This is a genomic window from Mesorhizobium sp. B2-3-2 (genome assembly GCF_006442295.1).
Classification (GTDB): domain Bacteria; phylum Pseudomonadota; class Alphaproteobacteria; order Rhizobiales; family Rhizobiaceae; genus Mesorhizobium.
The window spans coordinates 57,672-170,165 of the sequence record NZ_VFWA01000003.1 but is presented as its reverse complement, the minus strand read 5'-3'; the positions used below and the strand labels follow the sequence as shown (position 1 = coordinate 170,165).

109 protein-coding genes, 1 tRNA gene, 1 other RNA gene and 3 pseudogenes (2 of these 114 running past the window's edge) are annotated in these 112,494 nt (G+C 63.6%); 64 read left to right on the top strand and 50 right to left on the bottom strand.

Features of this window, described 5'->3' with window-relative positions; genetic code table 11:
- Positions 1-203 carry the end of an indolepyruvate ferredoxin oxidoreductase subunit alpha gene (locus FJ964_RS09535; RefSeq protein WP_140550151.1) on the top strand. The gene continues 1,951 nt to the left of window position 1, outside the view, so 203 of the gene's 2,154 nt are visible here — the last part of the coding sequence; the start codon falls outside the window, past its left edge; its stop codon occupies positions 201-203.
- On the top strand, positions 196-1,779 hold the full coding sequence (locus FJ964_RS09530; RefSeq protein ID WP_140550150.1) for an indolepyruvate oxidoreductase subunit beta family protein: 1,584 nt from the start codon (positions 196-198) through the stop codon (positions 1,777-1,779). Before FJ964_RS09535 ends, FJ964_RS09530 begins: the two co-directional genes overlap by 8 nt.
- A gap of 15 nt (positions 1,780-1,794) precedes the next feature.
- On the opposite strand, the gene FJ964_RS09525 is transcribed toward FJ964_RS09530, so the two are convergent.
- The 9 genes from FJ964_RS09525 to FJ964_RS09485 form a co-directional block, all read right to left on the bottom strand.
- Positions 1,795-3,534, bottom strand: a complete 1,740-nt coding sequence (locus tag FJ964_RS09525) for a sulfatase-like hydrolase/transferase (RefSeq protein WP_224713273.1) — start codon at positions 3,532-3,534, stop codon at positions 1,795-1,797.
- A gap of 94 nt (positions 3,535-3,628) precedes the next feature.
- Positions 3,629-4,867, bottom strand: a complete 1,239-nt coding sequence (locus FJ964_RS09520; RefSeq protein WP_140550149.1) for a DUF1501 domain-containing protein — start codon at positions 4,865-4,867, stop codon at positions 3,629-3,631.
- 28 nt (positions 4,868-4,895) lie between these two features.
- The gene (locus tag FJ964_RS09515; protein ID WP_140550148.1) at positions 4,896-6,332 is read right to left on the bottom strand and encodes a DUF1800 family protein; all 1,437 of its coding nucleotides are present in this window, start codon (positions 6,330-6,332) and stop codon (positions 4,896-4,898) included.
- A gap of 128 nt (positions 6,333-6,460) precedes the next feature.
- Entirely contained in the window at positions 6,461-6,754 is a 294-nt protein-coding gene (locus tag FJ964_RS09510) for a hypothetical protein (RefSeq protein ID WP_140550147.1), read from the bottom strand.
- Positions 6,755-6,860: 106 nt separating this feature from the next.
- Positions 6,861-7,310, bottom strand: coding sequence for a periplasmic heavy metal sensor (locus FJ964_RS09505; protein WP_140550146.1), 450 nt, complete (start codon positions 7,308-7,310; stop codon positions 6,861-6,863).
- A complete protein-coding gene (locus FJ964_RS09500) occupies positions 7,307-7,759 on the bottom strand; it encodes a hypothetical protein (RefSeq protein WP_140550145.1) in 453 nt (150 codons plus the stop codon). The genes FJ964_RS09505 and FJ964_RS09500 overlap by 4 nt, the downstream gene beginning before the upstream one ends.
- A gap of 131 nt (positions 7,760-7,890) precedes the next feature.
- Positions 7,891-8,433, bottom strand: a complete 543-nt coding sequence (locus FJ964_RS09495; protein WP_140550144.1) for an RNA polymerase sigma factor — start codon at positions 8,431-8,433, stop codon at positions 7,891-7,893.
- A gap of 44 nt (positions 8,434-8,477) precedes the next feature.
- On the bottom strand, positions 8,478-8,921 hold the full coding sequence (locus FJ964_RS09490) for an acid-shock protein (RefSeq protein WP_140550143.1): 444 nt from the start codon (positions 8,919-8,921) through the stop codon (positions 8,478-8,480).
- Positions 8,922-9,098: 177 nt separating this feature from the next.
- Positions 9,099-9,287 (bottom strand): DUF2158 domain-containing protein, encoded by a 189-nt coding sequence (locus FJ964_RS09485; protein ID WP_140550142.1) that lies wholly within the window; start codon positions 9,285-9,287, stop codon positions 9,099-9,101.
- Positions 9,288-9,820: 533 nt separating this feature from the next.
- Here FJ964_RS09485 and FJ964_RS09480 point away from each other — a divergent pair.
- The 3 genes from FJ964_RS09480 (at position 9,821) to FJ964_RS09470 (ending at position 12,325) form a co-directional block, all read left to right on the top strand.
- On the top strand, positions 9,821-10,642 hold the full coding sequence (locus FJ964_RS09480; RefSeq protein ID WP_224713274.1) for a membrane-anchored protein: 822 nt from the start codon (positions 9,821-9,823) through the stop codon (positions 10,640-10,642).
- A 241-nt stretch (positions 10,643-10,883) separates the two neighbouring features.
- Positions 10,884-11,630: a hypothetical protein gene (locus FJ964_RS09475; RefSeq protein WP_140550141.1), complete on the top strand. Its 747-nt coding sequence runs from the start codon at positions 10,884-10,886 to the stop codon at positions 11,628-11,630.
- Positions 11,627-12,325: a hypothetical protein gene (locus FJ964_RS09470; protein WP_140550140.1), complete on the top strand. Its 699-nt coding sequence runs from the start codon at positions 11,627-11,629 to the stop codon at positions 12,323-12,325. Before FJ964_RS09475 ends, FJ964_RS09470 begins: the two co-directional genes overlap by 4 nt.
- Positions 12,326-12,345: 20 nt before the next feature.
- Here FJ964_RS09470 and FJ964_RS09465 read toward each other — a convergent pair.
- Positions 12,346-12,421: transfer RNA gene (locus FJ964_RS09465), tRNA-Thr, on the bottom strand.
- Positions 12,422-12,785: 364 nt separating this feature from the next.
- Here FJ964_RS09465 and FJ964_RS09460 point away from each other — a divergent pair.
- Positions 12,786-13,937, top strand: a complete 1,152-nt coding sequence (locus FJ964_RS09460; RefSeq protein ID WP_140550139.1) for a hypothetical protein — start codon at positions 12,786-12,788, stop codon at positions 13,935-13,937.
- A 24-nt stretch (positions 13,938-13,961) separates the two neighbouring features.
- Here the strand turns inward: FJ964_RS09460 and FJ964_RS09455 are convergent, their stop codons facing one another.
- Together FJ964_RS09455 and FJ964_RS09445 are read right to left on the bottom strand one after the other, a co-directional pair.
- The gene (locus FJ964_RS09455; RefSeq protein WP_140550138.1) at positions 13,962-15,563 is read right to left on the bottom strand and encodes a cisplatin damage response ATP-dependent DNA ligase; all 1,602 of its coding nucleotides are present in this window, start codon (positions 15,561-15,563) and stop codon (positions 13,962-13,964) included.
- Positions 15,564-15,801: 238 nt separating this feature from the next.
- Positions 15,802-16,812: a ligase-associated DNA damage response exonuclease gene (locus FJ964_RS09445; RefSeq protein WP_140550137.1), complete on the bottom strand. Its 1,011-nt coding sequence runs from the start codon at positions 16,810-16,812 to the stop codon at positions 15,802-15,804.
- 106 nt (positions 16,813-16,918) lie between these two features.
- On the opposite strand from FJ964_RS09445, the gene FJ964_RS09440 reads away from it, so the two are divergent.
- Both FJ964_RS09440 and FJ964_RS09435 read left to right on the top strand, forming a co-directional pair.
- Positions 16,919-17,836 (top strand): methyltransferase domain-containing protein, encoded by a 918-nt coding sequence (locus FJ964_RS09440; RefSeq protein WP_140550136.1) that lies wholly within the window; start codon positions 16,919-16,921, stop codon positions 17,834-17,836.
- 81 nt (positions 17,837-17,917) lie between these two features.
- On the top strand, positions 17,918-18,277 hold the full coding sequence (locus FJ964_RS09435) for a hypothetical protein (protein ID WP_140550135.1): 360 nt from the start codon (positions 17,918-17,920) through the stop codon (positions 18,275-18,277).
- A 72-nt stretch (positions 18,278-18,349) separates the two neighbouring features.
- On the opposite strand, the gene FJ964_RS09430 is transcribed toward FJ964_RS09435, so the two are convergent.
- From FJ964_RS09430 to FJ964_RS09390, 9 genes are all read right to left on the bottom strand, one after another.
- Positions 18,350-19,291 (bottom strand): glyoxylate/hydroxypyruvate reductase A, encoded by a 942-nt coding sequence (locus FJ964_RS09430; protein ID WP_140550134.1) that lies wholly within the window; start codon positions 19,289-19,291, stop codon positions 18,350-18,352.
- Between the two features lie 86 nt (positions 19,292-19,377).
- Positions 19,378-21,006: an ABC transporter ATP-binding protein gene (locus FJ964_RS09425; RefSeq protein WP_140550133.1), complete on the bottom strand. Its 1,629-nt coding sequence runs from the start codon at positions 21,004-21,006 to the stop codon at positions 19,378-19,380.
- Entirely contained in the window at positions 21,003-21,503 is a 501-nt protein-coding gene (locus tag FJ964_RS09420) for a PIN domain-containing protein (RefSeq protein ID WP_140550132.1), read from the bottom strand. The genes FJ964_RS09425 and FJ964_RS09420 overlap by 4 nt, the downstream gene beginning before the upstream one ends.
- Positions 21,503-21,736, bottom strand: a complete 234-nt coding sequence (locus FJ964_RS09415) for a hypothetical protein (protein ID WP_140550131.1) — start codon at positions 21,734-21,736, stop codon at positions 21,503-21,505. The genes FJ964_RS09420 and FJ964_RS09415 overlap by 1 nt, the downstream gene beginning before the upstream one ends.
- Before the next feature lie 144 nt (positions 21,737-21,880).
- Positions 21,881-23,026 (bottom strand): ABC transporter permease, encoded by a 1,146-nt coding sequence (locus FJ964_RS09410; RefSeq protein WP_140550130.1) that lies wholly within the window; start codon positions 23,024-23,026, stop codon positions 21,881-21,883.
- Positions 23,026-24,120: a microcin C ABC transporter permease YejB gene (locus tag FJ964_RS09405; protein WP_140550129.1), complete on the bottom strand. Its 1,095-nt coding sequence runs from the start codon at positions 24,118-24,120 to the stop codon at positions 23,026-23,028. Before FJ964_RS09405 ends, FJ964_RS09410 begins: the two co-directional genes overlap by 1 nt.
- 30 nt (positions 24,121-24,150) lie before the next feature.
- Entirely contained in the window at positions 24,151-26,019 is a 1,869-nt protein-coding gene (locus FJ964_RS09400; RefSeq protein WP_140550128.1) for an extracellular solute-binding protein, read from the bottom strand.
- Positions 26,019-27,896: an extracellular solute-binding protein gene (locus FJ964_RS09395; RefSeq protein ID WP_140550127.1), complete on the bottom strand. Its 1,878-nt coding sequence runs from the start codon at positions 27,894-27,896 to the stop codon at positions 26,019-26,021. The genes FJ964_RS09400 and FJ964_RS09395 overlap by 1 nt, the downstream gene beginning before the upstream one ends.
- Before the next feature lie 164 nt (positions 27,897-28,060).
- Positions 28,061-28,744: a cytochrome c family protein gene (locus tag FJ964_RS09390; RefSeq protein ID WP_140550126.1), complete on the bottom strand. Its 684-nt coding sequence runs from the start codon at positions 28,742-28,744 to the stop codon at positions 28,061-28,063.
- Between the two features lie 191 nt (positions 28,745-28,935).
- Here FJ964_RS09390 and FJ964_RS09385 point away from each other — a divergent pair, with 191 nt between their 5' ends.
- Positions 28,936-29,664 (top strand): 3-deoxy-manno-octulosonate cytidylyltransferase, encoded by a 729-nt coding sequence (locus tag FJ964_RS09385; RefSeq protein ID WP_140550125.1) that lies wholly within the window; start codon positions 28,936-28,938, stop codon positions 29,662-29,664.
- A gap of 36 nt (positions 29,665-29,700) precedes the next feature.
- Positions 29,701-30,564, top strand: a complete 864-nt coding sequence (locus FJ964_RS09380) for a prephenate dehydratase (protein WP_140550124.1) — start codon at positions 29,701-29,703, stop codon at positions 30,562-30,564.
- 55 nt (positions 30,565-30,619) lie between these two features.
- On the opposite strand, the pseudogene FJ964_RS31310 reads toward FJ964_RS09380, so the two are convergent.
- The 5 genes and pseudogenes from FJ964_RS31310 to FJ964_RS09355 all read right to left on the bottom strand — a co-directional run.
- A pseudogene (locus tag FJ964_RS31310) lies at positions 30,620-30,742 on the bottom strand (type II toxin-antitoxin system VapC family toxin); the annotation flags it as partial.
- A gap of 37 nt (positions 30,743-30,779) precedes the next feature.
- A pseudogene (locus FJ964_RS31305) lies at positions 30,780-31,034 on the bottom strand (type II toxin-antitoxin system Phd/YefM family antitoxin).
- Positions 31,035-31,048: 14 nt separating this feature from the next.
- The gene (locus FJ964_RS09365; protein WP_140550122.1) at positions 31,049-31,354 is read right to left on the bottom strand and encodes a Dabb family protein; all 306 of its coding nucleotides are present in this window, start codon (positions 31,352-31,354) and stop codon (positions 31,049-31,051) included.
- A 19-nt stretch (positions 31,355-31,373) separates the two neighbouring features.
- Positions 31,374-32,315, bottom strand: a complete 942-nt coding sequence (gene nudC / locus FJ964_RS09360) for an NAD(+) diphosphatase (protein WP_140550121.1) — start codon at positions 32,313-32,315, stop codon at positions 31,374-31,376.
- Between the two features lie 51 nt (positions 32,316-32,366).
- Positions 32,367-32,786: an HIT family protein gene (locus FJ964_RS09355; RefSeq protein WP_140496869.1), complete on the bottom strand. Its 420-nt coding sequence runs from the start codon at positions 32,784-32,786 to the stop codon at positions 32,367-32,369.
- Positions 32,787-32,932: 146 nt separating this feature from the next.
- Between FJ964_RS09355 and ffs the strand changes: the two genes are divergently transcribed.
- The 12 genes from ffs to FJ964_RS09290 all read left to right on the top strand — a co-directional run bounded on the left by ffs (position 32,933) and on the right by FJ964_RS09290 (position 44,605).
- An RNA gene (ffs, locus tag FJ964_RS09350) (signal recognition particle sRNA small type) lies at positions 32,933-33,029 on the top strand.
- A gap of 105 nt (positions 33,030-33,134) precedes the next feature.
- Positions 33,135-34,967 (top strand): DNA polymerase III subunit gamma/tau, encoded by a 1,833-nt coding sequence (locus FJ964_RS09345; RefSeq protein WP_140550120.1) that lies wholly within the window; start codon positions 33,135-33,137, stop codon positions 34,965-34,967.
- A gap of 30 nt (positions 34,968-34,997) precedes the next feature.
- Positions 34,998-35,321, top strand: a complete 324-nt coding sequence (locus FJ964_RS09340) for a YbaB/EbfC family nucleoid-associated protein (protein ID WP_140550119.1) — start codon at positions 34,998-35,000, stop codon at positions 35,319-35,321.
- Between the two features lie 71 nt (positions 35,322-35,392).
- Entirely contained in the window at positions 35,393-35,800 is a 408-nt protein-coding gene (locus FJ964_RS09335) for a hypothetical protein (RefSeq protein WP_140496863.1), read from the top strand.
- Positions 35,801-35,996: 196 nt separating this feature from the next.
- On the top strand, positions 35,997-36,956 hold the full coding sequence (locus FJ964_RS09330) for a cell wall hydrolase (RefSeq protein ID WP_140550118.1): 960 nt from the start codon (positions 35,997-35,999) through the stop codon (positions 36,954-36,956).
- A gap of 98 nt (positions 36,957-37,054) precedes the next feature.
- Positions 37,055-37,660 (top strand): recombination mediator RecR, encoded by a 606-nt coding sequence (gene recR / locus FJ964_RS09325; RefSeq protein WP_027026645.1) that lies wholly within the window; start codon positions 37,055-37,057, stop codon positions 37,658-37,660.
- A 191-nt stretch (positions 37,661-37,851) separates the two neighbouring features.
- Positions 37,852-39,129 (top strand): lytic murein transglycosylase, encoded by a 1,278-nt coding sequence (locus FJ964_RS09315; protein WP_140550117.1) that lies wholly within the window; start codon positions 37,852-37,854, stop codon positions 39,127-39,129.
- Between the two features lie 253 nt (positions 39,130-39,382).
- Positions 39,383-41,026, top strand: a complete 1,644-nt coding sequence (locus FJ964_RS09310; RefSeq protein WP_140550116.1) for an ABC transporter substrate-binding protein — start codon at positions 39,383-39,385, stop codon at positions 41,024-41,026.
- Between the two features lie 9 nt (positions 41,027-41,035).
- A complete protein-coding gene (locus tag FJ964_RS09305; RefSeq protein ID WP_140550115.1) occupies positions 41,036-42,103 on the top strand; it encodes an ABC transporter permease in 1,068 nt (355 codons plus the stop codon).
- Positions 42,100-43,020 carry a nickel transporter permease gene (nikC, locus tag FJ964_RS09300; protein WP_140550114.1) on the top strand — a complete coding sequence of 307 codons (921 nt, stop codon included), beginning with the start codon at positions 42,100-42,102 and terminating at the stop codon, positions 43,018-43,020. The genes FJ964_RS09305 and nikC overlap by 4 nt, the downstream gene beginning before the upstream one ends.
- The gene (locus tag FJ964_RS09295) at positions 43,017-43,862 is read left to right on the top strand and encodes an ABC transporter ATP-binding protein (protein ID WP_140550113.1); all 846 of its coding nucleotides are present in this window, start codon (positions 43,017-43,019) and stop codon (positions 43,860-43,862) included. The genes nikC and FJ964_RS09295 overlap by 4 nt, the downstream gene beginning before the upstream one ends.
- The gene (locus FJ964_RS09290) at positions 43,859-44,605 is read left to right on the top strand and encodes an ABC transporter ATP-binding protein (protein ID WP_140550112.1); all 747 of its coding nucleotides are present in this window, start codon (positions 43,859-43,861) and stop codon (positions 44,603-44,605) included. The genes FJ964_RS09295 and FJ964_RS09290 overlap by 4 nt, the downstream gene beginning before the upstream one ends.
- Positions 44,606-44,821: 216 nt before the next feature.
- Here FJ964_RS09290 and FJ964_RS09280 read toward each other — a convergent pair whose 3' ends face one another.
- From FJ964_RS09280 to FJ964_RS09270, 3 genes are read right to left on the bottom strand one after another with little or no spacing between them, the layout of a single operon-like run.
- Positions 44,822-47,923: an efflux RND transporter permease subunit gene (locus FJ964_RS09280; protein WP_140550111.1), complete on the bottom strand. Its 3,102-nt coding sequence runs from the start codon at positions 47,921-47,923 to the stop codon at positions 44,822-44,824.
- Entirely contained in the window at positions 47,920-48,999 is a 1,080-nt protein-coding gene (locus tag FJ964_RS09275) for an efflux RND transporter periplasmic adaptor subunit (RefSeq protein ID WP_140550110.1), read from the bottom strand. Before FJ964_RS09275 ends, FJ964_RS09280 begins: the two co-directional genes overlap by 4 nt.
- Complete coding sequence (locus FJ964_RS09270; protein WP_140550109.1) at positions 48,996-50,135, bottom strand: efflux RND transporter periplasmic adaptor subunit; 1,140 nt, start codon at positions 50,133-50,135, stop codon at positions 48,996-48,998. Before FJ964_RS09270 ends, FJ964_RS09275 begins: the two co-directional genes overlap by 4 nt.
- Before the next feature lie 466 nt (positions 50,136-50,601).
- On the opposite strand from FJ964_RS09270, the gene FJ964_RS09265 reads away from it, so the two are divergent.
- Positions 50,602-51,879: a 4-aminobutyrate--2-oxoglutarate transaminase gene (locus FJ964_RS09265; RefSeq protein ID WP_140550108.1), complete on the top strand. Its 1,278-nt coding sequence runs from the start codon at positions 50,602-50,604 to the stop codon at positions 51,877-51,879.
- 52 nt (positions 51,880-51,931) lie between these two features.
- Here FJ964_RS09265 and FJ964_RS09260 read toward each other — a convergent pair.
- The 3 genes and pseudogenes from FJ964_RS09260 to FJ964_RS09250 all read right to left on the bottom strand — a co-directional run bounded on the left by FJ964_RS09260 (position 51,932) and on the right by FJ964_RS09250 (position 53,783).
- A pseudogene (locus FJ964_RS09260) lies at positions 51,932-52,254 on the bottom strand (type II toxin-antitoxin system RelE/ParE family toxin).
- A gap of 10 nt (positions 52,255-52,264) precedes the next feature.
- A complete protein-coding gene (locus tag FJ964_RS09255; RefSeq protein ID WP_140550107.1) occupies positions 52,265-52,492 on the bottom strand; it encodes a type II toxin-antitoxin system ParD family antitoxin in 228 nt (75 codons plus the stop codon).
- A 37-nt stretch (positions 52,493-52,529) separates the two neighbouring features.
- A complete protein-coding gene (locus tag FJ964_RS09250; protein WP_140550106.1) occupies positions 52,530-53,783 on the bottom strand; it encodes an FAD-dependent oxidoreductase in 1,254 nt (417 codons plus the stop codon).
- A 438-nt stretch (positions 53,784-54,221) separates the two neighbouring features.
- Here FJ964_RS09250 and FJ964_RS09245 point away from each other — a divergent pair, with 438 nt between their 5' ends.
- From FJ964_RS09245 to FJ964_RS09160, 18 genes are all read left to right on the top strand, one after another.
- Positions 54,222-55,511 (top strand): imelysin family protein, encoded by a 1,290-nt coding sequence (locus tag FJ964_RS09245; protein WP_140550105.1) that lies wholly within the window; start codon positions 54,222-54,224, stop codon positions 55,509-55,511.
- Positions 55,512-55,615: 104 nt separating this feature from the next.
- Positions 55,616-55,927: a (2Fe-2S)-binding protein gene (locus FJ964_RS09240; protein ID WP_140550104.1), complete on the top strand. Its 312-nt coding sequence runs from the start codon at positions 55,616-55,618 to the stop codon at positions 55,925-55,927.
- Complete coding sequence (gene bfr / locus FJ964_RS09235) at positions 55,893-56,378, top strand: bacterioferritin (protein ID WP_140550103.1); 486 nt, start codon at positions 55,893-55,895, stop codon at positions 56,376-56,378. The genes FJ964_RS09240 and bfr overlap by 35 nt, the downstream gene beginning before the upstream one ends.
- A 12-nt stretch (positions 56,379-56,390) precedes the next feature.
- Entirely contained in the window at positions 56,391-57,989 is a 1,599-nt protein-coding gene (locus tag FJ964_RS09230; protein ID WP_140550102.1) for a di-heme oxidoredictase family protein, read from the top strand.
- Positions 57,989-59,071, top strand: a complete 1,083-nt coding sequence (locus FJ964_RS09225) for an imelysin family protein (protein ID WP_140550101.1) — start codon at positions 57,989-57,991, stop codon at positions 59,069-59,071. The genes FJ964_RS09230 and FJ964_RS09225 overlap by 1 nt, the downstream gene beginning before the upstream one ends.
- Before the next feature lie 2 nt (positions 59,072-59,073).
- Complete coding sequence (locus FJ964_RS09220; RefSeq protein ID WP_140550100.1) at positions 59,074-60,180, top strand: DUF1513 domain-containing protein; 1,107 nt, start codon at positions 59,074-59,076, stop codon at positions 60,178-60,180.
- A 108-nt stretch (positions 60,181-60,288) separates the two neighbouring features.
- Positions 60,289-60,966: a tRNA (adenosine(37)-N6)-threonylcarbamoyltransferase complex dimerization subunit type 1 TsaB gene (tsaB, locus tag FJ964_RS09215; RefSeq protein WP_140550099.1), complete on the top strand. Its 678-nt coding sequence runs from the start codon at positions 60,289-60,291 to the stop codon at positions 60,964-60,966.
- Positions 60,966-61,460, top strand: coding sequence for a ribosomal protein S18-alanine N-acetyltransferase (gene rimI / locus FJ964_RS09210; RefSeq protein WP_140550098.1), 495 nt, complete (start codon positions 60,966-60,968; stop codon positions 61,458-61,460). Before tsaB ends, rimI begins: the two co-directional genes overlap by 1 nt.
- Before the next feature lie 21 nt (positions 61,461-61,481).
- On the top strand, positions 61,482-62,282 hold the full coding sequence (locus FJ964_RS09205; protein ID WP_140550097.1) for a lysophospholipid acyltransferase family protein: 801 nt from the start codon (positions 61,482-61,484) through the stop codon (positions 62,280-62,282).
- Positions 62,283-62,346: 64 nt separating this feature from the next.
- A complete protein-coding gene (gene miaB / locus FJ964_RS09200; RefSeq protein ID WP_140550096.1) occupies positions 62,347-63,756 on the top strand; it encodes a tRNA (N6-isopentenyl adenosine(37)-C2)-methylthiotransferase MiaB in 1,410 nt (469 codons plus the stop codon).
- Positions 63,757-63,839: 83 nt separating this feature from the next.
- Positions 63,840-64,832: a PhoH family protein gene (locus FJ964_RS09195; protein WP_224518987.1), complete on the top strand. Its 993-nt coding sequence runs from the start codon at positions 63,840-63,842 to the stop codon at positions 64,830-64,832.
- A gap of 17 nt (positions 64,833-64,849) precedes the next feature.
- A complete protein-coding gene (gene ybeY / locus FJ964_RS09190; RefSeq protein ID WP_140550095.1) occupies positions 64,850-65,356 on the top strand; it encodes an rRNA maturation RNase YbeY in 507 nt (168 codons plus the stop codon).
- Positions 65,357-65,384: 28 nt separating this feature from the next.
- Positions 65,385-66,479 carry a hemolysin family protein gene (locus FJ964_RS09185; RefSeq protein ID WP_140550094.1) on the top strand — a complete coding sequence of 365 codons (1,095 nt, stop codon included), beginning with the start codon at positions 65,385-65,387 and terminating at the stop codon, positions 66,477-66,479.
- A gap of 10 nt (positions 66,480-66,489) precedes the next feature.
- Positions 66,490-66,957, top strand: a complete 468-nt coding sequence (locus tag FJ964_RS09180) for a VOC family protein (protein WP_140550093.1) — start codon at positions 66,490-66,492, stop codon at positions 66,955-66,957.
- A 155-nt stretch (positions 66,958-67,112) separates the two neighbouring features.
- Complete coding sequence (lnt, locus tag FJ964_RS09175) at positions 67,113-68,705, top strand: apolipoprotein N-acyltransferase (protein WP_140550092.1); 1,593 nt, start codon at positions 67,113-67,115, stop codon at positions 68,703-68,705.
- A 139-nt stretch (positions 68,706-68,844) separates the two neighbouring features.
- Positions 68,845-69,264, top strand: a complete 420-nt coding sequence (locus FJ964_RS09170; protein ID WP_140496800.1) for a helix-turn-helix transcriptional regulator — start codon at positions 68,845-68,847, stop codon at positions 69,262-69,264.
- Between the two features lie 170 nt (positions 69,265-69,434).
- A complete protein-coding gene (gene metK, locus FJ964_RS09165; protein ID WP_140550091.1) occupies positions 69,435-70,700 on the top strand; it encodes a methionine adenosyltransferase in 1,266 nt (421 codons plus the stop codon).
- A gap of 27 nt (positions 70,701-70,727) precedes the next feature.
- Entirely contained in the window at positions 70,728-71,429 is a 702-nt protein-coding gene (locus tag FJ964_RS09160) for a tRNA (guanosine(46)-N(7))-methyltransferase TrmB (protein ID WP_140550090.1), read from the top strand.
- Between the two features lie 97 nt (positions 71,430-71,526).
- On the opposite strand, the gene FJ964_RS09155 is transcribed toward FJ964_RS09160, so the two are convergent.
- On the bottom strand, positions 71,527-71,691 hold the full coding sequence (locus FJ964_RS09155) for a hypothetical protein (RefSeq protein WP_140550089.1): 165 nt from the start codon (positions 71,689-71,691) through the stop codon (positions 71,527-71,529).
- A gap of 293 nt (positions 71,692-71,984) precedes the next feature.
- Here FJ964_RS09155 and rimP point away from each other — a divergent pair, with 293 nt between their 5' ends.
- The 10 genes from rimP (at position 71,985) to FJ964_RS09105 (ending at position 84,272) form a co-directional block, all read left to right on the top strand.
- Positions 71,985-72,632, top strand: coding sequence for a ribosome maturation factor RimP (gene rimP, locus FJ964_RS09150; RefSeq protein ID WP_140550088.1), 648 nt, complete (start codon positions 71,985-71,987; stop codon positions 72,630-72,632).
- Between the two features lie 49 nt (positions 72,633-72,681).
- On the top strand, positions 72,682-74,277 hold the full coding sequence (gene nusA / locus FJ964_RS09145) for a transcription termination factor NusA (RefSeq protein ID WP_140496790.1): 1,596 nt from the start codon (positions 72,682-72,684) through the stop codon (positions 74,275-74,277).
- A 38-nt stretch (positions 74,278-74,315) separates the two neighbouring features.
- Positions 74,316-74,966 carry an RNA-binding protein gene (locus tag FJ964_RS09140; protein WP_140550484.1) on the top strand — a complete coding sequence of 217 codons (651 nt, stop codon included), beginning with the start codon at positions 74,316-74,318 and terminating at the stop codon, positions 74,964-74,966.
- Positions 74,963-77,536 (top strand): translation initiation factor IF-2, encoded by a 2,574-nt coding sequence (gene infB, locus FJ964_RS09135; RefSeq protein WP_140513170.1) that lies wholly within the window; start codon positions 74,963-74,965, stop codon positions 77,534-77,536. Before FJ964_RS09140 ends, infB begins: the two co-directional genes overlap by 4 nt.
- Before the next feature lie 113 nt (positions 77,537-77,649).
- On the top strand, positions 77,650-78,063 hold the full coding sequence (rbfA, locus tag FJ964_RS09130; protein ID WP_140550087.1) for a 30S ribosome-binding factor RbfA: 414 nt from the start codon (positions 77,650-77,652) through the stop codon (positions 78,061-78,063).
- Positions 78,063-79,034: a tRNA pseudouridine(55) synthase TruB gene (gene truB / locus FJ964_RS09125; protein ID WP_140550086.1), complete on the top strand. Its 972-nt coding sequence runs from the start codon at positions 78,063-78,065 to the stop codon at positions 79,032-79,034. Before rbfA ends, truB begins: the two co-directional genes overlap by 1 nt.
- Before the next feature lie 44 nt (positions 79,035-79,078).
- The gene (gene corA, locus FJ964_RS09120; RefSeq protein ID WP_140550085.1) at positions 79,079-80,173 is read left to right on the top strand and encodes a magnesium/cobalt transporter CorA; all 1,095 of its coding nucleotides are present in this window, start codon (positions 79,079-79,081) and stop codon (positions 80,171-80,173) included.
- A 139-nt stretch (positions 80,174-80,312) separates the two neighbouring features.
- On the top strand, positions 80,313-80,624 hold the full coding sequence (rpsO, locus tag FJ964_RS09115; RefSeq protein WP_281405124.1) for a 30S ribosomal protein S15: 312 nt from the start codon (positions 80,313-80,315) through the stop codon (positions 80,622-80,624).
- A gap of 411 nt (positions 80,625-81,035) precedes the next feature.
- Positions 81,036-83,183: a polyribonucleotide nucleotidyltransferase gene (gene pnp, locus FJ964_RS09110; protein WP_140550084.1), complete on the top strand. Its 2,148-nt coding sequence runs from the start codon at positions 81,036-81,038 to the stop codon at positions 83,181-83,183.
- A 69-nt stretch (positions 83,184-83,252) separates the two neighbouring features.
- Positions 83,253-84,272, top strand: coding sequence for a class I SAM-dependent methyltransferase (locus tag FJ964_RS09105; protein ID WP_140550083.1), 1,020 nt, complete (start codon positions 83,253-83,255; stop codon positions 84,270-84,272).
- Between the two features lie 18 nt (positions 84,273-84,290).
- On the opposite strand, the gene FJ964_RS09100 is transcribed toward FJ964_RS09105, so the two are convergent.
- From FJ964_RS09100 to fabA, 4 genes are all read right to left on the bottom strand, one after another.
- On the bottom strand, positions 84,291-85,835 hold the full coding sequence (locus FJ964_RS09100) for a bifunctional diguanylate cyclase/phosphodiesterase (protein ID WP_140550082.1): 1,545 nt from the start codon (positions 85,833-85,835) through the stop codon (positions 84,291-84,293).
- A 126-nt stretch (positions 85,836-85,961) separates the two neighbouring features.
- Positions 85,962-86,774, bottom strand: a complete 813-nt coding sequence (gene fabI, locus FJ964_RS09095) for an enoyl-ACP reductase FabI (RefSeq protein ID WP_140550081.1) — start codon at positions 86,772-86,774, stop codon at positions 85,962-85,964.
- A 31-nt stretch (positions 86,775-86,805) separates the two neighbouring features.
- Positions 86,806-88,026: a beta-ketoacyl-ACP synthase I gene (fabB, locus tag FJ964_RS09090; RefSeq protein WP_140496770.1), complete on the bottom strand. Its 1,221-nt coding sequence runs from the start codon at positions 88,024-88,026 to the stop codon at positions 86,806-86,808.
- A gap of 49 nt (positions 88,027-88,075) precedes the next feature.
- Positions 88,076-88,594 carry a 3-hydroxyacyl-[acyl-carrier-protein] dehydratase FabA gene (gene fabA / locus FJ964_RS09085; RefSeq protein WP_140496768.1) on the bottom strand — a complete coding sequence of 173 codons (519 nt, stop codon included), beginning with the start codon at positions 88,592-88,594 and terminating at the stop codon, positions 88,076-88,078.
- Positions 88,595-88,836: 242 nt separating this feature from the next.
- Here fabA and irrA point away from each other — a divergent pair, with 242 nt between their 5' ends.
- Both irrA and FJ964_RS09075 read left to right on the top strand, forming a co-directional pair.
- Positions 88,837-89,268, top strand: a complete 432-nt coding sequence (gene irrA / locus FJ964_RS09080; protein WP_181165297.1) for an iron response transcriptional regulator IrrA — start codon at positions 88,837-88,839, stop codon at positions 89,266-89,268.
- Between the two features lie 48 nt (positions 89,269-89,316).
- Positions 89,317-89,676 carry a DUF4260 domain-containing protein gene (locus FJ964_RS09075; RefSeq protein WP_140550080.1) on the top strand — a complete coding sequence of 120 codons (360 nt, stop codon included), beginning with the start codon at positions 89,317-89,319 and terminating at the stop codon, positions 89,674-89,676.
- 44 nt (positions 89,677-89,720) lie between these two features.
- Here the strand turns inward: FJ964_RS09075 and FJ964_RS09070 are convergent, their stop codons facing one another.
- The gene (locus tag FJ964_RS09070; RefSeq protein ID WP_140496762.1) at positions 89,721-90,281 is read right to left on the bottom strand and encodes an SH3 domain-containing protein; all 561 of its coding nucleotides are present in this window, start codon (positions 90,279-90,281) and stop codon (positions 89,721-89,723) included.
- Positions 90,282-90,429: 148 nt separating this feature from the next.
- Here FJ964_RS09070 and FJ964_RS09065 point away from each other — a divergent pair, with 148 nt between their 5' ends.
- A complete protein-coding gene (locus FJ964_RS09065; protein ID WP_140496760.1) occupies positions 90,430-91,431 on the top strand; it encodes a D-glycerate dehydrogenase in 1,002 nt (333 codons plus the stop codon).
- A 29-nt stretch (positions 91,432-91,460) separates the two neighbouring features.
- On the opposite strand, the gene FJ964_RS09060 is transcribed toward FJ964_RS09065, so the two are convergent.
- From FJ964_RS09060 to FJ964_RS09020, 9 genes are all read right to left on the bottom strand, one after another.
- Positions 91,461-91,949, bottom strand: coding sequence for a GNAT family N-acetyltransferase (locus tag FJ964_RS09060; RefSeq protein WP_140550079.1), 489 nt, complete (start codon positions 91,947-91,949; stop codon positions 91,461-91,463).
- A gap of 2 nt (positions 91,950-91,951) precedes the next feature.
- Positions 91,952-92,710, bottom strand: coding sequence for a molybdopterin-synthase adenylyltransferase MoeB (locus FJ964_RS09055; RefSeq protein ID WP_140550078.1), 759 nt, complete (start codon positions 92,708-92,710; stop codon positions 91,952-91,954).
- A gap of 39 nt (positions 92,711-92,749) precedes the next feature.
- Positions 92,750-93,892, bottom strand: coding sequence for a DNA replication/repair protein RecF (recF, locus tag FJ964_RS09050; RefSeq protein WP_140550077.1), 1,143 nt, complete (start codon positions 93,890-93,892; stop codon positions 92,750-92,752).
- Between the two features lie 11 nt (positions 93,893-93,903).
- Positions 93,904-95,022 (bottom strand): DNA polymerase III subunit beta, encoded by a 1,119-nt coding sequence (gene dnaN, locus FJ964_RS09045; RefSeq protein ID WP_140550076.1) that lies wholly within the window; start codon positions 95,020-95,022, stop codon positions 93,904-93,906.
- A 200-nt stretch (positions 95,023-95,222) separates the two neighbouring features.
- The gene (gene dnaA / locus FJ964_RS09040; protein ID WP_140550075.1) at positions 95,223-96,767 is read right to left on the bottom strand and encodes a chromosomal replication initiator protein DnaA; all 1,545 of its coding nucleotides are present in this window, start codon (positions 96,765-96,767) and stop codon (positions 95,223-95,225) included.
- 848 nt (positions 96,768-97,615) lie between these two features.
- Positions 97,616-97,882 (bottom strand): 30S ribosomal protein S20, encoded by a 267-nt coding sequence (gene rpsT, locus FJ964_RS09035; RefSeq protein ID WP_140496747.1) that lies wholly within the window; start codon positions 97,880-97,882, stop codon positions 97,616-97,618.
- 206 nt (positions 97,883-98,088) lie between these two features.
- On the bottom strand, positions 98,089-98,862 hold the full coding sequence (locus FJ964_RS09030) for an enoyl-CoA hydratase (protein WP_140550074.1): 774 nt from the start codon (positions 98,860-98,862) through the stop codon (positions 98,089-98,091).
- Between the two features lie 41 nt (positions 98,863-98,903).
- A complete protein-coding gene (gene mutM, locus FJ964_RS09025; protein ID WP_140550073.1) occupies positions 98,904-99,794 on the bottom strand; it encodes a bifunctional DNA-formamidopyrimidine glycosylase/DNA-(apurinic or apyrimidinic site) lyase in 891 nt (296 codons plus the stop codon).
- Complete coding sequence (locus FJ964_RS09020) at positions 99,787-101,028, bottom strand: phosphopentomutase (RefSeq protein ID WP_140550072.1); 1,242 nt, start codon at positions 101,026-101,028, stop codon at positions 99,787-99,789. The genes mutM and FJ964_RS09020 overlap by 8 nt, the downstream gene beginning before the upstream one ends.
- 135 nt (positions 101,029-101,163) lie before the next feature.
- On the opposite strand from FJ964_RS09020, the gene FJ964_RS09015 reads away from it, so the two are divergent.
- Positions 101,164-102,081 (top strand): PhnD/SsuA/transferrin family substrate-binding protein, encoded by a 918-nt coding sequence (locus FJ964_RS09015; protein ID WP_140550071.1) that lies wholly within the window; start codon positions 101,164-101,166, stop codon positions 102,079-102,081.
- Between the two features lie 6 nt (positions 102,082-102,087).
- On the opposite strand, the gene FJ964_RS09010 is transcribed toward FJ964_RS09015, so the two are convergent.
- The 3 genes from FJ964_RS09010 to FJ964_RS09000 form a co-directional block, all read right to left on the bottom strand.
- Positions 102,088-102,708, bottom strand: coding sequence for a TadE/TadG family type IV pilus assembly protein (locus FJ964_RS09010; protein ID WP_140550070.1), 621 nt, complete (start codon positions 102,706-102,708; stop codon positions 102,088-102,090).
- Between the two features lie 41 nt (positions 102,709-102,749).
- Positions 102,750-103,331: a TadE/TadG family type IV pilus assembly protein gene (locus FJ964_RS09005; RefSeq protein WP_140550069.1), complete on the bottom strand. Its 582-nt coding sequence runs from the start codon at positions 103,329-103,331 to the stop codon at positions 102,750-102,752.
- Between the two features lie 128 nt (positions 103,332-103,459).
- On the bottom strand, positions 103,460-103,882 hold the full coding sequence (locus FJ964_RS09000) for a pilus assembly protein N-terminal domain-containing protein (RefSeq protein ID WP_140550068.1): 423 nt from the start codon (positions 103,880-103,882) through the stop codon (positions 103,460-103,462).
- Between the two features lie 357 nt (positions 103,883-104,239).
- On the opposite strand from FJ964_RS09000, the gene FJ964_RS08995 reads away from it, so the two are divergent.
- The 9 genes from FJ964_RS08995 to FJ964_RS08955 all read left to right on the top strand — a co-directional run.
- Positions 104,240-104,416, top strand: a complete 177-nt coding sequence (locus FJ964_RS08995; protein ID WP_140550067.1) for a Flp family type IVb pilin — start codon at positions 104,240-104,242, stop codon at positions 104,414-104,416.
- Between the two features lie 171 nt (positions 104,417-104,587).
- A complete protein-coding gene (locus tag FJ964_RS08990; RefSeq protein WP_140550066.1) occupies positions 104,588-105,106 on the top strand; it encodes a prepilin peptidase in 519 nt (172 codons plus the stop codon).
- Positions 105,107-105,307: 201 nt separating this feature from the next.
- Positions 105,308-106,120: a Flp pilus assembly protein CpaB gene (gene cpaB, locus FJ964_RS08985; RefSeq protein WP_140550065.1), complete on the top strand. Its 813-nt coding sequence runs from the start codon at positions 105,308-105,310 to the stop codon at positions 106,118-106,120.
- A complete protein-coding gene (locus tag FJ964_RS08980; protein ID WP_140550064.1) occupies positions 106,117-107,637 on the top strand; it encodes a type II and III secretion system protein family protein in 1,521 nt (506 codons plus the stop codon). Before cpaB ends, FJ964_RS08980 begins: the two co-directional genes overlap by 4 nt.
- Positions 107,638-107,651: 14 nt before the next feature.
- Positions 107,652-108,389, top strand: a complete 738-nt coding sequence (locus FJ964_RS08975; RefSeq protein WP_140550063.1) for a CpaD family pilus assembly protein — start codon at positions 107,652-107,654, stop codon at positions 108,387-108,389.
- Positions 108,390-108,423: 34 nt separating this feature from the next.
- Positions 108,424-109,713 carry a CpaE family protein gene (locus tag FJ964_RS08970; protein ID WP_140550062.1) on the top strand — a complete coding sequence of 430 codons (1,290 nt, stop codon included), beginning with the start codon at positions 108,424-108,426 and terminating at the stop codon, positions 109,711-109,713.
- Between the two features lie 29 nt (positions 109,714-109,742).
- Positions 109,743-111,251: a CpaF family protein gene (locus FJ964_RS08965; protein ID WP_140550061.1), complete on the top strand. Its 1,509-nt coding sequence runs from the start codon at positions 109,743-109,745 to the stop codon at positions 111,249-111,251.
- 29 nt (positions 111,252-111,280) lie between these two features.
- Positions 111,281-112,294 carry a type II secretion system F family protein gene (locus FJ964_RS08960; RefSeq protein WP_140550060.1) on the top strand — a complete coding sequence of 338 codons (1,014 nt, stop codon included), beginning with the start codon at positions 111,281-111,283 and terminating at the stop codon, positions 112,292-112,294.
- A gap of 9 nt (positions 112,295-112,303) precedes the next feature.
- Positions 112,304-112,494, top strand: partial view of a type II secretion system F family protein gene (locus FJ964_RS08955; RefSeq protein WP_140550059.1) — the beginning only. The gene runs 826 nt beyond the window's last position; 191 of the gene's 1,017 nt are visible here — the first part of the coding sequence; it begins with the start codon at positions 112,304-112,306; its stop codon lies off the right edge, out of view.

Genomic DNA, 112,494 nt, shown 5'->3' with positions numbered 1-112,494 from the left:
CGAGCATCGACCAGAACTGCGTCGGCTGCGGCAATTGCGGCGAGGTCGCCGATGCGGCCGTGCTGTGCCCGTCCTTCTATCGCGCCGATGTCGTGCACAATCCGAGCCGCTGGGACCGCTTCCTCGAGAGCGCCCGGCGCGCTGTCATCGGCCTTTTGCAGCGTCGCCGCGAAGGCCGCCGCCTGGTGTTCGCCGATGCTTGATCACAACGCCTCACTGCGCCCGAAGACAGGCGCCGCCGACGATGAACGCGTTATCAAGCTTGCGGTGCTCGCCGTCGGCGGCCAGGGCGGCGGCGTGCTTGCCGACTGGATCACCGATGTCGCCGAGCGCAACGGTTACGTCGCGCAATCGACCTCGGTGGCCGGCGTCGCCCAGCGCACCGGCGCCACGATTTATTACGTCGAGATGGCCCGTGACACCGGCCGCCTGCCGGTCTTCGCGCTGTCGCCCTCGCAAGGCGACGTCGACATATTGATCGCCGCCGAACTGATGGAAGCCGGCCGCGCCATTATCCGCGGCTTCGTCACCCCCGAGCGCACGACGCTGATCACCTCTTCGCACCGCATCGCCGCCGTGTCGGAAAAGATCGAGCCCGGCGACGGCAGGGCGTCATCGTCGAAGGTGCACGCGACGGCGCAAGCCGCATCGAAGCGCTTCATCGCCTTCGACATGGAAAAGATCGCCGCCGACAACGGGTCGATGATCTCGGCCAGCCTGCTTGGCGCGCTGGCGGGCTCTGACGCCCTGCCGTTCACGCGCGAAAGCTACCAGGAGGCGATCGGCGCCGGCGGCCGCGGCGTCAAGGCCAGCCTCGCCGCCTTCGATGCCGCCTATGATCGCGCGCGCGGCACGGCGTCATCCGCTGCACCAAGACCGGTGAAAGCAGCTGTCGTCGGCTCCGCCCTTGCTGCCGGACAGGTGCGTGGCCCGCAAAACCTCCTGCAAGGCTGGCAGGCTCTGGCCGCCCGCATCGACGTGATGCCCGTGGCGGTGCGCGACATGGCGTTGCGCGGTCTGCGAAAGGTCGTGGATTATCAGGATATTGCCTATGGACGCGAATATCTCGACCGCCTGGACAAAGCCGTCGTGCTGGACGGGCCTGATCGGGCCTATGCCCTCTCGATCGCCGCCGCCAAGCATCTGGCGAATGCCCTATGCTACGACGACATGATCCGCGTCGCCGATCTCAAAACGCGCTCGACCCGCGACAAACGCGTGCGCAAGGAGGTCGGCGTCAAGGATGGCTCGGTCCTGCAGGTGACCGAGTATTTCCATCCGCGCATCGAGGAGTTCTGCGGCACGCTGCCGGCGGCGCTGGGCAGCTACATCGAGAACCGGCCGAAGCTCGCCGCCTTCCTTGACCGTCGCATCAATCGCGGCCGGCGCATCCGTACCGACAGTTTTGCCGGCTTCACCGCTCTGTGGTTCATCGGCGGCCTGCGCCGCTGGCGCCGCCGGCTGCTGCGACACAAGGTGGAAGCCGCGCATCTGGAGCGCTGGTACGCGCTGGCGCTGGGCCATGCGCGTGAGGACTATGCATTGGCCGTCGAGATCCTCAACTGCCGCCGGCTGATCAAGGGCTACAGCGACACCCATGTCCGTGCCCAGTCGAAATTCGACCGCGTCCTGTCGGCGCTCGACCTGCTCAAGGGGCGCGAAGATGCCGCCGACTGGATCCGCCGGCTGCGCGAGGCGGCGCTGAAGGACGACAAGGGCGACATGCTCGATGGCGCCCTCAAGACGGTGGCGACGTTGGGGGCCGGGCCGACACGCTGAGGCCGCGTCGCGACGTCACTGTGTTTCGACTTGTGAATGAAGCGGCGCAGCTTGCGGGAAAAGATGCAGCAGTCCTGAATCGGCGCGGCGGCGCAGATGTGCATCCACCTCGGCCCGGTCAGCACAGCCATGGAACCTGCCGCCGCAATGGTCACGCAACCGCACCAGATCAGACATGACGGGTGACATCGGCAGGCCGGCGGCATCGAGCAGGCTTGCGCTGAGAAAGGCAATATCGAGCGACGCCATATCAGGCATCGGGTAGCGCAGTGGATGATGGAAGGTCGTGAGGGTGTAGAAGGTGCGATAGGCGAGCGAGTCAAGCTTGGCCAGCGCGTCACTGCCTGCGGTCGCATCGACAAATGGCTTTGTCGCCGAGGACTGGTGGTCGCCAAATTCGAGCACCACGGCGCCGCGCGTGCCGGCCTCCGCTTCCCGCTGCTTGAGAAAATCCTGAAAGTCGCCGCGCGCGATCGCCATGCGGCGCAGATATTCGCCGGCCTGGAAATCGTCCGAGAAGGGCTCGCCTTCCATCTTCAATTCCGGCTCCATCCGCCCCTCATAGGGCGAGTGCGGAAACATGGTCTGGATTTCGAGGAACAGTGGCCGGCCGTCTTCTTGGCGGTGCCTGCCGATGAATGCCTCCGCCGCCTGATAATAGAAACTGTCGCGCAGATGGTAGAAGGGCGCGGCGATATCCCTGATGTCGAGGACGTTCTCGAACCCGATCGACTTCAAAAAAGGCCCCTCGTTGACGAAGGTAAAGTCCATCGGCGTCATGACGGCCGTTCGATAGCCGCAGCGCGCCAGCAACTCCGGCAATGCTCCGGCGACCTTATCCTGTAGCGTGATCGTCAGATAGGGACTTCGCCAGCCGAAGTCGGTGGCCGAAACCCCGGTCATCAACGACAAATTGCTGATCCAGGTGCCGCCGCCGAACGTCTCGACCTGCATCGGGTGAGGCTCGCCGGCGGCAGGTGCAAATCGCTGCAGGAATCCCGCGCCACTGGCGATCTGCGGAAAATAGCTTGGATCGGACTGGCTTTCGCTCAACACGAAGAAAATATCGGGAAGCGCTGTCCGGTCGCCGCAGTCGACCGTGTCGGCGAAGGGTGGCTGTGGCGCGACGGCCTGCAGCCGCTTCTCGAACGCCGGCTCGACGACCAGGTTGCGCAGATCCATCAGTGAGATGAAGAAGGCCGACATGTGCCGGCCCTGCATATAGTAGAAGTACCGGTCCTTCGAAGCCTCGGCTGGAAAGGTCAGCGGCACCAGTGTGACGAGGACGGCCAGAAGCAGGGCGCGCGCCGATGCGGGCCAGCCAAGCTTCCGGTCGGCGCGAAAGATCAGGATCGCTGCGGCGATGCCAAGCACCAACGCCGCGGCGACAGGCAGGATGAGGTGGAGATAGGAGCCGAGCAGGAAGCGATACACTCCCGGATCCGTGGACACGAAGATCGTGTCGTAGAAGTGCAGCGAGAACCCCTTCATCCGGAATTTCACCGCCGAGATCAGCGTCACCAGGGCAACGGCCATCCAGGCAAGATAGACGGAAAAGGCGAGGCGCCCCGATGTCAGGAACAAGGCTCCCGCGAGCGCCGCCACCAATGTCAGCGAGAACGGCACCGACAGCCATTCATGCTCGGCCCGGCCGGCACCAAAAACGCCCGCAAGGCTGATCAGCATCAACGCCAGCGGATGGCAGAAGGCCCGCAAAGGCCCTTGAAGTCGAGATATTGCTTTCCCCACGAACATGTCTGTGCGTTCCTTTGGGGGAGCTTTGTGTCATTTGCCGCTTTCGAACAATTCCATAGTAAATTTAACCTTAATCGCCGTATGCAACGGGAATTCAGACGACCAGATCGCGCATCGGCTTCACCGCCGCGGACCCCGGGAACACCTTGTCGCCGAGCACCGCCGCCGAAAGCCCGAATTGGTCGGCGAGCAGGCCTTTCAGCACCGCCCTGACATCGCTGGTCGGCGCCAGATCGCGCTGTTCGTAGAGCTGGGCGGGCTTCAGGCCCGGCCAGTCGGCTATGACGCGGCCGCCCTTGATCGCGCCGCCGGCGAGCAGCACCACCGTGCCGGTGCCGTGATCGGTGCCGATGGTGCCGTTGATGCGGGCGGTGCGGCCGAACTCGGTGACCGCGACGATCGCCGTGTCCTTCCAGCGCTCGCCGAGGCCTGTCTCGAATTCCTCGAAGGCGCCGTCGAGGCCGCGGAGCAGGGAGGCGAGCCGGCCCGTCGCGCCGCCTTCGTTGACATGCGTGTCCCAGCCGTCGAAGGCAAGTGCTGCGACGCGAGGCCCGTCGTCGGCGTTCATCAGCCTGGCCGCGCCCTTTGCCGCCTGCCGCATGCCGGCCGCGCTGCCGAAGCCGGCATGTGGCTTCATCGCCTTGGCGCCCATCTGTCCCTCGAGCGCCATGCGCTCGGCATCGAGCCCCTTTTGCAGAGCCACCGCCAGGACCGGGTCGCGATGCCGATAGAGATCGAGCACCCGTGCGGCGAGGCCGTCGCCGGGCGGAGGCAGGGATTGCGGCGCCCAGCCGAGCACGGGCGCCGCCCCGCGCATCACAAGCGGCGTCAACGGCCCGACGGCAAGCCCGCCGAGCGTTGCCACGCGCTCGCCCGGCGGCAGGCTCGCCAGCGCCCGGTTGAGCCAGCCGGTGGCGACATGGCCGGGGCCGGCATAGCCGCTTTCCAGCACATCCTGACCGTCGAAATGCGAACGGTCGCGATAGCCGGTCGCGGCCGCGTGCACGACCGCCGCCTGCTTGTTCCCGAACAGCCGCGCGAACACCGGCATGGCCGGGTTGAGCGCGAAGAAGCCGTCGAGCGGCAGCGCCGCGTGCGGACCGGCGAGCGACAGCGCGATGTCGCCGTGCAGCCCGGCATAATCGGGATCACCGACCGGCCCGACCGTCGAAAGCCCGTCCAGCGCGCCGCGCAGGACGATGACGATGAGGCGCGGGTCGCGATTGCCGGCGGCACGGGCAAAGCGGGGCAGATAGGCCCAGGCAAACAGGGCGCCGCCTGCCTTCAGCATGGCGCGACGGGAAGGGTGAGGCACTTCGCACAGCAGGGTCATGGCATTGTCTCCGCCGGGATCATTTTCCCTATCTTCGCTGAAATTCGGGCGCCATCAGCAGCAGCGCCAGCCCTTGCTGCTTGGACTCGGCGTGGGCGACCGCGTGCCGCGTATCCGGCGAGGCGGAGGGGCCGATGATCGCGTCGACCATGTCGTTGGGGTTGCCGATCTCCTTGATCTGGCGGGCCGCCTGCCAGGCGATGTCGAGCCGGGTCTTCATGCCCGCTGCCGATGCCCAACTGTCCGCCCGGTCGGGAAAGCCGTTCGGCCCCGGCGGCTGCCACAGCGGCTCGCCCAGCGCGGCGAGCCAGCCAAGCGATTGGCCGGGATCGCTCGCCGGGCCTGGGCCGGCCGCCCTTCTGACGGCGACGACGTAATCGAACGGCGAGCGCATCTTGGCCAGTGGCGTCGACCAGGCCTCCGGCATGTCGATGAGGGCCGAGGCCAGCGCCCGCAGATCGCCGTCGCGCTTGGCGAAGACCGTGGCGAGGCGGGCGACCGCAGCCTGCGGGGGATCGTCCGATATGAAATGGCGGGCGAGCTTGGCTGCGATATGCTGCGCCGTCGCCGGATGCCGGGCGATATCGTTGAGCGCGGCCTCGGCCTGGCCCATGCCGCCGGCCGGATAGGTCTTGCCGAGCAGCATCGCATCGCCGGGCTCATGCGCATTGGCGTTGAAGACGAAATTGCCGGGTTCGCCCAGCCGTCCTTCCCGCCCGGCCATGGTCCAGCCGGTAAGGATGCGCGCGAAGCTGGTGACGTCCGCCTGGGTGTAGCCGCCGCCGACGCCGAGCGTGTGCAGTTCGAGGATTTCGCGAGCGAGGTTCTCGTTGAGGCCACGCTTGCGGTTCCTGCCGGCACGCGAATCCGGGCCGACCGATTGCTGGTTGTCGAGATAGAACAGCATCGCCGGGTGACGCTCCACCGCCAGAAGCATGTCGGCGAAGCGGCCAAGCACGAAAGGGCGGATGGCTTCGCGCTCGAATGCGCCGGCGCTGGCCCGCACGATGGCGCCCTTCGCCGCCGAGACGCAGAAATGGTTCGACCAGAAATAGACCAGGCGTTCGATGAAACCGGCCTCGGCCCGCAAGGCCTTGTCGAAGCGTGCCTGCGCTTCGGCCCGGAACAGCGTGCCCTCGCTGCGCGGCATGGCGGATTTGGCCGGAACCGCGGGCGGTGCTGCCGAGGCGCCATCCACCGCCGCCATCCGCTCCCGGTCCAGCTTGCGCTGGAGATTTTCCGCCATGCTCGCCTGGATGGCGAACGTGCTGCCCTTGAGATCCGCATAGACCGGATCGTCGAGCGAAATCAGGGCGATGTCGTGCCGTCTGAGTTCCACCTTGAGATAGCCGCGCGGATCGCCGAGCAGCCTGTCTCGATCGCCCGGCCGCGCCCCAAGCCCGAAGCGGTTGAACGCGACCAGGGCGGCATCTGGCGGGATGGAGGCTTTGGCCGGGATAGCCACGTCAGCTCTCCTTCTTCAGGCCCAGCGCGGCGCATGAACCCCGCTTTCGGCGCGATGCGCTCAGGTCGGATCGGCTGCTGCGGTTGAGCGGGCCGGTCGGTGAAGCGCGTCCGGCCCGCCTACACTTATCAGTGGTGCCAGCGGTGCCAGACCCGATGTGGGTGCCAGACACGATGGGGATGCCAGACGTGGAATACCGGGCCGGGCCGGTAATAACGCGGATACACCACCACCCGATTGGGCACGCAGCGCCCCCAGCGATTGGGATGCCAGCCGGGCCCGCAACCCCACGCCACATGCTCGATCAGCGCCGGGGCGCTTGGCTGGGCCATCATTGGCATGGCGGATGCCGCCGCAACGGTCGCGGCCGTTCCGGTCAAGGCAAGCGCGGCGGCGGTCGCGTATTGTGTCAGACGGTTCATGACGATACTCCAATGGTCTCGAAGCTGAAAACCTGTTCGTACCATGCGGTCCGGCAGGTGTGCCCTTCTTGCCTTAAACGGCGGCTTCGGCGCATTCCGTCGGTGCTTATGGCGATTTTTTTGCCGCCGGCGGCGGCCCCGCGCGTCTTGTCAGCCCCTCCGCCAGCACGCCGCGATCCTCGGCGGAACCCGCCGCGGCGAACTCGACGATGCGCTGTTCCAGCCGCGCGCGCATGGTGACATCGGCGTTGCGGGCCCGCTCGAGCGCGGCTGTCAGGGCTGCGGTGTCGAGGGCGGGCTGACGCAGCAGGTCGGCAGCCTCGCGCCTGGCCTGCTGGCCGTCGAGAATGACCTGGCGGGATTCGCGCCGGACCTCACGCAGCGCCTTGCGGAATATCCTGCGTTCCTGGTCCGGAAGCCGGCCTCCAGCCGCTTCCAGCGAATAGCCCTGGCCCGCCTTGCCGCTTCTCAGCCAGACGGCCCCGCCGGCAAGGGCGCCGGCGAGGAAGACGTTGAGCGCCACGGACGCGATGAGGAGCTTGCGGCCCGTGCTCATAGGTTTTCCTCGATCGTGTCGCCGTCGGGACCGGCATCGCCGAACGCCGTCGCATTGGCGTCCAGCACATACTGATCGGGCTGAACCTGGGGAGTGGCGACGATCACCAAAGCCGATCCGGCAACCGCGCCGGCCAGGCCGATGCCGGCAAGTCCGAGCCCCTGCCACCACAGACGCTGGCGCCAGCGTTGGGCAAGATGACCGTCGGCAGCCCTCAGCATGCCGCCGTGCAGCGCCTTGCCGGGCGCTTCGACGCGATAGCTGTCGAGCAGGGCGTCGAGCTTGCCGGCGTCCCTCAGAATGGCCGCGCCCGTGACGCTTGCGGCAAGGGTGCTGCCCGCCGCGCGTTCGGCCTGTGGCCATCGCCGCAAATCGCCGCCATAGGCTGCCGCCAGCGCGGCAAAGCGTTCGGCATCCATCGTCGGTGCGTCCCTGGATCGGTCAGACATCGGTCTTTCCCTTGCCTGTTGGCCCCTTGCCTGCTGGCATCGTGTGCCCGCACGGCGGGGCGATTATCGGAGCCGGCCGCCAGGCGGTGTCGGCAAGGCGCGAACGCTGCGCCTTCATGCCGGCGCGGTTCTCATTCATGGACACCGTCCCTGGCCAGGATCGCCTGCAGCGCCCTGCGGCCGCGCGAAAGCAGGCTCTCCAGGGCATCGACGCTGATCTCCAGGGTCGTGGCCGCCTCGATGTTCGACATGCCCTGATAGTAGACCAGGATGATGGCTTCGCGCTGGCGCGGCGCGATGGCTTGCAAGGCCAGTTCGACGCGCTGCGTGTCTTCCCGCGGCTGGGCATCCGGAAGCGGCGCCGGGTCTGTCACCTCCGGCAAATCGTCTGTCACCCATTCGCGGCGGCGGCGCAGCCGGTCGTAGCAAAGGTTCAGCGTCACCCGGTGGATCCAGCTGTCGAAGCGGGCATTGCCGCGCCGCCAGCTCGAGGCATGGCGCCAGATTCGGACGAAAGTCTCCTGCGCGACATCTTCGGCCTCCGTCGCGTCGCCCAGCATGCGCACGGCAAGCGCCAGGATACGCGGCAGTTTGCGCGCGACGAGCGTTTGCACGGCCGCCGGATCGCCGGCGCCGACACGGCGAACCAGCTCCTCGTCCGGATCCGCGCTCATCGGCTGGCGCACTCCTGATGGTCATCGCGTGCCATTACCCCCGTTCATTGCTCCGCCTTGGGAGCGGTTTTGTGGCCTGGCATTTCGTCGACGCTCAGAACGCCGTCGCCGTTCTTGTCCAGCCTGGCAAAGCGCTTGGCGAAGAGGGCATCGAGTTCGGCGCGGTCGATGAAGCCGTCATGGTTCGAGTCCGCGCCCGCGAAGGACTGTGTCGGGTCGCCCTTGGTGCCGCGCTTTGCCTGGAAGGCCTCCCATTCCTGCAGGCTGATCTTGCCGTCGCCATCCGTGTCGGCGGCCATGATCGCCTTCTCGCGCCGCTTCTGGAACTTGGCCAGCGTGATGTCGGGCCTGGTCTTTGACGTGGCTGGCGCGGCAGCGGGGGGCGGTGCAGAAGGTGGCGTCGCGGCCGGAGGCTGTGTCGCCGTCTGGGCGAACGCCGTGGCGGTCAGCAGGCTCAAGGCAGCGGCAAGGATCGAACGGCGTATCATGCTGGCGTCTCCGGTTGGCGCGCTGCCACGTTGTGCCGTGGCGACGCTTCTCCCGTTAAACGCAGCGGCGGGAAAAATCCGTCGGTGACTTTTGTGCCGGCGGGCGAATGCCGCAACAATGCGCCCGATCGGGCGCTGCTTGCGCCATATTCGAACCCTTCAGCCGAAGGGCAGGAATTATGTCGATTGGTCCGCCATCACCAACTGGTCCGGCTTGAAGCCGGCATGCTGCGGGGTCCACACATCGCCCTCGCGATTGAACCAATGGCACATATATGTGCCGGAGGCGGCACCGTCGCTTATCGTCATCTTCGGGCCTCCGGACTTCAGCTTGACGACGTCTCCGGTCTTGAAACTGTTGGGCATTTTAGCCTCCCATGCTGACGCCGGGAGTTTCACATCAAACCTCGGTCTCGACAATGGCGGATGCGTTCGGCCAGCATCGCGATCCACAGTACCAGGCGGCGTTTTGGGGCCCGGTCGGGTTGTAGACCCGGCGGCATATGCAGCAATGTGTCTTGCCGTTGGTTGTCGAAATTGGATGTTGAAATTTCCGTTCGGCTGGCCGAGATTGGCATCTGCCGAGTATTGAGCGCGGCAATCGCTTCTGCGATGCTGCGGATCCGGCACTGTGAGTTTCGAACGGGATCTTATTGCGCCGTGATCAGAAGCAACAAACAAAAGCAACCCGTATGCATCCTGATTCCGAATACAGTAGAGTTGCGACATTGACTGAAAGAGACTTGAAGCGCTTGGGGAAAAGCGAGGGGTTCCCATCAGAACGCCGGAGCAAATGATTCGTCGCGTCATGGTTGCTGCATGTCCCAACGATCAGGCCGCCGATAAACGAGGGCTGGCAGGCGAGTACATGCCCGGGAAGCATTAAGAGGAGGACAGTTTTGGCGAAGGCCAAGGGGATCGCTCTGGAGATTGCAGAGCATAGCGCAGCGAATCCCGATGCACAGAAGCCGCTGCGCAAGCGCTTGTTCGATCACCCGCTTCTCGTGGTTAAGCGGAAACTGTTATATCGCCTGCTGCACCCCCAGGCGCCACGGCACCCTGTGCCGCTTACAAAGCCGGTCCTCGTCGTAGGTTCCGCGCCGGTCTCAAACCCGCCGGTGGGTTTTCAGCGCGATGCTTTCACACTCTTTACCGTGAATGGCTCGCAGACCGTCACGGCCCGCTGGGGGATGGGGACCCCTGACGCAACATTTCTTTACGTCAACCAGCTTGACGCGACCAAGCCCAACGCTTTGGCCGTGCGCGCCGTCTTGACCGGCCAGGAAACCGATCTGCTCTGGATTGTGCGCGCACACCGCACGATGGAGGAATTGCGCTGCAACATCGCGGCCTTCAACTACCGCTGCCGCGACCTGCGTACGATGACCCGTCACCAGCGCATGGCGCTCTACGAAGCAGTGATGGGTGTGCCCAATTTCGAGATGCATCTGGAGGAGAAGTTCTCGACCGGGATCACAGCGGTCCTTTACGCCTTGCATAACGGCGCGCCGGCCGTGATCATCACGGGTATTGACCCGGGTTCGCACGGCCATGTGTACAACAAACTGAACATCGACCGGATGCACGTCGGTTCCGACCGTGCCACCCTGCTGGCGCTGTTGGCGCTCGGTTTCCCCCTTTATACGAGCGATCCGCATGTGGCGGACTCACTCGGTCTGCCACTCTGGACGGGCCAGGCCAAGAGATGTGAGGTCCAATGACAACGGTCGATGTGGCTTGCTGGTGGGTTGTCTCAAATGTGAGTGCGACGATCTGATGGACAGCTCCGTCGTGAAGAGGCGCGATGCCGATTGCTTGGCTCTTGTCGCGCAAAACACCATCGACACCTCCGAGATGAAACGCTGCAGACGCACGGCATTGGCGAATGTGCTTCTGGTCTTCCGCGTGCAGTGCTGCCATGCTAGATTCGTGTAAATTCACATCAGATTGTAGAACTGCCACATGATACCAATCTACATTGGCTATGATCCGCGCGAATCCCGAGTTCTAGACGTGGCGCGATGGAGCGCCTACCGGCGGACAAGCACCCCGTTGCAGATACAGCCGCTCGTGCTCAAGGACCTTGTAGCCCAAGGAATCATGACGCGACCGATGGAAGTACGTGACGGTAAGCTCTGGTGCCCGATTTCCGAGGCACCGATGGCGACCGAGTTCGCCATATCGCGCTTTGCCGTTCCGTTCATGAGGCAGAGCGGCTGGGCCATGTTCTGCGATTGCGACGTCCTGTTCCTGAAAGATCCGGTCAAGCTGCTCGATCTACTCGATCCTTCCTATGCGATCATGGCGGTCAAGCACCAGCAACGCGAATCCGAAGCGGTCAAGATGGACGGACAAACGCAGACGTTCTATCGCCGCAAAAACTGGTCGTCTGTCGTTTTATGGAATCTGGATCATCCCGCCAACAAGCGGTTGACCAAGGAGATGCTTAATACGTGGCCCGGACGTGACCTCCACGCCTTCAAATGGCTTGAGGACCACGAGATCGGCGAGTTGCCCCTGGCATGGAACTACCTCGTCGGGGCTTCGGCTTCCGAACTCGATCCCGCCGATGTCTCGCTGGCGCACTACACGCTCGGCGGCCCTTGGTTCGCGGGCTGGTCCGGGACCACGCAATGGGACGAATTGTGGAGCCGGGAAGAGAGCATCCTGCGCGCGTTTGAGGAACAGGCGGTTCAGATTCCCGGATGAAAACTCCGCTTTCGGATCGCCTGCCAGCCTTCTCAAAGCCAATTCTTCGCCTGCCCAGGGCCACGGGGCCCGCTTTGGTGATGGGGTCGGCGCCGAATTTTCGCCTCCCGCAGGGATATGATGCCGATTGGGCACTTGTGACCGTCAATGCTTCCCAGCTTTTGGCGGAAACCGTCGGCCTCCCCGTTCCCGATATCGCCGTGATCCGCCGCGGCATTTTCGTCGATGCCAGCGAGCAGGATTTCTACAAGCGTGATTTGTTAAACGGACGGCAGGCAAAGCACCTGATCATCCCGGTTTGGCCTGATGTCGAGGACAAGCTGAAAGCCGGTTGTCGCACCTTCAACTATCGTTATGAAACCTTGCAGGCGCTTACCAAATGGCAGCTTGCCAACGTCGTCTGGCAGCTTAGCGGCAAGTATCATATGTTCCGCGGCTGGCACCGGAAAATCTCCACCGGAGCCTTCGCGATCATACTGGCGCGTTTCGCCGGTTTCGCCCCTGTGGTGGTCAGCGGGTTTTCCCTGTCCCAGGCCGGGCATGGATACGACACCCGAAATGCCTTTCGATATCACGCCAACGAAGATGCGGATCTGCTTCGACGGGTGGTGAGAAGAGGCGAACCGATCTACGCGGAGGACAAAGACTTCGCTGCGGAAAGTGGATTGCCCTTGTGGCAGGGACATATGCCGTGACAACGGCAGCGGACGGGAAGTGGTGCCGCTTGCGTGACTCGAACACGCGACCCCATCATTACGAATGATGTGCTCTACCAACTGAGCTAAAGCGGCCCGGGAAGCGTTAGGCCTCCAAGATGGGCTGGGTGATAGACTCAACCGACGGCGAATTCAAGATGGGCGATCGCGAATTCAGGATGCGGCCCGGCAATTCGTGTTGCGCGTCGTTCCGCCCCGACACATCGCCGACAAAGCCGGCTGCCACGCCCTTTACCCATCGGCCGGGACATGGCGCCTGGCCCCGTGCCTCCGTGCCGGCAAAGATCAATGAAGCATGTTGATTTCGTTGCCGGAATACCGCCAAGATGGACTTTGGACACTCCAACGAGGCAGAATGCGGACGCTCGCCCGTTGATTGATTGGTCGGCTGCGGCTAACGATCATGGCGAGGTTTGGGCAACGCACAGAGGGATCTCGCTTGGACGCAATCGAAAAAGCGATCCGGAATGCCCTCGAACGAGGCAATGCCGAGGACCGCGCGTACCGCGAGAAGGTCTATCGCTCGGCTTTCGCCGCGCTCGACCGTGCGCTCCAGGCCAATCCCGGCGTGACGGTGGAACTCGCCATCAAGCGCCGTAAGGCGATACAGGCCAAGATCACCGAAATCGAATCCGAATTCCTGCCGGCGGTGCCGGATGCCGCTCCCCAGGCTGAGTCGGACGCACCGGCGGTCGAGCTTCCGGCGAGCCCGGTCGCACCCGCCGTAACCGGCGAGGGCGCGGCACCGCCCGCAGTTTCCCTCGACGAGCCTGCACAGCCGGCCGCCGATGCGCCGCGCTCGCGCGTCTTGCCGGTCGTTCCAGACATCATGCCCGATGCGACCCTTCCCGGCGTGCCGTCCATCGATATGTCGGCTCCTGCTTCGTCCGAAGCCACGGCTGAAGTGGCGCCCGATCGCGACGAGAGGCGCATCAGGGGCCGGCGCCTGCCACTGACCGCCATCTTCCTCACCGTGACGCTGCTCGCCGCGGTCGGTATCGGCCTGTTTTTCGCCATGCAGACCGGCGTGTTCAAGACCCAGGCCCAGCTCGACACCGCGCCGCCCGAAGCGCCACCGACCGTCGAGGACGACGATTTCACGCCGGCGGATGGCGAGACCGGGCCGGAAAAGCCTGGCGCTGCCGATCAGGCGCGCAACTGGATCAACGTGTTTTCGCCCACCGACCCGGCGCATGTCAGCGCCCCGTCGGATGCCAAGGCGGAAGCGATGAAGGACGATTCAGGGCCATTCCTGCGCATCCAGTCCGGCGCTTCCGGTTCGGCGATCAGCTTCGATGTGGGGCAAGGCGTGCTGGAGAAGCTCGCCGGCAAGCATGCCGTGTTCGATATCGTCGCCCGCGCCGAGGATGGCAAGGACACACAGATCTCCATCGACTGCAATTTCGGCGAGCTCGGTGATTGCGGCCGCAAACGCTATGCGGTCGGCCAGCAGCGCAACGAATATCTGTTCGACGTGAAATTCCCCGACAAGCGGCCCGGCTCGGCCGGAACGATCGCCATCAACTCCGATTTCGACAAGCAGGGCAAGGCGGTGAACATCTACGAGATCCGCGTCTCCATCGAGCCTTGAGCGCCGGCACCGGAGAGGGCGCGATCAACGATCGAGCAGCGCCTGCAGCGTCTCGATGCGGTCGGCCTCGTTGGCGGGCTTGTCCCAGCGCAGCCGCGAGATGCGGGGGAAACGCATGGCGACGCCGGATTTGTGGCGCGTCGAACGGTTGAGCCCTTCGAAGGCGACTTCCAGCACCAGCCCGTTGTCGCGGTCGGCGCGCACCGAGCGCACAGGCCCGAAACGCTCGATCGTGTTGTCGCGGACATATTTGTCGATCTGCCTCAGTTCCTCGTCGGTGAAGCCGAAATAGGCCTTGCCGACCGGCACCAGTTCCTCCTCGCCTTCCGCCCCGGACCAGACGCCGAACGTATAGTCGGAGTAGAAGCTCGAGCGCTTGCCGTGGCCGCGCTGGGCGTACATGAGCACGGCGTCCACCGTGTGCGGGTCGCGTTTCCATTTGAACCACGGGCCCTTCGGCCGGCCGGCGACATAGGGCGAATCCCAGCGCTTCAGCATCACGCCTTCGATGATCGGGTGCGGCGGCGCCCGGCGCAGGTCCTCCAGCGCCTGCCAGTCCGAGAACGCGACGAATGGCGAAAGATCGAAGCGGCTCGGATCGAGCGTTTTCACGAAGCTTTCGAGGCGGCCGCGCCGCTCCCGGAAGGGCAACCCCCGCAAATCCTCCGCGCCGACCTGCAAAAGGTCGTAGCAACGCATGAAAGCCGGGTATTGCTGCTGCATCTTCAGTGACACCGTCTTGCGGTTCAACCGCTGCTGGAGATCCGAGAACGTCCCTGTCGCTTCCCGGGGATCGCCGACCAGCAATTCCCCGTCGAGCGTGGCCGAGAAAACCATCGCCTCGGCGAGGTCGGGAAAGGCGCCGGAGACGTCGTCGCCGGTGCGCGAATAGAGCCGGCGGATGCCGCCTTCCGACACCGCCTGGACGCGGATGCCGTCCCATTTCCACTCGGCCGCATAGTCGGCGGGGTCGAGCCTGTCGAGATCGCCGTCACCGACCGGATTGGACAGCATCACCGGCCGGAACAGTGCCCGCGCCGCCCTCTCGGGCTTTGCGGCCCTGCCTTCCAGCCACGCGAACAAGGCTGTGTACGGCGGTGACAGCCCGTGCCAGAGTTCCTCGATCTCGGCGACGTCGACCTTGCCGAAATCCGCCAGTGCCTGCTTGGCCAGCCGCGCCGACACGCCGATGCGTAACCCGCCGGTGACCAGCTTGATGATGGCGAAGCGGGCCGAGATGCCGGCACTGTCGAGCAGGTTTGACAGCACTTTCGGGCCGTCGGAGCGGCTCGCCGCCTGCAGCTTCGCGACCACCTGGCCGAGCGTCGGCTCACGGTTCGGTATGGCTCCGGGCATCTGCGGCCAGACCAGCGACACCGTCTCGGCGAGATCGCCGACATAGTCGTAGGAATAGCCGAACAGCACCGGGTCCATGCGTTCGGTCACCAGGGTGCGCAGCATCGCCGGCTTGATCGCGGCGATGTTGAGATCGCCGGTGATGGCAGCCAGCGCCAGCCCGCGATCAGGATCCTCGACGCTGCGGAAATAATCGATCAGCAGCGTCAGCTTGCCGTTGCGCGACGGCGTCAGCACAAGGCGGTCGAGCAGTTCGGCGAAGCGATTCATGGCGAGGTGCAACTCGCCAGTAGCGAAACCCGGCGCGAGGCGCCCCCCTCTGGCCTGCCCGCCATCTCCCCCTCAAGGGGGGAGATCGGATATCGTATCTGCTTTCGCCAATCGCTGATGCTGCACAAAGAGCGGAGCCAATGAAGCTGCCAATCTCCCCCCTTGAGGGGGGGGTGTCCGGCAGGCCAGAGGGGGGCGCCGTAGAGCTCGGCTGTGACGGTTGGCGAGCACTCCATCATCAATCACCCTCGTCCTCATACCCCACCAGATGCAGTGGCCGCGCCGCGATGCCTTCAAGTTCGCACCAGCGCACCAGCGCCTCCTCGCGGCCGTGTGTCACCCAGATTTCCTCTGCCCCGGTTTCCCTGATCGTGGCGGTCAGTTCGTCCCAGTCGGCATGATCCGAAATGATCAGCGGCAGCTCGACGCCACCCTGCTTGGCGCGCTGGCGGATGCGCATCCAGCCCGAGGCGAAGCAGGAGATCGGATCGGGAAAGCGCCGCGCCCAGCGATCGGCGAAGGCGGCCGGCGGGCCGACGACGATGGCGCCGGTGAAATCATCCTTGCTGGCGCTCTCCACCGTCGCCGGCTCCAGCATGCCGAGATCGATGCCCTGGCTCTGGTAATAGTCGCTGAGCTTGGCCAGCGCGCCGTGGATATATATCGGCCTGTCGTAGCCGGCGTCGCGCAACAGCCGCATCACCCGTTGCGCCTTGCCCAGCGCGTAGGCGCCGATGAGATGCGAGCGTTCGGGGAACTGCGCCGCCGATTTCAGGAGCCGGGCGATCTCCTCCCCGTCTGGCGGGTGGCGAAACACCGGCAGGCCGAAGGTCGCTTCGGTGATGAACACGTCGCATGCGATCGGTTCGAACGGCAGGCATGTTGCGTCCTGCTGCCGCTTGTAGTCGCCGGAGGCGACGATGCGTATACCCTGATGCTCGACCGCGATCTGCGCCGAGCCCAGCACATGGCCGGCCGGATGAAAACTGATGTCGACGCCGTTGAAGGCAATTCGCTCGCCCAGCCCTGCCGCCTGTGTCGTGCCTGCGAAGCCCTCGCCATAGCGAAGCCCCATAATGTCCAGCGTCTGCTGCGTCGCCAGCACCGAGCCGTGGCCGGAGCGGGCGTGGTCGGAATGGCCGTGCGTGATCAGCGCCCGGTTGACCGGCCGCACCGGGTCGATGAAGAAGTCGCCCGGCGGGCAGTAAAGGCCCTCGGGCCGGGGGTGGAGCAGGTCGCTGGCGCGCATTGTTCCAAGATAGTGGCTAATTCGGGCGCGGGAAGCCTGTTGCAAGAGACTGCTGACTCGTCCTACAGCCAGCCGCCGGGCAGCAGTCGCCGGCGGGACGGCCATCATGAAACCGCTTCAGATCTCGTCGGGCGACCTCAATGTCGACCGCCGTGCCGACTATGCCGAAATGCTGCACGCCTCCGGCGATCACGCCGCCGCGGCCGAACTGCTGCTCGGCGCGCTGGAATTGGTCCCGCAATGGGCAATGGGCTGGTTTCGCCTGGGCGAGATGGAGGAGACCGCCGGCAGGGCGGATCTTGCGGCGCAGGCCTGGGCGATGGCGCTCAGGCTCGATCCGGAAGATCGTCAGGGCGCGACGCTCCGGTTGCAACTGATCGGCAAGGCCCCGATCGCCACGGCGCCGCCCAGTGCCTTCGTCGAGGCGTTGTTCGATCACTATGCCCAGACCTTCGACCAGGCGCTGGTCGATAGGCTCGGCTACCGGCTGCCCGAGTTCCTCGATGCGGCCATCCGCAGGGCAAGGCCCGGCCGGTTCCGCCTGGCGCTCGATCTTGGTTGCGGCACCGGACTGCTGGGGCAACGGCTGCGGCCGATTGTCGACCGGCTCGAAGGGTTCGACATTTCCGCCAACATGCTGAGCAAGGCGCGGGCAAAAGGCATCTACGACGCCTTGGCCAAGGCCGATCTGCAGCGCCTTTCCTATCAAGGCGACAAAGCCGATCTGGTGGCCGCCGCTGACGTCTTCATCTATGTTGGCGCGCTCGACGGCTTGGTGGAGACGGTCGCCGGCATGCTTGCCGACGACGGCCTGTTTGCGTTCTCTGTGGAAATGCTGGCTGACCACGACGGCTTCGCGCTGCTGCCGTCACGGCGCTACGCCCATTCGCAAGACTATGTGCGGCGGGTGCTGGCCGCCAACGGGTTTTCGATCCTGTCGCTGGAAAGCACGACCATCCGGCTCGATCGCAGCCAGCCGGTCGAAGGTCTGGCCGTGGTGGCCGGGAAAGGCCACGCGGTCTGAGGCTTCCGGGTGCCTCTGCTGCGAAAAAGCCCCAATCGCGTGTCGGATTATGCCGGGGCGGTGCCGTACGGAGGGATTTCCATGCGCTGGAACATGATGGCCTTGGCATCTTGCCTCGTTATGGCCGGCTGTGTCGGCAACTCCATGTCCGAGCGCCAGGACGAAAACGTCCAGTCCTCATTGCAGTATGACAGCGTGCCTTGCGGGCAGTTGCTGGCGCAACGCAACGCCCTGGCGCAGCAACACAACCTTTCACAGCAGGCCAAGCCGACCTTCTCCAATCCGGCGATGGGTTTTGGCCCGTTCATCCCGGACATGCGCTCCAAGGCCAAGCGCGATGCCGACAAGGCAAGCGGCGAGATCGACGCCATGAACCGGTCGATCGAGCGCCGCGATTGCGGTAAGCCGGACAAGCAGAAGAAGCTCGCTCTGCCCGGCTAAGCTGGCCTCTGCGAGACGCTCACCTCCACGTCCCCGCCGGACGGGAGGAAGCGTGAGCCGAGTCGAGGTTCCTTAATATCCCGCTTTGCGGTCCACCAGGTTCTCCAGCTTTTCGCCCCGCTCGAAGGCGTCCATCTGGCGCAGCATGATCGGCGCCAGGTGGACGGGATCGGACGTGGCCGCGGCATGCGGCGTCACGAATACTTTCGGATGGGCCCAGAGCGGGCTGGTCTTCGGCAGCGGTTCGACCTCGAACACGTCGAGGCTCGCTTCCTTCAGCGTGCCGTCGTCGAGCGCGCGCAGGATGTCGGCGTCCTTCTGCAGGCGGCCGCGACCGGCATTGATCAGCACCGAGCCGCCAAGACCGTTGCGCTTGCGCAATTCCTTCAGCACGCCGTAATTGACGATACCCTTGGTATCCGCCGTCAGCGGCAGCAGCACGACCAGTATGTCTGTGGCATTGAGGAACGGGATCAGCCCGGCCTCGCCCCAATAGGTCGCGACACCTTCCATCGGCCGGTCGGTGCGCGACCAGCCATTGACTGCGAAGCCGAGCGACAATAGCGCCGACGCCGCCGCGCGGCCGAGACTGCCGAGCCCCATGATGCCGACAGAGATGTCTTCAGCGGTGCGCTGCGCCGGCTCGCGCCATATCTTCTTCGGCTGCTGCGACCGGTAGAGCAGGCCCTGGCGGTGATGATCGAGCACCCGCCAGACGACATATTCGGTCATGTGCTGGGCCAAATTGCCGGCGACGACCTTGACGATCGGCACGTCCGGCAGGCTGGGATCGGAGAAGATGTGGTCGACGCCGGCGCCGATCGAGAAGATGGCGCGCAGATTGGGCAGCGACCCCAACAGGTTCGGCCGCTGCTTCCACACCACCGCATAGGTGATGGAAGGATCGCTGGCGCCGTCCGGCTCGAGCACCACCTCGCGCTCTGCGGACAGCAGTTCACGCCAGCGCTGCGGGTGAAAGCCGGTGACGGCAAGCAGGATTTTGCCTTTTTCCATTTATGGATTTTGTCCTGTTGTTCGGTTTGGAGCAATTGCGGGAAAGGCGCGCGGCGGCCTTCCGTCCGGAATTGCGAAGGGAGAAGTCACTCGCTGACGACCCCCGTCGGGGCGGTTTCTATCTTGAAGGCGGCCGAAATCAGCGCCCGAGTATAGTCGGTTTGCGGCTTTTCAAAAATCTGTTCGGAAGGACCGGCTTCGACGATCTGGCCATTGCGCATGACGATGACATCGTTGGCCAGGGCCCGGATGACCTTGAGGTCGTGGCTGATGAAGAGATAGGCCAGGTCATGCTTGGCCTGCAGGCTGCGCAGGAGGTCGACCACCTGCGCCTGCACGCTCATGTCGAGCGCCGAGGTCGGCTCGTCCAGCATGACGAAACGCGGGTTGAGCACCATGGCGCGTGCAATGGCGACGCGCTGGCGCTGGCCGCCGGAGAATTCGTGCGGATAGCGGTTGCGCGTGGCCGGATCGAGCCCGACTTCCTTCAGCACGTCGACCACCTTGTCGTCGCGCTCGTCGAGCGACAGCTTCGGCTCGTGGATCTTCAAGCCTTCTTCGATGATCTCGGCGATGGACATGCGGGGGCTCAGCGAGCCGAAAGGATCCTGGAAGACTATCTGCAATTCGCGCCTGAGCGGGCGCATGGCGTTGAACGAGAGCTGGTTGATGTCGCGCCCGTTGAACTGGATGGTTCCGCTTGACGAGATCATCCGCGCCAGCGCCAGGCCGAGCGTGGTCTTGCCCGACCCGGACTCTCCAACCACGCCCAGCGTCTGGCCGGCCCGCACGGTGACATCGATGCCGTCGACCGCCTTCACATGGTCGACGGTGCGCCGGAAGAACCCCTGCTTGATCGGAAACCAGACTTTGATGTCCTTGCCGGTCATCACGGGTGCCGCGGCGCTGTTGGCTGCGGGTGGCTTGCCCTTGGGCTCGGCCGCCAGGAGATGGCGCGTATAGGCGTGCTGCGGATTGGCGAAGATGTCCTTGGTAGGCCCCATCTCGACGATCTTGCCCTTGGTCATCACGCACACCCGGTCGGCGATCTTGCGCACGATGCCGAGATCATGGGTGATGAACAGCATCGACATGCCCTTGCGGCTTTTCAAGCCGGCCAGCAGCTCGAGGATCTGCGCCTGCACGGTGACATCGAGCGCCGTCGTCGGCTCGTCGGCGATCAGGAGTTCCGGCTCGTTGGCCAGCGCCATGGCGATCATGACGCGCTGGCGCTGGCCGCCGGAGAGCTGGTGCGGATAGGCGTCGAGCCGCTTCTGCGGCTCGCGAATGCCGACCTCGTTGAGCAGTGCCAGCGTGCGCGCCTTGGCCGCGCGGTCCGCCATGCCCTGATGCAGTTTCAGGATCTCGACGATCTGCTGCTCGATCGTGTGCAGCGGATTCAGCGAGGTCATCGGCTCCTGGAAGATCATGGTGATCTTGTTGCCGCGCACCTGCCGCAATTGCTTCTCGTTCATGGCGAGCAGGTCGGCGCCCTGGAACAGGATTCTGCCCGAGGGGTGGCTGGCGCTGGGATAGGGCAAGAGCTTCAGCACCGACAGCGCCGAGACCGATTTGCCGGAGCCGGATTCGCCGACCAGCGCCACCGTCTCGCCCTTGGCGATGTCGAAGGAGATGTGATCGACGGCCAGCGACTGCTGTCCACCTTGCGCAAAAGCGACGCTGAGGTCGCCAACGGAGAGCAAAGAAGCAGTCATGTGTCAATTTCCGCTATGACTTTATCAAGGGCAGAAATCTCCGGTCGTATGACCGAAATTTGCGCTGTCAGTTGCGGAGGGACAAGCCGACTTGGCGTGACAGAATAGGAATCCTTCAGCCTGACGTCGGCAGTCAGAAATTGTGTGCATCCGAAATGCATCGCCGTCGAAAGGTGAATAGCATCCGGTAGCCTGAGAGAAATGAATTGCGAGCGAAGCTGTGCCGCGTGCCAGAGAACCTCGCGAGTTACCGTTCCAACAGAGACAAACGTATTACCAATCGAGATATTGTCATAGAGCTCAACAAGCGGCTCATTGTTCTTTTTCAGAGGGTCAACCATCAACTCTGCCAGCACGAGTTCGCTTGTCGCGAGGAAAGGCTGCTTTCTGCCCTCGTTCAGTGAAATGAGCTGAAGCAGTTTTTTTGCCAGAGCATCGTTGTTTTCGAAAGCGTAGATGAAAATGTTCGTATCGACATAAAGCCGGAAGGCGGCCATCAATCCTCCCACTCATCGCGGAGGGCACGAACACGCGCAACAGCCTCTTCGAGACTTGTTCCCGACGCGTTGGCCTGCGCATTCCGCATAAGTTCAAGCAATTGTTTGTGGCCGAGAGGCCGCTTGGCTTCCTCTTCTACCGTCACCTTGACCGAGGCACTCAAAGCTATGCCCTCTCGCAGTTCATCCGGGAGTTTGGATGCGGGGTAATGCTCAAGGATGACCTTATTCACGATTCTGTCCTTCCGTGGGGCACGATGAGGAACTGCCGTGACTGACCGCGGCCATCAGTCGTTTCGACAATTGATGCGCACGCTCATTTGGCTCAAGCTGCCACACTGGGAATATATCATGCTGAATGCCGGTCCGCATCGTTGTCATCGGAACGTCTTGCGCGGATCGAAGGCGTCGCGTGTCGCCTCGCCGACGAAGACCAGCAGCGACAGCATCAGCGAGATGACGACGAAACCGGAGATGCCGAGCCACGGCGCGTTGAGATTGCGCTGCGCCTGCTTGAGCAATTCGCCAAGCGAGGCCGAGCCCGGCGGCAGGCCGAAACCCAGATAGTCGAGCGAGGTCAGCGTCGAGATCGAGCCTGAGAGCAGGAACGGCAGAAAGGTCAGTGTCGCCACCATGGCATTGGGCAACAGGTGCCGGAACATGATGGTGCGGTTGCGCACGCCGAGCGCGCGCGCCGCGTTGACGTACTCGAAATTGCGCGCGCGCAGGAATTCGGCCCGCACCACGCCGACCAGCGCCACCCAGGAGAACAGCAGCATCAGCCCGAGCAGGATGAAGAAGCCCGGCGGCAGTATGGCGGCGACGATGAGCAGGAGATAGAGCACGGGAATAGCCGACCAGATCTCGATGAAGCGCTGGAACAGCAGGTCCGTCCAGCCGCCGAAATAGCCCTGCAGGGCTCCAGCCGCGACGCCGATCAAAGCCGAGCCGGCGGTCAGGATCAGTCCGAACAGCACCGAGATGCGGAAGCCGTAGATGACCCGCGCCAGCACGTCGCGCGCCTGGTCGTCGGTGCCCAGCCAGTTCCAGTTACCGACGCTGCAGGCCGGATCGGCAGCCCCTTGCGGGTACTGGTTGCAACGCGTGTTGGCGTCATACTGCCAGGACGGCTTGGCCGGGGCTGCTTCGGGAATGGCATTGTTGACGGTCTGGTAGGAATAGCGGATCGGCGGCCAGATCATCCATCCATTGGCGTTGATCTCGTCCTGGATGACCGGGTCGCGATAGTCGGTGACGGCATAGAAGCCGCCGAACTTCTCTTCGGGATAGGCGACCAGCACCGGAAACAGGATCTCGCCCTTGTAGGAGGCGATGATCGGCTTGTCATTGGCGATGAATTCGGCGAACAGCGACAGCACGAACAGGACAAGGAAGATCCACAGCGACCAGTAGCCGCGCCGGTTGGCCTTGAAGTTCTCCAGGCGGCGCTTGTTGAGTGGCGACAGAAACGGCCGCGGCATCCGCTCCGGCACGACCCCGGCGGTAACGCTTGCCTCCGACATCAAACGTCTCTCCGCTCGAAATCGATGCGCGGATCGACCCAGGTGTAGATGAGGTCCGACAGCAATCCGACGAACAGGCCGAGAAGCGAGAAGATGTAGAGGTTGGCGAACACCACGGGATAGTCGCGTTCGACCACCGACCGGAAGCCGAGCAGACCGAGCCCATCGAGCGAGAAGATGTTTTCGATCAGCAGCGAACCGGTGAAGAAGGCCGAGATGAAGGCGCCGGGAAAACCGGCGATGACGATCAGCATGGCGTTGCGGAAGACATGGCCATAGAGCACCTGTCGTTCCGAGAGGCCTTTGGCGCGGGCGGTCACCACATATTGCTTGCGGATTTCCTCCAGGAAGGAATTCTTGGTCAGCAGCGTCGTCGTGGCGAAGGCCGACAGCACCAGCGCCGTCAGCGGCAAGGTCATGTGCCAGAGATAGTCCGCGATCTTGGCCGGCCACGACAACTGGTCCCAATTGTCCGAGACGATGCCGCGCAGCGGGAACCAGTCCCAGAACGAGCCGCCGGCAAACAGCACCATCAGCATGATGCCGAACAGGAAGCCCGGAATGGCATAGCCGACGATGACGACGCCGCTGGTCCAGATATCGAAGGGGGAACCGTCCTTCACCGCCTTGCGGATGCCGAGCGGGATCGAGATCAGGTAGGACAGAAGCGTGATCCACAGCCCGATCGAGATCGACACCGGCATCTTTTCCAGGATCAGATTGAGCACCGAGATGTCGCGGAAATAGCTGTCGCCGAAATCGAACCTGATATAATTCCACAGCATCAGGCCGAAGCGCTCCAGCGGCGGCTTGTCGAAGCCGAACTGCTTCTCCAGCTTCTTGATGAATTCCGGATCGAGCCCCTGTGCGCCGCGATATTTTGAGCCGACGTCGCCGGCCGCATCGAAATTGCCGCCGCCCGCATCGCCGCCGCCACCGCCCAGACGGTCGCTGCCGCCCTGGTTCGTCAGCTTGGCGATCACCTGCTCGACCGGGCCGCCGGGCGCAAACTGGATGACGGCGAACGAGATCGCCATGATGCCGAACAGGGTCGGGATCATCAAAAGGATGCGGCGCAGGATGTAGGCGCCCATCAGGCTTCCTGCCCTCTGCGGAGCGATATCTCAGCCTTTGCCAATTCTTGCCGCCTTGCCCTTATCAAACCACCACAGCGTCTCGACCGGAAAGCCGAAATCGGGCTTTTGCTCGACGAAGCCGAACATGTCCCAATAGGCGACGCGGTGATTCGCCAGATAGTATGTTGGAATCCAGTCCAGCCGCGCGCGCAAGACCCGGTCGAGGGCTCTGAGCGCGGTGACGAGTTCTGTCCGGCTTCGCGCCTTGCCGGCTGCCACGATCAAAGCGTCTATGGCCTTGCTTTCCGTCCCGGGGTAGTTGCGCTGCCCTGGGATTTTCGCCATTCGAGAATCATAGAGCATCTCCAGGCTGTCGTCAGTCGGCGTCGCCCCGATCGACCAATGCAGCAGGGTAAGATCAAAGTCGAAATCGTTCTGCCGCTGTTCATATTGCGCCGAATCGACCTGTCGGATCGAAGCGTCGATCCCGATCGCCTTCATATTCTCCGACCATGGGGTAAAGATGCGGACGATGCCATCCTCTTGCGCCAGCATCTCCACCCGCAGTCGCTCGCCCTTGTCGTTGACGACGAAATTGCCCGCTCGCTTCCAGCCGGCTTCGGCAAGCAGCCTCGAAGCCTCGCCCAGCAGCTTGCGGTCATGGCCCGAACCGTCGGACGCACGCTGCATCACCGGCTCGCCAAACGCCTCCGGCGGCAACTCGGCTCGAAACGGCTCCAGCAGGGCCAGTTCCGCGGGCGAAGGCAGGCCTTCGGCCTTGTACTGTGACCGTTCGAAGTTCGATTGGGAGCGCTCATAGGAGCCGTAGAACAGGGCTCGCTTCATCCATTCGAAATCGAAGCATCTGGCGATCGCCCGTCGCACCCGCTCGTCGCGGAATTGCGCACGACGCTGGTTCAGCGCGACGGCCTGCATGTCCGGCGACTTCTCGCCGGGAAACTCCCGCTTGACGACCTTGCCGTCCTTGAGCGCGGGAAAATCGTAACCGGTCGCCCAGACACGTGCGGTAAATTCCTCACGAAAATGCGTGTCGCCCTTCTTGAAGGCTTCGAACGCCGCCTGCCGGTCGAGATAGAAGTCGATGCGGATACGGTCGAAATTGTACTGGCCGCGGTTTACCGGGAGGTCGCGGCCCCAATAGTCGGCCACGCGCTCATATTCGACTGTCTGTCCCGCGGCCACTCGCCCGATTTTGTACGGTCCCGAGCCGAGCGGCGGCGTCATCGTCGAGGCATTGAAATCATTGACCGCATAAAAGGCCTTGGACACGATCGGCATTGCCACGATCCTGAGGATGTTTTGCGCGGACTGTCCGCCGTTGAAGGTAAGATTGAGGGTGAGCGGATCCTCGGCGACCGCGTCGGTCATATACCGCAACGCCTGGGAAAGGTTCGGATGCCCTTGCTCTTTGTAAAGTTTCAACGCGAAGACGACGTCCTCGGCGGTCAGCGGCGAGCCGTCGTGGAAACGCGCTTGCGGTCGAAGCGCGAAGCGGAAGCCGTTGCGGTCCTGCGACAAGGTGACGGACTCTGCAAGCAGGCCGTAGACCGCATCCGGCTCATCGAGCGCGCTTGCCATCAGTGAATCGAAACAGAGTTCGGTGCGCGGCGGCGCATCTCCTTTCAACACCAGGGAATTCAATGTGTTGAAGGTCAGGAAGCTCTGGTTGAACGTGGCGTTCGGCGGCGCGAAATTCATCTGGCCGCCCTTGGGGGCGTCCGGATTGACGTAGTCGAAATGTGCGAAATCCGGTTTGTATTTGAGGTCGCCGAAGGCGGACAGGCCGTGCAGTTTTGTGCCGGTCGCAATGTCGGCAAAGGCTTTTGCGGGCAACAGGGCGGTGGCTGCGGCGGCACCGCCCAGGGCCAGGAAATCGCGACGCGGCAGCAGCGCCATCAATTGTTGCCCTTGTACTTGGCCGCCAGCGCCTTTTCCTTCTCCGGATCGATCCACCAGGAATTCTGGTCGGCGCCAATATAGCTCGGCTGTTTGGCGGGAATGCCGAATTTGTTCCAGTAAGCCAGCCAGACCACGGCGCGATAGTACTGCGGCACGACGTAGTAATTCCACAGCAGCACGCGGTCGAGTGCATGGGTGGCGGCAACCAGATCCTCGCGGTCGGTGGCGAAGATGATGCGGTCGACCAGGGCATCGACGACCGGGTTCTTGATGCCGGAGTAGTTGCGCGACCCCGGACGGTCGGCGGCCTTGGAACTCCAGAAGTCGCGCTGCTCATTCCCCGGCGATTCCGACTGGCCGAGTTGCCCGATAATGACATCGTAGTCGAAATTGTTGACCCGGTTGACATATTGGGTCTGGTCGATGATGCGCAACGTGGCGTCGACGCCGATCTTGCGCAGATTGGCGATATAGGGGCTGGAGATGACCTGGTCGGTGTCGTTCCAGCCGAGAATCTCGAACTTGAACGGCTCGCCGCTCTTGGCATTGACCATCTTGCCGCCCTTGATCACCCATCCCGCCTTGGCGAACAGATCAACGGCTTGCTTCAGGTATTTCCGCTCGGCCTGCGGCGAATCGTAGACCGGCAGCTTGAATTCCTGTGTGAACAGTTCGGGCGGCAGCTTGTCGCGATACTGTTCCAGGATTTCCAGTTCCTTGCCTTGCGGCAAGCCGCTGGAGGCCAGTTCAGTTCCCTGGAAATAGCTGCTGGTGCGGGTGTTGAAGCCGTAGAACAGCGTGCGGTTCATCGTCTCGAAGTCGAAAGGATAGGTCAGCGCGGCCCGCACCAGGCGGTCCTGGAACAGCGGGCGCCTCTGGTTGAGCATGAAAGCCTGCATCGGCTCTGGCGAGGTGGTCTTGAATTCCTGCTTGATGACATCGCCGGCCTTGACCGCCGGGAAATCATAGAATGTCTTCCAGCGCTTCGAACTGTTTTCCGGTTTGATGTCGTCAAGTCCGCCCTTGGTGAAGGCCTGCCAGGCGGCGTTGTCATCAAGGATGTAGGTGAAACGCTGCCTGTCGAAATTCTCGCGGCCGATCTTCACCGGCAGCTTGGCGCCCCAATAGTCCGGCACGCGCTGCCAGACGATTTCCGAGCCCGGCTTGAAGCTGGCGATCTTGTAGGCGGCGGAGCCGAGCGGCGGCTCCAGCGTCGGCCTGGTGACGTCGCGCTTCTTGCCGTTGGCATCGGTGCCTTCCCACCAGTGTTTCGGCAGCACGGCGAGATCACCCAGGATTTTAGGCAGCTCGCGATTGCCCTTCTGGCTGAAATGAAACTCGACTTCACGGTCCGAGACGGCCACGGCATCCGTGACGTTCTCGAAATAGCGGCTGTACATCGGGCTGTTCGCCTTCAGCACCTGGAATGACCAGATCACGTCGTCGACGGTGATCGGCTGGCCGTCATGCCATTTCGCGCGCGGATCGAGCCGATAGGTCGCCGAGGAAAAGTCGGCCGGGTATTTGTAGGCGTCGGCGATCAGCGGATGGCTGACACTTCCCTCGTCGGTCGCCTGCTCCATCAGCGTGTCGTAGAGCAGGCCACCGCCGAAGCCGACCAGGCCGGCGGCCGGCGAACCCTGCACGATATAGGGATTGAAGCTGTCGAACGTGCCCAGCACCACCGAATTCAGCGTGCCGCCTTTGGGCGCGTTGGGGTTCACGTAGTCGTAGTGCTGGAAATTGTCGCCGTATTTGGATTGGCCGATCAGCGATGATGTGGTGCGCCATTCATCGGCCAGGGCCGCCTGCAACCCCGCGGCCAGCAGGGCGGCCGCCAGCAACGATTTGAGAAGCACTCGGCCAAGCGTCATCCACTGTCCTCTTCGCAATGCGTGCCATCATCCAGAAAGGCAATCTAGATGATTTGCCGCGCGTGAAAACCGCCATGCGCGGCTTTGTCGCCGCATATACGGTTTCCTAACGAAAAAGCCGGGCTGAACCCGGCTTTTTCAAGGTCGTCGAGACGATATCCGGATTATTGAGCAGGCGCCGGTGCGGGAGCGGCCGGAGCAGGTGCCGCCGGCTTGGCGGGAGCTGCGCCTTCGGCCGGCTTGGCCGGTGCGGTCCCTTCGGCGGGCTTGGCGGGGGCGGATGCATCGGCGGCCGCGCCCGGCGCGGGCAGCGGCTTGGGATTGTCCGACAGCGTGCGCAGATAGGCGATGACGTTGGCGCGGTCTTCTTCCTTCGGCAGGCCGGCAAAGCCCATCGCCGTGCCTTTCACGAATTTTTTCGGCGAGGTGATGAAGTGGTTGATGTTGTCGTAGGTCCACTTCTCGGTGCCGCCCTTGGAAAACTCCTTCATGCCGGCCGAATAGGCGAAGCCCTCATGCGCGGCGACCGGGCGATCGATGAGATCCCACAAATCCGGGCCGACCTTGTTCGGGCCGCCCTTCTCGCCGGAGTGGCAGGCCTGGCATTTCTTGAAGATGGCAGCGCCCTGTTCGGCACTTGCGTTGGCCAGAAGATCCGCGATCGGCTTTTCGGCTGCTGCCGGAGCGGCGGGGCCGCCCTCGGCGGGCTCGGCGGCCTCGATAGCGAAGCCGGGCTTTTCCGGAGCGGGCGAGGCAAACAGCGCGTCCGACACGATGCCGACCGAGAACACCACGAAAACGGTTCCGAGCAATCCGGCGAGCAGCTTGTTGACTTCGTTGGAATCCATACGCCCCTTGCTCCCTTTTCCGGCGGACCGAACCGTCCACTCCGTCCGTCGGTATCGAGACCTGCCCTCCAGAGCCGGTCAAATCGCGCGGAAACTAGGTCTTTTGCTCCGGCGTTGCAACACCTATAAGGGCGCTTCCAGTGAGACCTTTTGCCACTTTCCCCTCCTCGTTTCGAACGCCCGTCAAACCGATGTCCACCTTGATCCTGATCCCCGCCCGCATGGCCTCGACCCGGCTCCCGGGCAAGCCGCTGGCCGACATTGCCGGCGCCCCGATGATCGTCCATGTCGCGCGCCGCGCCGCCGAGGCCGGGCTTGGCCGTGTCGTGGTGGCGACCGACACGCAAGGCGTGGCGGAAGCCGTGCGCGCACACGGTTTCGAGGCGGTGATGACGCGATCGGACCACGAATCGGGTTCGGACCGGATATTCGAGGCCCTGACGGTGCTGGATCCGGCAAACGAGGTCGAAACCATCGTCAATGTGCAGGGAGACCTGCCGACCATCGATCCCGCGATCATCGTGGCCTCGCTCAGGCCGTTCGAGGACAAGGCGGTGGACATTGCAACGCTCGGAGTCGAGATCGAGCGCGACGAGGAAAAGACCAATCCCAACGTGGTCAAGATCGTCGGTTCGCCATTGTCGGCCACCAGGCTGAGGGCGCTTTATTTCACCCGGGCCACCGCGCCCTGGGGCGAGGGCGCGCTCTATCATCACATCGGCCTCTATGCCTATCGCCGCTCGGCGCTCGAGCGCTTCGTGGCGCTCAAGCCGTCGCCGCTGGAACGCCGCGAGCGGCTGGAGCAGCTGCGGGCGCTGGAGGCCGGCATGCGCATCGACGCCGAGATCGTGCGTTCGCTGCCGCTCGGCGTCGACACGCCGCAAGACCTGGAAAGGGCCAGGACGATCCTTTCAAACTGAGCGCCGAACCGGCACTCCCTCAATCGAGAATTGGCCATGCCTGAAAAGACCAACAGAATATCCTTCCAGGGCGAGCCCGGCGCCAATTCCGACACCGCCTGCCGCAACGTCTATCCCTCGATGCAGCCGCTCCCGTGCCCGACCTTCGAGGACGCGTTCAACGCGGTCGAGACCGGCAAGGCCGATCTCGCCATGATCCCGATCGAGAACACCATCGCCGGGCGCGTCGCCGATATCCATCACCTGCTGCCGGAATCGAGGATGCACATCGTCGGTGAGTATTTCCTGCCGATCCATTTCCAGCTGATGGTGCTGCCCGGCGTCAAACGCGACGAGATCAAGACTGTGCACACCCACATCCATGCGCTTGGCCAATGCCGCAAATATATCCGCAAGAATGGATGGAAAGGGATAGTCGCGGGCGACACGGCGGGTGCCGCCAAGATGGTCTCCGAGGTCAAGGATCGCACCATGGCGGCGCTGTCGCCAGCGCTGGCCGCGACGCTCTACGGGCTCGACATCATCGAGGAGAATGTCGAGGACACAGACAGCAACGTCACCCGCTTCGTCGTCCTGAGCAAGAGCAAGCAATGGGCCGAACGCCCGGCGCCTGACGTCAAGATGATGACGACGTTCATCTTCCGCGTCCGCAACGTGCCGGCCGCGCTCTACAAGGCTATGGGCGGTTTCGCCACCAACGGCATCAACATGACCAAGCTCGAGAGCTACCAGCTCGGCGCCTTCACGGCGACACTGTTCTACGCCGACATCGAGGGCCACCCCGACGATCCGCTGGTCAAGCTGGCGCTGGACGAGCTTCGCTTCTTCTCGCGCGAGGTGCGCATCCTCGGCGTCTATCCGGCAAGTGAGTCACGCGAGCAGTGGAAGGTGGCGGATTAGTGCATGTCCCCCAAACTGCGCAGCGGTTTTGGGACAACGACATGCATGAAAGTACCTAGTTCGGGAAGTCCCACGGGTTTACGAGTGCCACTCCGGTTCCCTCGAAATCCCCGATGTTGCGCGTCACCAGCGTCATACGCCGGGTGAAGGCCGTGGCTGCGATGTAGGCGTTATTGACCGCAGATCGGACACGACATTGGTATCGAACAACAGCCTCAGGACAAGTCTATTGGCTCGGCATGTTCCGTGCGGGACGGGAGCGGCAAATCAAGCTCTCCAGCTTCCGGCGCAGCCAGCATGTCACCGAGTGACCGCGGTTTGCCGGTGAGCCTTTTTTACTCATCGAACGATAACAGGACATGCACCGGCCGGCCCCTGTCGGTGATGATCACCGGTCCTTCCTTGGCAGCGCGTTTTGCACGGCCAAGGTCCTGATTGAGTTCGCGACTCGAAAGCGTGGTGATCATCATATTAGCCTACGCTTCTAAATCACTGCGCCAAGCGGCACGTAATCGATCTCCATGAAGGTTTCTACCTCCGGCACCCAGCGGTCGCGCACGAAGGCGACATGGTCGGGATGGTCGTTGTACCTGGTATAGGCGGCCTGGTCGGCGAATTCCATGGAGAAGCCGAACTGGTAGTCGTTCTTGGGGCTGACCTGACGCAGCTGTTCGAAATGGGTGACGCCCCTGATTGCCGAGAGGATTCTCTTGGCGTCGACCAGGAACCTTTTTTCCTCCAGCGAGTGCGGCGGATGCTTCAGCGTGAACACGACGGTATGGCGGATCATTTCCCTCTCCTGATTTCCATTATTCGCTGTCGACCCAGGCGCGGATCAGGTGGTGCGCGATGGCGCCCTTCGGCGGCGTGATCAGATCGCCCGGATGCTCCCTGGCCAGCATCAGGCGCACCTCGTCGCGCAAGAACCAGCGGCAGTCCTCCAGCTCGTTGAGGTCGGCCTGGATGTCCTCGTTGAGCGGCTCGCCGAAGCAGCCGATCATCAGCGAATAGGGGAATGGCCAAGGCTGGCTGGCGTGGTAGACGACGCGGCCGAGCCGGATGCCCGCCTCCTCCAGCGTCTCGCGGCGCACCGCCGCCTCGATCGTCTCGCCCGGCTCGATGAAGCCGGCAAGGGCGGAGTACATGCCCGGCGCGAAATGCCGGCCGCGCCCAAGCAGGCATTTCTCGCGCGTCGCCGTCAGCATGATCGCCACCGGATCGGTGCGCGGAAAATGCTCGGTGCCGCAATTCGGGCAATGGCGCTTGTAGCCGCCGGCCCGCATTTGTGACTCGGTCCCGCATTTGCTGCAGAAACGATGGCTGGCGTGCCAGGCGAGCAGCGCGGCGCCCTGCGCCATCGCCCCGGCGGCCGCTTCGTCGATCAGGCCTTGCATGTAGACCGAGCGGTAGTCGATGGCCTTGACCGTTTCCGGAAGCTGTTCCGGCTCAAGGCCGGCGGTCACCGCCAGCACCGGGCCCTGATCGGAGAATCCGAGCAGCACGCCGCTGCCGGGCAGGGTCTGGAAGGGCAGGCTTTCGGCGACGCCGAACCAGGGGTCGAAGCTGCCGTCACGAACCTTCAGGTAGAGCCGGCCGCCCTGCATCAAAAGCAGCCTGGTTCCAGGATCGGCGAGCGCTTTGTCGACCGAATCGTCGGCGCGGTTCTCGGATTGTCGGTCGATACTGTTGCCGGCGAAGCCGACGAATTGGCTCGGCTCGCGCAAGGGCGCGTCAAACAGGCTAAAGCTCATGCGGACTCTGGGCGTTCGGGATGGACACGTTCGGGATGGGCACGGGAAGGCTTATAGCGCCGCCCTTATCGTTTCGGCAAACCGGCGCAGTTCGGAGCGCTGATAGGGCTCGCGCAGGCCGTGCCCCCACACCGGGCCTGGCCAGCCGGGATCGCCTTCCGAACGGGCGATGACATGGATGTGCAACTGGCGCACGATGTTGCCGAGCGCGCCGGTGTTGATCTTGGTGCAGCCGGTCACCTTCTTCAGCGCCTGCGCCACCATATTGGTCTCGAAGGTCAGCATTGTCTGGTCTAGCGGCGTCATGTCGTGGATTTCCTCGACGCCCGGCCGCTGCGGCACCAGAAGCAGCCATGGCCAGCGGCGGTCGTTCATCACGCGCAATTCACACAGCCCAAGCCACATCAACTGCTCGCTGTCCGCCTCCAGCCGGGCATCCAGCGTGAATCCGGCCTTCAGGCCCGGCAACATCGGCGTTTCCCTTGCTTTCGGTGTTTTCCTCAGAGTTCATGAACGCTAGAGCGGCTGCATCGAGGCTGCAAGCGAATCTCGCGGCTGGTGCAGCCGATTTGCCTGCGCTCTTGCATTTCGTCGCGCAATTGCCGATATGGACGGCGGGAGGTTGGTGGTGGACGATCCACTCGCCAACCGGGTCAGGTCCGGAAGGAAGCAGCCCTAACGAGCCCGGAACGGGTCATTGTTCCAGCCTCCCACCTCATCGGCCCTTCTCGCGACGTTGACGACGCATTGCAGCGCGGGCGAAACTATGCGCAGGAATCGGTCGCCTTTTGGCGCGGCCATTTGGAGTTTTGCGGGCGAATGAGCGAAGCCGGAAATTCGGGACCAAAAAGCCTGGAGATAGGCAAGGCCGGCGCCTATCGCGTGCTGGCGCGCAAGTACCGTCCGGCGAATTTCTCCGAGCTGGTCGGCCAGGAGCCGATGGTGCGCACGCTCACCAACGCTTTCGCCACCGGCCGCATCGCCCAGGCCTGGATGTTGACCGGCGTGCGTGGCGTCGGCAAGACCACGACCGCGCGCATTCTCGCGCGGGCCCTGAACTATAAAACGGCAACAGTCGACCAGCCGTCGGTCGATCTTTCCGTCCTCGGCGAGCATTGCCAGGCGATCATGGAAGGCCGCCATGTCGACGTCATCGAGATGGATGCCGCCTCGCACACCGGTATCGACGACATCAGGGACATCATCGAACGGGTGCGCTACGCGCCGGTCTCGGCCCGCTACAAGGTCTACATCATCGACGAAGTGCACATGCTGTCGACGCAGGCCTTCAACGGCCTGTTGAAGACTCTTGAAGAGCCGCCGCCGCACGTCAAGTTCATCTTCGCCACCACCGAAATCCGCAAGGTGCCGATCACCGTGCTGTCGCGCTGCCAACGCTTTGACCTGAGGCGCATCGATGCGGCTGTCGTGAAGGCTGATCTCGCCCGGATAGCGGGCCTGGAGGGCATCGAGGCGGACGACGACGCGCTGGCAATGATCGCGCGTGCCGCCGAAGGGTCGATGCGCGATGCTCAATCGATTTTCGACCAGGCCATCGCGCATGGCGGCGGTGCGGTCAGCGCCGAAGCCGTGCGGGCGATGCTGGGCCTTGCCGATCGCGCCCGCGTCGTCGATTTGTTCGAACATGTCATGAAGGGCGATGTGGCGGCGGCACTGGCTGAATTGCGCGCGCAATACGACACCGGCGCCGATCCGGCCGCCGTGCTGACCGATCTTGCCGAATTCAACCATCTCGTCACCCGGCTGCGCTTCGTGCCGACCGCGGCCGACGACGCGGCGCTGTCGCAGGACGAGCGCGAGCGCGGCGCCGATTTCGCTCGGACGCTCTCGATCAAGGTGCTGTCGCGGACGTGGCAGATGCTGCTCAAGGGCATCCCGGAGGTGCAGTCCTCGAACCGGCCGGTAAGTGCGGCCGAGATGGTGCTGATCCGGCTGGCGCACGCGGCCGACCTGCCGACGCTGGACGAGGCATTGAGGTCGCTGGAGAACGGCCTGCCGGCGCCGGGCGCCGCGCCGCGTTCGAACGGCGCGCCGGCGAGCCCCGGTAATGGCGGCGCTCCTGGTGGCAACGGCGCCAGCGCAGTGGCGCAGGCGCGCATGCCCGGCGGGTCGGGCGGCGCGCAGACCATGCGGCTGGTGGAGGCCGCGCCCGCTCCGGCCGCCTTCGTTTCGCCTGTGCAGCCGGCGCCGGAGGCGCAGCCAATACCGCTGAAATCGCTGGCCGATATTGTCGCCCTTGCCGACGCGCAGCGCGACATCGCCTTCAAGGTGCTGGTCAAGCGCTGCATCCGCCTCGTGCGCATCGAGCCCGGCCGCATCGACGTCAGCCTGACCGACGATGCGCCCAAAATGCTGCTCAACGATTTGACGACCAAGCTGCGCGCCTGGACCGGTCGCAACTGGCTGGTGTCGCTGTCGAAGGAAGAGGGCGGCCAGACGCTGGCCGAAATGGAATCGACCAGGCGCGAGAACGCTTTGCTCGATGCCAAGAGCGATCCGACGGTCGCCGCCATCCTGGCGCGTTTTCCCGGCGCCAGGATCATCGACGTGCGCATTCCCGACGCGCCGGAAGCCGATGCGGTCGAAGCCGAAGTGCCGGTCGAGCCGCCGGCGGACGACGACGAACCCTGACGAAACCACGACTCTGCAAAGGATCGGACCATGAAAGATCTTCTCGGCCTGATGGGCAAGGCGAAGGAAATGCAGGCCAAGTTCCAGGCCATGCAGGACGAGATCGCCACAGTCGAAGCCGTCGGCCAGGCCGGCGGCGGCTTGGTCATCGTGACGTTGACCGGCAAGTTCGAGATGAAGTCGCTGAAGATCGACCCCTCTCTGTTCAAGGAGGATGAGGTCGAGATCCTCGAAGACCTGCTTCTGGCCGCCCACAATGACGCCAAGTCCAAGGTCGAGCAGATCATGCAGGAAAAGACCAAGGCGCTGACCGCCGGCCTGCCGATTCCGCCGGGAATGAAACTGCCCTTCTAAATGCATGTCGCCCAAGAGTGTGCGAGGGTTTTGGGGATAACGACATGCATAAAGCCAAAGACTAGTTGGCCATGGCCGAAGAGCCGTCCGAAAGGCTGATCGAGCAGCGTATCCGCAACAGGATCTACGAGATCCTGGAAATCCTGGCCGATTCTGATGCCGGCGTCGATCTCGTCGGCATCAAGGGCTATTTCAACCTGTTCGAGGATTTCGTGCATCGCCCCTCGATCGAAGCGGGCACCTCGGCGCTCTCGAAGGAAGAACGCGCCATCGTGCTGGAGATCGCGGATTTCCTGGAGGCTGCCGGGGAGGCCAACCCCGATTTCACCAGGTCCGAGTTCATCGACAGCGACTGGCCGGGAAAGATCGCGCCGGTCGCCCGGAATGCGCGAGCATTGTTCCTGAAGCGCGGGCTGTTCTCGGAGAAATTCGAAGAAATTGAGCCAGGACGGCCGGCTGCGATTTCAGCCGGGCGATAATGCATGTCGCCCAAAAGCGGTCTCGGCATGGACAAGGGCGTGCATAAAACAAAGGCTTGAGGTCCGGATCTTGCCACGTAACTGTGCCAGTTTGGCAACAGCATCTCACCAATAACGTTTTAGCCATCATTTTGCCTGAAAGTGTCTCATTCTTGCCGCAGCCTGGGGGCGGGCATCGAAGTGAGAGGGTTACCTGTTGATTTCCACGCGATGGAAGACGCCGCTATTGCTCGGCGTCGTCACGTCTCCCCTGTTCCTGGCCGCTTGCAGCCAGACCGCGTCACACGGCATGTCCAGCCTGACCGACGCCATCACGCCGAGTTTCCTGAGCTCCCGCGGCTACCACACGCCGAAGGACAGGGAATGCCTGGAAAGGGCGATGTTCTTCGAATCCAACCGCTCGAGCCGCGATGGCATGATCGCCGTCGGCACTGTCGTGATGAACCGGCTGCGCTCCGGCAAGCATGGCGACACCATCTGCGCGGTGGTGGGCGAGCGCGGCCAGTTCGCGCCCGGCGTCATGACCAGGCCGATGAATTCGCGTGCTATGCCCGATGTCGAGGAAGCCGCCGAGGCCGTGCTCAAGGGCGAGCGCAAGGCCAAGCTCAAGAACACGATGTATTTCCACACCGCGGGCCTGCGCTTCCCCTACAAGAACATGCATTACACCATGGTCGCCGGCGGCAATGCGTTCTACGAGAAGCGCGGCCGCAACTGGCAGCCGCTGCCGGACGAGCCGACGGTCGCGGTCGCTTCGGCGGAAACGCCGGCAGCCTTGCCCGGAGTAGCCGCGACTCGCGTCGCTTCCGCCGAACCGGCGGCCAAGACATCCGATCGCGCCGCTGCGGCCTACGTGACTGCCGGGGCGGAGCCGGTGCGCTCCGGCAAGCCGGCCCAGCAGACCTACGTGACGGCATCGGCTGCGCCGGCCGCAAAGTCCGCGCGCGTCCAGGAGAAGCCGACGGTGGTGGCGATGCAGGAGCCGATGGAGGAACCGGATGCCGCTCGCTTTGGCGGGACCTTGAACACGAGGGTCATTTCCTCGGTGCAGGGTGCGCCGCAGGAAGCGGCGATGGGGTTCCAGTCGACGCCTGAGAATACCGACGCCATCGCCGCGATGATCGTCAGCCAGAACCGGCCGCTCGAAACCAACTAAGGCGGGCCGCAGCTGACGGGCCGCAGGTGCTGGTTGGAGATGCTGTCCGGACGCAAAACCGCTTCGCACTTTTCGTGGAATTGCTCTAGATCAGGGCAATGTCCAAGCGAATCGCGGGTCCCGAGATCGAACGCCTGATCCAGCTCCTGGCCAAAGTGCCGGGGCTTGGTCCCCGCTCGGCCAGGCGCGCCGCGCTGCATCTGATCAAGAAGAAGGAACAGCTGCTGTCGCCGCTCGCCGCCGCCATGGGCGAGGCGGCCGACAAGGTGCGCATCTGCTCGACCTGCGGCAATGTCGACACGTCGGACCCCTGCATGATCTGCACCGATCCGCGCCGTGACGCCGCCACCCTCATCGTCGTCGAGGATGTCTCGGATCTCTGGGCGCTGGAGCGGGCGGCGGCGATGAATGTGCGCTACCACGTGCTGGGTGGTACGCTGTCGCCGCTCGACGGTATCGGCCCCGATCAGCTCAACATCCGCTCATTGGTCGACCGCGTCGCCGGCGGCGAGGTCAAGGAGATCATCCTGGCCGTCAATGCCACGGTGGAGGGCCAGACCACAGCCCATTACCTGACCGATCAACTGTCCGGTTTCGAGGTGAAGATAACGCGGCTGGCGCATGGCGTGCCGGTCGGTGGCGAACTCGACTACCTTGACGAAGGCACGCTGGCGGCAGCGCTGCGCTCCAGGACGGCGTTTTGACAGGGCTGGCGGGGAGGATGCGCGCCATGATTGTCACGCATCTTTTGAAGCTGGTGGGGCACGCCCCCCTCTGTCCTGCCGGACATCTCCCCCTCAAGGGGGGAGATCGACTGTTGTCTCTGCTTTCGCCAACCGCCACCGCTCAAAAAACGCCAAGCGCGAAACTGCCAATCTCCCCCCTTGAGGGGGAGATGTCCGGCAGGACAGAGGGGGGCAACACAGAACGCGGACTTCGCCAGCTCTGTCTTGCGTGCTTCCTGGCTGCTCTCGCCTTCCATGTCTTCGCCACACCCGCCTCGGCCGCCCCCATCGACGACCAGTTCCGCTCCTGGCTGCAGAACGACCTCTGGTCCGACGCCAAGGCCAAAGGCATCTCTCAAAAAACCTTCGCCGCCGCCTTCGACGGGGTCAAACCCAATCTCAAGCTGCCCGATCTTGTCATGCCCGGCGAGAAGCCGAAGACCCCGCAGAAGCAGCATCAGGCCGAGTTCGGCTCGCCCGGCGCCTATTTCGCCGAGAAGACCATCCGCGCCATCACATCGGGCGGGCGGACGCGCGAGGCGGCCAACGCCAGGACGCTCGCCGCGATCGAGAAGCGCTATGGCGTGCCGGGCGAGGTCCTTTTGGCGATCTGGGGCCGCGAAACCGGGTTTGGCGCGGCGAAGATGCCTTACGACGCCTTCGAGGTGCTGGGTACCAAGGCGTTCATGTCGACGAGGAAGGACTTCTTCCGCACCGAACTGCTGGCGGCGCTCGAGATCGTCCAGCGCGGATTGGCCCCGGTGAATGCGATGAAATCGTCCTGGGCCGGCGCGCTCGGCCAACCGCAATTCATGCCGACATCGTTCCTCAAGCATGCCGTCGATTTCGATGGCGACGGGCGTGTCGACATCTGGCGCTCGACGCCTGACGTGCTCGCCTCGATCGCCAACTACCTCGTCCATTATGGCTGGGTGAGGGGGCGTGGCTGGGGCTTCGAGGTGACCGTGCCCGAGAGCGTCTCCTGTTCGCTCGAGGGCCCCGACCAGGGCAAGACAATCTCGCAATGGGCCGCAATGGGCATCAGGCGTGTCGGCGGCAAGGCATTCCCGGCGAGCGAACTGAAGGCCGAGGGCTTCCTGCTGATGCCGGCCGGCCGCAGCGGCCCGGCCTTCATCGCCACGCCCAATTTCTACGTGCTGAAGCAATACAACACCAGCGACCTCTATGCGCTGTTCATCGGCCATGGCGCCGACCGCATCGCCCATGGCGATGCCAATTTCTCCGGCAGCTGGGGTGCGGTCGGCGACCTCCACCGCTCCGACATCGCCGCCCTGCAGCGGGCGCTGGAGGCCAAGGGCTACGATGTCGGCAGCGCCGACGGACTGCCCGGCTTCAAGACCCGCCGCTCGATCGGCGCCTGGCAGGAAAAGAACGGCAAGCCCGCCACCTGCTTCCCCGATGCCGGGTTGGTTGCCGCGCTGAAGTAACTCCCAAGTCATGGTTTTTTCTCGATTGCCGGCCTCTGTTGGCCTTCGCCTGCTCCGGCTCGCCCGCCTGCCACTATGATCCAGTGAGCCGACGCATAAATGCTCGTTGCCGGCCGCGAGGCCGCCGGATATGCTGTTGACCAACTGGACAAAAACCACGACGGTAAGTGGTCAAAGGGGGCCCTTGTCGGCCTGGAAAAACACCGCAACCCTGAGCCGGGAACTCAGGTCAACAAAACAGGGAACAATCACCATGATGATGGAAAAGCTTGCTCTACGATCCCGCATTCTGCTTGCGGGTGCCGCAATGTCGGCGCTGCTTCTGGCGGGAGCGCCGGCTGGCGCGGTCACGCCCGCCGACACGCTGGTCGAAGGCTTCGCCATCGACGACATCATCTCCATGGATCCGGGCGAGGCGTTCGAGCTGTCGACCGCCGAGGTCACCGGCAACACCTATGACCTGCTGGTCCGGCTCGACCTCAGCGACACCTCCAAGGTCAAGGGCGATCTCGCCGAAAGCTGGACCGTCTCCGACGATGGCCTGACCTATACGTTCAAGCTCAAGCCCGGCCTGAAATTCGCCTCGGGCAACCCGATCACCGCGGCCGACGTCGCCTATTCGTTCGAACGCGCCGTCAAGCTGGACAAGAGCCCGGCCTTCATCATCGGCCAGTTCGGCATCAGCGGCGACAATGTGACCGAAAAGGCCAAGGCGGTCGACGACAGCACCTTCCAGTTCACCGTCGACAAGGCCTATGCGCCGAGCTTCGTCTTGAACTGCCTGTCGGCCACCGTCGCCTCGGTCGTCGACGCCAAGCTGGTCAAGGAACATGTCGCGGCGGTCACGCCGAGCGCCGACTACAAATGGGACAATGATTTCGGCAATGCCTGGCTGAAGACCGGCTATGCCGGCTCGGGCGTCTACAAGCTGCGTGAGTGGCGCGCCAACGAGGCCGTCGTGCTCGAACGCAACGACAATTACTACGGCGAAAAGGCCAAGCTTGCCCGCGTCATCTACCGCAACATGAAGGAAAGCTCGGCACAGCGCCTGGCGCTCGAGGCAGGCGACATCGACGTCGCCCGCAATCTCGAGCCGAACGACCTCGACGCCATTGCCAAGAACGCCGACCTCACCACCACCAGCGCGCCCAAGGGCACCGTCTACTATATCAGCCTCAACCAGAAAAACCCGAAGCTCGCCAAGCCCGAAGTCCGCCAGGCTTTCAAATATCTGGTCGACTATGACGCGCTGAGCTCGACCATCCTCAAGGGCATTGGCGAAATCCACCAGACTTTCCTGCCCAAGGGCGTGCTCGGCGAACTGGACAAGAACCCGTTCAAGCTCGACGTCGCCAAGGCCAAGGAACTGCTGGCCAAGGCGGGCCTGCCCGACGGCTTCAGCGTGACCATGGATGTGCGCACCGGCCAGCCGACGACCGGCATGGCGGAATCGATCCAGCAGACGCTCGGCCAGGCCGGCATCAAGCTGGAGATCATTCCCGGCGACGGCAAGCAGACGCTGACCAAGTATCGCGCCCGCAACCACGACATCTATATCGGTCAGTGGGGCCAGGACTATTTCGATCCGAACTCCAATGCCCAGACCTTTGCCTCGAACCCGGACAATTCGGATGAGGGCAAGTCCAAGACGCTGGCCTGGCGCAACGCCTGGGACATTCCGGACCTGACCAAGCAAACCGAAGCGGCTTTGCTGGAGAAGGATTCGGGCAAGCGCGCCGACATGTACAAGGATCTGCAGCAGAAGATCCTCGACACCAGTCCCTTCGTCATCATCCACCAGCAGCTGGAAGTCGCCGGGTTGCGCAAGAACCTCAAGGGCTTCGCGCTCGGCCCGAGCTTCGACACCAATTTCGTCGGGCCGGTTTCCAAGGAATAGCGCCGGCGGATGAGCGTAGCTGAAAATCAGGCGGCGGCAGGGCGCGGCAGCGCCCGTGCCGTCGCCATTTTCTCATCGATCGGCCGCTTCCTGGTGATCGCGATCACGACCTATCTCGGTCTGCTCGCGGTGACCTTTTTCATCGGCCGCGTCATTCCCATCGACCCGGTATTGGCCGTGCTCGGCGACCGGGCGCCGGCCAATGTCGTGGAACGCACGCGCCGCGAGATGGGTCTCGACCTGCCGCTGGTCGAGCAGTTCTACATTTATGTCAAAAATGCCCTCAATGGTGATTTCGGCACCTCGGTGCTGACCACCAATCCGGTCATGACCGACATCCGCCGCGCCCTTCCGGCAACGACGGAACTGGCGACGTTGGGCACGCTGATCGGCGCATTGTTCGGCGTGCCGCTGGGTGTGCTGGCTGCCGTCAGGCGCGGCAGCATCATCGACCAGGTCGTGCGCGTCATCGGCCTGATCGGCTATTCCGTGCCGATCTTCTGGCTTGGCCTGCTCGGGCTCGTCCTGTTCTACGCCAAGCTGCAATGGGTGGCTTTCCCGGCGCGGCTCGACGTCGTCTACGAATACACCTTCACGCCGATCACTGGTTTCTACCTTCTCGACTCGGCGATGCAGGGGCAGTGGGACGTCTTCTGGGATGCCTTCCGCCACATCATCCTGCCGGCCTCGTTGCTCGGCTATTTCTCGCTTGCCTATATCAGCCGAATGACGCGCTCCTTCATGCTCAACGAACTTACCCAGGAATACATCGTCGCCGCGCGCGCCAAGGGCCTGTCGGAAACCCGCATCATCTGGGCTCATGCATTGCGCAATGCCGCCGTGCCGATGGTGACCGTGATCGCGCTCTCCTATGCCGGGCTGCTGGAAGGCTCGGTGTTGACCGAGACGGTCTTCTCCTGGCCTGGCATCGGCCTCTACATCACCAATTCGCTGCAGAATGCCGACATGAACGCTGTGCTCGGCGGCACCATCGTCATCGGCTCGGTGTTCATAGCCATCAATCTCCTCTCCGACCTGCTTTACCGCGTGCTCGACCCGAGGACGAAATCCGCATGAGCGCCGAGGCGATCCAGAGCCGCCGCGACTGGCTGCTCAGCGAGCGGCCGGCCTCGCGCATGCAGGCAAGGCTCGGCCGCGCCTATGTCGCGTGGCGGCGTTTCTCCGCCAACCGGCTGGCCTTTCTCGGCCTGCTCATCATCATCGCGCTGCTGGTCATTGCCGCCCTTGCCGGGGTGCTGGCGCCTTATTCGCCGACCTTCGGCGATCTGAAGAACGCGCGCCTGCTGGCGCCAAGCGCTGAGCACTGGTTCGGCACCGACGATCTCGGCCGCGATATACTCTCGCGCATCCTCTACGGTTCGCGCTGGACGCTCTATGTCGTCATCCTGGTCGCCATCATCGCCGCCCCCATTGGCCTCGTGGTCGGCACGGTCGCCGGCTATGCCGGCGGCTGGACCGATGCCATACTGATGCGCATCACCGACATCTTCCTCGCTTTTCCCAAGCTGATCCTGGCGCTGGCGTTCGTCGCGGCCCTCGGCCCAGGCATCGAGAACGCGGTGCTCGCCATCGCCATCACCTCCTGGCCGCCCTATGCCCGCATCGCGCGTGCCGAAACGCTGACCGTGCGCAATTCCGATTACATCAAGGCGGTGGAACTGATGGGCGCCTCTCCCTTCCGCATCGTTCTGCGCCACATCATGCCGCTCTGCATCTCCTCGCTGATCATCCGCGTGACGCTCGACATGGCCGGCATCATCCTCACCGCCGCCGGCCTCGGCTTCCTCGGGCTCGGCGCGCAGCCGCCGCTGCCCGAATGGGGCACGATGATCGCTTCGGGCCGCCGTTTCGTGCTCGACCAATGGTGGGTGGCCGGCGCGCCGGGCTTCGCCATCCTCATCGTCAGCCTCGGCTTCAACCTGCTTGGCGACGGCCTGCGCGACGCGCTCGACCCGCGGAGCGGTGACCAGTGAACGCTAATAGCAAGACGCTGCTCGAAGTCGAGGATCTGCGCGTCACCTTCCCGACGCGCACCGGGCTGATCGAGGCAGTGCGCGGCATCTCTTTCTCGCTCGGCCGCGAGCGGCTCGGCATTGTCGGCGAGAGCGGCTCGGGCAAGTCGCAGACCGGCCGCGCCATCATGGGGCTGACGCCGCCACAGGCGCGGATATCAGCCAAAAAATTGGCCTTCGACGGCATCGACCTGCTCGGCGTCTCGGCGCGCGAGCGCCGCGCGCTGCGGGGCAATCGCATCGCCATGATCCTGCAGGATCCGAAATATTCGCTCGACCCGGTGATGAGCATCGGCCGCCAGATCGTCGAGACGCTGCGCACGCATGAGAAGGTCTCCAAGGCCGAGGCGCGGGAGAGGGCGCTGGCCATGCTGGAGGCGGTGCAGATCCGCGACCCCGGGCGTGTCTTCGACCTGCATCCGCACGAGGTCTCCGGCGGCATGGGCCAGCGCGCCATGATCGCCATGATGCTGATCGCCGGGCCGGAAATGATGATCGCCGACGAGCCGACCTCGGCGCTCGACGTCACCGTGCAACTCGACGTGCTCGGCATTCTCGACCGGCTGGTAGCCGAGCGCGGCATGGGGCTGATCTTCATTTCCCACGATCTGCGCCTGGTCTCGTCCTTCTGCGACCGCGTCATCGTCATGTATGCCGGCAAGGTGGTGGAGCAGCTCAAGGCCTCCGAACTCGGCCGCGCCCAGCATCCCTACACGCGCGGCCTGCTCAACTGCATGCCCAAGATCGGCGCCGATCGTCACCCGCTGCCGGTGCTCGACCGCAAGCCGGAGTGGGCGGCATGACGTCAGCAATCGCCGTCGACGGGCTGGAGGTCGTCTTCGACCGCTTTCGCGCGCTGAAGGGCGTCAGCCTGGACGTGCAGCCGGGCGAATCCTTCGGCCTTGTCGGCGAATCCGGTTCCGGCAAATCGACGCTGCTCAGGGCGATCGCCGGCCTTGCGCCGGTCGCTTCGGGCAGCATCACGGTCAATGGCAAGAAGCTCGGCGCGCGTCGCGACAAGGCCTTTTACCGCGAAGTGCAGATGGTCTTCCAGGATCCGTACGGTTCGCTGCACCCGCGCCAGACCATCGACCGCCTGCTGCAGGAGCCGCTCGCCATCCATGGCTTTGGCGACGGCGAAAAGCGCATCCAGCGGGCGCTGGACGAGGTCGGCCTCGGCAACGGCTTCCGCTTCCGCTACTCGCATCAATTGTCCGGCGGCCAGCGCCAGCGCGTGGCGATCGCGCGCGCGCTCATCCTCGAACCTTCGGTCCTGCTGCTCGACGAGCCGACTTCGGCGCTCGATGCCTCCGTGCAGGCCGAGGTGCTCAACCTGCTTGAGGAGGTCCGCCGGCGGCGCAAGCTGACCTTCCTGATGGTCAGTCACGACCTCGCCATCATCACCCATATGTGCGAGCGGCTGATGGTGATGCAGGGCGGCGAGGCAGTGGAGAATCTGGCGGCTGGCGATCTTGTAGAACGGCGTGTGACAAAGGATTATACGCGCAATCTGCTGAGGGCATCCGAGGGGTTTGTGAGAGTGTAGCGGAACTTTCAAACGTCGCGTCCCGTGCGCCCCCCTCTGGCCTGCCGGCCATCTCCCCCACAAGGGGGGAGATCGGCAGTCATTGCGGCTTTCGCCAATCACCACCGTGGCATGATTGAGCGTGGCGCCGAAGCCGCCAATCTCCCCCCTTGAGGGGGAGATGGCCGGCAGGCCAGAGGGGGGTGCACGGAACGCGACGCTGATCGCAACTTGTCTTCAGGGCCTGCCGCTTTCCGGGATGGCATCATCGGCCGGCGCAGTGCTTTCCTGCCCTCGCTTCGGCTCCTTGATCCGGAACCACGTCACATAAAGCGCCGGCAGGAACAGCAGCGTGATCGCAGTACCCGCGATGATGCCACCCATCATCGCGTAGGCCATCGGTCCCCAGAACACTTCGCGCGCGATCGGGATCAGCGCCAGGCTGGCGGCGGCGGCCGTCAGCGCAATCGGCCGCATGCGGTGTTCCGTCGCTTCGATGACGGCGGCCCAGCGGTCCTTGCCCTCTGCGACAAGGTCCTCGATCTGCACGATCAGGATGACCGAGTTGCGGATCAGGATGCCGATCAGCGCCAGGACGCCGAGAATGGCGACGAAGCCGAGCGGTGCCCCGCTGGGCACCAGGGCCGCCACCACGCCGATCAGCCCGAGCGGCGCCACCGCAACGACCAGGAACAGGCGCTGGAAGCTCTGCAGCTGCACCATCAGGATGGTTGCCATCACAAACAGCATCAGCGGCACGACGGCCGCGATCGGCCCCTGGCTCTTGGCGCTTTCCTCAACGGAGCCGGCGGTCTCGATCGAATAGCCCGGCGGCAGCTTGGCGATGAAGGCATCGACCGAAGGCTTCAATTCGCTGACCACCGTTGCCGGCAGAACGTCGCCGACCAGGCCGGCCCGCACCGTGATGGTCGGGATGCGGTCGCGTCGCCACACCGTCGGCTGTTCGAGCTCGTAGCGGAAGTTGGCCACCGCCGCGAGCGGGATGGCCTCGCCGGTGCTGGTCGGCAGTTGCATGTTCCGCAACGTCTCGATCGAACCGCGTTCGGCCTCGCGCGAGCGCGCCACCACGTTGATCAGGTAGGTGGCGTCGCGCACTTGCGTGATGGTGGCGCCGCCGACGGTGCTGTTGAGCGCGCTGGCGATGTCGGAGGAGGTGATGCCGAGCTGCCGCGCCTTGTCCTGCAGCACGTCGACCCTGAGCACGCGCTGCGGCTCGTTCCAGTCGAAGGTCGGCGCGGCGAGTTTGGGATTGGCGGAAATCACGCCGGCGAATTGCTGCGCCAGCGAGCGCACGGTCTGGATGTCGGACCCGCCGACGCGGTACTGCACAGGGCGGCCGACAGGCGGTCCGAGTTCGAGCAGCTTCACGAAGGCGTCGGTACCGACGAATTCCTCGCGCAGCAGCTTTTCCAGCGCCGGCTTCACCCGGTTGCGCGCCTCGATGCTCTTGGTGACGATGACCGTCTGGCCGAAATAGGGATTGGCCGGTTGCACGTCATAGGCGAGCACGAACCGCACCGCGCCCTGGCCGATATAGGACGAGAAATGGTCGATGTCGGGATTGCCGACCAGCGCCCGCTGCTCGAACCGCTCCATCTGCTCGCGCGTGTCGGCGATCGAGGAATTCTGCGGCAGGTTCCAGTCGACGATCAGCTCCGGCCGGTCCGAAGGCGGGAAGAATTGCTGCTGCACCAGGCCGAAGCCGGCGATCGAGGCGGCAAACAACAGCACCGTGGCGATGATGGTCAGCCAGTGATGGCGCACCGAGCCGACGAGGACACGCCGGAACAGCGAGGTGAAACGGCCCGGCTGGTCGTGGTGCTTCGTCTTCATCGTCGCCGGCAGGATGGTGACGCCGAGCAGCGGCGCGAACAGCACCGCCACGATCCACGACACCAGCAGCGACACGGCGATGACCACGAACAGGGTGAAGGTGTATTCGCCTGCGGCGCTGTTGTTGAGCCCGATCGGGATGAAGCCGGCAACCGTCACCAGCGTGCCGGTCAGCATCGGGAATGCGGTCGATGTGTAGACATAGGTCGCCGCCTTGCGCAGACTGTCGCCGACCTCCAGCCGCGCCACCATCATCTCGACCGCGATCATGGCGTCGTCGACCAGAAGCCCGAGCGCGATGATCAGCGCTCCGAGCGAGATGCGCTGCAACGAAATGCCGAGATAGGCCATGACCGTGAAGGTGATGGCCAGCACCAGCGGGATCGACAGCGCGACGACGAAGCCGGCGCGCATGCCGAGACTGATGAAGGACACGGCCAGCACGATGGCCACCGCCTCGAACAAGGCACGCGTGAAGCCCGAGACCGCCTCCTCGACGATGACCGGCTGGTCGGCGACCAGATGCACGCCGACGCCTACCGGCAGGTCGGCCAGCACCTTGTTCATCGCCTCATGCAGCGCCTCGCCGAATTTGAGCAGGTTGGCGTTGGGCTTCATGCCGATGGCGAGCCCGATCGCGTCCTGGCCGTTGAAGCGGAACAGTGCCGTTGGCGGATCGACATAGCCGCGCGTGATCGTCGCCACGTCGCTCAGCCGGAAGAAGCGGTCGTTGACGCGAAGGTTGATGGCGCGCAGGCTGTCTTCGGAGGTGAACTGGCCGCCGACGCGCACGCTGATGCGTTCCGGGCCGGACTGGATGACGCCGGACGGGGTGATCGCGTTCTGCGCCTGCAGGCTGGCCACGATCGCCTGCTGGTTGAGGCCGAGCGCCGCGATCTGCCGGGTCGAGAATTCAAGGTAGATCGCCTCGTCCTGGGCACCGACCAGATCCACCTTGCCGGCATTCGGCACGGTCAGGATTCTTGTCCTGACATCCTCGACATAGTCGCGAAGCTGGCGCGGCGTCAGCCCGTCCGAGGTGAAGGCGTAGATGTTGCCGTAGACGTCGCCGAAGCGGTCGTTGAAGAACGGTCCCTGGACGCCTTGCGGGAACTGCGCCTTGATATCGTTGACCATGTTGCGCACCTGAATCCAGTTCGGCACGACATCGCGCGCCTTGGTGGTGTCCTTCAGGTTGACGAAGATGACGGTCTGGCCGGCTGTGGTGATGGATTTCGTGTAGTCCAGGCTGTCGAGTTCCTCGAGCTTCTTCTCGATGCGGTCGGTCACCTGCTGCACCGTCTCCTTGACCGAAGCGCCGGGCCAATTGGCCTGGATGATCATGGTCTTGATGGTGAAGGCGGGGTCTTCCTCACGGCCGAGGTTGAGATAGGAGAAGATGCCGGCCGCAACGAAGACCAGCATGAAATACCAGACCATCGAGCGGTGGTTGAGCGCCCAGTCGGAGAGGTTGAAGCCCTTCACGAGGCGCCTCCCGCGGGCAGTTTGACCTTCTGGCCTTCGGTCAGGCTGTGGACGCCGGCGGTGACGACGCGCATTCCCGCTTCCAGTCCCTGAGCCACCGTGAAGGTTCCGCCGTTTCTGGAGGCAACCTTGATCTCGCGCGTGCTCACGCTCGACGTCTGCGCATCGACGATCCACACCCTGTCGGAGCCGTTCCTCTGGAGCAGCGCCGAGAGCGGCAGTTCGATCGTCGGCTCCACCGTGGTCATGCGCGTTGCCGTCACGGTCGAGCCGAGCCGGAAGGCCTGCGGCGGATCCGTGAGCGTCAGCCGCACGCGTCGCGTGCGCGTCGAACCCTCGGCCTGCGGCGCGATCTCGCGCAGCTTGGCCTCGGTCCGGATCGTCGGCAACGATTGCAGGATGACCTGGAACGGCGTGCCGGCCGTGAGATCGCCGGTCAACTGGTCTGGAATATCGACCACCGCTTCGCGCGGGTCCGAGCGCGCCACGGTGACGACCGTCTGGCCGGGGGAGACCGTCTGGCCGACCTCGGCGCCGACAGCGGTGACGACGCCGTCGAAATCGGAGAACAGCCTGGCATAGCCGAGCTGCTCCTGCGATTTGGCCAGCGAGGCCTTGGCCCGCTCGACACTGGCCTCGGCCGCCTTCCTCGCCTGCTGCGCGGCATCGAAGACGGCTTGTGTGGTGTTGGCGGTGGCAAGCAATTGGCGCTGGCGCTCCTCGCTGGCGGCGGCGTTGGCAAACTGTGCCTCGGCATTGGAGAGCTCGGCCTTGGCCGCCTGGACGGACAGCTCCAAGGCGGTCGGATCCAGTGCCGCGATCGTCGTGCCCTTGCTGACGATGTCGCCGACATTGACGTCGCGGGACACGACCCGGCCGAGCAGGCGAAAGGCGAGATCGGCGCTGACCTGCGGCTCGACCGATCCGGCGAAGCCGAAGACCTGCGTCGTGCGCGGCTCGACCACCACCGACAGCACCGGCCGGATGATCTCCGGCGGCTTCTCCTCCGATTTCGAGCAGGCGGCGAGCGCGCCAAGCGCGATCACGCCAAGCAGGAGGCGCGGCAGCCGGCTCATTGGCCCGCTCCCGATATCTCGATTGCCTGGCCCGCACTGAGCAGCTGTCCGCCCGCGGTGACGACGCTTTGGCCCTCCTCCAGTCCCCTGGCGATGACGACGGTGCCGGAATTGAAAGCCAGCACCTCGACCGGCGCCATCGTCACCGTCCCGGTCGAGGGATCGACGATCCAGACCGCCGGCTTGCCGGCGCTGGACATTAGTGCCTGCCAGGGCAGCAGGATCGCCTTCGCCGGTTTTGCGCTGACCGAGCCGATAACGGCGGCGCCCAGCGGCATGCCGGCGGGCGTATCGGCAATGCCGACCTTGACCCGGATCGAGCCCGACGCCGGATCGACCGCCGGCGAGATTTCGCGCACCTTGCCCGTTGCCCTGATCTGCGGATCGGACAGGAGCGTGATCGTCACCGCCGGCGACGTCGGCGTCCTGGCGACCAGCGTCTCCTGGACGTTGAACACCGCGTCTCGGTCGCCGTCCTCGGCGACGGTGAAGACGGTCTGCGCAGCCTGCACCACCTGGCCGGTTTCGACCTGGCGGGCGGTAATGACGCCCGCGGCGCTTGCCTTGAGTTCGGTGAAGGACAGGTTCTGCTTGGCATTGGCGAACGCGCTCTGCGCTGCGTCGAGGCTGCCTTGCGCCACCTTCAATGCCTGGTCGGCGGCGTCATAGTCGCGCCTGGTGGTGTAACCCTGAGCAAGCAGCGTCTTTTGCCGCCCGAAGGCGGCGGCGGACTGGGTCAACTGCGCTTGCGCCGCGTCGAGATCGGCCTGCGCCGAGCGCAGATCGGATTCCTGTTCCTGCGGGTCGATGCGGGCAAGCACCGCGCCTTTGTCGACATGCTGGCCGACATCGGCAAGCCGTTCGGCGACGCGGCCGCCGACCCGGAACGACAAATTGTTCAGCGTGCGCGCCGCGATCACCCCAGTCAGCGAGGTTCTCGGCGCATAGTCGGCCATCGCCACGGTCTCGGTGCGCACCATGATCGGCAGTTTTTTCTCGGCCGCTTCCTGTTTTTGACAGCCGGCCAAAAGCAGGGCGGCGATGCAAGTGAAAAGCGCCGCGCCGATGGGAAAGGTCAAAAAATTGGAAGGTTTGGCCGATGGCGGCGAGACGGACGATGTCGCGTTCCTGCTCATGGGCTCCCTCGGCCGCGGGCAGCTCGCCGATCGCGATGCCTCGCGGATCCCGGCACGATAGTCGATCTCCCGAAAAAGAAAACCGGTCTCGCACACGGATCAGGGCTCCGAATTTCGGACCGACAAAGGCCTGACGACGGCCAATCCCGCTGTGCCGGTTTCTGATAATAGGAATTTTTTCTTGACTGGGTGAAGGCAACTATGGTAGATATTGGGTTATGGTGCTTAGTTGCGCCAAGGGACCCGCCGCACAGGCGGGTTTTTCCGTTCAATGCTCCTCTATAGCGCGCCGCGAAGGCTCCGAACCCGTTACGCGGTCCGTTGCCCTGGTACAGGTATCGCCGGCTGGTCAGGCGCGATACCTCAGGCCCAATCGCCTGCCGGCGGTGCCGACTTGAGGAAATCATGAAATAAGCCCAGAAGACATCTGATCAAGCAGAACGGGCGCCGGCCCATGAGGGACATCATGAAGAACTCAGCCATTTCCGAACGCAAGAGCCAGTCGATCTCGCGCGGCGTAGGCATGACCACCCAGATCTATGCCGACCGGGCCGAGAACTCGGAGATCTGGGATGTCGAGGGCCGCCGCTATATCGATTTCTCCTCCGGCATCGCCGTCGTCAACACCGGCCACCGCCACCCCAAGGTCATCGAGGCGGTCAAGGCGCAGCTCGACCGCTTCACCCACACCTGCCACCAGGTGGTGCCCTATGAGAGCTATGTAAGGCTGGCCGAACGGCTGAACGGCCTTCTTCCGGGCAAGTTCGAGAAGAAGACGATCTTCGTCACCACCGGCGCGGAGGCGGTCGAGAACGTCATCAAGATCGCCCGCAATGCCACCGGCCGCCAGGCCGTCATCGCCTTTGCCGGCGGCTTCCATGGCCGCACCTTCATGGGCATGGCGCTGACCGGCAAGGTCGTGCCCTACAAGGTCGGCTTCGGCGCCATGCCGGCCGACGTCTTCCACGCGCCGTTCCCGGTGCCGCTGCACGGCGTGTCGGTGGCCGATTCGCTTGCCGCGCTCGATCGACTGTTCAAGGCCGACGTCGATCCGGCCAGGGTCGCGGCCATCATCGTCGAGCCGGTGCAGGGCGAGGGCGGTTTCTATGAAGCGCCGCGCGATTTCATGACCGCGCTGCGCAAGATCTGCGATCAGCACGGCATCCTGCTCGTTGCCGACGAGGTGCAGACCGGCTTCGCGCGCACCGGCAAGATGTTCGCTATGGAGCATCATGAGGTGACTGCCGACATCACCACCATGGCCAAGGGCCTGGCCGGCGGCTTTCCGCTGGCGGCGGTCACCGGCCGCGCCGAGATCATGGATGCGCCTGGCCCCGGCGGGCTGGGCGGAACCTATGGCGGCAGCCCGATCGGCGTTGCCGCCGCGCACGCGGTGCTTGACGTGATCGAGGAAGAGAAATTGTGCGACCGCGCCAATTCGCTCGGCGCCAGGCTGAAGCAGCGTCTGGGCTCGATCCGCGACGACGTCCCGGAAATCGTCGACATCCGTGGCCCCGGTTTCATGAATGCGGTCGAGTTCAACGACGTCAGGAAGGGCTTGCCATCGGCGGAGATGGCCAATGCTGTCAGGCTGAAGGCGCTCGACAAGGGGCTGATCCTGCTCACCTGCGGCGTCCACGGCAACGTCATCCGCTTCCTGGCGCCGCTCACCATTCAGGACGGCATCATGAACGAGGCGCTCGACATTCTGGAAAGCTCGATCCGCGAAGTCCGCGCCGCCTGAAAAGGCGGCGCCAGTTTCCTGACGGCCCATGCCGAAGCGGGTGGACGCGCGGTCAGGAGCTCGGATTTTGAAGCCAGGCTGGAATGTCCCGCTTGGCATACAGCACTCGCCACACATCGACAGTGTCGGGCTGCTCAACATAGAAAATCAGATATGGATAGCGCTTAAGCTTCACACACGGCGCAGACCGGGCAGTCCAAGTTCGTAGGCATACCTGAGAGAGCCGGATGCTGGATGGTTCGCTATCAATTTATAGGCGTTTTGAAGCTCCTCGACGTAGCCCAATGCCACATGCGAACCAACTTCGCTCACATAGTAGTCGATAGCGTCCTCGATATCCCGCAGAGCTAGTTTTCGAGGAACAACTGTCTTTATAGCGACCTATTTACTGACCCTGCGCCCGCTTCCGCAGCGCGGCAAAATAGCTGTCGTCAACGGGAACACCCGGCTCGGATGCGCCTTCAAGGAGCAGGCCGCGCAGGCGTTGGCGGTCCTGATCGTGGCGGATCAATTCACGCACATACTCGCTGCTTGTGCCATAGCCGCGATCCGTTACTTGCTGATCGACGAAATGCTTCAAGCTGTCTGGCAGCGAGATATTCATGGTGCTCATTCAGGCATTCTATGGGGAATGGCAAAAATTGGCAATCCTATGCACTGGCCCTGGTTGGCTCCATGTTCTGAAACGCGGCCAGCGCCGCCTTCAGTCCGTCGGGTCCCGCCGCAACCATCTGAGGCGTCGGCGAGAAGCCGGCGCCGAGCATCTTGCGGCCGAGCATATGATCGCCGGGGCGGTTGACGGATTCGATGCCGAGCAACCTGTCTGCGGCATAGTGGTAGATCGAGAACTTGTTGTCGGCGAGATCGCCCAGCACGACATGGCTGTCGCCGCCGGATGTCAGGCCGACCATCTGCAGCTTCATGTCGCCGATGTCGGACCAGAACCAGGGCACGGCCGAATAGGCGTCGGCGTGGCCAGTGATGGTGCGCGCGGCAAGCCGCGCCTGGTCGGTGGCGTTCTGTACCGATTCCAGCCGCACGTCGCCGCCGGTGAACCAATGCCGATAGGAGGCGGCGTCGCCGATGGCGAGGATTTCCGGCACCGAGCTGCGCATCTGGTGGTCGACGCGAATGCCGTTGGCGATGGTGAGGCCGGCTTCCCCGGCCAGTTCGACATTGGGCACGGCGCCGATGCCGACGACGACCATGCGCGCCGGCAGCCTTTCGCCTGACGAGGTGATCGCGGCAGTGATATGGCCGTTTTCGCCTTCGAGCCTTGCGATCGTGGTGCCGGTGAGAATGTGCACGCCGATAGCCTCCAGCCGTTGGCGGACATGGCTCGCCACGACCGGCGCCACGGCGCGGCCAAGCAGCCGGTCGACCGCTTCCACGACCGTGACGGTGCGGCCGGCCGCCCGCAGCGTCGCCGCAATCTCCAGCCCGATGAAGCCGCCGCCGAGGATGACGACGTCTTCACTCCGTGCGCTCAAGTCCCGGATCAGGCGGGCGTCCTCCAGCGAGCGCAACGACACCACGCCGGACAGATCCGCGCCCGGCAGCGGCAGGAGGCGCGGGCGCGAGCCGGTGGCGAGGATCAGATGATCGAAGGCAAATTCGCCGCCGCCTGATATTTCCAAACGGCGGCTGCCGGCATCGATGCGGTCGATCCGAACGCCCGGCCGGTAGTCGACGGCGTTGCCGGTGTAAAATGCCTCGCCACGCAAGGGTTGCGGCTTGGCCTCGGCATCCTTGATGAAGGTCTTCGACAGCGGCGGCTTGTGATAGGGCAGTTCGTTCTCGTCGCCGACGAGGACCACCGGCCCCTCATAACCCTCCTCGCGCAGGCTTGCCGCCGCCTGCACGCCCGCATGTCCCGCACCGACAATGACCACGCCGTTCTTCATCGCATTCCGATCCCAAGCTTGATTTTAGGGTGTCTCGCCACGTGGCAATTGTCTGGCGCCGCCGCAAGGAGGCATTTGCGGGTCGCACCCGGAACGGCGGCTGTCAATCGGACAGTTCGGTGACGAACTCGGTACACGGTGCAGGCGGCTAAAGTTGACTATCGCAGTTTAGAATAATTCTAAACTGTTGTTTCGATTGAGTTTTCCTGTCGATTTTCGTTGACTTCCATCGGTCCTGAAGCTTTATGGAGCCTCGCGCATCGGCGCATCCCTTTGATGTCTGGGCCTTGAACCCTTTCGATTGGAGGCATTTTGGTGTCTTTCTTCTTCGACCCGCGCGACAGCGCGGCATACCCCGCGAATGACGGCCTGCACATGGCCTGGCGCCGGTTGTCGCGCGCGCCGTTCACAAGATTCCCGAAAAACTGGAGAGCGATAATGACGGCACGACATGGCAGCAGGCTTGCGGCGATCGGTGCCACGGCCCTGCTGACGGCGGCGGTGTTCGTGCTGCCGGCCAAGGCCGAGAACGATCCCAAGGCGGTCATCAAGACCTATGCCGACATCGCGCTTGCCAAATACGAGGATTCGCTGACCACCGCGCAGGCGCTCGACAAGGCGGTCGACACCTTGTTGGCCAAGCCTTCGGCCGAGACGCTCAATGCCGCCCGCGAGGCCTGGAAGGCATCGCGCGTTCCTTACCAGCAGACCGAGGTCTACCGCTTCGGCAACAAGATTGTCGACGACTGGGAAGGCAAGGTGAATTCCTGGCCGCTGGACGAAGGCCTGATCGATTATGTCGCCAAGAGCTACGGCACCGAATCCGACGCGAATTCGCTCTATACGGCCAATGTGATCGCCAACAAGGAGATCGAGATCAACGGCAAGAAGGTCGACGCCTCGAAGCTTTCGCCGGAATTCCTCGCCGGCACGCTGCAGGAGGCGGGCGGCGTGGAGGCCAATGTCGCCACCGGCTACCATGCCATCGAGTTCCTGCTCTGGGGCCAGGACCTGCACGGCACCGGACCGGGCGCCGGCGAGCGCCCCTACACCGATTATGATCTCAAGAACTGCACCGGCGGCAATTGCGACCGCCGCGCGGAATATCTGAAGTCCGCAAGCACCCTTTTGGTGTCCGACCTCCAGGAGATGGTCGGCGACTGGAAGGAAGGCGGCGCTGCGCGCAAGAACCTGGTCGACGGCGAGCCGAACGCCGCCATTTCGGCCATCTTCACCGGTATGGGCTCGCTCTCCTACGGAGAACTCGCCGGCGAGCGCATGAAGCTCGGCCTGCTGCTGCACGATCCGGAAGAGGAGCATGACTGCTTCTCCGACAACACCTACAATTCCCATCTCTATGACGCCGTCGGCATCCGCGCCGCCTATCACGCCAGCTACACCAGGCTGGACGGCACCGTCGTTTCAGGGCCGTCGGTGGCGGACATGGTCAAGGCGGCCGATCCGGCCATCGACAAGGAACTGTCTGACAAGCTCGATGTCACCGTCGCCAAGATGGAGGCGATCAAGGCCCGCGCCGAAGGCGGCGAGGCTTACGATCAGCAGATCGCCGAAGGCAACACCGAGGGCAACGCCACGGTGCAGGCGGCAATCGACGCACTGATCGACCAGACCAAATCGGTCGAACGCGCCGTCGGCGCGCTGAAGCTCAACGCCATCGCCTTTGAGGGTTCAGACAGCCTCGACGCGCCGGACAAGGTGTTCCAGTAAGCGTCGAAGCTGGAAGCCCGGGCCGGGGTCACACGGCTTCGCCCGGGGAAGATAGAGCCAAGCCACACGGCGCGGGAGGCGCCGTCAGCCATCCGAGCAAGTTTATGCTGATCTGCCATTGCAACATCATCACCGAGAAGGAGATTGAGCAGACGATCGTCGGGCTGCTGGACCAGGATCCCTGGCAACTCATCGTGCCGGCAAAAGTCTATCACGCCATGCACAAGCGCGGTCGCTGTTGCGGCTGCTTCCCAAATGTGGTCGAAACGATCATTCGGGTCACCGAGAAATACCACGCCCGCTCGGAGGCGAGCGGCGTTGACATCGTTTCACATCTGGATCGCGTCAGAGGCCTGCGCGTCCAATACGGGAGCAGAACCCATGAAAGGCGAACCACAGATCATCGAGCGGCTTAACGAGGCTCTGTTCCTGGAGCTTGGTGCCGTCAATCAGTATTGGGTGCATTTCCGTCTGCTGGAGGATTGGGGATACGCCAAGCTCGCCAAGAAGGAACGCGCCGAATCGATCGAGGAGATGCACCATGCCGACAAGCTCGTGGCCCGTATCATCTTCCTGGAAGGCCATCCCAATCTGCAGTCCGTGGCGCCGCTGCGCATCGGACAGAACGTGAAGGAAGTGCTCGAATCCGACCTTGCCGGCGAGTATGACGCTCGCACCGCCTACAAGCGCTCGCGTGAGATCTGCAACGAAGCCGGTGACTATGTCAGCATGAAGCTGTTCGAGGAGCTCTTGGCCGACGAGGAGGGGCACATCGACTTCCTCGAGACGCAGCTCGATCTGCTTGCCTCGATCGGCGAGGAAAAATACGGCCAGCTCAATGCCGCATCGGCGGACGAGGCGGAGTAAGGGCATGCGGGAATGCGGCGCACCCTAGCATTGCTGCGCCGCTGGCGGCGGGCCAAAGGCCTGTCGTCAAACAGAAAACCGGGAAGCGTCGTGCTTTCCGGTTCTGCCGCCATCATTCTTTTGGCCTTCGCCACGGGCGGGTCCGGCTCGCAGCCGCCCGCCAATTTCGCCGCCACGCGCACCGACCTCAGCCCGAAGGATCAGGCGCGCGTCACCGCCGTTACCAGGCCGACCAAGGACTTCTCGAAACCCGAGCAGTTCGAATTGATGCAAGGCGGCGCCGGCACATCCAAGAAGGACGTCAACCGCGATTCCTTCTCGCAATCGTCGGCCAACATCACCTTCGAGGAAGAAGGCACCTTCAAGCTGGGCAACGCCCTGTTCCGCAAGAACTGGGTGTCGTCGCCGTCCTCGACGCAGGCCTCCGACGGGCTTGGACCGCTGTTCAACGAACGCGCCTGCCAGAACTGTCATCTGAAGGACGGCCGCGGCCGCCCGCCGCAGGGCGCGGCTGGCACCACGTCGATGTTCCTGCGGCTGGCGCGCGAGGCGAGCAGCGAGGAGGAGAAGGCTGGGCTTGCCGACCACAGACTGCTCAACATCCCCGATCCGGTCTACGGTTCGCAGCTGCAGGACCTTGCCGTCCCCGGCCTGCGCGGCGAGGGCCGGATGCGTGTCGATTACAGCGAGGAAAAGGTCGGGCTCGGCGACGGCACCGTGGTTTCGCTGCGCAAACCCGCTTACGCGGTCGATGATCTGGCCTACGGCCCGCTCGATCCGCGCACCACGCTTTCGCCGCGCCTGACGCCGCCGATGATCGGGCTCGGCCTCATCGAGCAGATCGCGCCTGCTGATATACTCGCCCATGCCGATCCGAACGACCGGGACGGCGACGGCATTTCCGGCAGGCCGAACATCGTGCGCGACGGCATGAGCGGCGAACTCACTCTTGGCCGTTTCGGCTGGAAGGCGCAGACCGCGTCGATACGCCAGCAGGCCGCGGATGCCTTTGCCGGCGACATCGGCATCTCGACGCCGGAGGAGCCGAAACACTGGGGCGACTGCACCGCCGCCGAGAAGGATTGCCTTGCCATGCCGGACGGCGTGCAGGAGCGGCTCGGCCCGGCCGAGGCGCCGGCGCCGGTCATGGATCTCGTCACCTTCTATTCGCAGAACCTGGCCGTGCCGGCACGCCGCGACCTCGGCGCCCCTGATGTGCTCGCCGGCAAGAAGTTGTTCTACGAGATCGGCTGCGTTTCATGCCACGCGCCGAAATTCGTCACCCGCCGCGACGCGCCCAACAAGGCGCAGGCCTTCCAGCTTGTCTGGCCCTACTCCGACTTCCTGTTGCACGACATGGGTCCCGGCCTTGCCGACGGCCAGGCGGTGGGCGAGGCGACGGGCAACGAATGGCGCACGCCGCCGCTATGGGGCATAGGCCTCACCGAAACGGTCAACGGCAACAATTTTTATCTGCACGATGGCCGCGCCCGCAGCCTGGTCGAGGCGATTCTTTGGCATGGCGGCGAGGGCCAGAAGTCGCGCGACCGCTTCGCCGCCGCCGATGCGGCCGACCGCGATGCCTTGGTCAAATTCCTGGAGTCCCTGTGATGTTGAAGCGTTCCGCGCTGGTAATCCTTCTTCCTCTGGCCCTGCTGGGCGCCACCCCGGCATGGGCGGCGGCGGTGAAGGCCACTGACGTCATCCAGCGGGCAATCGACGGCTTTGTCCGCCCGGCCTATGCCAGTCTGCACGATCGCGCGGCGGGCTTGAACAAGGCGATGCACGCGCTTTGCGAAAAACCATCAAAGGGCGATCTCGATGCGGCACGCGCCGAATTCTCGCGCACGGTGGATGCCTGGTCGTCGGCCGAGATCATCGGGTTCGGCCCGATCAAGGAAAACAACCGGCTGGAGCGAATGCTGTTTTGGCCGGATCGCAAAAGCATTGGCCTGAAACAGGTGCAGGCCGCGTTGGCCGCCCAAGACCCGAGCGCCACCGATCCGGCACAGCTTTCCGGCAAGAGCGTCGCCATGCAGGGGCTCGGCGCCTTGGAGTTCGTGCTCTACGGTGACGGCGCCGATGCGCTTGCCGGCAAGGACGATCCCTATCGCTGCGCCTATGGCGCCGCGGTTGCCGGCAACATCGAAACCATGGCCGGCGATGTCGCCGACGCCTGGAACAAGCCGGACGGCTTTGCGGCGCTCTGGGCCAATCCGGGGCCGCAGAATCCGCTCTATCGCGACGGCACGGAAGCGGTGACGGAACTGGTCGGCATCTTCATCAACGAGCTGGAAATGGTTCGCGACGTGCGCCTGAAAGGCTTCCTGGGCGGCAAGCCGGGGGCGGACAAGCCGAAACAGGCGATCTACTGGCGTTCGCAAAACACCACCAATTCGCTCGCTGGAAACCTTGCCGGCATCGACGGGCTGTTCGAGGCCTCGAAGCTCGGCGATGCGCTGCCGGCCGATGCGCGCTGGATGGCGGAATCGATCCATATCCAGCTTGTCAACGGCGTCGCTACCGCGAAGTCGGTCCAGGGGCCGATCGATCTGGCGCTCGCCGACCCGGCGCTGCGCGAAAAGCTCGAGCATTTCGCGCTGATCACCTCCAGCCTGTCGACCCTGTTCGGCACTAGGCTGACCGCCGAATTCGGCCTGACCGCCGGGTTTTCCTCGCTGGATGGGGACTGAGCGTGAAAACCTCCCTCATCGACCGTCGCGATTTCCTGAGAGCCGCGGGAGCAGGCTTCGTGGCGGCGATGGCGCCGCCGGCTTGGGCAAACACGCTTGCCGCCGATGCCGTCTTCGCCACGGCCTTCGTCAAGCGCGACGGCAGCTATGGCGCCGCAATCCTGTCCGAGGCCGGCAAGCTCCTGCACGCGATCGACTTGCCCGACCGCGGCCACGACGTCACCTTCGATCCCATATCGAAGCGCTCGGTGGTCTTCGCCCGCCAGCCCGGCACCTTTGCGGTGGTCTTCGATCACGCCGGGCGCGATGAACCGCTCACCATCGCCAGCATCACCGGCCGACATTTCTTCGGCCATGGCGTATTCTCCCCGGACGGCGCCTTGCTTTATGCCACCGAGAACGATTTCGACAACGCGGCCGGCGTCGTCGGCGTCTACGACGCGCGGGCGAAATTCAAGCGCCTTGGTGAATTCCCGACCTATGGCATGGGACCCCACGAGCTTCTGCTCCTGGGCGACGGCAGGACGATCGCCGTTGCCAATGGCGGCATCGAGACCCATCCCGATTATGGCCGCGCCGAACTCAACATCGCCACCATGAGGCCATCCTATGTGCTCATCGACCGTGTCACCGGCGATCTGGTCGAGAAGCACGAATTGCCGGCGGCGCTGCACCAGCTGTCGATCCGCCACATGGACACCGACCAGACCGGCACCGTCTGGTTCGGCTGCCAGTACAGGGGACCCGGTACCGACCGTCCGCTGCTGGTCGGCCGCGCGGCGCGTGGCAAGGATTTGCAGCTCCTCGACATGCCGCGGGATGTCCTGTCCGGCTTCCGCAACTATATCGGTTCCGTCGCCGCCAATCCGGCTGCGGGCACCGTCGCCGTCTCTTCGCCGGAAGGCAATTCGCTTGTGGTGATCGAGGCGGCGAGCGGCAAGGTGGTCGCGACCAGTGCGTTGGCCGAGGTCTGCGGCGTCGCGCCCGACGGGACGGGTTTCATGGCCACCACGGGAGCCGGCGAAATCGTCGAGGGCAATGGCGCGACACGGTCCGAACCGGACTATGTCTGGGACAACCATATGTTGCGCATAGAGCCGGCCGCATAGACATCATCCCGCTGCGTCGGAGCGAAGCCGCTTAACAAATTATGCGCTATCCCCTTGCGGTGGCGCGCTGTGGCAGGCACAGGGAATTGTTTTCGAACCGGTCGTTTCATGAAAGTGCTCGCCATCGATTGTGCCGCCAACCTCTGCGCCGCCTGCGTCTATGACGCCGGCGCGGGGCAGGAGCTCGGCCGCGCGGTGCTCGATCTCGGCAAGGGCCATGCCGAGCATCTGATGGCGGTCATCGCCGGGGCGCTGAAGGCCGGCGCAACCGCCTATGCGGGCCTTGGCGCCATCGCCGTCTCCGTCGGCCCCGGTTCCTTCACCGGCCTGCGTGTCGGGGTTTCCACGGCGCGTGGCCTGGCGCTGGCGCTCAAGGTGCCTGCAATCGGCGTGACGACGCTCGAGGCGCTGGCGGCCGAGGCGGCAGGGGCATTTCCCGGCCGCGCCGTGCTGGCCGCGCTCGATGCCGGCCGCGAGGAGATCCATGCCGCTCTCTATGATGAAATGTCGGTTTTGACTTACGGTCCGGCCGTGGTCACGCTGGCGGATGCCGTGGCCATGGCGAGCGAGCGGTCTTCGGTGCTCGCCGGAACCGCCGCGACGCGGATCGCGGCCTCCGCCGGACGCGCCTTCGACATCGGACCCGAGACGGCGACCGCGGACATTCTCACCTATGCCCGCCTGGCGGCCGCCAAGGGCGAGGGCGAGAGGCCGAAACCTCTTTATCTGCGCGGCGCCGACGCCAAGCCGCAGGCCGGGTTCATACTTTCCAGGCAAGGGAAATAATGCGCATACCTTTTCTCCAGCCGCGCCGCCGCGATTACGCGCTCGAACCGCTCAGGACCACCGACAGTCCGGCGGTCTCGCTGCTGCACCGCGAGGACTTCGTCCGCCCCTGGACCGATGGCGAGTTCGCGGCCTTGCTCGAACAGGACACCGTGTTCGGCTATGCCGCGCGCGAAACCGGGCACGGCGCCAAGCCACCGGTCGGCTTCGTGCTGGCCCGGCTGGCGGCCGGCGAGGGCGAGATCCTGACCGTCGCGGTGGCGCGGTCGCATCGCCGCCAGGGGCTAGGCTGGCAGCTGATGGACGCGGTGCTGCGCGAACTGCACGCGCAGCGCGCCGAAGCGCTCTTTCTCGAGGTCGACGAGACCAATGTTGCCGCGATCGCCCTCTACAGGCGTCTCGGGTTCCGCGAGGTCGGCAAGCGCCCCAACTATTACAGGTCGCCCGAGCATGGCCCGACCGGCGCGCTTGTCATGCGCCGCGATCTTCGCTAGCCAGGGTTTCGGGGTGGAGCGATGATCGGAAAAATCAGGGTTTTCCTGGCGATAGGGCTGGTCGTCGCCGGGTCGCTGATCCTGGTGCCTTTGCAGGTCCTGTCGATGAAGACCGGCTGGTGGCCGGAAACCTTCATCCTCAAGATCTGGCACAGGCTGATCGTCAGGGCGCTCGGCATGCGCATCCATGTCAACGGCGCGATGTCCGACCGGCGGCCCTTGCTGATCGCCTCAAATCACATCTCCTGGACCGACATCATGGTGCTGGGCTCTTTTGCCGATGTGAAGTTCATCGCCAGGGCCGACATGGAAGGCTGGCCGCTGATCGGTATGCTGTCGAAGCTCCAGCGCACCGTCTTCATCGAGCGTGAGCGCAAGCGCTCGTCCGGCGACCAGGCGAGCGAGATCGCCAACCGCATGGCCAAGGGCGATGCCATGGTGCTGTTTGCCGAGGGCTCGACCGGCGACGGCAACATCGTCCTGCCGTTCAAGAGCACGCTGTTCGGCGCCGCCTCGATGGCGATTTCGGAGGGCGCGGCGGAGCAGGTCTTCATCCAGCCGGTAGCGATCGCCTATACCCGGCTGCATGGCGTGCCGCTCGGCCGCCGGCACCGGCCGATCGCGGCGTGGATCGGCGACGAGGATCTGATGCCGCACCTCAAGGTGCTGATGGCGGAAGGCGCGCTCGATGTCGAGGTGCATTTCGGCGAACCGATTGCCTTCGCCAAGGGGTCGAACCGGAAGGAAACGGCGAAGCTGATGGAAAGCCGCGTGCGCGAAATGATGCAGGCGGCACTGGCCGCGCCGCGCCCGAGCCGCTGAATCCCGAAGGCCCCCAGGCAGAATCGTCTGTTTTTTGTCACGGAAAGGCGTTAGAAGCCGCCGCATGGACTTGAACACGGTTGAAAGCGACGACATCGGCACTGCGGCTGGACAGCAGCCAGTGATCTCCGCGGCAGCGAAAAAGGTCTTCGTCAAGACTTATGGCTGCCAGATGAACGTCTATGATTCGCAGCGCATGACCGATGCGCTGGCCGCCGACGGCTACACGGCGACGCAGACCATCGGCGAAGCCGATCTGGTGCTGCTAAACACCTGTCATATCAGGGAAAAAGCGGCTGAAAAGGTCTATTCCGAGCTCGGTCGCATTCGCGAAATGAAGGCCGAACGCGCCGCCGCCGGCCGCGAATTGCTGATCGGTGTCGCCGGTTGCGTGGCGCAGGCCGAAGGCGCCGAGATCATCCGCCGCTCGCCCGCCGTCGACCTGGTCATCGGCCCGCAGACCTATCACCGGCTGCCGGACGTGCTGGCCAGGGTGCGCGGCGGCGAGAAGATCGTCGAGACCGACTACGCCATCGAGGACAAGTTCGAGCACTTGCCGCAGCCGAAGCGCGCCGAGGTGATCAAGCGCGGCGTCACCGCCTTCCTCACCGTCCAGGAAGGCTGCGACAAGTTCTGCACCTTCTGCGTCGTGCCCTACACAAGGGGGTCCGAAGTGTCGCGGCCGGTGGCACAGATCGTCGCCGAAGCCGAGCGCCTGGCCGAGGCCGGAGTGCGCGAGGTGACGCTGCTTGGCCAGAACGTCAATGCCTGGCACGGACAAGGCGAGAACGGCGAGGAATGGGGCCTTGGCCGCCTTCTGTTCAGGCTGGCCGAAATCCCCGGGCTGGCGCGCCTGCGCTACACCACGAGCCATCCACGCGACATGGATGACGAACTGATAGCGGCCCATCGCGACCTGCCGGAACTGATGCCGTATCTGCATCTGCCGGTGCAATCAGGGTCCGACCGCATCCTGAAGGCGATGAACCGCAGGCATACGGCGGATGATTATCTGGCGCTGCTCGACCGCATCCGCGCCGCGCGCCCCGATATCGCGCTGTCGGGCGATTTCATCGTCGGCTTCCCCGGCGAGACGCAAGCCGATTTCGAGGCGACGATGGAACTGGTACGCCAGGTGAACTACGCCTCGGCCTTCTCGTTCAAATATTCGCCGCGCCCCGGCACGCCGGGCGCCGAGATGGCCGGCCATGTGCCGGAAGCGGTCAAGGACGAGCGTTTGCAGCGGCTCCAGGCGCTGCTTTTGAAGCAGCAGCAGGATTTCGGCTTGAGTCTCGTCGGCCGCACCATAGATACGTTGATTGAGAAGCCCGGTCGCCAGGCCGGCCAGAAGGTCGGCCGCTCACCTTGGCTTCAGCCCGTTATTGTTGATGAAAAGGCCGGCGAAATCGGTGACATTATCCAGGTGCGAATCACGAAGACGGGCTACAATAGCCTGTTCGCCGAATTGGTCTGATGACCTCGGCAGATGAGGAGAGACGGTTGAGCGCAGCGGAGCTGAAGAACCTGCCCCCGGTACCGGCATCTGGGGCTTCTGACATGGCGCACATCGTACTGACTTTCGACAACAACAAGCTTGCCAGCGCCCTTTACGGCCAGTTCGACGAGAACCTCGCCCGGCTCGAGCAGAAACTGGGCGTCGACATCCGCTCGCGCGGCAACCAGCTGACCATCAAGGGGTCGGCTTCCGCCGCCGAGCAGGCCCGCCGCGCGCTCGACAACCTCTACGGCATCCTCCAGAAGGGGGTGGATATCGGCCAGTCCGATGTCGACGGCGCCGTGCGCATGGCGGTCGCCGCCGATGACCAGCTCACGCTGCCAACGCTGGAGCGCAAGGGCAAGGTCTCGGCCGCCCAGATATCGACGCGCAAGAAGACGATCTACGCCCGCTCGCTCACGCAGGACGCCTATATGCGGGCGCTGGAGCGGTCGGAACTGGTGTTCGGTATCGGCCCGGCCGGCACCGGCAAGACCTATCTGGCGGTGGCGCATGCGGCGATGCTGCTCGAACGCGGCATGGTCGAGCGCATCGTGCTGTCGCGGCCTGCCGTCGAGGCCGGCGAGCGGCTGGGTTTTCTGCCCGGCGACATGAAGGAGAAGGTCGATCCCTATCTGCGGCCGCTCTACGACGCGCTCTACGACATGATGCCGGCCGACAAGGTCGAACGCGCCATCGCCGCCGAGGTGATCGAGATCGCACCGCTCGCCTTCATGCGCGGCCGCACGCTGGCGCATGCCGCCGTCATCCTCGACGAGGCGCAGAACACCACGCCGATGCAGATGAAGATGTTCCTGACCCGTCTGGGCGAAAATTCGCGCATGATCGTCACCGGCGACCCGACGCAGATCGACCTGCCGCAGAACACCAAGTCCGGCCTTGTCGAGGCGCTCCGGATCCTCGACGGGGTGACCGGCATGGTGACGGTCCGCTTCAATGAAGGCGACGTCGTCAGGCATCCGCTGGTCGCCGAGATCGTCAAGGCCTACGACCGTGACGGCAAGCTCGCCCGCGGACTGGGGACCGAAGGCTGATTTGATCGAGCGACCTCATGGTTGAGCTCGAAACGCCGAACGGGCCGGCTCCGCCGCTGCCCGTCGACATCGATCTGACGATCGAGGCGGGGCATTGGCCGGACGAAGCCGAGCTTGTCCGGCTGGTCGGCGCCGCCGCTGCCGCGGCATTCGCCGAGACGGGTGCGGCTGGCCATTCCGAACTCAGCGTCGTTTTTTCCGACGATGCCCACATCCGGGCGCTCAACGCCGGCTGGCGCGGCAAGGACAAGCCCACCAACGTCTTGTCTTTTCCGGCTTTTCCTTTCCCCAAGGGCGGTCGGCTGCCGCCGATGCTCGGCGATATCGTGTTGGCCGCGGAGACGGTGGCGCGCGAGGCGGCACTGGAAGACAAGCCGCTGGAGAACCATATTTCCCATCTCGTCATCCACGGCCTGCTGCATCTCATGGGCCATGATCACGAGACGGACGCGGAGGCCGAGGAGATGGAGGCGATCGAGCGCGCCGCGCTCGCCAGACTTGCCATTCCCGATCCCTATGCGTAACTACTTCTAACCAATTGACCGGACGAAGATGAACGACAAACCAGAGACTGCCGCCCGCGCCGACGCCGGCAGTGCGACCAAGGCTTCCGATACGTCGGAAGAGGGATCAAGTCCGAGTACCGTTACCCCTGGTGTTGCCAACACCGGCAGCGCCGCGAGTGAGCCGTCGCCTGCCGGGCCTTCCCTGTTCAACCGCGTTCTGGGCCTGTTCAGGCAACGCAACGGAACCAGCCTGCGCGAGGAGATCGCCGGCGCGCTCGCCGAGACGACGAGCGATGTCGAATCCTTCTCGCCGGGCGAACGCGCCATGCTCAACAACATCCTGCGGCTGCGCGAGGTGCGCGTCGAGGACGTCATGGTGCCGCGCGCCGACATCGAGGCGGTCGAGATCGCGACCACGCTTGGCGATCTGCTTGGCGTGTTCGAGCAGTCCGGCCATTCCCGCATGCCGGTCTATGCCGAGACGCTCGATGACCCGCGCGGCATGGTCCATATCCGCGACGTGCTGGCCCATATCACCAAGATTGCGCGCGTCAGGAAGGGCCGGGCGAGCAGGAAGACACCCGCGGCCATGGTTCTCGACCTCACCCAGGTCGATCTCTCGCGCACCATAGGCGAACTGAACCTGATCCGGCCGGTGCTGTTCGTGCCCCCGTCCATGCTAGCCTCCGATCTGATGGGCCGCATGCAGACGACCCGCACGCAGATGGCGCTGGTCATCGACGAGTATGGCGGCACCGACGGGCTTGTCTCGCTCGAGGACATCGTCGAGATGGTGGTCGGCGACATCGAGGACGAGCATGACGACGACGAGCCGCTGATCACCCAGACCGGTGAAGGCGTGTTCATCGTCGACGGCAAGGCCGAGATCGACGAGGTTGCCAAGATGATCGGCGGGGATTTCGCCGCCGGCGAACATGGCGAGTATGTCGACACCATCGGCGGCATGATCTTCAACACGCTTGGCCGGGTGCCGGCGCGCGGCGAGGTGGTGCAGGCCATCCCTGGCTTCGAGTTCCATGTGCTCGACGCCGATCCGCGCCGCGTCAAGCGCGTGCGCATCGTGCAGAACCAGAAGGGCGAACGCCGCCGCCGCGCCGCGGCGCGCACCGAGCAGGCTTAAGCGCCCGCGGATGACCGAAGACCCCTTCAAGCATGCCGCGTTGGGATCCGGCGTGTTCTACAGGGATCCGCGGGCCGCGCTGGATTGGCTGGAAGCAGCTTTCGGCTTCGAACGCAGCATGGTGGTCAGCGATGCCGACGGCAAGCTCGTCCATTCCGAGATGCGGTTCGGCAACTGTTATATCATCGTTGATTCCGAATGGAGCGACTACGTCGCCAGCCCGGCCTCGGTCTCGGGCAAGAACACGCAGTCGGTCTATGTCAGGCTGAAAGACGGCATTGATGCACATTGCGAGCAGGCGCGGACGGCGGGTGCCGGAATAATCCAGGAGCCGGCGGACCAGTTCTACGGCGAGCGCCAGTATCGGGCGCGCGATCCCGAGGGCCATGTCTGGACCTTCACGCAGACCATCCGCTCGGTTCCGCTGGAAGAGGCCGAACGGCTCGGCGACGTGCGCATAGAAGGGTGGCACCGCTAAAGCAATTCCAGAAACGTGTGTACGGTTTTGCGTCCGGAATTGCGTGATGGCTCCAGCAGCGGTGAGTGGGTTTCACGGCAGGCCACCCGAAGTTTGGAGCGCGGGCCGCGGCCTGATAAATCTGCTGCCGTGATTCGCACGACTCGGAACCATGCATGAACCGCCTGGCCGGCCGGATAATTCTGTTTTGGGGTTGGCGGCGTGCGCTCGTGGCGTTCCTCGCGGGCGCCCTGGCGGTGCTCGGCCAGGCGCCGTATGATTTCTTTGCCGCTTGTTTCATTTCGTTTCCGCTGCTGGTCTGGCTGCTCGACGGGGCGACCGGTGAGGCCTCGGGCAGCCTTTTTGCGCGGCTGCGGCCGGCCTTTGCCGTCGGCTGGTGGTTCGGCTTCGGCTATTTCCTCGCCGGTCTGTGGTGGATCGGCTCGGCCCTGCTGGTAGAGGCCGACAGTTTCGCCTGGGCGCTGCCCTTCGCGGTGGTCGGCATCCCCTTTGCATTGGCCTTCTTCTACGGCTTTGCGGCCATGGTCGCCCGGCTCCTGTGGAGCAACGACATCGGCCGCATCGCGGCTCTGGCCGCCGCCTTCGGCTTGGCCGAATGGCTGCGCGGCTTCCTGTTCACCGGCTTTCCCTGGAATGCGATCGGCTACGCGGCGATGCCGGTGCCCCTGCTGATGCAGAGCGTCTCGGTCACCGGCATGGTCGGCATGAACGTGCTCGCCGTGTTCGTCTTCTCGCTGCCGGCGCTGCTGGCGGCGCGCACCCATCTTCGTCTTGGCGTCGCGCTGTTTGTCGTGCTCGTCGCCGCTCATGCCGGCTTCGGCTATCTCAGGCTCAACGCTCCGGCCGCGCCTGCGGCCCGCACGATCGATGTGCGCATCGTCCAGCCCGCCGTCGACCTTTCGGAAAAGTGGGACGCCTCGGTACGCGACCGCATCTTCGCCACCTTGATAGGCCTGTCGGCCAAGGCGCCGGACCCCGGCCATGAAAAGCCGAAACTGATCCTGTGGCCCGAAACCTCGGTCCCGTTCCTCCTCACCGAGCGGCCGGACGCGTTGACCGCACTGGGCGACATGCTGGACGCCGGCCAGATGCTGATCGCCGGCGTCGTGCGCGAGGAAGGCGGCCCGGCGGCCGGTGCCGGCAGCCGCTACTACAACTCCGTGGTGGCGATCAACGACAAGGGCGAAATCGCTGACGCCGTCGACAAGGTCCATCTGGTGCCGTTCGGCGAATACCTGCCTTTCGCCGACCTGCTCGACCGTTTCGGCATCGAACAACTGGTCGCTGGCCCGGTGACCTTCACGGCAGGCAATGAGCGTCATGCGATCACGCTGCCGGACGGCGTCCGCGCCCTGCCCTTCATCTGTTACGAGGTGATCTTTCCTGAACTGGTGGCGGTTGACGCAACGTCAGCGCAGCTTATTGTCAACGTTACCAACGATGCGTGGTTCGGCGATACGCCGGGTCCCTATCAGCATTTCCGGCAGGCTCAGATTCGCGCGGTGGAGAACGGGTTGCCCTTGTTGCGTGCGGCCAATAACGGCATCTCGGCGGTTGTCGACCCACGCGGGCGCATCGTCGATGCGTTGGCGATCGACGCGCGCGGGGCCATCGATGTCCGTGTGCCAATCTCGCGGCAGGCGGTCGTGTCCGCCGGCCAGCTGCGCATTAACGGAATGCTGATCATGTTGCTGTTTGCCCTAACTGCCGTCCTGTTCAATGTAAGGCAAAGGCTACGGGTGAATTGACAGTCGACACATTAGAAACTCATACTGTAACGCCTGAAAATTTCTCGAAGTCGGTGGATCGTTCTGTTGGGGCAGTCGCCTCCGGCTTTGTTTGGGTAGGAAAAAAATCACAAAGCCGAAAAAATTCGGCGAGGAAAAAATGACAGAAGATAACAAGAAGAAACCGAATCCGATCGACATCCATGTTGGAAGTCGCATCCGGCTTCGCCGCAATATGTTGGGAATGAGCCAGGAAAAACTAGGCGAGAACCTCGGCATCACATTTCAGCAGATACAGAAATATGAAAAGGGCACCAACCGTGTCGGCGCAAGCCGCCTGCAGGCGATAGCATCCATACTCGGCGTGCCTGTCGCCTTCTTTTTCGAGGATGCGCCGGGCCAGGAGAGCCCGGCCGGCCGCGGATTCGCGGAGGATGCCTCGATGGCTTTCGCCGTGGAATTCTGCGGCAGCCCGGAGGGCCTTCAGCTCAACCGGGCCTTCGTCAAGATCGCCGACGTCAAGGTGCGTCGCAGGATCATAGACCTGGTGAAGTCGCTGGCGTCCGAAGATTCCGACTGACCCGCAACAGGACTCGAACCGGCGGCATTCCGGCCGCTGGTGGTACAAAATATCGACATCGACATTCATGCCAGAAGGGCGGCACCGCTTGACGAGCGGCGCTTCGCCCCGCTAACACGTGGCGCGCCAAATCGGCAGCCTGCCGATCGTTTTTTCAAGAGGGGACACCCGTGACGCGGCAGAACTACTTCTTTACCTCGGAATCCGTTGCCGAGGGCCATCCCGACAAAGTCTGTGACCGGATCTCCGACGAGATCGTCGACCTGGTCTACCGTGAGGCCAAGAAGACGGGCATGGACCCGTGGAAAGTCCGCGTCGCCTGCGAGACGCTGGCGACCACCAACCGCGTCGTCATCGCCGGCGAGGTGCGCGTCCCCGAGACGCTGCTGAAGAAGGACAAGGAAGGCAACATCCTCAGGGATGCCGCCGGCCATCCGGTCGTCAACCCGGCGAAGTTCAAGTCGGTCGCCCGCAAGGCGATCCGCGAGATCGGCTATGAGCAGGCCGGCTTCCACTGGAAGAAGGCCAAGATCGACGTTCTGTTGCATGGCCAGTCGCCCGACATCGGCCAAGGCGTCGACAATGCCTCCGACCGCCAGGGCGAGGAGGGTGCCGGCGACCAGGGCATCATGTTTGGCTATGCCTGCCGCGAGACGCCGGACCTGATGCCGGCGCCGATCTACTACAGCCACAAGATCCTCGAACTTCTGGCCGCCGCCCGCCACCAGAACAACGGCGATGCCGGCAAGCTCGGGCCGGACGCCAAGAGCCAGGTCACCGTCCGCTATATCGACGGCAAGGCCGCCGAGGCGACGCAGATCGTGCTGTCGACCCAGCACCTCGATGCGAGCTGGGATTCCAAGAAGGTGCGCAAGGTCGTCGAGCCCTATATCCGCGAGGCACTGGGTGACCTCAAGATCGCCGACGATTGCATGTGGTACATCAATCCGACCGGCAAGTTCGTCATCGGCGGGCCTGATGGCGACGCCGGGCTGACCGGCCGCAAGATCATCGTCGACACCTATGGCGGCGCCGCGCCCCATGGCGGCGGCGCCTTCTCGGGCAAGGACACCACCAAGGTCGACCGTTCGGCCGCTTATGCGGCGCGCTACCTGGCCAAGAACGTTGTGGCGGCGAAACTTGCAGACCGCTGCACCATCCAGCTTTCCTACGCCATCGGCGTTGCCCAGCCCTTGTCGGTCTATGTCGACCTGCACGGCACCGGCAAGGTCGACGAGGCAAGGCTCGAGGAGGCGCTGCGCAGCGTGATGGACCTGTCGCCGTCCGGCATCCGCCGCCACCTCGACCTCAACAAGCCGATCTACGCCAAGACCTCGTCCTACGGTCATTTCGGCCGCAAGGCCGGCCGCGATGGATCTTTTTCCTGGGAAAAGACCGATCTCGCCAAGGCGCTCAAGGATGCCGTCGCTGCCTGAGGGCGGCGACGGGGCCTTGATCAGCCGATGAACTCCGGAGACAGGCCAAGCCGCGCGACAGAAGCCTTCTTCGGCCGTCGGCGCGGCAAGCCGGTTCGCCCGCAGCAGGCGGCGGCGCTGCAAAGCGGCCTCGACACCTATCGGCTCGATCTGACGACCGAGGCGCCGTCGGATTTGCGGGCTCTGTTCGAAGCCGATGTTTCCGCCGTTCGCCTCGAAATCGGCTTTGGCGGCGGCGAGCATCTCCTGCATCGCGCGACCGAAGCGCCGATGACCGGCTTTATCGGCGTCGAGCCCTTCGTCAACGGCATGGCCAAGATGATGATGGCGGTGCGGGAAAAGCCGCTGGCCAACCTCAGGGTCTATGACGACGACGCCACCGGACTGCTCGACTGGCTGCCGCAGGCCTCGCTCGATGGCATCGACCTGCTCTATCCCGATCCGTGGCCGAAGAAGAAGCACTGGAAGCGCCGTTTCGTCAGTCCGGTCAATCTCGAGCGTTTCGCACGCGTTGTGAAGCGTGGCGGCGAATTCCGTTTCGCTTCCGACATCGACACCTATGTGAACTGGACCCTGCTGCATTGCCGCGCGCATGGCGGTTTCGCCTGGCAGGCTTCAGAGGCCGCCGACTGGCATCGCCCCTACGATGGCTGGCCGGGCACCCGCTATGAGGCGAAGGCCATCCGCGAGGGCAGGCGGCCGGCCTATCTTACCTTCATCAGGACTTAGGCATCAGGACCTGGGCTCAGAACTTGGACCCCTCGTGAGGGCGCGATCTTCAACTGTTGCGGGGCACAGAAATCGAATGTCGCCCGCTGGCCGGAGTTCAGAAACGGCCGATCTTGTCGAAAGCCGTCGGATCCATGCCGAGCCTACGCAGATCGTGGACGCGCGGCTTGCGGCCCGCTTCCACAGCCCGCGACGCGGCTACGGCGCTGCCGAATGTGGTGAAGAGATCGCCTATGGCGGAAAAAACCTTGCGGCTGTTCATTGTCATGTCCTTTTGCGTGCAGTAACGCGCTATCGCTATCGTTTTGTGCAATGCAACATAGATAGGAGCGCGGCTTGAGGACCAACAAGGGCCGTTGCCGCATGGATGGCATGCACCTGGCGCAAGCCCAATGCACCGGACATGCGCGCAGTTGGGACGGCGGGCTTGAAACACGGGGGCGGATCGTTTATATCAGCCTCAAATTCTTGGTCGGTATGACGAAGAGTGGGTCCACCCGGTCCCGCTCTTTTTTATTACCTGCCGACGGCTAGAGAATGATCGACAGGAATCGAATGACGTCAACGGCAAGCGAGAGCGACGATCGCATCATCCGCGAAAGCGGCATCGATGCGCGCATCGCGCTGATCGTCCAGCCGGTGCTGCGCGGCATCGGCTTTCGCCTTGTACGCGTGCATCTGTCCGGCCAGAACGGGCTGACGCTGCAGATCATGGCTGAGCGCGAGGACGGCACCATGACCGTCGAGGATTGCGAAGAGGTGAGCCGTGCGGTGTCGCCGGCGCTCGACGTCGACGATCCCATCGAGAAGGCGTATCATCTCGAAGTCTCATCGCCCGGCATCGACCGGCCGCTGGTGCGCAAATCGGATTTCGTGACCTGGACCGGTCATCTGGTGAAGATGGAAACATCGGTCGTTGTCGCGGATCGCAAGCGCTTCAAGGGCAAGATCGCCGAAGCCGGTGAGAACGATGTGCTGATCGAGCGCGACAAGGCGGCCTACGGTGAGGAGCCGACAGTGCGCGTGCCCTATGACGCCATTGCCGAAGCCCGGCTGATCCTGACCGACGACCTCATCCGTGATGCGTTGTCGAAGGACAACAGGGCGCGCAAGGAAGCCAGGAAACGCCGCGGCGAACCGGACGACGACGTACCGGAGGGTACGGATTCGGGCGCTACGGAAGAACACGAACAGGAAAGTTGATTGAGCTGCCAGGCCCCAAGGCCCGGCAAACAGGCTCGGGAGAAAAAACATGGTTGTAAGCGCCAACAGACTTGAACTGCTGCAGATTGCCGACGCGGTCGCGCGTGAAAAGTCGATCGACAAGTCGATCGTCATCGCCGCCATGGCCGATGCGATCCAGAAGGCGGCACGCTCGCGTTATGGCCAGGAGACCAACATCCGCGCCGACATCAACCCCAACACCGGTGAGATGAAGCTCCAGCGACTGATGGAAGTGGTCGAGAAGGTCGACGACTACGCCACGCAGATCGCCATTTCCTCGGCGCGGGAGCGCAATCCTGACGCCCAACTCGGCGACTTCATCGCCGAACAGCTGCCGCCGATGGATTTCGGCCGCATCGCCGCCCAGTCGGCCAAGCAGGTCATCGTGCAGAAGGTGCGCGAGGCCGAGCGCGACCGCCAGTATGATGAATACAAGGACCGTATCGGCGAGATCGTCAACGGAACCGTCAAGCGCGTCGAATACGGCAATGTCATCGTGGATCTCGGCCGTGGCGAAGCGATCATCCGCCGCGACGAGCTGATCCCGCGCGAAAACTACAAATATGGCGATCGCGTCCGCGCCTATGTCTACGACGTGCGCCGTGAGCAGCGCGGCCCGCAGATCTTCCTGTCGCGCACCCATCCGCAGTTCATGGCCAAGCTCTTCACCATGGAAGTGCCGGAGATCTATGACGGCATCATCGAGATCAAGTCGGTCGCCCGCGATCCCGGTTCGCGCGCCAAGATCGCCGTCATCTCGCGCGACAGCTCGATCGATCCGGTCGGCGCCTGCGTCGGCATGCGCGGCAGCCGCGTCCAGGCGGTCGTCGCCGAATTGCAGGGCGAGAAGATCGACATCATTCCGTGGTCGCCCTCGGCCGCATCCTTCATCGTCAACGCGCTGCAGCCGGCGGAAGTCGCCAAGGTTGTGCTCGACGAGGACGCCGAGCGCATCGAAGTGGTGGTGCCGGACGACCAGCTCTCGCTGGCCATCGGCCGCCGCGGCCAGAATGTGCGCCTTGCTTCGCAGCTCACCGGCTGGGATATCGACATCCTGACCGAGGCCGAGGAATCCGAGCGCCGCCAGAAGGAATTCGTCGAGCGTTCGGCGCTGTTCATGGAAGCTCTCGACGTCGATGAGATGGTCGGCCAGGTGCTTGCCTCCGAAGGCTTCACCAGCGTCGAGGAAGTCGCCTATGTCGATGCCGGCGAAATCGCCTCGATCGACGGCTTCGATGAGGATACCGCCTCGGAGATTCAGACCCGGGCCCGCGAATATCTGGAGAAGATCGAAGCCGAGCACGACGAAAAGCGCAAGGCGCTGGGCGTCAAGGACGAGCTGCGCGAAATCCCGGGCATCACCACCGCCATGATGGTGACGCTTGGCGAGGACGGCGTGAAGACGATCGAGGATTTCGCCGGCTATGCCGCCGACGACCTCACCGGCTGGAAGGAACGCAAGGACGGCGAGACCAAGGTGTATCCGGGCGTGCTGGCCGATCATGGCGTTTCGCGCGCCGATGCCGAGCAGATGGTGCTCGCGGCCCGTCTCAAGGCCGGCTGGATTTCCGAAGACGAGCTTGCAGCCGAAGAAGCGCCGGCTGACGAAGCCGTTGGTGCGTGAGGTGAAACCGCATCGCACAGAAACCGCCCTTGGACGAGATGAACGATCGCACCTGCATCGTCACCCGCAAGCAGGCCGAACCGGATGAACTGATCCGGTTCGTCGTCGGCCCGGATTCGGCCGTCGTTCCGGATCTCAAGAGAAATCTGCCCGGCCGTGGTTGCTGGGTGAGCGCCGACCGCCTACATATCGACAAGGCGGCGGCGAAGAACCTCTTCGGCCGCGCCTTCAAGGCACAGGTGATCGTACCGCCCGATCTCGGCGGCATGGTCGATGGGCTGCTTTCCAGATCCGCCCTTGGCATGCTGGGTCTCGCTCGCAAGGCAGGGGCGATCGCGCTGGGCGCCACCAAGGTGGAGAGCGCGGTGCGCGGTGGATTGGCGCTTTTCGTGCTCCACGCGACCGAAGCTTCAGACGATGGTGTGCGCAAGATCAGCCAGGCGCGGCGGGCGACCGTCCATATTGGCGGCCCCTCCATCCTTGCCTACAAACTTTTCTCCGAGGCCGAGTTGAGCTTGGCATTGGGGGGTACAAATGTGATACATGCTGCCGTCCTCGCGGGAGACGCGGGTAAGGCGGTCCAGAAGCGCATGGTTGCGCTCGACCGATATCGGGGCGGTACCCCGGACGATCTGGCAATGCTTGCGGCCGTTGCTGACGAAGATGAGGCCGCAGAGGATATGGAATGAGCGATACGAAATCGGGCGACGACAAGACGTTGAGTGTTACGCCGAAGAAGACCTTGACGCTGAAGCGCCCCGGCATGGAACAGGGCACCGTGCGCCAGAACTTCTCGCACGGCCGCACCAAGTCGGTCGTGGTCGAGACCAAGAAGCGCAAATTCTCGCTGCCCGGCGACAAGCCGGAGCCGGCGGTGGCGGCGCCCGTGTTCACCCCGAAGCCGGCGGTCGCGGCGGCTCCCGTCGTGCAGGAGGCACCCAAGGCACCGCCTCCACCTCCGCCGGCACCGGTCGAGCGTAGCGGCATGGTGTTGAACGAGCTGTCGCGTAGCGAAATGGAAGCGCGCCGCAGGGCGCTCGAAGGCTCCAAGGCCCGTGAGGTCGAGGACCGCCAGCGCGCCGTCGAGGAAGCCAAGCGCCGCGCCGAGGATGAGGAGCGCCGCAAGCGCGAGCGCGAGGAATCCGCACGCCGCCAGGCCGAGGAAGAAGCGCGGTTGCAGGCCGAGGCCGAATCCCGCCGCCGCGCCGAGGAAGAGGCGCGTCGCCGCGCGCCGCAGGCTGCCGAACTGGCGACCGCCGACGAGGAAGAAGAGGTCAAGCCGAAGCGGACTGGCGCCGGTGCGCCGGTGCGCCGTCTGGTGACGCCCGAAGTGGCGCGTCCGGCCAAGCCGACCAAGGGCGAGGAAGACCGCCGTCGCGGCAAGCTGACTTTGAACTCCGCGCTTTCCGACGAGGATGCGCGGGCCCGTTCGCTGTCGTCGATGCGCCGCCGCCAGGAAAAGTTCAAGCGCGCGATGCACAATGAGCCGCGCGAGAAGGTTATGCGCGAAGTGATCCTGCCCGAAACCATCACCATCCAGGAACTGGCGCAGCGCATGTCCGAGCGCGCCGTCGATGTGGTCAAGTTCTTCATGAAGCAGGGCCAGATCCTGAAGCCGGGCGACGTCATCGACGCCGACACGGCGGAACTGGTCGCCACTGAATTCGGCCACACGGTCCGCCGCGTCGCCGAGTCCGACATCGAGGAAGGCCTGTTCAACATCGCCGACCGTCCGGAAGACCTGGTGTCGCGTCCGCCTGTCGTGACCATCATGGGCCATGTCGACCACGGCAAGACCTCGCTGCTCGACGCGATCCGCAACGCCAATGTCGTCTCCGGCGAGGCCGGCGGCATCACCCAGCATATCGGCGCCTATCAGGTCGAGAAGAACGGCCAGAAGATCACCTTCATCGACACGCCCGGCCACGCCGCCTTCACGGCCATGCGCGCCCGCGGCGCCCAGGCCACCGACATTGCCATCCTGGTGGTGGCGGCCGATGACAGCGTGATGCCGCAGACGATCGAGTCGATCAGTCATGCCAAGGCGGCCGGCGTTCCGATCATCGTGGCGATCAACAAAATCGACAAGCATGACGCCGATCCGCAGAAAGTGCGCTCCGAGCTGTTGCGCCACGAGGTGTTCGTGGAATCGATGGGCGGCGAGGTGTTGGACGTCGAAGTGTCGGCGACCAAGGGCACCAATCTCGACAAGCTGCTCGAAGCGATCCTGCTGCAGGCCGAAATCCTCGACCTCAAGGCCAATCCGGACCGCACCGCCGAGGGCGTCGTCATCGAGGCGCAGCTCGACAAGGGCCGTGGCCCCGTCGCCACCGTGCTGGTGCAGACCGGCACGCTGATGCCGGGCGACATCCTTGTCGCCGGCAATGAATGGGGCCGTGTGCGCGCGCTGGTCGACGATCGTGGCGAACACGTCAAGGAAGCGCCGCCGGCGATGCCGGTCGAGGTGCTCGGCCTCCAGGGCACGCCGCAGGCCGGCGACCGCTTCGCGGTGGTCAACAACGAGGCCCGCGCCCGCGAGATCACCGAATATCGCCAGCGTCTGGCCCGCGAGAAGGCGGTTGCCCGCCATGCCGGCCAGCGCGGTTCGCTCGAACAGATGATGTCGCAGCTGCAGACGAGCGGACTGAAGGAGTTCCCGCTGGTCATCAAGGGCGACGTGCAGGGTTCGATCGAGGCGATCAACGCAGCGCTCGACAAGCTCGGCACCGACGAGGTGCGTGCGCGCATCGTCCATGCCGGCGCCGGCGCCATCACCGAAAGCGACGTGTCGCTGGCGGAGACGTCGGGTGCGGCGATCATCGGCTTCAACGTCCGCGCCAATGTGCAGGCACGCGCCGCCGCCGCGGCCGCGGGCATCGAGATCCGCTACTACTCGATCATCTACAACCTCGTTGATGACGTGAAGGCGGCTCTGTCGGGTATGCTCTCGCCGGAGCGTCGCGAGACCTTCATCGGCAATGCGCAGATCCTCGAGATCTTCGACATCACCAAGGTCGGCAAGATCGCCGGCTGCCGTGTCACCGAAGGCAAGGTGGAGCGTGGCGCGGGCGTGCGCCTGATCCGCGACAACGTCGTCATCCACGAAGGCACGCTGAAGACGCTGAAGCGCTTCAAGGACGAGGTTTCGGAAGTCCCGGGCGGCCAGGAATGCGGCATGGCCTTCCAGAACTACGAGGACATGCGCGTCGGCGACATCATCGAGTGCTTCCGCGTCGAGATGGTAACCCGCACGCTCTGAGTTCGTGCGACATCCGTCATGCCAGGCGGTGGCCGAGAGGCTGCCGCCTGGCTAACATTTGAGACATGAGGCACGGTCCTATCCCGCGCCCCACGCTTTCAGGATCGAGAAAAATGCCCCGTTCGACCACATCAGGCCCATCCCAGCGCATGCTGCGCGTCGGCGAGCAGGTGCGCCATGCGCTGTCCGAAACCTTGCAGCGCGGCGAGATCATCGATCCGCTGGTCGAGAATGCCGTGGTTTCGGTCTCGGAAGTGCGTATGTCGCCCGACCTCAAGATCGCAACCGCCTTCATCTCGCCGCTCGGCGCCACGGACGCCGGCGCGGTGGTCGAGGCGCTCAACAAGCATGCCAAGTTCATCCGCGGCCGTGTCTCCGGCGCGCTGCGGCAGATGAAGTACATGCCCGAGTTTCGCTTCCGGCTCGACACCTCCTTCGATAATTTCGCCAGGATCAACGATCTCCTGAAGTCGCCGGAAGTATCGCGCGATCTGGATGCGAACGACGACGATAAGGACAGCGAATAATGGCGCGCCGCGGCAAGAAGAAGGGCCGGCCGGTCTCGGGCTGGGTGGTGCTGGACAAGCCGGTCGGCATGGGCTCGACCGAGGCCGTCTCCAAGATCAAGTGGCTGTTCCAGGCGGAGAAGGCCGGCCACGCCGGCACACTCGATCCGCTCGCTTCCGGCATGCTGCCGATCGCGCTCGGTGAAGCCACCAAGACCGTGCCCTACGTTCAGGACGGCGCCAAGATCTACCGCTTCACCGTCGCCTGGGGGCAGGAGCGCTCGACCGACGACCTCGAAGGTCCGGTGACGAGGGACTCCGATCGGCGTCCCGCGGAGGCCGAAGTGCAGGCGCTGCTGTCGAAATACACCGGCGTCATCATGCAGATGCCGCCGCAATTCTCGGCCATCAAGATCGCGGGCGAACGCGCCTATGATCTCGCCCGCGACGGCGAGACGGTCGATATTCCCGCGCGCGAGATCGAAATCGGCCGCCTCGACATCGTCGAGCACGGGGCCGATCATACGGTTTTCGAGGTCGAATGCGGCAAGGGCACCTATGTGCGCTCGCTGGCCCGCGATATGGGCCGCGATCTCGGCTGCTTCGGCCATATTTCTGAACTGCGCCGGATCGAGGTCGAGCCGTTCACTGCCGAGGATTTCGTCACCGTCGCCGAACTGGAGGCGGCGCGCTTCGGCGAGCAGGATCATGGCACGCAGGAACCGTCCCCCGATACGATAGAAGCGCCGATCGATTTTGGCGCGATCGATGCGCTGCTTGTCGACACCTCGGCAGCACTCGACTGCCTGCCGCAGATCGCCATCAGCGACGATGCGGCGACGAAGATCCGCCTCGGCAATCCCGTCATCATCCGCGGCCGCGACGCGCCGGTGGAGGCCGAAGAAGCCTGCGCGACCGCGCGCGGCAAGCTGGTGGCCATCGGCGCCGTCGAGCAGGGCATGTTCAAGCCCAAACGGGTTTTTGCCGGGTGAGAACCCTCATCTGATCTCTATGCGACATCTATCCGAGGGACCGCATGGCAAAGGTTGAGGCGATCAAGACACGGGCGCCGCTCAGGATCAGGCGGCCGCCGGTAGGCGCATCTCCCGGCACGCTGATCGCCGATCCCGCGGCGCGACGGTCGGAACTGCGGCTCACCCTGATCTCGCCGCAAAAATCCAAAACGATCGACAATGCCAGCATCGACGACGTCAATGCCAATTGCGAAAAGTGGCCGGTCATCTGGCTGGACTGCACCGGCCTCGCCAATATCGAGCTGATCGAGGAGATCGGCCGCATCTTCAGCCTGCATCCGCTGGCGCTGGAGGACGTCGTCAACACAGGCCAGCGGCCGAAGGTGGATTTCTTCGAAGATCACGCTTTCGTGGTCATGCGGGTGATCGACGACGTCGCCTCGCACCGCTACGAGCAGATCGCCGTCTTCCTTGGCAAGAACTTCGTCGTCACCTTCCAGGAGCGTGAAGGCGATCCGTTCGATCCGGTGCGCAAGCGCATCGAAAGCTCGGCGCCGAACCGGCTGCGCGCCCGTGGCGCCGACTATCTCGCCTATGCGCTGATCGACGCCATCGTCGACAGCTACTTTCCGCCGATCGAGGCGGCCGGCGAACTCGTCGACAGCATCGAGGACCAGATGCTGCACGCGCCGCACAAGCATCAGATGCAGCAGCTTCATGGATTGCGGCACGACGCCAATGTGTTGAAGGGGGTTCTGTGGCCGATGCGCGACGCGCTGGCGACGCTGATCCGCAACGACGTGTCCTATGTGAAAGCCGAAACCAAGGTCTTCCTGAACGATACGCTTGACCACGCGCTGCGGCTGATCGAGTTGGTCGAGAACCAGCGCGACATGCTGACCGGCCTCATCGAGATGCATCTGTCGCTGAGCCAGGCACGCACCAACGAGGTCATCTCCTATCTGACGATCGTGTCGGTGATCTTCATGCCGCTCACGTTTCTGGTCGGCGTCTGGGGCATGAATTTCGATCCGGAGACGTCGCCCTGGAACATGCCGGAGCTGAAGGCCTATTACGGCTATCCCTTGGCTCTGCTGTTCATGGCCGTGGTGGCGGTTGGGCTGATTGCGTTCTTCAAATGGAAGAAATGGCTTTGACAGGGATAACTTGCCGTTTTGGCGTGAAAAGCCGGCTTCGTGAATTGGGCTGGTGTTTTCTTGGGAATTGCACTATATGCGCCGCAGCTTAGCGCTATGACGCTCTGCTTGCACCGGCCCCTGCTGGACGACATCCCGGCTGAGGGCGACCCGTTTCCTCGAACAGATAAGGAAAAACACGATGTCGATCACTGCCGAGCGCAAACAGGAATTGATGACTGAATTCGCAACCGCCAAGGGCGACACCGGGTCTCCGGAAGTTCAGGTGGCCATCCTTTCCGAGCGCATCAAGAACCTGACTGACCATTTCAAGGACCACAAGAAGGATAACCATTCCCGCCGTGGTCTGCTCGCTCTCGTCTCCCAGCGCCGGAGCCTGCTTGATTATCTCAAGCGCAAGGACGACACGCGCTACCAGACGCTGATCGAGAAGCTCGGCCTGCGCCGTTGACGAATTGACCGGCGGGCCCTCACAAGGGCCCGCCGGTCGCGCATTTGAGCACCGGACCAATCCGATCTCGAATGCAGGACTGGAGCGCCGCGCACCCATTCGGATGCCGGACGGACGCTCCAACAAGTTGAGTTTGCGCGTGACGCATTCCGCAAGCCGCTGCTTGTGGGGTCATGCGCAGGGCCAGTCGGATCGATTGGCCAAATCCGGCTTCGAGCGTGCAGAGGGCCCCCTCGAAGCCACCCCATGGACGGTCATGGGGCAGGATTGCAGGACGCTCGTGCGGCCATCCGGCCGACATGGATCGAGCTTCCCGTTGTCTTGCCCGTGGCTGCCCGAGAAAGGAAGCCAGGGGAAGGGCACCCGCGCACGCTGAAACGGCGCGGCCCTTCCTCATATGAAGGACAAGACATGTTCAATCACCACAAAGTGGAAATCGAATGGGGCGGTCGCCCGCTCATCCTCGAAACCGGCAAGATCGCGCGCCAGGCCGACGGCGCCGTGCTCGCCACCTACGGCGAGACTAAGGTTCTCGCCACGGTCGTTTCGATGAAGGAGCCCAAGCCGGGCCTCGACTTCTTTCCGCTGACCGTCAATTACCAGGAAAAGACCTACGCCGCCGGCAAGATCCCGGGCGGCTATTTCAAGCGTGAAGGTCGTCCGAGCGAAAAGGAAACGCTGGTTTCGCGCCTCATCGACCGCCCGATCCGCCCACTCTTTGCCGACGGCTACAAGAACGACACGCAGATCGTCGTCACCGTCGTCCAGCATGATCTCGAGAACGATCCGGACATCCTGTCGATCGTCGCCACCTCGGCGGCCCTGACCCTGTCTGGTGTGCCCTTCATGGGCCCGATCGGCGGCGCCCGCGTCGGCTACATCAACGGCGAATACGTGCTCAACCCGCATGTCGACGAGATGCAGGAATCCAAGCTCGACCTCGTTGTCGCCGGCACCGCCGACGCCGTGCTGATGGTCGAGTCAGAAGCCAAGGAACTCGGCGAAGACCTGATGCTCGGCGCGGTCATGTTCGGCCATCGCGGTTTCCAGCCGGTGATCGACGCGATTATCAAGCTGGCCGAGGTCGCCGCCAAGGACCCGCGCGACTTCACCGCGCCGGACTATTCCGCTCTCGAAGCCGAGATGCTGAAGATCGTCGGCGACGAGCTTCGCGACGCGTACAAGATCACCGACAAGCAAAAGCGCTATGCCGCCGTGGACGCCGTCAAGGCCAAGGTCAAGGCGGCCTTCGCTCCGGCCGAAGGCGAAGAGCCGAAATATTCCTCCGAGCAGATCGGCAGCGTATTCAAGGAGCTCCAGGCCAAGGTCGTGCGCTGGAACATTCTCGACACCGGTTCGCGCATCGACGGCCGTGACCTGAAGACCGTGCGCAAGATCGTGTCCGAGGTCGGCGTCCTGCCGCGCACCCATGGTTCGGCGCTGTTCACCCGAGGCGAGACCCAGGCGCTGGTCGTCGCCACGCTGGGCACCGGCGAGGACGAGCAGTATGTCGATTCGCTGACCGGCATGTACAAGGAGAAGTTCCTCCTCCACTACAACTTCCCTCCCTATTCCGTCGGTGAGACCGGCCGCATGGGCTCGCCCGGCCGCCGCGAGATCGGCCACGGCAAGCTCGCCTGGCGCGCCATCCGCCCGATGCTGCCGACATCAGACCAGTTCCCCTACACGCTGCGCGTCGTCTCGGAGATCACCGAGTCCAACGGCTCGTCGTCGATGGCAACCGTCTGCGGCACCTCGTTGGCGCTGATGGACGCCGGCGTGCCGCTGGCAAAGCCCGTCGCCGGTATCGCCATGGGTCTGATCAAGGAAGGTGAGCGCTTCGCCGTGCTCTCCGACATCCTGGGCGACGAGGATCACCTCGGCGACATGGATTTCAAGGTCGCCGGCACCACCAACGGCATCACCTCCTTGCAGATGGACATCAAGATCGAAGGCATCACCGAGGAGATCATGAAGATCGCTCTCGACCAGGCCAAGGACGGTCGCCAGCATATTCTCGGCGAAATGGGCCACGCGCTGTCCGGCGCGCGCGCCGAGCTCGGCGAGTTCGCGCCGCGCATCGAGGTCATGCACATCCCGACCGACAAGATCCGCGACGTGATCGGTTCCGGCGGCAAGGTCATCCGCGAGATCGTCGAGAAGACCGGCGCCAAGATCAACATCGAGGATGACGGCACGGTGAAGATCGCTTCGGCGAACGCCAAGGAGATCGAGGCGGCGAAGAAGTGGATCCATACCATCGTCGCCGAGCCGGAAGTCGGCGAAATCTACGAAGGCACGGTCGTCAAGACAGCCGACTTCGGCGCCTTCGTCAACTTCTTCGGCCCGCGTGACGGCCTCGTCCACATCTCGCAGCTTGCCAACGACCGGGTCGCCAAGACTTCGGACGTCGTCAAGGAAGGCGACAAGGTGTGGGTCAAGCTGATGGGCTTCGACGAGCGCGGCAAGGTCCGCCTGTCGATGAAAGTCGTCGACCAGGCCACCGGCAAGGAAATCGTTCGCGACAAGAAGGCCGAGAGCGAAGAAAACGCCGCCTGAACGGGCTGACGGAAAAATCGAAGCGGGCGCGGCTCATGTCGCGCCCGCTTTCGTTTATGGAGCAAAGGCATGTCCGCTGAAGCGCTGAAGACGCTGTTCCATCCATTCGAGGCCGAGGCGGTCGCCTTGCCGCGAAAGGGCGAGCGCGTGCTTTTTCTCGGGGCCGAATCCGGCTTGCGGACACCGCAGGACTTCGACGCCGAGCTGCACGTGGTGCAAGGCTTCCGGCCGCACTTTCGCGCGCTGCAAGCCGCAGGCTTCACTGTCACCGCGCAAACGCAAGGCGATGGCTTTGAGGCCGCGCTGGTGCTTGCGGGCCGCCATCGCGGCCAGAACGAGCTGCGCATCGCGGAAGCGCTGGAGCGTGTCGCCGAGGGCGGATTGATCGTCATTGCCGGCGGCAAGGATGACGGCATCGCCAGCCTGCGCAAGCGCATCGACGAGCTTGTGCCGCTCGAAGGCCATCTGCCCAAATATCACGGCATCGCCTTCTGGCTTCGCCGTCCGGCCGGGGCGACGGCAGCAGCCGCGCTGCGTGCCGCCAATCCCGCCGGGCTGGTCGACGGCCGCTTCAGCACGGCGCCCGGCATGTTTTCCTTTGATCGTGTCGATGCCGGTTCGAAGTTGCTGGCGGACCATCTTCCAGCCGACCTGCGCGGCCATGTCGCCGATTTCTGCGCCGGCTGGGGCTATCTGGCGGCGGAGATGGAAGCGCGTTCGCCCGGCATCTCGGCACTTGATCTCTATGAGGCGGATTTCGCGTCTCTCGAAGCCGCCAAAGCCAATCTTGCAATGGCCGGCCAGTCGGTTGCGAAAGGTTTCTTCTGGACGGACCTGCAGGGCGAGCCGGTCGAGCGTCGCTACGACGCGGTCGTCATGAACCCGCCCTTTCATCGCAGCCGGGCGGCTGAACCGGAGATCGGCGCCGGCCTGATCCGGGCAGCGGCAAAGGCGCTGAAGCCGGGAGCACGGCTGTACATGGTGGCGAACCGCCAGCTACCCTACGAGCCCGTGCTGGCCGCTGCCTTCTCCAGCCATGCCGAGCTCGCCCGTGACGGCATGTTCAAGGTTCTTTCCGCGCGTCGCTGACACGCAACGGCGTGGCACTCAGTGCAGATTGGCGACGCGCCTCGAATCCTCGACGACATGTTCCGCGCCGGCCATGACCGCAAGCGGCGCCGGACGGCCGAACAGATAGCCTTGCACCACCTCGCAACCGGCAGCCCTGAGCAGGGTCGCCTGGTCCTCTGTCTCGACACCCTCGGCAATGATACTGACGCCGAGTGCTCGCGAGAGGCCGACAATGGTCGATACGACGGCGCCGGAGCTCGAATCCGTATCGATGCGGCTGACGAAGGAGCGGTCGATCTTCAGCTTGCCGAAGGAGAAATCGATCAGGTAGCTGAGATTGGAATAGCCGGTGCCGAAATCGTCAACGGCAACCGAGATGCCCATATCGGCAAGCTCTTTCAGGATGGCGGCGGCGCGGTCGCGATCCTGCATCATGGCCGTCTCGGTGACTTCCAGCTCCAGCCGCGACGGCTTGATGCCGGTGGTCCGCATCGTGTCGCGCACGAGGCCGATGAAGTCCTTGGTCATGAACTGGACCGGCGAGATGTTGACGGCGACGAAGCAGTCGTCGGGCAAATGGCGGGCGTCGCTGCATGCCTTGCGCAGAACCCATTCGCCGATCGGATTGATCATGCCGGTTTCCTCGGCGATCTGGATGAACTCCAGAGGCGGGATCATGCCGCGTTCTGGATGGTTCCAGCGGATCAGCGCTTCATAGCCGACGATGCGGCCGCTCGGCAGGTCCAACTGGGGCTGATAGTGAAGGTCGAAATCACCGCGCTCGAATGCGATGTGCAGCTCGGATTCGACCCATTGGCGATGATCGGCGACCCGGCCCATCTCGGTATCGAAGACCGACCAGTTGCCGACTCCCCTGGCGCGCGCATTTTGCAGCGCCAGGTTGGAGCGGCGCAGGATGAGGACTGGGTCGACGCCGTCCTTGGGCATCGCCACGATGCCCACCGACAGGCTCACCGATTGCTGGTGGCTGCTGAGCTCATAGGGCTCCATCATCTCGTCGATGAGCCTCTCCACCATAGCTTCCATCGTGCCCTGGATCTGATGATCAGGAAGCAGCACCGCGAACTCGCCGGCGCCGATGCGTCCGATCAGCACGCGCTCGGGCACGCAGGCCTGCAGCCGCTTGGTGAAGGCCCGGATCAGTTCGTCGCCCTGGCTGTAGCCGATCGCGTCGTTGATCTGCTTGAACCGGTCGATGTCGATGTCGATGAGGAACATCGGGGCCCCGGTGCGGCTCGTCGCGCAGGCTGCCTCGGCGATCTTGCCGACCATTGCCGGACGCGCCAGCAATCCGGTCAGCTTGTCGAACTGGGTTTCGTTGAAGACGAAATCAGCCGATTCATCGACGCCGGCGAAGAAAGACATCGCGGCTCCCGCCGCCGCCAGCGCGCAAAGGGCAGCCATGATCGCCACCATCACGTCCGCCGGCATGCCGGCAAAGCCGTCGCCAAGCGCGTGCTTCAGGCCCCAGATGCCGAGGATGAAACTGCCAATGCCCGAACTGGCTATGGTGATCAGCCGGAACACCGGTGTGCGGTTCGGGTTGCTGACGGCAGGCATTGAAAGTCCCCAAATTGCGGGACTTTGTAGCGGATAGGCCCTTAAAATGAGTTTCCGCGAATGCATCCAATTTTATTGGAAGGGAATTATTTCTTCACAGGAGAAAAGACTGTTTCGCGAAATGGCCTATTCGCTCGCGCGATCCGTCTGCTTCAGCTCATCGAGCGTCGGCATGGAAACGATATGATAGCCTGAATCGACATAGTGGATTTCGCCGGTGACGCCGGAAGCGAGGTCGGACAGGAGATAGAGTGCCGAGCCGCCGACCTCGTCGATGGTTACGGTGCGGCGCAGCGGAGAATTGCGCTGCTGGTAAGAGAACATGTGGCGCGCATCGGAAATACCGGCGCCGGCAAGCGTTCGCACCGGTCCCGCCGATATGCCGTTCACCCTGATGCCGCGCGGGCCGTAATCGTTGGCGAGATAGCGCACGCTGGCTTCGAGGCCGGCCTTGGCGACGCCCATGACGTTATAGTTCGGCATGACGCGCACCGAACCGGCATAGGTCAGGGTGATCATCGATCCGCCATCCTGCATCAGGGCCGCGGCGTGGCGCGCGACCTCGGTGAAGGAGTAGCAGGAGATGACCATGGTGCGGACGAAATTGTCCCGGCTGGTGTCGGCGTAGAGGCCCTTGAGCTCATTCTTGTCTGAAAAGCCGATGGCATGGACCACGAAGTCGAGCCCGCCCCAGGCCTTGCCCAAGGTCTCGAAGGTGGCGCGGACCGAGGCGCTGTCCTCGACGTCGCAGGGAACCACCAGCGCCGCGCCGAGCCTGTCGGCGAGCGGCTTGACCCGGCGGCCGAAGGCGTCACCCTGGTAGGTGAAGGCAAGTTCGGCCCCATGTTCGGACAGTTTCCGGGCTATGCCCCAGGCGATCGAATGATCGTTGGCGACGCCCATGACAAGCCCGCGCTTGCCCTTCATCAATCCGTCCATGATCGCCAATCCTCGTGGAAAAAACGTGGCCTTATGCGGAATAGCGCTGGAAAACCAGCGTTGCGTTGGTGCCACCAAAGCCGAAGGAATTGGACAAAACGGTGTCGATCCTGGCGTTGTCGATGCGCTTTCGCACCACCGGCATGCCCTCGAATTCGGGGTCGAGAGTCTCGATATGGGCGCTTTCGCCGATGAAGCCGCCTTGCATCATCAGGATCGAATAGATGGATTCCTGGACGCCGGCCGCGCCCAGCGAATGGCCCGTCAGCGATTTGGTCGAGGTGATGAAGGGCATCTTCTCGCCGAACACCTCGCGGATCGCGCCCATTTCGCGGGAATCCCCCACCGGCGTCGAGGTGCCGTGGGTGTTGATGTAGTCGACCGGGGTGGTGACGGTCGCCAGCGCCTGCCGCATGCAGCGGACGGCGCCTTCGCCAGAGGGCGCAACCATGTCGAAGCCGTCCGAGGTGGCGCCGTAGCCGACGATCTCTGCATAGATCTTGGCGCCACGCGCCTTGGCATGCTCCAGTTCCTCGAGCACCAGCACGCCGGCGCCGCCGGCGATGACGAAGCCGTCGCGATCGACGTCATACGCGCGGGAAGCGGCCGATGCCCTGTCATTGTACTTCGACGACATGGCGCCCATGGCGTCGAACAGGTCCGACATCGTCCAGTCGAGATCTTCGTGGCCGCCGGCGAACACCATGTCCTGCTTGCCCCACTGGATCAGTTCGTAGCCATTGCCGATGCAATGGGCCGAGGTCGAGCAGGCAGACGAGATCGAATAGTTGACGCCGTGGATCTTGAACCAGGTGGCCAGCGTCGCCGACGCGGTCGACGACATCGCCTTCGGCACGGCGAACGGGCCGATGCGCTTGGGGCTGCCGTTCTTGAGCGTGGTTTCGGCCGCCTCGACGATGGTGCGGGTGGAAGGCCCACCCGAGCCCATGACGATGCCGGTGCGCTCATTGGTGATGTCGCTCTCGCCAAGCCCGGCATCGGCGATCGCCTGGTCCATGGCGACATGGTTCCAGGCCGCTCCCTGGCTCAGGAAGCGCATTGCGCGGCGATCGATCATGGCGCTGGGATCGAGCGTCGGCGCGCCCCAGACCTGGCAGCGGAAGCCGTGCTCGGCGAAGGAGTCGGAGAAGCTGATGCCGGATTTGGCGTCATGCAGCGAGGCTTGCACCTCGTTGGCATTGTTGCCGATCGACGACACGATGCCGAGGCCTGTGACTACGACACGTCTCATTCGCAACTCCTTCCAGGAATGCTGGCCACGAAGTCGGCCAGGGCGACGGTCAAGCGACCGCCGACTGCTTGGACAGACCGACTTTCAGGTCCGTTGCCGCGTATATGGGTTCGCCGTCCGCCTTTAGCCAACCATCGGCGATGCCCAGCACCAGCCGGCCACGCATCACACGTTTGAATTCCACGCCATACTCGACCTTTTTAACCGAGGGCGTGACCATTCCCTTGAACTTGACCTCGCCGGTCGACAGCGCCATGCCTTTGCCGGGTTCGCCCAGCCAGCCGAGATAGAAACCCGTCAGCTGCCACAGGGCATCGAGGCCCAGGCATCCAGGCATGATGGGATTGCCGATGAAATGGCAGGCAAAGAACCACAGGTCTGGCTTGATGTCGAATTCGGCACGGATGAAGCCCTTGTCGAAAGCCCCGCCTGTTTCGCTGATCTCGGTGATGCGGTCGAACATCAGCATCGGCGGGTAGGGCAACTGGGCATTGCCCGGTCCGAACAGCTCGCCGCGGGCGCAGGCCAGCAATTCTTCGTAGTCGTAGCTGGATTTCGAACCCGCCATCAATCTCGTTCCCATATGTCCCGGGCGCTGGCGCACCCTTGTCGTTGGTGTCCTAACACAATCTGTTTCAGGCCGGAAACCGGCGTTTGCGCTTAACCCGCCAGTCTTGCCGGGTCAATGCGCGCTATTGATCGCATTCGGACGACAGAATATATGTCGGAAGGGGTCCGGTTTCGGCAGACATCCATTTTTTTGCCATTCTGGACGTGTCTTGAGGCGGAACTGTGAGCTTGGACGACCAGATGGACCGGGGCTGCCGGAAGGAAAATGTCGCTGTGGACAAGCGGGTTCGTGAAGCCGGCCTGAGGCCGACACGGCAGCGCATTGCGCTTGCCGACCTGCTTTTCGCCAAGGGCGACCGCCATCTGTCGGCCGAGGAACTGCACGAGGAGGCCGTCGCCGCCGGCGTGCCGGTGTCGTTGGCCACCGTCTACAACGCCCTTCACCAGTTCACCCAGGCGGGACTGCTGCGCATTCTCGCTGTCGAGGGCGCCAAAACCTATTTCGACACCAACACCTCCGATCATCACCATTTCTATATCGAAGGCGAAAACCGGATTTTCGACATCGCCAATGGTCCGGTCACCGTCACCAACCTCCCGGAACCACCCGAGGGGATGGAGATCGCCAATGTCGACATCGTGGTGAGGCTGCGCCCCAAACGCGCCGAGTGATCGGGGCCAGGCACGTATGAACGGCCAGGCACGTATGGACGGCCAGGAATGAAACCCCTCGATCTGGCTATCCGGCTGGAATGGGCCGCTGTCGCGGTGTCCGCTATCGTCTTTTATGCACTCGCCGGTGCGTCCTGGTGGTTGTTTGCCTTGTTGATCCTGGTGCCTGATCTGTCCATGTTCGGCTATCTCGCCGGGCCGCGCGTCGGCGCCGCCTGCTACAATGCCTTCCACGTTTTGGTCCCACCGGTGCTTTTGGTGCTTGCCGGCAGCCTGTTTGGCAATGCAGCCGCTATAGCGGTTGCATTGATCTGGATCGCCCACATCGCTATCGATCGCGCGCTGGGCTACGGCTTGAAGCTGTCGAGCAGCTTTCAGGATACCCATCTCGGTCGCATCGGCCGCTAAACGGTCCGGCCTGCGGTTCAAACGAATCGGCGCAAGGCCAACGATCAGTCCTTGACCCGTTCGCCGGGATAGGCGCCCCAGACGACGGATTGGGCGAGCCAGCCGGTATGGCCATCGAGCGTCATTTCGCACCATTGGCCGTCGCAGGATTTGATCGTGCCCATGACGCCCGGCTCGACGATAGCCACCACGCTGGCGTCCTTTTCGGGGCTCCTGAGGAGATTGATCTGCGCGCCCTTGCCGCGCTGCCACGGCGCCACGATCGCCGTGCGCCGGCCCGAAAGCAGCGACTGGTTGATCCAACCTTCCGAACCGTCGGCGTCGCGCACGCGGCGCCATGTGTCGAATTCCTGGATGATCTCCATCGGCAGGCCTGCCTTCAGATACATCCAGTCGACCGAGTAGTTGGCGCCCGGCCCGACACGCGAATTGACGCGGCCGGATTTCAGGCTGACGAATCGTGGCAGCGGCAGGCCGCTCGGCCCGAGCGTGACGACGCTCTGGGCGGGAGCCGCTGCACCTTGCGCGCACAGTTGGGGTGAATAGAGCAGAGCGCCGAGAAATGCTGCGCTGAGGGTCAGGCGAAGCGACGCGAAACCAGACACTTTCGTTCCTTTCGGCGCTGGCCTGCCGGCCCCGGCGCCCCTTTTTCTTTGTCTTCGGCGGCACCGCTTGGTACATGGGTAAATCGGCTACCGCGACCGGCTTCCAGTTTCGCCGGTCTTGGTTAAAGAGGTCTCAACGAGGGAAACAATGGCAGGCAAAAAGAAGCCTCTCGTGGTCATCACGCGAAAACTGCCCGACCCTGTCGAGACCCGCATGCGCGAGCTGTTCGACGCAAGGCTGAATGTCGAGGACAGGCCGATGACGCAGCCGGAACTGGTCGCGGCGGTCAAGGAGGCGGACGTGCTGGTGCCGACGGTGACCGACCGCATCGACGCGGCATTGATCGCCCAGGCCGGCGAAAACCTCAAGCTGATCGCCAATTTCGGCAATGGCGTCGACAAGATCGACGTGGCGGCCGCGGCCAAGAAAGGCATCACCGTCACCAACACGCCCAACGTGCTGACCGAGGATACGGCCGACATGACGATGGCGCTGATGCTGGCGGTGCCGCGCCGGCTGGCGGAGGGCGCCAATGTACTCACCGGCGACAAGAAATGGGCCGGCTGGTCGCCGACATGGATGCTTGGCCGGCGCATCTGGGGCAAACGGCTCGGCATTGTCGGCATGGGGCGTATCGGCACCGCCGTTGCCAGGCGTGCCAAGGCCTTCGGCCTCTCCATCCACTATCACAACCGCCATCGCGTTTTGCAGGCGGTCGAGGACGGGCTGGAGGCGACCTATTGGGAAAGCCTCGATCAGATGCTGGCCCGCATGGACATCATCTCGGTCAACTGCCCCTCGACGCCGGCGACGTTCCATCTGCTTTCGGCGCGGCGGCTGGCGCTGCTTCAGCCCACCGCCTATATCGTCAACACCGCGCGCGGCGACATCATCGACGAGGAGGCGCTGGTCAAGCTGATCCAGGATGGCAGGATCGCAGGCGCCGGCCTCGACGTCTACGAGCACGAGCCCGCATTGAACGGAAAACTGCTCAAGCTCGCGACCAAGGGCAAGGTCGTGCTTTTGCCGCATATGGGATCGGCGACACTCGAGGGCCGCATCGACATGGGCGAGAAGGTGATCATCAACATCCGCGCCTTCGTCGACGGCCACCGCCCGCCGGATCGCGTGCTGCCGCTCAGGACTTGAGCGGCTTCGCATATAATGTAAGTGAAAACTTACAAAACAGTCTTGCGCATGGTGACCGAAGTCGGTCGCGCATAACCTTCATGCGCCGTTCTCACGGTCTCGCGAAAACCGAGCCGGGCAAAGGCTGCCTGGTTCCCAGCCAGCTCGATTCGCGTCTGCAGCTCGATTGCGGCTTTGCCGCGGCTGCGGGCAAAATCCTGGACGGCTTGCATCAACAACCTGCCGATGCCCTGGCCCTGACAGTCCGGCGTGACGGCGAGCTTGCCGACATAGAGGTGGTCGGTTCGTTCCAGGGCGAAGATGCAGCCGACGATCCTGTTGCCGCTGAGCGCCAGCAGGCCGGTCTCGCGGCGGGCTTTGTCGCGCAAGGTTTCCCCAGTGAGCAGGTGCGCCGAGGACGGCGGGTCGATGATGCCGTCCATGAAGGCGAAAGCGCGCAGGATCAGGGCGAGCACTTCGTCCCAGCGGTCGAAATCGGCCGGAATCCGGGTGATGATGATATCGGCAGTGCGCTTCAACGTCAGTTTCGTCTCTTGTAGCGGATGGTCTCGAAACGCGCGGCCAGCGCGTCATAGAGCAGCAGCCGCCCGATCAGCGGCTCGCCGATGCCGGTGATCAGCTTGATGGCTTCCATCGCCTGCAACGTGCCGATCACGCCGGTCAGCACGCCAAGCACCCCGGCCTCGGCGCAGGACGGCACCAGACCCGGCGGTGGTGCCTCCGGGAAGAGGTCGCGATAGCCGGGGTTGTACGTGCCGTCCCTATCGGTTTGGAATGGCATCAGCACGGTCACGGAACCATCGAAACGGCCCACGGCGGCGTGCACCAGCGGCTTTCCCTCCGCCGCACAGGCATCGGCCACGACATAGCGCGTCTCGAAATTGTCGGATCCATCGACGACCACGTCGTAACGGGCGACGAGGGCTTGGGCATTGTCCGCGGCCAGGCGCAATGTGTGGATTTCGACAGCGGTGTTGGGATTGATGCGGGCGATTGCCGCCTTGGCGCTGTGGGTTTTCAGCATGCCGACAGTGTCGGTGCCGTGAATCACCTGTCGCTGCAGGTTGGAGAGCGAAACCGTGTCGTCGTCGATCACGCCGAGCGTTCCGACGCCGGCTGCGGCAAGATATTCAAGCACCGGTGCGCCCAATCCGCCGGCGCCGATGACCAGCACCCGCGCTCGCTTCAGGCGCTGCTGGCCGGCGCCGCCAATTTCGGGCAGCACGATGTGGCGGGCGTAGCGTTCGAGTTCTTCGTCGGTGAGGGCGGCGGCGGTCATGGCGCGACCATATAGCGAGAGAATAACCTTGTCAGGTGTTCACACAGCGGTCGGCGCGACCGTGCCGTGATCGACGGTCAGGAACTGAGCCCGGCCGGCCAGGCTGGAAAACAGCGCCGCATCGGTTCCCGTCATGAAAGTCTGGCAGTTCAGCTCCTCCAGGATCGAGAACAGCGCCGCACGCCGACCGCTATCGAGATGTGCCGCGATCTCGTCGAGCAGCAGGATTGGCGTCAAGCCGGACATCTCGCCGGTCAACCTGGCATGCGACAGGATGATGCCGACAAGCAAGGCTTTCTGTTCGCCGGTCGAACACAGCTCTGCCGGCATCGCCTTGGGCCGGTGCCGGACCACGAGGTCGGAGCGGTGCGGGCCCTCGAGCGTGCGCCCGGCGGCACGGTCGCGGTCGCGGCCCCCGGCGAGCGTGCGGCGGAACCGCTCCTCGACGTCGACGGCCGGCGTGGTGGCGATCTCGGCCTCCAGATCGCCCGAAAGGCCGATATCGGCCTGCGGAAACGGGCCGCTGTCGGGCAGCCGGTCGATCATGGCGGCGAGCAGGCGCACCATTTCGGCGCGCGCCGCGGCGATCGCCACGCCTGTCTCGGCCATCTGCGTCTCGATCGCCTCGAACCAGCTCAAATCCCGCGAACCTTCCGTCAGCAACCGGTTGCGGCCGCGCATCGCCTTTTCATAGTCGAGGGCGCGCTGTCCGTGGCCGGGATCGATCGCCAGCACCAGCCGGTCGAGGAAGCGCCGGCGGTCCGCGGCCGGTCCGGTGAACAGGGTATCCATTGCCGGAGTCAGCCACACGACGCGCAGCCATTCCAGCATATCCTCGGCCGATCGCGCCGTGGCGCCGTTGATGCGCACCCGCCTGCCGCCCTCGCCAAGACTGTCGCCACCCGAAATGCCCGTCCCTATCTCGACTTGGCCGTCAGGTCCGTCGAGCCGTGCGTGCAGCGCAAAGCCTCCGTCGCCGCCCTCGCGCGCGACGTCCGCGTAAGGCGCGCGGCGCAGGCCGCGGCCCGGCGTCAACAGGGAAATCGCTTCCAGCAGATTGGTTTTTCCGGCGCCATTGTCGCCGGAAAACACCACCGCGCCCGGCTCAAGCTCGAGCGACAGCGCCGCATAGTTGCGGAAGTTTGTAAGTGTAAGCTTACTTATATGGGTTTGTGCCGGCAACCGCTGCTGCTCTACACCCGCATCGGCATCAGCACATAAAGCGCGGTTTCATCGGCCATGTCGTGGATCAGCGTCGGCGAACCGGCGTCGGCCAACATGAATCGGGCCTCTGAACCGGTCAATTGAGCGGCGACGTCGAGCAGGTACTTGGCGTTGAAGCCGATCTCGATCGGGTCGGCTGAATAGTCGGCGGCCAGCTCCTCGGTGGCGCTGCCCGAATCCGGATTGTTGACGGCAAGCGTCACCTGGCCCTCACTGATCGAAAGCTTCACCGCGCGGCCGCGTTCGGAGGAGATGGTCGAGACGCGGTCGACGGCGGCCGCGAAGCTCTGGCGGTCGATGATCAGCTTCTTGTCGTTGCCGGTGGGAATGACCCGCTGATAATCGGGGAAGGTGCCGTCGATCAGCTTGGAAGTCAGGATGACGCTGCCGATGGTGAAGCGGATCTTGGTGTCCGACAGTTCGGTGGTGACCGCCACGTCGGGATCATCGACCAGCTTCTGCAATTCGCTTACGGTCTTGCGCGGGATGATGATGCCCGGCATGCCTTCGGAACCCGCCGGCGCGTCGATCTCGGCGCGTGCCAGGCGATGGCCGTCGGTCGCCACCGAGCGCAGCTTCAGCTTGCCGCCGACCTCATGTGTGTGAAGATAGATGCCGTTGAGATAATAGCGCGTTTCCTCCGTGGAGATGGCGAACTGGGTCTTCTCGATCAACCCCTTGAGCGCGAGCGAGTCGAGCCGGAAGATATGCGAGAAGGATCCGGCCGAAAGCTCGGGGAAGTCCGATTGCGGCAGGCATTGCAGGCGGAAGCTCGAGCGGCCGGAGGTCACCGTCATGGCGTTGCCGTCCTCGTCCGTCTTCAGCATCACCTCGGCACCGTCGGAAAGCTTGCGCACGATATCGTAGAGCAGATGCGCCGGAACCGTTGTCGCGCCACCCCGCTCGACCTTGGCGGGCGTCGCTTCCGTCACTTCCAGGTCGAGGTCGGTGGCCTTCATTTCCAGGCTGGCGCCTTCGGCGCTGAGCAGCACGTTGGACAGGATCGGTATGGTGTTGCGCCGTTCGACCACGCGGTGGACGTGATTGAGCGACTTCAGGAGATTTGACCGTTCCAGGATAACACGCATGACGAACCAGGCTCGCTTGAATGAATGAGCGGGTCTCCGGCTGGCGGCGTCCCGCGAAAGGTCTGAACAGGCTTCAGAATCTGCGTAAACTGACAGGAAAAAACCAGCAAACGCAAGCCCGCGCGACCGGTTCGGGCCGGCTACGCGGGCTTTCTGGGGATAAAGGCGGCGAAGCACGCCGCCAAGCGTTTTCGAACGGCTCAGGCCTGGTCGTTGATCAACCGTCTCAACAGTTCCAGTTCCTGCGCCAGCGTGTTGTCGCCGCCGGAAAGATCCTCGATCTTGCGCACTGCGTGCAGCACCGTTGTGTGATCGCGGCCGCCGAAGCGCCGCCCGATCTCGGGCAGCGAGCGCGGTGTCATCACCTTGGACAGATACATGGCGACCTGCCTCGGCTTGACGATGGTGCGCGTGCGCCTGTTGGACAGCAACTCGGTCTTCGACACATTGTAGTGCCGCGCGACGATGCGCTGAATATCCTCGATACGGACCCGCTTCGGCTCGCCGGTTCGATAAATATGGCCGAGGATCTCGTCGATGCGATCGATGGTGATCTGCGGCTCGAAAGACTGGCGGAACAGGAGTTGATTGAAGGCGCCTTCCAGTTCGCGGCCGCTGCCGGTCACCGTGCGGGCGACGTGATTAAGGATCTCGTCTGAGATGTCGAGGGAGGCGTCATCGTGCCTGGCGGTGGCGAGGCGCAGCTTGAGCATGCCCAGGCGCATGGCGAAATCGGGGGCCGACATTTCGAGCGCGACGCCGCCATTGAGGCGCGAGCGGACCCGCGGTTCGAGTGATTCCAGCTCCGACGGGGGCCGGTCCGCAGCGACGACGACCTGCTTGGCGCTGTCGAGCAGCATGTTGATCAGGTGGCAGAATTCGTGCTGGATCGACTTGCCCTGCAGGAATTGCATATCGTCGATGATGAGCAGATCGATGTCGCGCAGTTGTTCCTTGAGCGTCAAGGCATTGTTGTCGCGGATCGCGGTGGCGAAGCGCCACATGAAATACTCCGCCGTCAGGTAGACGACGCGCGATTTCGGGTTCTGCTTCAGCGATTCCGCGGCGATGGCCTGCAACAAATGGGTCTTGCCGAGGCCGACCGTCGCATGAAGGAAGAGCGGGTTGAAGCGCACCGCGCTCGACTGCGATTCCGCCACGGCCTTGGCCGCAGCGAAGGCCACCCGGTTCGAGGGCCCTTCGATGAAGGAGGCGAACGTGTAGCGCGGATCAAGCGGCGATCCCAGCACATTGTGGCGGAACTCGCTCTCGGTTGGCCCGCCCGGGCGGGGCGCCGGAGCCCGCTCCAGCCTGCCGGGGCTTACGGTGCCGGCGGCCAGAGCCGTCTGCGTCTGGCGCGTCATCTTGCGTGCGGGCGCCAATTCCGGTTCGGCATGGCTGCGCCCCTGACGGGTGGCCGTGCGCACGATGATCTCGATCTTGAGGATCTCGGGATCCTCGTGCTTCCAAAGTTCGCAGATAAGGTCGAGATAATGGCCGTTGATCCACGAGCGCAGGAACGCTGTGGGCACCGAAATGCGAACTATGCCCTTTGAAGCCTCTGCGACCTTCATGCGCCCGAACCAGCTCGAATAGACCTCGGTACCCAAGCGCGCCTTCAACTGGGCCTTGACCCGGTCGAACTTCTGTTCCGCGTCGCTGGAAGCCGCCATCTCGTCAGCTCCGATCAGATTTCCTGAAAATGGGATTTCATTCATAAGCTCCCTTTCGACGCCGCTCTGCATGATCGAATTCCTTGTCTCTGTACCTGTTTTTCCGCCGGGGATGCGCCTCCTGCATCCGTGTTCCAGCGACTGCGCTTTGCTACGACGCCCGCTGCCGCCGCCGGCAGATGAACGTCGCCCATTATCCAGGGAACCGGTGCCGGCCCATGGAAGCCAGTCCGTGTTGGGTATGTCAGGGCAATGCAACACCGTCCGGCGAAAATCGCCGGCGCTGTCGACCTGCCATGTCTAGTTACGCCAGTCCCCTACCGTATCGAAAAAGAGCAAACCAAACCTGTCCGCGGACTTGGTCCGCGTCACAAACCCCGCCAATTTAAGCTGGCCCATTCAGGCTGGGTTAGGGCCACCCGGCCCATCCCTTTCGATGGACCGACATTACCGAAATCGCTGTGGATAGAGCAAGGCCACGTCTAACGGATTTTTAAGGAATCTGGTTAGGTCCGGCGCGCCGAAGCGCCATGCGGCAGCACTATAGTTTGACAAAGCCATTGTGATTCAAACCCTTTTCCGGCGAATATGAAAAAGCCGGGCTGGCGCGAAATTTTGTGAAATAAATCGCTTGACAGCCAGTTGTTCTCCCGGCGCTTCGCCGCGTTGTGGACAACGTGTGGATGACTATCTGTAACCAATTGGGAAATATTGGTTATTTCTGCGGAGGGGGAATTTTTCAGCCGACACTTTTCAAGTATCTGGACCATCAGCCGGAATGCATATGCCGGCAAAGCATTTCGGACCGCGGACTCCGCTTTCGACGCCGTTTCCGAGTATTCTTTTTAAGTGCTTGCCGGCAAACGAAAAAACCCGGCACTATCGGCCGGGTTCTCAGAAGATCAGTCCGGAAAGGGACGTCAGGCCGACAGCACCTTGAGGCGCTGGGCCAGCCGCGAAACCTTGCGGGCCGCGGTGTTCTTGTGGATCACGCCCTTTGTCGCAGCGCGCATCAATTCCGGCTCGGCGGCCTTGAACGCTGCCTGCGCGGCCGCCTTGTCGCCGGAGGCGAGCGCCTCCTCGACCTGGCGCACATAAGTGCGGACGCGCGAGCGGCGGTTTTTGTTGATCGCCGCGCGGCGGACGATCTTGCGCGTTGCCTTTTTGGCCGAGGATGTATTGGCCATGATGCCTCTCTTCTGATCTGGTCGGCGCATGCGGCATGCCGCAGGGCACAAAAAACAAACGGGCAGCCACAGGGCCGCCTCGGTTGGTGCGGCTTATAGTTCAGCTTTCCCGGCGCGTCAACGCTGGCTTGCGTTCTTTTTGGCTGTCGTCGCGCCGGAGCATTTTTCAGCCACGCCGAAGCACTTGGCGCCCCGGAGGTGCGCTGTCAGCGATTGGTGAAATTCGGCTTGCGCTTCTCGGCGAAGGCCGCCATGCCTTCCTTCTGGTCGTCGAGCGCAAACAGCGAATGGAACAGCCGGCGCTCGAACCGCAACCCCTCGGCGAGCGTCGTTTCATAGGCCCGGTTGACGGCTTCCTTTGCCATCATCACCGACGGCAGCGAGAAATCGGCGATCTTGGCCGCTGCCTTGACGGCCTCCTCGACAAGCTCGCCGGCAGGCACGACGCGCGAGACCAGGCCGGAACGCTCGGCCTCCGCGGCATCCATCATCCGCCCGGTCAGGCACATGTCCATCGCCTTCGACTTGCCGACGAACCGGGTCAGGCGTTGTGAGCCGCCCATGCCGGGAATGACGCCGAGCGTGATTTCGGGCTGGCCGAATTTTGCCGTGTCGGCGGCGATGATGAAGTCGCACATCATCGCCAGTTCGCAGCCGCCGCCCAGCGCATAGCCGGCCACCGCCGCGATGATCGGCTTGCGCGCCCGGGTCAACTCTTCCCAGCCGACGAAAAAGTCCTTGATGTAGGCATCGACGTAGGAAATCGACTGCATTTCCTTGATGTCGGCGCCTGCGGCGAAGGCCTTCTCGGAACCGGTGACGACCATCGCGCCGATGCCGTCATCTGCCCCCAACACGTTTACCGCGGCCACCAATTCCGCCATGACCTGGGAATTCAGCGCATTGAGCGCCTTCGGCCGGTTCAAGGTGATCAGCCCGACCTTGCCCCTGGTTTCAACGACGATCGTTTCATAGGCCATGGCTTCGGCTCCTCTTCCAGGCAATTGAAGATCGATCTAGCTCACCGCTGACAGGTCCGGCAATAGAAGGTCGAGCGGCCGCTCTGCGTGATGCGCTCGATATGGCCGCCGCAGCCAGGCCTGGAACAGGGTTCGCCCTCCCGGTCATACACCGCGAAGGAGTGCTGGAAATAGCCCAGCGAACCGTCGGTCTGCATGTAGTCGCGCAGTGACGATCCGCCGGCCGCAATGGCATCTGCGATGACCGAGCGGACCGCCACGGCAAGCCCCCGGCTTTGCTCACTGGCTTTCTTGCCGGCTTTTGCGATCGTGCCGGCCTCGCGCAGCGGCGACAGCCCGGCACGCCATAGCGCCTCCGAGACATAGATGTTGCCGAGCCCGGCTATCAGTCTCTGGTCGAGAAGAGCGGCCTTCAGCGGCGATTTTCGGCCCTTCAGCAGCGAGGCCAGCAGCACTCCGTCAAGCGCATTGCCGGTGGGTTCGACGCCGAGCCCCGCCAGCATCGGATGGGTGTCCGGCGGCCCTTCGCAAAACAGCATGAAGCCGAAGCGACGCGGATCGTTGAAAACCACGCGCGAGCGGGTGCCGTCCCGAGAGGCGACGTCGAAGATGACATGGTCGTGTGTCGAACTCTTCGACCGCTCGTGATGGAACACGCCGGGCATTTCGGCGGCGTCGGCCGTCTCGATGCGAAACGAGCCCGACATGCCGAGATGGCAGATCAGGGCGGGACCGCTTTCGAGATCCATCGTCAGATATTTGGCCCGGCGTCCGAGCGCCGTGATCGTCTTGCCGGTCAGCCGCTCGGCGAATTTTTCGGGGAATGGAAAACGCAGGTCCGGCCGGCGTGCCTCGGCGCGGATGATGCGGGCGCCTTCCAGAACCGGCTCCAGCCCGCGCCGGACCGTCTCGACCTCGGGCAATTCAGGCATGACCGCCCATATCCGGGTAAAAGGAAGTGCCGTAGCGGCCGCGCGCCAACCCGAGATGTTCGGCCACGGTTTCACCAATGTCGCAGAATGTCGTTCTCAGCCCGATGTCGCCGCCCGTCAGACCCGGTCCGATGCCGATCACCGGAATGCGTTCGCGTGTGTGGTCGGTGCCGCGCCAGGTCGGGTCGTTGCCGTGGTCGGCCGTCAGGATCAGCAGATCGCCCTGTCGCAATCTTGCGAATGCTTCCGGCAGTCGCCGGTCGAAGGCCTCGAGCGCGGCGGCATAACCTGCAACATCGCGGCGATGGCCGAACTCGGTGTCGAAATCGACGAAATTGGCGAAGACGAGATCGCCGTCGCGGGCCGCATCCATTGCATCAAGCGCCTGGTCGAACATGGCCATGTTGCCCGCAGCCTTGCGCACTTCCGAAACCCCCCGATGGGCAAAGATGTCGCCGATCTTGCCGACGGCGATGACGCGGCTGCCACGCGCCGTCAGCCGGTCGAGCAATGTCGGCTCGGGCGGCGGCACGGCGTAGTCGTGTCGGTTGTAGGTCCGCTCGAAACTGGCTGCCGTCTCGCCGAGGAACGGTCGCGCGATCACCCTTCCGATCCTCAACGGATCAACCAGGCGGCGCACCACCTTGCAGAATTCGTAGAGCCGCTCCAGGCCGAAATGGATCTCATGCGCGGCGACTTGCAGGACCGAATCCACCGAGGTGTAGCAGATCGGCTTGCCCGTGCGGATGTGCTCCTCGCCGAACCGTTCGATGATCTCGGTGCCCGGCGCATGGCAGTTGCCGAGAATACCCGGCACCTTGCCCTCGCGGATGATCGCCTCGGTCAGTTCGGCGGGAAGGGCCGGGATCGTATTGGGAAAGTAGCCCCAGTCGAAACGCACCGGCAGGCCTGCTATCTCCCAATGGCCCGATGGCGTGTCCTTGCCGCTCGAAACCTCTTGAGCGGCGCCGTGGAAGGCATTGGCGACGAGATCCGTCCCGAAAGCGGCAAAGCCCAACCCCGTCGCGGTCTCGGCAGCCTTGCCAAGTCCGAGCGACGCCATGTTGGGGACAAACAACGGCCCCTGGCGAAGTCCTTCGCCATCGGCGCGGCCTTCCGCGCAGGCCTCGGTGATATGGGCGAAGGTGTTGGCACCGGCATCGCCGTAGCGTTCGGCGTCGGCGGCGCCGCCTATGCCGAAGGAATCCAGGACGAAGAGGAAAGCACGCGCCATCGGGTCATTGTTGCCGGTTTGAGCATCCAGACATAGGGTTCCACGGCGGCATTGGCAATTCGGAAACCAAACGGCAACCGCTCGGCGCGATAGTCTGGAACCAAGTCATTGACGGATCGCAGGACCGGGTCTCCCATGAAAGCTGCCCTGAAGGCATGCGCCGCTCTCATCATCGCGCAGGGCGCGGTCTGGTCCGGCCCGGCGCGCGCCGACTGGCGCGAGGATATCGGCACGTTTCGCATCGGCATCGTTGCCGAACCCGGAGCAGGCAATACCGTTCCAGGCCTGGCGCGGTTGACCGAGGCCTTTACCAACGCTCTGGGCATGAAGGTGAAGTTCGTCGTTGCCCGTGACTACGCCGCGCTGATCGATGCGCAAGCCAACGCCCACATCGAGTATGCCATCTATTCGGCGGCCGCCTACGCAACGGCGTCACAGCGCTGCGAATGCATCGAACCGCTCGTGGCACCGGTCGATTCCGATGGCGCCGTCGGCATCCGCGCTGTGCTGTTGACGAAGGATGGCAAGGTGCCCAGCCTGACGGCGATGGAAACCCACCGGATCGCCATGCCGCCGGCGGACAGCATTGGTTCTCTTTTGCCATTGGCCGGACTGGCCGCCGAGCACGTCAAGATCGCAGAGGACGCATCGTTTCTGGTCTATGCCGATTCCGCCTCGGCCGCGGAAGGAATGCTGGTCGATGGCCAGACCGATGCCTTGTTCGGCTGGGCGACGGCGGCGGCCGACGGCGAGTCAAGACTATCGGGCACGCAGGCAAGGCTCGAAGTCGCCGGGCTTTCGGCGACCGCCCTTCAAGTCGTATGGACGTCGGGTTTGCTGAGATATGGTCCCCATGCGGTGCGCAGCGATCTCGACCCGGAAGCCAAGCGCCGGTTGACCGTCTTTCTCACCAACCTCAAATCGACGACGCCCGACCTCTACGATCTGCTCGAATCGAAGCATTCCGGCGGTTTCGCCACCGTGGTTTCCAAGGATTACGAGATGGCGCACGCCATCGTGCGTCTGGTGTCGGACGGTGGCGTGCGGCGATAGAGCTCGTCAGCAGTCGCCGCAGGGGATCGTCAAGCTTCGGCGCGGACGCAGATAATAGGTCTCGCCCATCGATATATTGTTGAAGATCGTCGTCAATCCGGCCTTCTGTGAACTGTCCGGGGACCAAGTGATTATCGGCTTGTAACCAAGTTTGCTTTCGACACGGATGAGAAAGGTGCCGGCGACCTTGAGCGTGGATGGCACGGTCGTGGGTGTGTCCTTGGCGGCGTCAGCGCCGTAGACGCCATTGACCACCTTGCGTGACCACACCACGTTCACCTCGGGCGGCGTATCGGTTGTAACCTGTATTGCCGTGATCGTGATGTCCGGCGTCGAGCGATTGTAGGGCTGCAAGGTGGAGGTGCCGATCTTCATAATGGCATCCAGGTCCGCCTTGACGATGGTCGGCTGCTGCGTGACCAGATCCGCGACCATGCTGCCGATGCGGCTGACCTTCTTGCTGGTCTCGATGGCCTGCGAAGCCTCCATGGTGATGAAATACATGATCAGCAGGATGGGGACGATGAGGGCGAACTCGACCGCCGCGATGCCGCGGCGATCGCGTATGAAACCGACCAACTTCCCCCAACATCCTGCCATTCCTGGATGTGCCCCCGCACGCATCATGCCCGTTGCCCTTTTTCCTGGGTTTTGCTTCCGCCGCGAACTCAGTTGTCGAATGGCTCGTTCTGCCAGGTCACCGATGCAAAATGCAGTGTCTTGTTGCCGCCCATCGACTGAGCCAGAAGATCGGTCATGACGGGCCATTTGTAGAAGACCCGCAGCATGTTCTTCGATTCCGCCAGGCCCGGCGTGGTCGCGAAGGGCTGCGAGTTGGTGCCCTGCATCAAAATGATGTTGCCGTTGTCGATCTTGAAGGTGGCCGTGGCCGCGTCGGCGAACGTGGTATATTCGCGAAGGTCCACGTCCAGTTGATTGGGGCAATCCTGCGAGACGATGATCTCTAGCCTGTCGCAGATCATGGTCTTCAACTTGTCCCCGGCGACGTCGGCCGGCCTCAACTGCCCGGTGCGCAATTTGCGCGCGATGTCGTCGGTGATGTTGGCCATCACTTCCTGGCCGGCAAATGAGATGCAGCTTTCCAGGATGGCGAAGACAAGAACCGCGAACGGCAATGCGAGCAGCGCGAATTCCAGTGCCGTACTGCCGCGGCGGTCGCCGGCGAAGCGCGCAAAAAACCGTGCCCGTCTTGCCGTGCGATCACCTGTCGAGACGAATTCGTTGCTCATGCCCTGATCCTGCCCAACCCCCAGACGGTCTCGGCAGGTGTATTAGTGCAAACCAATTGAAGTCCGGTTTGAATGATCGTTAAAGTCGCCGCGGGCGTCTTAACCACCCGCTAACCTGGACCGCGTGCCTACCGGCTGACGCTCATCTCGGCTTCCGAGGATTTTTCGGCTTCGCTCTTGTAGGAGCTTTCGCAATAGGGCGTGCAGGACATGGTCTGAACTTCAGCGCGCCGGTAGATGCGCACCGACGAGGCCGCCTGCCGCACGACGGTGACCTGTTCATCGACGATCGGGCTGCCATCCTGGTCGAGGACGACGAGGTTGGTGACGCCGAAGCCCTTACCAGTCAGCACGATCGTCGAGGCGTCCTGCACGGAAGCGTCGGCGATTGCCGGGTTGCCGACCACGATCGTGTCGGCAGGGCGCGACAGTTTGACGATCTTGGCCTGGTTCATGGTGACCTCGATGCCGGTGCCGGCCCTGGCGGGCATGACAAAGCTCACGGCGGCAAGAAGCACGGCAATCAGGATCGACGATCTCGGCTCGGCCATTGAGGCGCTCCAGGCGGGCGGACTGTTCAACGGAACATGAACGAGATTGGTGAACCAACGGTTAAGCAGGCCTCCCGGCGCCATGTGCCGCGATCGTCATAGGCGCCCGTCCCGTCCAGTTCCTCCCGCGGATCGCAGGTCGCGAAGCGATGCCTTTTTGCGGCTGCTTGACTGGGAATTGCGCCTCGGCCGGTGCTTAGCCCATAGTTAACCACGCAATATGTTCCAACCGGGAAAGGAATCGGTAAGGCTGTTTATTAAGTCGATCGAAAGAGCTTCTCCCTAGATTGGCAGCATCCGATCAACCATCACAGAAGTTGACGGAAGTGCTGTAACACGTGGAGTAGGAGCTCTCGAATGTCTAATCTCATTGCACGTTTCGTAAAGGACGAATCCGGCGCGACCGCTATCGAATATGGTCTGATCGCCGCCCTTATCGCGCTCGCCATCATCGTCGGCGCTGGCGCGCTCGGCAATGCAATCAACGCCAAGTTCAGTGCCATCGGCACCACCTTGAACAGCACCGGCGGCTGATCTGCCTTATTGCTGACTTTCAGCTTGAGTTCAGAACAAGGGCCGCCACATGGCGGCCCTTGTTCTGTCTCGCTGCCCGTATCAATCGCCTTTTTGTTCCGGGCCTCATCAATCATTAATCGAACATGCCTAGATTGAGTGCCGCTTGTTCCGACAATAGGCATAGCGCCGATGCTTGAAGCCCTGATCTTCGTCGTCTTCCCGTTCTGCATGCTGTTCGCCGCTATCTCCGACATGCTGTCGATGACGATAGCCAATCGCGTGCCGGTGCTGCTCGTCGTCGTCTTCGCACTGGTTGCGCCGCTGACCGGCATGGAATGGGCGGCCTATGGCTGGCACTTTGCTGCCGGAGCCCTTGTTCTTGCCGTGACGTTCGGCCTCTTTGCAATGGGCGGCATGGGCGGTGGTGATGCCAAGCTGCTGGCCGCGACCGCCGTGTGGATGGGACTCGACATCCAACTCGTCGAGTATCTCCTGGTCTCGACCTTTATAGGCGGCTTGCTGACGCTCGCCATTCTCGTCTACCGGAAGTCGCCGCTTGCGGTTTTTACCGGCCGTAATCCGTTCCTGCGTCACTTCGCGGATGAGACGACCGGGGTTCCCTACGGCATCGCGCTCGGTTTGGGCGGATTGCTGACCTACCCGGATTCGCCCCTAATGGTCTGGGCGCTGGCCAGGCTGGCGGCCTGAACTTATCGATCATTCCTTGGCTGTGTTGCGGGCTGGCTCTGCGGAGCAGGCTGGCTGTTTGTCCCTGACGGCGCAATACAGCTAATTTATGTAAACCTTAAATTAATCACGATCGTAAGCATTACATTAACCTTGTTTTGACGATTGCCGCTGCAAAGTCCGGCCTGGCTAGGTGGTTTGCCAAGGCGAGGGTTCGGACAGATGCCAGCATCCCGATTGATTATTCTGAGCGTGGCGGTCGCCGCGGCGGGTGGTGCTGGCTATGTCGCGAAGAACATGGTCGCAGCGCCGCCACCGCAGATCGTCGAGTCCGGTCCAGCGGCTCCCGCCGTGGCATTGCAGGACGTGCTTGTCCTGTCGGGCGATGTCACCATGGGCAGCCAGCTCGAGAACAACATTGCCTGGCAATCCTGGCCGGCTGACGGCATCAACGCCAATTTCATCACCAAGGCCACTGCTCCCGATGCCCTGGAGAAACTGAAGGGGTCCATAGCCCGTGTTCCGATGTACGCGGGCGAGCCGGTGCGGCGTTCCAAGCTGATCGGCGAGGGGCAAAGCTTCATGTCGTCGATCCTGCCTTCTGGTATGCGGGCGGTCGCTACGACGATATCGGCCGACACCTCTGCCGGCGGTTTCATCCTTCCGAATGATTTCGTCGACGTCATCATGACCCGCCGGGCCGATGCCAACAGCGGCGGCTCCGGCTTCAACACCGAAACCATCCTCAAGAACATCCGCGTCCTGGCGATCGACCAGACCATCCAGGAGGACGAGGAAGGCAAGAAGACCAGGGTGGGCCAGACCGCCACGCTGGAACTGACGCCCAAGCAGGCGGAGATCATCACCGTCGCCCAGCAGATGGCGGATCGCCTGACGCTCGCGCTGCGGTCGATCACGGACACCCAGGAAAAGAATGTGGACGAGGCCGACTATCTCGTTTCCGGCAATGGCCGCAAGGGAACGGTGAGGCTGATCAAGTCGGGCGAAGTTTCCGAAGTGGGGGCAAGAAAATGAGGCTAAGCGGTAAACTGCCGGCGGTCGTGGCAGCGGCTTTCGGCCTGCTGCTCGTCGGAACGAACGTGCAGAGCGTGGTTGAGGCCAAGAATGCCCAGGTTTCGGCTTCGGCGGCCACCCAGCGCGTCAAGCTCGGCCTCAACAAGTCGGTGGTCATCGACCTGCCGAGTGATGCCTACGACATTCTTGTCGCCAATCCGACCGTCGCCGATGCGGTGACCCGCACCGCGAGGCGCATCTACCTGTTCGGCAAGGCGGTTGGCGAGACCAACATCTTTGTCTTCGGGCCGAATGGCGAACAGATCGTCAGCCTCGATCTGGCCGTCGAACGCGACGTCGCAGGCCTGGAGGATTATATCAAGCGCTTCATCCCGACATCGGCCATCAAGGTCGAACTGCTGAACGACAACGTCGTCCTGACAGGAACCGTCGACACGCCGCTGGACGCCAAACGCGCCGTCGACCTGGCGACGATCTTCGTCTCGGGCGGTGAAGCGACGACGGGACAATATTCGCAGACCGCGGCCGGCGGCTCGGCCCAGAGCGGTGTCGACATCAACAATCCGGACCAGGAACGCCGCGTCTCCAAGATCGTCAATCTTTTGCAGATCATCGGCGACGACCAGGTCACGCTCAAGGTGACGGTCGCCGAAGTCAGCCGCTCCGTGATGAAGCAGCTTGGCGTCAATATGGTGGGCAGCGGCGGTAGCAACGGTATCAGCTACGACGCGATGAGCACCCCTGCATACGGGCTTGGGAAACCGTTGTCGCAATTCTCGGGAGCTTCGATCGGCACCTCGGCGCTTCAGGCGTATCTAAACGCAATGGAGCAAGGCGGCGTCATGAAGACGCTGGCGGAGCCGACCCTCACCGCCGTCTCGGGTGAGAAGGCAACATTCAAGGTCGGTGGCGAGTTCAATCTCATCACCAGCCGTACGAACAATGTTTCAGATGACAACAAGACAGGGCAGGTCACATACACCAACGATAAACTGGAATACGGCATCGGCCTGGAGTTCCAGCCGGTTGTGCTGTCAGCGGGTCGGATCAGCCTCAAGGTCCGGACGTCCGTGTCGGAGCCTACTGCCGAAGGCGCCACCACGCTGGAAGCGGCAGGCAGGTTGCCCGGAACCACGCTGTTGTCCATCCGCAAGAGACTTGCCGACACGACCGTCGAATTGCCGTCAGGGGGTTCGATGATGATCGCCGGCCTCGTCCGCGATGACGTCAGGCAGGCTGTCGCCGGCCTGCCCGGGCTGACAAAGATCCCGGTGCTCGGCACACTGTTCCGAAGCAGAGACTTCGTGCGCAACGAGACCGAACTGGTGATCATCATCACCCCCTATCTGGTGAAACCGGTGGCACGAAACGACCTTGCCAAACCTGACGACAATTTCAACGCCGCCAGCGATGGCGCCGGTATGTTCCTGGGCCGAGTCAATCGTGTCTACGGCACAATGCAGACGGACAAGCCCAGCGGCCGTTATCACGGCGTCGTCGGCTTCATCTACAAGTGAACGGGGAAGCGGACATGTCTCAGTCAGCATTGCAGGCAAGGACCATCGTCATGACCACGCGCTTCGGCCGTTCGCGAATTCTCCGGCGCGCCATTCCTGCCCTGGCGGTGGCGATGGCAGCATTGCTGGCCGGCTGCGCCCAGCGCGACAGTGTCACCGTCGGCGCCATTCCAGACGACTACCGCACCAACCATCCGATCGTGATCGCCGAGAAGAACCTAAAGATAGACCTACCTGTCGGCGCGGGTGACCGCGGCATGACCGGCTCGCAGCGAGACACGCTCCTGGGTTTCCTCGACGGCTACGACAAGAGTGCTGCCCCGACGCTGACGATCCAGATTCCGAGCGGCTCGGCCAACGAGATCGCCGCCGCCGCCGCCGCGCGCGATTTCGCACGGCTCGCGGTTGCCGCGGGCGTCAAGCGCAGCCGGATCGTGGTCGTCTCGTATCAGGCTGCCTCGAGCGAGACATCCGCCCCGATCCGGGTCGCCTATATCGCGGTGAAGGCCCAGACCGACAAATGCGGACGATGGCCAGATGACCTGCTGGAGACGTCCGAGAACAAACACTATGCCGATTTCGGCTGCTCCTATCAAAACAATCTCGCAGCCCAGATGGCCAATCCGGCCGACCTGATCGGGCCGCGCAAGCAGACCACCATCGACGCGGAAAATCGTAGCGCGGTGATCGATGTCTACCGCAGCAGGGGTATTTCGGACGAGTTCCTCGGCAATTCTGAAGTGACGTACTGAGCCGCGTCCTAAGGAAAAGAGAAGTCACGGAAAGATGACCATGAGCAACCTTGCCTATGACGCCCCCCTGGACGGCGGTGAGACCTCGCCGCAGGACATCGCCGCGATGCAGGCGCTGCGGCCGGTTCCGCGCATCTCGATCCAGGCATTCTGCGAGACCGAGGGTGTCGCCAATCCGGTCGAGCGCGCCGGCGAGGACCGCCGCATGACCAAGGCCCATCTCAAGGTCCATATGGGCGGCCTCCCTACCGCCATCGAATTCTACCAGTCGGCGCCAACGCCGAACCTGATCCTGCTGGAGTCGCGCAGCGAACCCAAGCAGTTGCTGGAACAGCTCGCGCAGCTCTCGGAATATTGCGACCCATCTTCCAAAGTGGTGGTGATCGGCCACTACAACGATGTCGGCCTCTATCGCGAGCTCATCCGCTCCGGCATTTCCGAATATGTCATCGCGCCGGTGTCGATGGCCGACATCGTCAGCGTCATATCCTCAATCTTCGTCGATCCGGAGGCCGAGCCGCTCGGCCGCTCGATCGCCTTCGTGGGCGCCAAGGGTGGCGTCGGCTCTTCCACCATCGCCCACAACGTGGCTTGGGCGATGTCCTCCCTGTTCAAATCCGAGGTGGTTGTCGCGGACCTCGACCTCGCTTTCGGCACGGCCAACATCAATTTCGACCAGGATCCCGCGCAAGGCATTGCCGAAGCGGTGTTTTCGCCCGAGCGCATCGATGAAGTCTATCTCGACCGGCTTCTGACCCAGTGCGCCGAACACCTGTCGCTGCTCGCCGCGCCCTCGACGCTCGAACGCGTCTATGATTTCGATCCCGACGCCTTTACTCAGCTTGTCGACACCGCGCAGCGCACCGTGCCGCTCCTGGTGCTCGACGTTCCTCATGTCTGGACGGGTTGGACCAAGAACACACTGATCAAGGCCGATGAGATCGTCATCACGGCGACGCCGGAACTGGCCAATTTGCGCAACACCAAGAATTTGGTCGACATGCTCAAACGGCTTCGTCCCAACGACTCGCCGCCCAAACTCATCATCAATCAGGCCGGCGTGCCCAAACGGCCGGAGATTTCCCCGTCCGATTTCGCTGAGCCGCTCGGCCTGGCCGCGATGGCGATTATCGGCTTTGACCCGCTGCTATTCGGCAATGCCGCCAACAACGGACGTATGCTTGGTGAAATGGACGCCAAGAACCCGGTTGTAGCCACGATCAACGAAATTGCCCATGTGCTGACCGGCCGCAGCGAAATCCGGGTGAAGAAAAAAGCGGGTCTCGGAAATCTGCTCGGCAAGCTTTCGCGCAACAAGAAATGATGCTTCTTCAGTGGAATCGGTAGTCGATCATGTTTGGTAAGAGAGGCAGCGACGACGGCAACCGGTTCAAGCCGGAATTCCGCCAGCCGGCACCGGCGCCGATCGCGCCAGCCGTCGCGGATTCGGCCGATACGGCGGTTCTTGCGAGGCCGGCGGCCGCATCTGCGTCGAGCGCTCCTGTTGCACCGCCGGCCCGCCGCGCGGTCGAGGCGCCGCCGATAGCACCGGAGCCGAAGCGGGCGGCGCGCGAAAAGAGCGAAACCTACTACGATACCAAGAGCCAGGTCTTCGCCGCCCTGATCGATACGATCGACCTGTCGCAGCTTGCCAAGCTCGATCCCGAAAGCGCGCGCGAGGAAATCCGCGACATCGTCAACGACATCATCGCGATCAAGAATTTCGCGATGTCGATAGCCGAACAGGAAGAGCTGCTCGAGGATATCTGCAACGACGTGCTTGGCTATGGGCCGCTCGAGCCATTGCTGGCTCGCGACGACATCGCCGACATCATGGTCAACGGCTCCAAGAACGTCTACATCGAAGTCAACGGCAAGGTCGAACAGACCGGCATTCGTTTTCGTGACAACCAGCAGCTTCTCAACATCTGCCAGCGCATCGTCAGTCAGGTCGGCCGCCGCGTCGATGAATCCAGCCCGATCTGCGATGCGCGTCTTCCCGACGGCTCTCGCGTTAACGTCATCGCGCCGCCGCTCGCCATCGACGGCACCGCGCTCACCATCCGCAAATTCAAGAAGGACAAGCTGACGCTCGATCAGCTGGTGAAGTTCGGCGCCATCTCACCGCAAGGAGCCGAGGTTCTCAAGATTATCGGCCGTGTTCGCTGCAACATCGTCATCTCCGGCGGCACCGGCTCGGGCAAGACGACACTGCTCAACTGCCTGACCAACTATATCGACCGCGAGGAACGCGTCATCACCTGCGAGGACTCGGCCGAACTGCAACTACAGCAGCCGCATGTCGTCCGTCTGGAAACCCGCCCGCCCAACCTTGAAGGCGAAGGCGAGGTGACGATGCGGGATCTGGTCAAGAACTGCCTGCGCATGCGGCCCGAGCGCATCATCGTCGGCGAAGTGCGCGGACCCGAGGTGTTCGACCTTCTGCAGGCGATGAACACCGGCCATGACGGCTCGATGGGAACGATCCACTCGAACAGCCCGCGCGAATGCCTGAATCGTATCGAATCCATGATCGCAATGGGCGGGTTTTCGCTGCCGCAGAAGACCGTGCGCGAAATCGTCGTCGGCTCCATCGACGTGATTATCCAGGCGGCACGCCTGCGCGACGGATCGCGCCGCATCACTCACATCACCGAGGTGATCGGAATGGAAGGCGACGTCATCATCACGCAGGACATCGTCCTCTATAACATCAAGGGCGAGGACGCGAATGGGCGGCTGCTGGGAGAGCATGTATCGACCGGCATCGGTCGCCCCCATTTCTGGGACCGCGCTCGTTACTATGGCGAGGAGCAGCGCCTCGCAATAGCGCTTGAGGCGATGGAGAAACGCGCTGACTGACGCTGCTGCAGGCCTAAGGGTTCTGATCGATGTTTGGAATTGACGGCACCGTATTGGCGTTTGTCGTGCTCGCCGGCTTCAGCGCCGGCGCGGTCGCCTATGCATTCCTGTTCACCCGGATCAGCAACGAAAAGCAGGCGGGCAAGCGGCTGGAAACGATCAAGGCCGCGGAGACGGATCGCTCCGTCGTCAAGGCCTCGCGCGATCGCGTGGCGGAGGCGGCCAAAAGACGCAAGTCGGTCCAGGATTCGTTGAAGGAACTCGACGAGAAGCAGAAATCCAAGGACAGCGCGGTCAAGAAACCGCCGCTGAAAGCCCAACTGCGCCAAGCCGGCCTGAAGGTTTCCATCGAACGCTTCTACATCTATTCCGCCATTTGCGGCCTAGCCCTGACGATCGTCGCCTTTGTGGTGGGGGCGCCGCTTTTTGTTTTGCCTGGCGTGCTGCTGGCCGGTGCGCTCGGCCTGCCGCGCTGGTTCGTCTCATTTCGCCGCGCGCGGCGGGTCAAGGCATTCCTCAACGAATTTCCCAACGCGCTCGACATAATCGTGCGCGCGGTCAAATCCGGCCTGCCGCTGAACGATGCGGTGCGCCTGATCGCCAACGAATCCCCCGAGCCCGTCAAGGCCGAGTTTCGCCGCATAGTCGATTCGCAGCAGATGGGCCTGTCGATCCCGGATGCCACCTTGCGCATGCCCGAAACCATGCCATGCACCGAGGCCAGCTTTTTCGGCATCGTCATTCAGATCCAGTCGCAGGCCGGCGGCAATCTCTCCGAGGCGCTGGGCAATCTTTCGCGCGTGCTTCGCGACCGCAAGAAGATGAAGGCCAAGGTCCAGGCGCTGTCGATGGAAGCCAAGGCGTCCGCCGCCATCATCGGCGCGCTGCCTTTCATCGTCGCGTTTCTCGTCTATCTCTCCAGCCCCAACTACCTGATGCCGCTGTTCACCACGAGCATCGGTAACCTGATCCTGGGGGTTTCGGCGGTCTGGATGTCGATTGGCATCTTCGTGATGCGCAAGATGATGAACTTTGAAGTCTAGGGCCGCGGCATGACCGAACAAGTCGTCAAATCACTGACGGATCCCGGCCTCCTGATCGCGCTGTTGGTCGGTATCGCCGTGTTCGCGACGGTCTTCACCTTGCTGCCGGCATTTGGCGGAAACCAGCTCAAGGCGCGCATGAAGTCGGTCGCGCTGGAACGCGACGAATTGCGCGCCAAGCAGCGCGCGCGGCTTGCAAG

Excerpts from the sequence above, each read along its gene's own strand:
- FJ964_RS09530 (WP_140550150.1), top strand. The coding sequence starts at position 196 with ATGCTTGATCACAACGCCTCACTGCGCCCGAAGACAGGCGCCGCCGAC.
- FJ964_RS09525 (WP_224713273.1), bottom strand. The coding sequence starts at position 3,534 with ATGTTCGTGGGGAAAGCAATATCTCGACTTCAAGGGCCTTTGCGGGCC.
- FJ964_RS09520 (WP_140550149.1), bottom strand. The coding sequence starts at position 4,867 with ATGACCCTGCTGTGCGAAGTGCCTCACCCTTCCCGTCGCGCCATGCTG.
- FJ964_RS09510 (WP_140550147.1), bottom strand. The coding sequence starts at position 6,754 with ATGAACCGTCTGACACAATACGCGACCGCCGCCGCGCTTGCCTTGACC.
- FJ964_RS09505 (WP_140550146.1), bottom strand. The coding sequence starts at position 7,310 with ATGAGCACGGGCCGCAAGCTCCTCATCGCGTCCGTGGCGCTCAACGTC.
- FJ964_RS09500 (WP_140550145.1), bottom strand. The coding sequence starts at position 7,759 with ATGTCTGACCGATCCAGGGACGCACCGACGATGGATGCCGAACGCTTT.
- FJ964_RS09495 (WP_140550144.1), bottom strand. The coding sequence starts at position 8,433 with ATGAGCGCGGATCCGGACGAGGAGCTGGTTCGCCGTGTCGGCGCCGGC.
- FJ964_RS09490 (WP_140550143.1), bottom strand. The coding sequence starts at position 8,921 with ATGATACGCCGTTCGATCCTTGCCGCTGCCTTGAGCCTGCTGACCGCC.
- FJ964_RS09485 (WP_140550142.1), bottom strand. The coding sequence starts at position 9,287 with ATGCCCAACAGTTTCAAGACCGGAGACGTCGTCAAGCTGAAGTCCGGA.
- FJ964_RS09475 (WP_140550141.1), top strand. The coding sequence starts at position 10,884 with ATGATACCAATCTACATTGGCTATGATCCGCGCGAATCCCGAGTTCTA.
- FJ964_RS09470 (WP_140550140.1), top strand. The coding sequence starts at position 11,627 with ATGAAAACTCCGCTTTCGGATCGCCTGCCAGCCTTCTCAAAGCCAATT.
- FJ964_RS09455 (WP_140550138.1), bottom strand. The coding sequence starts at position 15,563 with ATGAATCGCTTCGCCGAACTGCTCGACCGCCTTGTGCTGACGCCGTCG.
- FJ964_RS09445 (WP_140550137.1), bottom strand. The coding sequence starts at position 16,812 with ATGCGCGCCAGCGACCTGCTCCACCCCCGGCCCGAGGGCCTTTACTGC.
- FJ964_RS09440 (WP_140550136.1), top strand. The coding sequence starts at position 16,919 with ATGAAACCGCTTCAGATCTCGTCGGGCGACCTCAATGTCGACCGCCGT.
- FJ964_RS09435 (WP_140550135.1), top strand. The coding sequence starts at position 17,918 with ATGCGCTGGAACATGATGGCCTTGGCATCTTGCCTCGTTATGGCCGGC.
- FJ964_RS09430 (WP_140550134.1), bottom strand. The coding sequence starts at position 19,291 with ATGGAAAAAGGCAAAATCCTGCTTGCCGTCACCGGCTTTCACCCGCAG.
- FJ964_RS09425 (WP_140550133.1), bottom strand. The coding sequence starts at position 21,006 with ATGACTGCTTCTTTGCTCTCCGTTGGCGACCTCAGCGTCGCTTTTGCG.
- FJ964_RS09420 (WP_140550132.1), bottom strand. The coding sequence starts at position 21,503 with ATGGCCGCCTTCCGGCTTTATGTCGATACGAACATTTTCATCTACGCT.
- FJ964_RS09410 (WP_140550130.1), bottom strand. The coding sequence starts at position 23,026 with ATGTCGGAGGCAAGCGTTACCGCCGGGGTCGTGCCGGAGCGGATGCCG.
- FJ964_RS09405 (WP_140550129.1), bottom strand. The coding sequence starts at position 24,120 with ATGGGCGCCTACATCCTGCGCCGCATCCTTTTGATGATCCCGACCCTG.
- FJ964_RS09400 (WP_140550128.1), bottom strand. The coding sequence starts at position 26,019 with ATGGCGCTGCTGCCGCGTCGCGATTTCCTGGCCCTGGGCGGTGCCGCC.
- FJ964_RS09395 (WP_140550127.1), bottom strand. The coding sequence starts at position 27,896 with ATGACGCTTGGCCGAGTGCTTCTCAAATCGTTGCTGGCGGCCGCCCTG.
- FJ964_RS09390 (WP_140550126.1), bottom strand. The coding sequence starts at position 28,744 with ATGGATTCCAACGAAGTCAACAAGCTGCTCGCCGGATTGCTCGGAACC.
- FJ964_RS09385 (WP_140550125.1), top strand. The coding sequence starts at position 28,936 with ATGTCCACCTTGATCCTGATCCCCGCCCGCATGGCCTCGACCCGGCTC.
- FJ964_RS09380 (WP_140550124.1), top strand. The coding sequence starts at position 29,701 with ATGCCTGAAAAGACCAACAGAATATCCTTCCAGGGCGAGCCCGGCGCC.
- FJ964_RS09365 (WP_140550122.1), bottom strand. The coding sequence starts at position 31,354 with ATGATCCGCCATACCGTCGTGTTCACGCTGAAGCATCCGCCGCACTCG.
- nudC (WP_140550121.1), bottom strand. The coding sequence starts at position 32,315 with ATGAGCTTTAGCCTGTTTGACGCGCCCTTGCGCGAGCCGAGCCAATTC.
- FJ964_RS09355 (WP_140496869.1), bottom strand. The coding sequence starts at position 32,786 with ATGTTGCCGGGCCTGAAGGCCGGATTCACGCTGGATGCCCGGCTGGAG.
- FJ964_RS09345 (WP_140550120.1), top strand. The coding sequence starts at position 33,135 with ATGAGCGAAGCCGGAAATTCGGGACCAAAAAGCCTGGAGATAGGCAAG.
- FJ964_RS09340 (WP_140550119.1), top strand. The coding sequence starts at position 34,998 with ATGAAAGATCTTCTCGGCCTGATGGGCAAGGCGAAGGAAATGCAGGCC.
- FJ964_RS09335 (WP_140496863.1), top strand. The coding sequence starts at position 35,393 with ATGGCCGAAGAGCCGTCCGAAAGGCTGATCGAGCAGCGTATCCGCAAC.
- recR (WP_027026645.1), top strand. The coding sequence starts at position 37,055 with ATGTCCAAGCGAATCGCGGGTCCCGAGATCGAACGCCTGATCCAGCTC.
- FJ964_RS09315 (WP_140550117.1), top strand. The coding sequence starts at position 37,852 with ATGTCCGGCAGGACAGAGGGGGGCAACACAGAACGCGGACTTCGCCAG.
- FJ964_RS09310 (WP_140550116.1), top strand. The coding sequence starts at position 39,383 with ATGATGATGGAAAAGCTTGCTCTACGATCCCGCATTCTGCTTGCGGGT.
- FJ964_RS09305 (WP_140550115.1), top strand. The coding sequence starts at position 41,036 with ATGAGCGTAGCTGAAAATCAGGCGGCGGCAGGGCGCGGCAGCGCCCGT.
- nikC (WP_140550114.1), top strand. The coding sequence starts at position 42,100 with ATGAGCGCCGAGGCGATCCAGAGCCGCCGCGACTGGCTGCTCAGCGAG.
- FJ964_RS09290 (WP_140550112.1), top strand. The coding sequence starts at position 43,859 with ATGACGTCAGCAATCGCCGTCGACGGGCTGGAGGTCGTCTTCGACCGC.
- FJ964_RS09275 (WP_140550110.1), bottom strand. The coding sequence starts at position 48,999 with ATGAGCCGGCTGCCGCGCCTCCTGCTTGGCGTGATCGCGCTTGGCGCG.
- FJ964_RS09270 (WP_140550109.1), bottom strand. The coding sequence starts at position 50,135 with ATGAGCAGGAACGCGACATCGTCCGTCTCGCCGCCATCGGCCAAACCT.
- FJ964_RS09265 (WP_140550108.1), top strand. The coding sequence starts at position 50,602 with ATGAAGAACTCAGCCATTTCCGAACGCAAGAGCCAGTCGATCTCGCGC.
- FJ964_RS09255 (WP_140550107.1), bottom strand. The coding sequence starts at position 52,492 with ATGAGCACCATGAATATCTCGCTGCCAGACAGCTTGAAGCATTTCGTC.
- FJ964_RS09250 (WP_140550106.1), bottom strand. The coding sequence starts at position 53,783 with ATGAAGAACGGCGTGGTCATTGTCGGTGCGGGACATGCGGGCGTGCAG.
- FJ964_RS09245 (WP_140550105.1), top strand. The coding sequence starts at position 54,222 with ATGACGGCACGACATGGCAGCAGGCTTGCGGCGATCGGTGCCACGGCC.
- FJ964_RS09240 (WP_140550104.1), top strand. The coding sequence starts at position 55,616 with ATGCTGATCTGCCATTGCAACATCATCACCGAGAAGGAGATTGAGCAG.
- bfr (WP_140550103.1), top strand. The coding sequence starts at position 55,893 with ATGAAAGGCGAACCACAGATCATCGAGCGGCTTAACGAGGCTCTGTTC.
- FJ964_RS09230 (WP_140550102.1), top strand. The coding sequence starts at position 56,391 with ATGCGGCGCACCCTAGCATTGCTGCGCCGCTGGCGGCGGGCCAAAGGC.
- FJ964_RS09225 (WP_140550101.1), top strand. The coding sequence starts at position 57,989 with ATGTTGAAGCGTTCCGCGCTGGTAATCCTTCTTCCTCTGGCCCTGCTG.
- tsaB (WP_140550099.1), top strand. The coding sequence starts at position 60,289 with ATGAAAGTGCTCGCCATCGATTGTGCCGCCAACCTCTGCGCCGCCTGC.
- rimI (WP_140550098.1), top strand. The coding sequence starts at position 60,966 with ATGCGCATACCTTTTCTCCAGCCGCGCCGCCGCGATTACGCGCTCGAA.
- FJ964_RS09205 (WP_140550097.1), top strand. The coding sequence starts at position 61,482 with ATGATCGGAAAAATCAGGGTTTTCCTGGCGATAGGGCTGGTCGTCGCC.
- miaB (WP_140550096.1), top strand. The coding sequence starts at position 62,347 with ATGGACTTGAACACGGTTGAAAGCGACGACATCGGCACTGCGGCTGGA.
- FJ964_RS09195 (WP_224518987.1), top strand. The coding sequence starts at position 63,840 with ATGGCGCACATCGTACTGACTTTCGACAACAACAAGCTTGCCAGCGCC.
- ybeY (WP_140550095.1), top strand. The coding sequence starts at position 64,850 with ATGGTTGAGCTCGAAACGCCGAACGGGCCGGCTCCGCCGCTGCCCGTC.
- FJ964_RS09185 (WP_140550094.1), top strand. The coding sequence starts at position 65,385 with ATGAACGACAAACCAGAGACTGCCGCCCGCGCCGACGCCGGCAGTGCG.
- FJ964_RS09180 (WP_140550093.1), top strand. The coding sequence starts at position 66,490 with ATGACCGAAGACCCCTTCAAGCATGCCGCGTTGGGATCCGGCGTGTTC.
- lnt (WP_140550092.1), top strand. The coding sequence starts at position 67,113 with ATGAACCGCCTGGCCGGCCGGATAATTCTGTTTTGGGGTTGGCGGCGT.
- FJ964_RS09170 (WP_140496800.1), top strand. The coding sequence starts at position 68,845 with ATGACAGAAGATAACAAGAAGAAACCGAATCCGATCGACATCCATGTT.
- FJ964_RS09160 (WP_140550090.1), top strand. The coding sequence starts at position 70,728 with ATGAACTCCGGAGACAGGCCAAGCCGCGCGACAGAAGCCTTCTTCGGC.
- FJ964_RS09155 (WP_140550089.1), bottom strand. The coding sequence starts at position 71,691 with ATGAACAGCCGCAAGGTTTTTTCCGCCATAGGCGATCTCTTCACCACA.
- rimP (WP_140550088.1), top strand. The coding sequence starts at position 71,985 with ATGACGTCAACGGCAAGCGAGAGCGACGATCGCATCATCCGCGAAAGC.
- nusA (WP_140496790.1), top strand. The coding sequence starts at position 72,682 with ATGGTTGTAAGCGCCAACAGACTTGAACTGCTGCAGATTGCCGACGCG.
- FJ964_RS09140 (WP_140550484.1), top strand. The coding sequence starts at position 74,316 with ATGAACGATCGCACCTGCATCGTCACCCGCAAGCAGGCCGAACCGGAT.
- infB (WP_140513170.1), top strand. The coding sequence starts at position 74,963 with ATGAGCGATACGAAATCGGGCGACGACAAGACGTTGAGTGTTACGCCG.
- rbfA (WP_140550087.1), top strand. The coding sequence starts at position 77,650 with ATGCCCCGTTCGACCACATCAGGCCCATCCCAGCGCATGCTGCGCGTC.
- truB (WP_140550086.1), top strand. The coding sequence starts at position 78,063 with ATGGCGCGCCGCGGCAAGAAGAAGGGCCGGCCGGTCTCGGGCTGGGTG.
- corA (WP_140550085.1), top strand. The coding sequence starts at position 79,079 with ATGGCAAAGGTTGAGGCGATCAAGACACGGGCGCCGCTCAGGATCAGG.
- pnp (WP_140550084.1), top strand. The coding sequence starts at position 81,036 with ATGTTCAATCACCACAAAGTGGAAATCGAATGGGGCGGTCGCCCGCTC.
- FJ964_RS09105 (WP_140550083.1), top strand. The coding sequence starts at position 83,253 with ATGTCCGCTGAAGCGCTGAAGACGCTGTTCCATCCATTCGAGGCCGAG.
- FJ964_RS09100 (WP_140550082.1), bottom strand. The coding sequence starts at position 85,835 with ATGCCTGCCGTCAGCAACCCGAACCGCACACCGGTGTTCCGGCTGATC.
- fabI (WP_140550081.1), bottom strand. The coding sequence starts at position 86,774 with ATGGACGGATTGATGAAGGGCAAGCGCGGGCTTGTCATGGGCGTCGCC.
- fabB (WP_140496770.1), bottom strand. The coding sequence starts at position 88,026 with ATGAGACGTGTCGTAGTCACAGGCCTCGGCATCGTGTCGTCGATCGGC.
- fabA (WP_140496768.1), bottom strand. The coding sequence starts at position 88,594 with ATGGCGGGTTCGAAATCCAGCTACGACTACGAAGAATTGCTGGCCTGC.
- irrA (WP_181165297.1), top strand. The coding sequence starts at position 88,837 with ATGGACCGGGGCTGCCGGAAGGAAAATGTCGCTGTGGACAAGCGGGTT.
- FJ964_RS09075 (WP_140550080.1), top strand. The coding sequence starts at position 89,317 with ATGAAACCCCTCGATCTGGCTATCCGGCTGGAATGGGCCGCTGTCGCG.
- FJ964_RS09065 (WP_140496760.1), top strand. The coding sequence starts at position 90,430 with ATGGCAGGCAAAAAGAAGCCTCTCGTGGTCATCACGCGAAAACTGCCC.
- FJ964_RS09055 (WP_140550078.1), bottom strand. The coding sequence starts at position 92,710 with ATGACCGCCGCCGCCCTCACCGACGAAGAACTCGAACGCTACGCCCGC.
- dnaN (WP_140550076.1), bottom strand. The coding sequence starts at position 95,022 with ATGCGTGTTATCCTGGAACGGTCAAATCTCCTGAAGTCGCTCAATCAC.
- dnaA (WP_140550075.1), bottom strand. The coding sequence starts at position 96,767 with ATGCAGAGCGGCGTCGAAAGGGAGCTTATGAATGAAATCCCATTTTCA.
- rpsT (WP_140496747.1), bottom strand. The coding sequence starts at position 97,882 with ATGGCCAATACATCCTCGGCCAAAAAGGCAACGCGCAAGATCGTCCGC.
- FJ964_RS09030 (WP_140550074.1), bottom strand. The coding sequence starts at position 98,862 with ATGGCCTATGAAACGATCGTCGTTGAAACCAGGGGCAAGGTCGGGCTG.
- mutM (WP_140550073.1), bottom strand. The coding sequence starts at position 99,794 with ATGCCTGAATTGCCCGAGGTCGAGACGGTCCGGCGCGGGCTGGAGCCG.
- FJ964_RS09020 (WP_140550072.1), bottom strand. The coding sequence starts at position 101,028 with ATGGCGCGTGCTTTCCTCTTCGTCCTGGATTCCTTCGGCATAGGCGGC.
- FJ964_RS09015 (WP_140550071.1), top strand. The coding sequence starts at position 101,164 with ATGAAAGCTGCCCTGAAGGCATGCGCCGCTCTCATCATCGCGCAGGGC.
- FJ964_RS09010 (WP_140550070.1), bottom strand. The coding sequence starts at position 102,708 with ATGATGCGTGCGGGGGCACATCCAGGAATGGCAGGATGTTGGGGGAAG.
- FJ964_RS09005 (WP_140550069.1), bottom strand. The coding sequence starts at position 103,331 with ATGAGCAACGAATTCGTCTCGACAGGTGATCGCACGGCAAGACGGGCA.
- FJ964_RS09000 (WP_140550068.1), bottom strand. The coding sequence starts at position 103,882 with ATGGCCGAGCCGAGATCGTCGATCCTGATTGCCGTGCTTCTTGCCGCC.
- FJ964_RS08995 (WP_140550067.1), top strand. The coding sequence starts at position 104,240 with ATGTCTAATCTCATTGCACGTTTCGTAAAGGACGAATCCGGCGCGACC.
- FJ964_RS08990 (WP_140550066.1), top strand. The coding sequence starts at position 104,588 with ATGCTTGAAGCCCTGATCTTCGTCGTCTTCCCGTTCTGCATGCTGTTC.
- cpaB (WP_140550065.1), top strand. The coding sequence starts at position 105,308 with ATGCCAGCATCCCGATTGATTATTCTGAGCGTGGCGGTCGCCGCGGCG.
- FJ964_RS08980 (WP_140550064.1), top strand. The coding sequence starts at position 106,117 with ATGAGGCTAAGCGGTAAACTGCCGGCGGTCGTGGCAGCGGCTTTCGGC.
- FJ964_RS08975 (WP_140550063.1), top strand. The coding sequence starts at position 107,652 with ATGTCTCAGTCAGCATTGCAGGCAAGGACCATCGTCATGACCACGCGC.
- FJ964_RS08970 (WP_140550062.1), top strand. The coding sequence starts at position 108,424 with ATGACCATGAGCAACCTTGCCTATGACGCCCCCCTGGACGGCGGTGAG.
- FJ964_RS08965 (WP_140550061.1), top strand. The coding sequence starts at position 109,743 with ATGTTTGGTAAGAGAGGCAGCGACGACGGCAACCGGTTCAAGCCGGAA.
- FJ964_RS08960 (WP_140550060.1), top strand. The coding sequence starts at position 111,281 with ATGTTTGGAATTGACGGCACCGTATTGGCGTTTGTCGTGCTCGCCGGC.